This is a genomic window from Microcoleus sp. Pol17C6, assembly GCF_036701145.1.
In the GTDB taxonomy this organism is placed as follows: Bacteria; Cyanobacteriota; Cyanobacteriia; order Cyanobacteriales; family Microcoleaceae; genus Microcoleus.
The window spans coordinates 57,672-173,014 of sequence record NZ_JAUBQH010000002.1; the positions used below are offsets into that span (position 1 = coordinate 57,672).

82 protein-coding genes and 6 pseudogenes (1 of these 88 only partly in view) are annotated in these 115,343 nt (G+C 45.3%); 50 read left to right on the forward strand and 38 right to left on the reverse strand.

Annotated elements, in window-relative coordinates:
• Positions 1-111 precede the first annotated feature (111 nt).
• Both QUA25_RS01470 and QUA25_RS01475 read left to right on the forward strand, forming a co-directional pair.
• Positions 112-1,536: an NADP-dependent isocitrate dehydrogenase gene (locus QUA25_RS01470; protein WP_333035013.1), complete on the forward strand. Its 1,425-nt coding sequence runs from the start codon at positions 112-114 to the stop codon at positions 1,534-1,536.
• A 247-nt stretch (positions 1,537-1,783) separates the two neighbouring features.
• The gene (locus QUA25_RS01475) at positions 1,784-3,121 is read left to right on the forward strand and encodes a glycosyltransferase family 4 protein (protein ID WP_333035014.1); all 1,338 of its coding nucleotides are present in this window, start codon (positions 1,784-1,786) and stop codon (positions 3,119-3,121) included.
• A 20-nt stretch (positions 3,122-3,141) separates the two neighbouring features.
• Here the strand turns inward: QUA25_RS01475 and QUA25_RS01480 are convergent, their stop codons facing one another.
• Positions 3,142-3,756 (reverse strand): glutathione S-transferase N-terminal domain-containing protein, encoded by a 615-nt coding sequence (locus tag QUA25_RS01480; RefSeq protein ID WP_333035015.1) that lies wholly within the window; start codon positions 3,754-3,756, stop codon positions 3,142-3,144.
• 136 nt (positions 3,757-3,892) lie between these two features.
• On the opposite strand from QUA25_RS01480, the gene QUA25_RS01485 reads away from it, so the two are divergent.
• The gene (locus QUA25_RS01485; protein ID WP_333035017.1) at positions 3,893-4,285 is read left to right on the forward strand and encodes a DUF2358 domain-containing protein; all 393 of its coding nucleotides are present in this window, start codon (positions 3,893-3,895) and stop codon (positions 4,283-4,285) included.
• 300 nt (positions 4,286-4,585) lie between these two features.
• On the forward strand, positions 4,586-5,758 hold the full coding sequence (locus QUA25_RS01490; RefSeq protein WP_172188640.1) for a TRC40/GET3/ArsA family transport-energizing ATPase: 1,173 nt from the start codon (positions 4,586-4,588) through the stop codon (positions 5,756-5,758).
• Between the two features lie 672 nt (positions 5,759-6,430).
• Here QUA25_RS01490 and QUA25_RS01495 read toward each other — a convergent pair.
• The 3 genes from QUA25_RS01495 to hetZ all read right to left on the reverse strand — a co-directional run bounded on the left by QUA25_RS01495 (position 6,431) and on the right by hetZ (position 11,242).
• Positions 6,431-8,794, reverse strand: coding sequence for a transglutaminaseTgpA domain-containing protein (locus tag QUA25_RS01495; RefSeq protein ID WP_333035019.1), 2,364 nt, complete (start codon positions 8,792-8,794; stop codon positions 6,431-6,433).
• A 203-nt stretch (positions 8,795-8,997) separates the two neighbouring features.
• Positions 8,998-10,068: a hypothetical protein gene (locus tag QUA25_RS01500; protein ID WP_333035021.1), complete on the reverse strand. Its 1,071-nt coding sequence runs from the start codon at positions 10,066-10,068 to the stop codon at positions 8,998-9,000.
• Entirely contained in the window at positions 10,061-11,242 is a 1,182-nt protein-coding gene (hetZ, locus tag QUA25_RS01505; RefSeq protein WP_333035024.1) for a heterocyst differentiation protein HetZ, read from the reverse strand. The genes QUA25_RS01500 and hetZ overlap by 8 nt, the downstream gene beginning before the upstream one ends.
• Before the next feature lie 950 nt (positions 11,243-12,192).
• Here hetZ and QUA25_RS01510 point away from each other — a divergent pair.
• The gene (locus tag QUA25_RS01510; protein ID WP_333035026.1) at positions 12,193-12,732 is read left to right on the forward strand and encodes a Dps family protein; all 540 of its coding nucleotides are present in this window, start codon (positions 12,193-12,195) and stop codon (positions 12,730-12,732) included.
• A gap of 173 nt (positions 12,733-12,905) precedes the next feature.
• Here the strand turns inward: QUA25_RS01510 and QUA25_RS01515 are convergent, their stop codons facing one another.
• The 6 genes and pseudogenes from QUA25_RS01515 to QUA25_RS01535 all read right to left on the reverse strand — a co-directional run bounded on the left by QUA25_RS01515 (position 12,906) and on the right by QUA25_RS01535 (position 16,007).
• A complete protein-coding gene (locus tag QUA25_RS01515; RefSeq protein ID WP_333035213.1) occupies positions 12,906-13,616 on the reverse strand; it encodes a hypothetical protein in 711 nt (236 codons plus the stop codon).
• A 27-nt stretch (positions 13,617-13,643) separates the two neighbouring features.
• Positions 13,644-14,492, reverse strand: a pseudogene (locus tag QUA25_RS01520) (IS630 family transposase).
• Positions 14,493-14,678: 186 nt separating this feature from the next.
• Positions 14,679-14,828, reverse strand: a pseudogene (locus QUA25_RS29380) (IS1 family transposase); the annotation flags it as partial.
• Between the two features lie 17 nt (positions 14,829-14,845).
• On the reverse strand, positions 14,846-15,373 hold the full coding sequence (locus QUA25_RS01525) for an IS1 family transposase (protein WP_445242182.1): 528 nt from the start codon (positions 15,371-15,373) through the stop codon (positions 14,846-14,848).
• A 91-nt stretch (positions 15,374-15,464) separates the two neighbouring features.
• Positions 15,465-15,818: pseudogene (locus QUA25_RS01530) on the reverse strand (glycosyltransferase family 2 protein).
• A gap of 60 nt (positions 15,819-15,878) precedes the next feature.
• Entirely contained in the window at positions 15,879-16,007 is a 129-nt protein-coding gene (locus QUA25_RS01535) for a hypothetical protein (RefSeq protein ID WP_333035028.1), read from the reverse strand.
• A gap of 417 nt (positions 16,008-16,424) precedes the next feature.
• Between QUA25_RS01535 and QUA25_RS01540 the strand changes: the two genes are divergently transcribed.
• The 4 genes from QUA25_RS01540 (at position 16,425) to QUA25_RS01555 (ending at position 21,999) form a co-directional block, all read left to right on the forward strand.
• Positions 16,425-17,456, forward strand: coding sequence for a glycosyltransferase family 2 protein (locus QUA25_RS01540; RefSeq protein WP_333035030.1), 1,032 nt, complete (start codon positions 16,425-16,427; stop codon positions 17,454-17,456).
• 128 nt (positions 17,457-17,584) lie between these two features.
• Positions 17,585-19,036: an NAD(P)/FAD-dependent oxidoreductase gene (locus tag QUA25_RS01545; RefSeq protein ID WP_333035032.1), complete on the forward strand. Its 1,452-nt coding sequence runs from the start codon at positions 17,585-17,587 to the stop codon at positions 19,034-19,036.
• 272 nt (positions 19,037-19,308) lie between these two features.
• A complete protein-coding gene (locus tag QUA25_RS01550) occupies positions 19,309-20,703 on the forward strand; it encodes a branched-chain amino acid ABC transporter substrate-binding protein (protein ID WP_333035034.1) in 1,395 nt (464 codons plus the stop codon).
• Between the two features lie 219 nt (positions 20,704-20,922).
• The gene (locus QUA25_RS01555; protein ID WP_333035035.1) at positions 20,923-21,999 is read left to right on the forward strand and encodes a branched-chain amino acid ABC transporter permease; all 1,077 of its coding nucleotides are present in this window, start codon (positions 20,923-20,925) and stop codon (positions 21,997-21,999) included.
• Positions 22,000-22,128: 129 nt separating this feature from the next.
• Here QUA25_RS01555 and QUA25_RS01560 read toward each other — a convergent pair whose 3' ends face one another.
• A complete protein-coding gene (locus QUA25_RS01560) occupies positions 22,129-22,701 on the reverse strand; it encodes a Uma2 family endonuclease (RefSeq protein ID WP_333035037.1) in 573 nt (190 codons plus the stop codon).
• Between the two features lie 266 nt (positions 22,702-22,967).
• Between QUA25_RS01560 and QUA25_RS01565 the strand changes: the two genes are divergently transcribed.
• The 3 genes from QUA25_RS01565 (at position 22,968) to QUA25_RS01575 (ending at position 26,361) form a co-directional block, all read left to right on the forward strand.
• Positions 22,968-24,533, forward strand: coding sequence for an ABC transporter permease subunit (locus QUA25_RS01565; protein ID WP_333035039.1), 1,566 nt, complete (start codon positions 22,968-22,970; stop codon positions 24,531-24,533).
• A gap of 143 nt (positions 24,534-24,676) precedes the next feature.
• A complete protein-coding gene (locus QUA25_RS01570; protein ID WP_333035041.1) occupies positions 24,677-25,492 on the forward strand; it encodes a class I SAM-dependent methyltransferase in 816 nt (271 codons plus the stop codon).
• 89 nt (positions 25,493-25,581) lie between these two features.
• Positions 25,582-26,361 (forward strand): ABC transporter ATP-binding protein, encoded by a 780-nt coding sequence (locus QUA25_RS01575; protein WP_333035042.1) that lies wholly within the window; start codon positions 25,582-25,584, stop codon positions 26,359-26,361.
• A 238-nt stretch (positions 26,362-26,599) separates the two neighbouring features.
• Here the strand turns inward: QUA25_RS01575 and QUA25_RS01580 are convergent, their stop codons facing one another.
• Positions 26,600-27,442: a PEP-CTERM sorting domain-containing protein gene (locus tag QUA25_RS01580; protein ID WP_333035044.1), complete on the reverse strand. Its 843-nt coding sequence runs from the start codon at positions 27,440-27,442 to the stop codon at positions 26,600-26,602.
• Positions 27,443-27,759: 317 nt separating this feature from the next.
• Between QUA25_RS01580 and QUA25_RS01585 the strand changes: the two genes are divergently transcribed.
• Complete coding sequence (locus tag QUA25_RS01585; protein WP_041623339.1) at positions 27,760-28,467, forward strand: ABC transporter ATP-binding protein; 708 nt, start codon at positions 27,760-27,762, stop codon at positions 28,465-28,467.
• A 180-nt stretch (positions 28,468-28,647) separates the two neighbouring features.
• Here QUA25_RS01585 and QUA25_RS01590 read toward each other — a convergent pair whose 3' ends face one another.
• The 4 genes and pseudogenes from QUA25_RS01590 to QUA25_RS01605 all read right to left on the reverse strand — a co-directional run.
• Positions 28,648-34,137: a response regulator gene (locus QUA25_RS01590; RefSeq protein WP_333035047.1), complete on the reverse strand. Its 5,490-nt coding sequence runs from the start codon at positions 34,135-34,137 to the stop codon at positions 28,648-28,650.
• Between the two features lie 549 nt (positions 34,138-34,686).
• The gene (locus QUA25_RS01595) at positions 34,687-34,932 is read right to left on the reverse strand and encodes a hypothetical protein (protein ID WP_333035048.1); all 246 of its coding nucleotides are present in this window, start codon (positions 34,930-34,932) and stop codon (positions 34,687-34,689) included.
• Positions 34,933-34,977: 45 nt separating this feature from the next.
• Entirely contained in the window at positions 34,978-35,451 is a 474-nt protein-coding gene (locus tag QUA25_RS01600; RefSeq protein ID WP_333035050.1) for a hypothetical protein, read from the reverse strand.
• Between the two features lie 479 nt (positions 35,452-35,930).
• A pseudogene (locus QUA25_RS01605) lies at positions 35,931-36,384 on the reverse strand (transposase); the annotation flags it as partial.
• A gap of 452 nt (positions 36,385-36,836) precedes the next feature.
• Here QUA25_RS01605 and QUA25_RS01610 point away from each other — a divergent pair.
• Both QUA25_RS01610 and QUA25_RS01615 read left to right on the forward strand, forming a co-directional pair.
• Positions 36,837-37,166 (forward strand): ISAzo13-like element transposase-related protein, encoded by a 330-nt coding sequence (locus QUA25_RS01610; protein ID WP_333035051.1) that lies wholly within the window; start codon positions 36,837-36,839, stop codon positions 37,164-37,166.
• A gap of 25 nt (positions 37,167-37,191) precedes the next feature.
• Positions 37,192-37,653 (forward strand): annotated as a pseudogene (locus QUA25_RS01615) (ISAzo13 family transposase).
• Positions 37,654-38,156: 503 nt separating this feature from the next.
• Here QUA25_RS01615 and QUA25_RS01620 read toward each other — a convergent pair.
• Positions 38,157-39,170, reverse strand: coding sequence for a glycosyltransferase (locus QUA25_RS01620; RefSeq protein ID WP_333035052.1), 1,014 nt, complete (start codon positions 39,168-39,170; stop codon positions 38,157-38,159).
• A gap of 796 nt (positions 39,171-39,966) precedes the next feature.
• Between QUA25_RS01620 and QUA25_RS01625 the strand changes: the two are divergent.
• Positions 39,967-40,216: pseudogene (locus tag QUA25_RS01625) on the forward strand (IS1 family transposase); the annotation flags it as partial.
• A gap of 184 nt (positions 40,217-40,400) precedes the next feature.
• Here QUA25_RS01625 and QUA25_RS01630 read toward each other — a convergent pair.
• The 5 genes from QUA25_RS01630 to QUA25_RS01650 form a co-directional block, all read right to left on the reverse strand.
• The gene (locus QUA25_RS01630; RefSeq protein ID WP_333035054.1) at positions 40,401-40,916 is read right to left on the reverse strand and encodes a serine acetyltransferase; all 516 of its coding nucleotides are present in this window, start codon (positions 40,914-40,916) and stop codon (positions 40,401-40,403) included.
• 168 nt (positions 40,917-41,084) lie between these two features.
• On the reverse strand, positions 41,085-41,741 hold the full coding sequence (locus tag QUA25_RS01635; protein ID WP_333035056.1) for an acyltransferase: 657 nt from the start codon (positions 41,739-41,741) through the stop codon (positions 41,085-41,087).
• Positions 41,734-42,315, reverse strand: a complete 582-nt coding sequence (locus QUA25_RS01640; RefSeq protein ID WP_333035058.1) for a serine acetyltransferase — start codon at positions 42,313-42,315, stop codon at positions 41,734-41,736. Before QUA25_RS01640 ends, QUA25_RS01635 begins: the two co-directional genes overlap by 8 nt.
• A 195-nt stretch (positions 42,316-42,510) precedes the next feature.
• Entirely contained in the window at positions 42,511-43,521 is a 1,011-nt protein-coding gene (locus tag QUA25_RS01645; RefSeq protein WP_333035060.1) for a glycosyltransferase family 2 protein, read from the reverse strand.
• 142 nt (positions 43,522-43,663) lie between these two features.
• Positions 43,664-44,581, reverse strand: a complete 918-nt coding sequence (locus QUA25_RS01650) for a histone deacetylase (protein WP_333035062.1) — start codon at positions 44,579-44,581, stop codon at positions 43,664-43,666.
• A 77-nt stretch (positions 44,582-44,658) separates the two neighbouring features.
• Here QUA25_RS01650 and QUA25_RS01655 point away from each other — a divergent pair, with 77 nt between their 5' ends.
• From QUA25_RS01655 to QUA25_RS01675, 5 genes are all read left to right on the forward strand, one after another.
• Positions 44,659-45,168: a hypothetical protein gene (locus QUA25_RS01655; protein WP_333035064.1), complete on the forward strand. Its 510-nt coding sequence runs from the start codon at positions 44,659-44,661 to the stop codon at positions 45,166-45,168.
• 653 nt (positions 45,169-45,821) lie between these two features.
• Positions 45,822-50,537 carry a response regulator gene (locus tag QUA25_RS01660; protein WP_333035066.1) on the forward strand — a complete coding sequence of 1,572 codons (4,716 nt, stop codon included), beginning with the start codon at positions 45,822-45,824 and terminating at the stop codon, positions 50,535-50,537.
• Positions 50,503-52,530, forward strand: a complete 2,028-nt coding sequence (locus QUA25_RS01665; protein ID WP_333035068.1) for an adenylate/guanylate cyclase domain-containing protein — start codon at positions 50,503-50,505, stop codon at positions 52,528-52,530. The genes QUA25_RS01660 and QUA25_RS01665 overlap by 35 nt, the downstream gene beginning before the upstream one ends.
• Before the next feature lie 10 nt (positions 52,531-52,540).
• Complete coding sequence (locus QUA25_RS01670; protein ID WP_333035070.1) at positions 52,541-52,774, forward strand: hypothetical protein; 234 nt, start codon at positions 52,541-52,543, stop codon at positions 52,772-52,774.
• Between the two features lie 30 nt (positions 52,775-52,804).
• Positions 52,805-53,695: an alpha/beta fold hydrolase gene (locus QUA25_RS01675; RefSeq protein ID WP_333035071.1), complete on the forward strand. Its 891-nt coding sequence runs from the start codon at positions 52,805-52,807 to the stop codon at positions 53,693-53,695.
• Between the two features lie 559 nt (positions 53,696-54,254).
• Here the strand turns inward: QUA25_RS01675 and QUA25_RS01680 are convergent.
• On the reverse strand, positions 54,255-55,136 hold the full coding sequence (locus tag QUA25_RS01680) for a Cof-type HAD-IIB family hydrolase (protein ID WP_333035073.1): 882 nt from the start codon (positions 55,134-55,136) through the stop codon (positions 54,255-54,257).
• Positions 55,137-55,493: 357 nt separating this feature from the next.
• On the opposite strand from QUA25_RS01680, the gene QUA25_RS01685 reads away from it, so the two are divergent.
• The 7 genes from QUA25_RS01685 (at position 55,494) to clpP (ending at position 73,840) form a co-directional block, all read left to right on the forward strand.
• Positions 55,494-61,022 (forward strand): ATP-binding sensor histidine kinase, encoded by a 5,529-nt coding sequence (locus tag QUA25_RS01685; protein ID WP_333035075.1) that lies wholly within the window; start codon positions 55,494-55,496, stop codon positions 61,020-61,022.
• Positions 61,023-61,070: 48 nt separating this feature from the next.
• Complete coding sequence (locus QUA25_RS01690; protein WP_333035076.1) at positions 61,071-62,483, forward strand: adenylate/guanylate cyclase domain-containing protein; 1,413 nt, start codon at positions 61,071-61,073, stop codon at positions 62,481-62,483.
• Positions 62,484-62,625: 142 nt separating this feature from the next.
• The gene (locus QUA25_RS01695; RefSeq protein ID WP_333035078.1) at positions 62,626-63,846 is read left to right on the forward strand and encodes a heparan-alpha-glucosaminide N-acetyltransferase domain-containing protein; all 1,221 of its coding nucleotides are present in this window, start codon (positions 62,626-62,628) and stop codon (positions 63,844-63,846) included.
• A gap of 662 nt (positions 63,847-64,508) precedes the next feature.
• A complete protein-coding gene (locus QUA25_RS01700) occupies positions 64,509-68,399 on the forward strand; it encodes an adenylate/guanylate cyclase domain-containing protein (protein WP_333035080.1) in 3,891 nt (1,296 codons plus the stop codon).
• Between the two features lie 176 nt (positions 68,400-68,575).
• The gene (locus QUA25_RS01705) at positions 68,576-70,714 is read left to right on the forward strand and encodes a carotenoid oxygenase family protein (protein WP_333035081.1); all 2,139 of its coding nucleotides are present in this window, start codon (positions 68,576-68,578) and stop codon (positions 70,712-70,714) included.
• Positions 70,715-70,833: 119 nt separating this feature from the next.
• Positions 70,834-72,963: a carotenoid oxygenase family protein gene (locus QUA25_RS01710; protein WP_333035082.1), complete on the forward strand. Its 2,130-nt coding sequence runs from the start codon at positions 70,834-70,836 to the stop codon at positions 72,961-72,963.
• A 244-nt stretch (positions 72,964-73,207) separates the two neighbouring features.
• Complete coding sequence (gene clpP, locus QUA25_RS01715; protein WP_333035214.1) at positions 73,208-73,840, forward strand: ATP-dependent Clp endopeptidase proteolytic subunit ClpP; 633 nt, start codon at positions 73,208-73,210, stop codon at positions 73,838-73,840.
• Positions 73,841-74,053: 213 nt separating this feature from the next.
• Here the strand turns inward: clpP and QUA25_RS01720 are convergent, their stop codons facing one another.
• Positions 74,054-75,043, reverse strand: coding sequence for a hypothetical protein (locus QUA25_RS01720; protein WP_333035084.1), 990 nt, complete (start codon positions 75,041-75,043; stop codon positions 74,054-74,056).
• A gap of 880 nt (positions 75,044-75,923) precedes the next feature.
• On the opposite strand from QUA25_RS01720, the gene QUA25_RS01725 reads away from it, so the two are divergent.
• The 4 genes from QUA25_RS01725 (at position 75,924) to QUA25_RS01740 (ending at position 80,834) form a co-directional block, all read left to right on the forward strand.
• Positions 75,924-78,290, forward strand: coding sequence for a ribonuclease R family protein (locus QUA25_RS01725; RefSeq protein ID WP_333035216.1), 2,367 nt, complete (start codon positions 75,924-75,926; stop codon positions 78,288-78,290).
• Between the two features lie 399 nt (positions 78,291-78,689).
• A complete protein-coding gene (locus QUA25_RS01730; RefSeq protein ID WP_333035085.1) occupies positions 78,690-79,307 on the forward strand; it encodes a flavin prenyltransferase UbiX in 618 nt (205 codons plus the stop codon).
• A 65-nt stretch (positions 79,308-79,372) separates the two neighbouring features.
• Entirely contained in the window at positions 79,373-80,260 is an 888-nt protein-coding gene (locus tag QUA25_RS01735) for a LapA family protein (protein WP_333035086.1), read from the forward strand.
• 22 nt (positions 80,261-80,282) lie between these two features.
• On the forward strand, positions 80,283-80,834 hold the full coding sequence (locus QUA25_RS01740; protein WP_333035087.1) for a shikimate kinase: 552 nt from the start codon (positions 80,283-80,285) through the stop codon (positions 80,832-80,834).
• Between the two features lie 932 nt (positions 80,835-81,766).
• Here the strand turns inward: QUA25_RS01740 and QUA25_RS01745 are convergent.
• The gene (locus QUA25_RS01745) at positions 81,767-82,210 is read right to left on the reverse strand and encodes a hypothetical protein (protein WP_333035088.1); all 444 of its coding nucleotides are present in this window, start codon (positions 82,208-82,210) and stop codon (positions 81,767-81,769) included.
• Positions 82,211-82,275: 65 nt separating this feature from the next.
• Positions 82,276-82,680, reverse strand: coding sequence for an NIL domain-containing protein (locus QUA25_RS01750; protein ID WP_333035090.1), 405 nt, complete (start codon positions 82,678-82,680; stop codon positions 82,276-82,278).
• A 178-nt stretch (positions 82,681-82,858) separates the two neighbouring features.
• Between QUA25_RS01750 and QUA25_RS01755 the strand changes: the two genes are divergently transcribed.
• A complete protein-coding gene (locus QUA25_RS01755) occupies positions 82,859-83,461 on the forward strand; it encodes a thioredoxin family protein (protein ID WP_333035092.1) in 603 nt (200 codons plus the stop codon).
• A 380-nt stretch (positions 83,462-83,841) separates the two neighbouring features.
• On the opposite strand, the gene QUA25_RS01760 is transcribed toward QUA25_RS01755, so the two are convergent.
• Entirely contained in the window at positions 83,842-84,159 is a 318-nt protein-coding gene (locus tag QUA25_RS01760) for a hypothetical protein (protein WP_333035093.1), read from the reverse strand.
• 508 nt (positions 84,160-84,667) lie between these two features.
• Between QUA25_RS01760 and QUA25_RS01765 the strand changes: the two genes are divergently transcribed.
• The 3 genes from QUA25_RS01765 to QUA25_RS01775 all read left to right on the forward strand — a co-directional run bounded on the left by QUA25_RS01765 (position 84,668) and on the right by QUA25_RS01775 (position 87,668).
• Positions 84,668-86,089 carry an NB-ARC domain-containing protein gene (locus QUA25_RS01765; RefSeq protein WP_333035094.1) on the forward strand — a complete coding sequence of 474 codons (1,422 nt, stop codon included), beginning with the start codon at positions 84,668-84,670 and terminating at the stop codon, positions 86,087-86,089.
• A gap of 97 nt (positions 86,090-86,186) precedes the next feature.
• Positions 86,187-86,768, forward strand: coding sequence for a 5-formyltetrahydrofolate cyclo-ligase (locus tag QUA25_RS01770; protein WP_333035095.1), 582 nt, complete (start codon positions 86,187-86,189; stop codon positions 86,766-86,768).
• 120 nt (positions 86,769-86,888) lie between these two features.
• Complete coding sequence (locus tag QUA25_RS01775) at positions 86,889-87,668, forward strand: fumarylacetoacetate hydrolase family protein (protein WP_333035096.1); 780 nt, start codon at positions 86,889-86,891, stop codon at positions 87,666-87,668.
• A gap of 52 nt (positions 87,669-87,720) precedes the next feature.
• Here QUA25_RS01775 and QUA25_RS01780 read toward each other — a convergent pair whose 3' ends face one another.
• Together QUA25_RS01780 and QUA25_RS01785 are read right to left on the reverse strand one after the other, a co-directional pair.
• Positions 87,721-88,191, reverse strand: a complete 471-nt coding sequence (locus QUA25_RS01780) for a Tic20 family protein (protein WP_333035098.1) — start codon at positions 88,189-88,191, stop codon at positions 87,721-87,723.
• Between the two features lie 142 nt (positions 88,192-88,333).
• Positions 88,334-88,531: a hypothetical protein gene (locus tag QUA25_RS01785; protein WP_006631916.1), complete on the reverse strand. Its 198-nt coding sequence runs from the start codon at positions 88,529-88,531 to the stop codon at positions 88,334-88,336.
• 168 nt (positions 88,532-88,699) lie between these two features.
• On the opposite strand from QUA25_RS01785, the gene glyA reads away from it, so the two are divergent.
• The 8 genes from glyA to QUA25_RS01825 all read left to right on the forward strand — a co-directional run bounded on the left by glyA (position 88,700) and on the right by QUA25_RS01825 (position 98,404).
• Complete coding sequence (gene glyA, locus QUA25_RS01790) at positions 88,700-89,983, forward strand: serine hydroxymethyltransferase (protein ID WP_333035099.1); 1,284 nt, start codon at positions 88,700-88,702, stop codon at positions 89,981-89,983.
• A 454-nt stretch (positions 89,984-90,437) separates the two neighbouring features.
• Positions 90,438-91,493: an MraY family glycosyltransferase gene (locus QUA25_RS01795; protein WP_190663118.1), complete on the forward strand. Its 1,056-nt coding sequence runs from the start codon at positions 90,438-90,440 to the stop codon at positions 91,491-91,493.
• A gap of 83 nt (positions 91,494-91,576) precedes the next feature.
• Positions 91,577-92,833, forward strand: coding sequence for a competence/damage-inducible protein A (locus QUA25_RS01800; RefSeq protein WP_333035102.1), 1,257 nt, complete (start codon positions 91,577-91,579; stop codon positions 92,831-92,833).
• A gap of 299 nt (positions 92,834-93,132) precedes the next feature.
• Positions 93,133-93,270: a hypothetical protein gene (locus QUA25_RS01805; protein WP_006631912.1), complete on the forward strand. Its 138-nt coding sequence runs from the start codon at positions 93,133-93,135 to the stop codon at positions 93,268-93,270.
• 112 nt (positions 93,271-93,382) lie between these two features.
• Complete coding sequence (aroQ, locus tag QUA25_RS01810; RefSeq protein WP_138920973.1) at positions 93,383-93,823, forward strand: type II 3-dehydroquinate dehydratase; 441 nt, start codon at positions 93,383-93,385, stop codon at positions 93,821-93,823.
• Positions 93,824-93,983: 160 nt separating this feature from the next.
• Positions 93,984-95,132: an ADP-ribosylglycohydrolase family protein gene (locus tag QUA25_RS01815; RefSeq protein WP_333035103.1), complete on the forward strand. Its 1,149-nt coding sequence runs from the start codon at positions 93,984-93,986 to the stop codon at positions 95,130-95,132.
• A gap of 418 nt (positions 95,133-95,550) precedes the next feature.
• Complete coding sequence (locus QUA25_RS01820; RefSeq protein WP_333035105.1) at positions 95,551-98,106, forward strand: HDIG domain-containing metalloprotein; 2,556 nt, start codon at positions 95,551-95,553, stop codon at positions 98,104-98,106.
• Positions 98,107-98,200: 94 nt separating this feature from the next.
• Entirely contained in the window at positions 98,201-98,404 is a 204-nt protein-coding gene (locus tag QUA25_RS01825) for a hypothetical protein (RefSeq protein ID WP_333035106.1), read from the forward strand.
• 81 nt (positions 98,405-98,485) lie between these two features.
• On the opposite strand, the gene QUA25_RS01830 is transcribed toward QUA25_RS01825, so the two are convergent.
• Positions 98,486-99,352 (reverse strand): carbohydrate ABC transporter permease, encoded by an 867-nt coding sequence (locus QUA25_RS01830; RefSeq protein WP_333035107.1) that lies wholly within the window; start codon positions 99,350-99,352, stop codon positions 98,486-98,488.
• 66 nt (positions 99,353-99,418) lie between these two features.
• Between QUA25_RS01830 and rpsF the strand changes: the two genes are divergently transcribed.
• The 5 genes from rpsF to argJ all read left to right on the forward strand — a co-directional run bounded on the left by rpsF (position 99,419) and on the right by argJ (position 102,545).
• The gene (gene rpsF / locus QUA25_RS01835; protein ID WP_015176119.1) at positions 99,419-99,754 is read left to right on the forward strand and encodes a 30S ribosomal protein S6; all 336 of its coding nucleotides are present in this window, start codon (positions 99,419-99,421) and stop codon (positions 99,752-99,754) included.
• A gap of 242 nt (positions 99,755-99,996) precedes the next feature.
• On the forward strand, positions 99,997-100,167 hold the full coding sequence (locus QUA25_RS01840; protein ID WP_333035109.1) for a hypothetical protein: 171 nt from the start codon (positions 99,997-99,999) through the stop codon (positions 100,165-100,167).
• A 413-nt stretch (positions 100,168-100,580) separates the two neighbouring features.
• Positions 100,581-100,775 (forward strand): hypothetical protein, encoded by a 195-nt coding sequence (locus tag QUA25_RS01845; protein WP_006631905.1) that lies wholly within the window; start codon positions 100,581-100,583, stop codon positions 100,773-100,775.
• Between the two features lie 61 nt (positions 100,776-100,836).
• Positions 100,837-100,977, forward strand: a complete 141-nt coding sequence (locus QUA25_RS01850) for a hypothetical protein (protein ID WP_333035219.1) — start codon at positions 100,837-100,839, stop codon at positions 100,975-100,977.
• A gap of 326 nt (positions 100,978-101,303) precedes the next feature.
• Complete coding sequence (gene argJ, locus QUA25_RS01855; protein WP_333035111.1) at positions 101,304-102,545, forward strand: bifunctional ornithine acetyltransferase/N-acetylglutamate synthase; 1,242 nt, start codon at positions 101,304-101,306, stop codon at positions 102,543-102,545.
• Between the two features lie 319 nt (positions 102,546-102,864).
• Here the strand turns inward: argJ and QUA25_RS01860 are convergent, their stop codons facing one another.
• The 8 genes from QUA25_RS01860 to QUA25_RS01895 form a co-directional block, all read right to left on the reverse strand.
• Positions 102,865-104,184 carry a hypothetical protein gene (locus tag QUA25_RS01860; protein WP_333035112.1) on the reverse strand — a complete coding sequence of 440 codons (1,320 nt, stop codon included), beginning with the start codon at positions 104,182-104,184 and terminating at the stop codon, positions 102,865-102,867.
• Positions 104,185-104,409: 225 nt separating this feature from the next.
• The gene (locus tag QUA25_RS01865) at positions 104,410-105,630 is read right to left on the reverse strand and encodes an alanine racemase (protein ID WP_333035113.1); all 1,221 of its coding nucleotides are present in this window, start codon (positions 105,628-105,630) and stop codon (positions 104,410-104,412) included.
• Positions 105,631-105,748: 118 nt separating this feature from the next.
• Positions 105,749-107,515: an asparagine synthetase B family protein gene (locus tag QUA25_RS01870; protein WP_333035114.1), complete on the reverse strand. Its 1,767-nt coding sequence runs from the start codon at positions 107,513-107,515 to the stop codon at positions 105,749-105,751.
• Positions 107,516-108,139 (reverse strand): DUF3859 domain-containing protein, encoded by a 624-nt coding sequence (locus tag QUA25_RS01875; RefSeq protein ID WP_333035116.1) that lies wholly within the window; start codon positions 108,137-108,139, stop codon positions 107,516-107,518.
• A gap of 251 nt (positions 108,140-108,390) precedes the next feature.
• Positions 108,391-109,107 carry an HAD-IA family hydrolase gene (locus QUA25_RS01880; RefSeq protein ID WP_333035117.1) on the reverse strand — a complete coding sequence of 239 codons (717 nt, stop codon included), beginning with the start codon at positions 109,105-109,107 and terminating at the stop codon, positions 108,391-108,393.
• Between the two features lie 163 nt (positions 109,108-109,270).
• The gene (locus QUA25_RS01885) at positions 109,271-111,184 is read right to left on the reverse strand and encodes a S9 family peptidase (RefSeq protein WP_333035119.1); all 1,914 of its coding nucleotides are present in this window, start codon (positions 111,182-111,184) and stop codon (positions 109,271-109,273) included.
• 213 nt (positions 111,185-111,397) lie between these two features.
• Positions 111,398-111,559 (reverse strand): hypothetical protein, encoded by a 162-nt coding sequence (locus QUA25_RS01890; RefSeq protein WP_333035121.1) that lies wholly within the window; start codon positions 111,557-111,559, stop codon positions 111,398-111,400.
• 3 nt (positions 111,560-111,562) lie between these two features.
• Positions 111,563-112,756 (reverse strand): NAD(P)/FAD-dependent oxidoreductase, encoded by a 1,194-nt coding sequence (locus tag QUA25_RS01895; RefSeq protein WP_333035122.1) that lies wholly within the window; start codon positions 112,754-112,756, stop codon positions 111,563-111,565.
• A 519-nt stretch (positions 112,757-113,275) separates the two neighbouring features.
• Here QUA25_RS01895 and QUA25_RS01900 point away from each other — a divergent pair.
• On the forward strand, positions 113,276-115,343 hold the 5' portion of the coding sequence (locus tag QUA25_RS01900) for a PAS domain S-box protein (protein WP_333035123.1). Its footprint extends 1,016 nt past the window's final position; only the first 2,068 of its 3,084 coding nucleotides appear in the window; the start codon lies at positions 113,276-113,278; the stop codon falls past the right edge of the window.

The following is a 115,343-nucleotide window of genomic DNA, read 5'->3' on the forward strand; positions in this document are numbered from 1 at the left end:
GCCGAGCGCCCAAAAATCCCACTTAAATTTATACAAATATTTAGGATTGGTTGAGGTTTAGGCAGACAATCGTGGCAAAATAGGGAACATTCCTATCCGCACTGTTAAGATATGTACGAAAAGATTGTAGCCCCAACAACAGGTTCTAAAATTACTTTCAAAGACGGTTCGCCGATCGTCCCCAATGACCCGATTATTCCCTTCATTCGCGGCGACGGTACCGGCGTTGACTTGTGGCCTGCATCCCAGAAAGTGATGGATGCTGCGGTAGAAAAGGCTTACGGTGGCGATCGAAAAATCAACTGGTTTAAAATCTATGTAGGGGACGAAGCCTGCGATGTCTACGGTACTTACCAATATCTGCCCCAGGATTCCTTAAACGCCATCAAAGAATACGGAGTCGCCATCAAAGGGCCACTGACAACCCCAATCGGGGGTGGCATTCGATCGCTAAACGTAGCTTTGCGGCAAATCTTCGACCTTTACGCCTGCGTGCGACCCTGCAAATATTATGCTGGAACACCATCGCTACACAAAACTCCTGAACTCCTAGATGTAATTATTTACCGGGAAAATACAGAAGATATTTACCTCGGAATTGAATGGGCCAAAGGCAGCGAAATCGGCAAAAAATTGATTGAATTCCTCAATAATGAGTTAATTCCCGCAACACCAGAACATGGCAAAAAACAAATTCGCCTTGATTCAGGAATCGGAATTAAACCCATTAGCAAAACAGGTTCTCAGCGTTTAGTACGGCGCGCCATTACCCACGCTTTGCGGTTGCCGAAAGACAAGCAGCAAGTAACTTTGGTGCACAAAGGCAACATCATGAAATATACTGAAGGAGCTTTCCGAGATTGGGGTTATGAATTAGCAACCACCGAATTTCGCGAACAGTGCGTAACTGAAAGAGAGTCTTGGATTCTGGGCAACAAAGAAAAAAATCCCGACATTAGCTTAGAAGATAATGCTCGCCAAATAGACCCCGGATACGATGCTTTGACCCCAGAAAAACAAGCCAAAATTCGTCAAGAAGTAGCCGACGTTCTGTTTGCAATTTGGGACAGTCACGGCAGTGGTCAGTGGAAAGAAAAAATCATGGTCAACGACCGAATTGCTGACAGTATTTTCCAACAAATTCAAACACGGCCGGCCGAGTATTCGATTTTGGCGACAATGAATCTGAACGGGGATTATTTATCCGATGCGGCCGCTGCCATTGTGGGTGGATTGGGTATGGGTCCTGGTGCGAATATTGGTGATGAATGTGCAGTTTTTGAGGCTACTCACGGCACTGCACCGAAACACGCTGGTTTGGATAAAGTCAATCCCGGTTCCCTGATTTTGTCCGGGGTGATGATGTTAGAATACATGGGATGGCAGGAAGCAGCAGACTTGATTAAGAAGGGTTTGGGAGCGGCAATTTCTAACGGTGAAGTTACTTACGATTTGGCGAGGTTGATGGAGCCGCCGGTGCCTGAGTTGAAGTGTTCGGAGTTTGCGGAGGCGATTATTAAGCATTTCGCTGATTGAGTTCCTCGGTGCGCCAACAATTGAGTGCTGGAAGCAGGTTAGAAAATCATTCCCATCCTGAATCAGCAGTAGCTTTAAAACAACACCGCGATCTTCTATGTATTGGTACACTTGCCAAGATAGGGAGAGCGGTGTTATAAAGTTCTTGAGTCCCAGAGCAATTATCACTCATTCGCGAACAATTAGTTAGGGTAGAGAAGTAAGGAGGCAACCCCAGGGAATTTCTCCTAAACCTATATCCAGAATTATGACAACTTGTACAGATACTGGAGTTTTTATGGAAAATAAAGAGAAAACTGATACGATGCGGGTTTTGATTCTGGCGGATGTTTGCAATCCTGAGTGGCCTTCTTTACCGGTAGTTGGATATAAATTTGCGCGGGCGATCAGCAATTATGTTAATGCTACGGTTGTTACCCAAATTAGGAATAAACCAAATATTGATAAAGTCGGGATGGGTAACGCTAAAGTAGTTTATATAGATACAGAAAATGTTGCTGCTCCCATTCAAAATCTAGCTAATTTACTAACCGGTGGCTCAGAAAAATCCTGGACTATTAGGACAGCGCTGGGTTATTTCAGCTATCTCGCCTTTGAGTGGGAAGTATGGCAGCGCTACAAGCAAGAGTTGCAACGCGGGGATTTCGATGTCGTTCACCGGATTACCCCGATGTCGCCCACGCAGCCAAGTCCTATGGCAGCTTGGAGTCCTATTCCTTTTTTACTAGGGCCTCTCAACGGCGGGCTGCCTTGGCCGAAAGCTTTCACAACAGAGTTGAAGCGGGAACGGGAGTGGTTGAGCTATGTGCGAAATGCTTACAGGTTAATGCCTTTTTACCGCTCTACTTATGAACGTTCAGCAGGAATTCTGGCGGCATTCGATCACACGATCGTAGATTTGCCAGCCTCAGCGAGATCGAAGACAATTAATTATGCCGAAGTTGGCATCGATCCCGAATTGTTTAAGCTGCCCGAACGCTCTAGCAGCGAACAAGTGACTGTACTGTTTGCCGGGAGGCTAGTTCCCTATAAATTGCCAGAAGTTGTTATTCGCGCTTTTGCTAACAGTTCGATTTTGCAGCAGCATAAATTAGTGATCGTTGGCGACGGACCCGAACGTCCTAGACTAGAACAATTAATCGCAGAACAAAATTTAGGCAACTGCGTTAAACTTTTAGGTCAAAAAACCCAACCTGAAGTGGGAGAATTGATGCGCCAAGCTGAGATTTTTGCTTTTCCCTCGATTCGCGAACTGGGGGCTGGCGTTGTAGTTGAGGCAATGGCCTGCGGTATGGCTTGTGTTGTAGTTGACTACGGCGGACCAGGTGCGCTGGTAGAGCCCGATCGGGGGATTAAAGTTCCTATGGGTAATTTTGACACACTGGTAAAAAATTTTACCGCAGAACTCGAACAGCTTGTCGCCGATCGCGCTCGTGTTGCACGCATGGGCATTGCAGCCCACAATTATGCCATGAATCACTATTCCTGGGATGTTAAAGCTCAGCAGATGCTGCAAGTTTATCAATGGTTAGCAAGTCATGGCAGTGTCAAACCGGATTTTGAGCAACAGTCAAATACCTTGTGACCGCTCGTCAAGTTTAATTCTCAGTTAGGACTTACGCCAACTGCCATGCCACGCTCAACGGCGGGACGCTTCTGCACTGTTTCTACCCAACGTTTGAGGTGGGGGTGGTTGTCGAGGGTTAATCCTTGAAATTCGTAAATAGCAACCCACGGATAGGTAGCAATGTCGGCGATCGAATAGTCGCCGCAAATGTATTCATATTTTGCTAGTTGAGTGTCTAATACTCCGTAGAGGCGCAAGGTTTCTTTTTCGTAACGCCCAATCGCATAGGGAATTTGTTCGGGTGCAAAGCGTTTGAAGTGGTTTAGCTGACCAAACATCGGGCCGACGCTGGCCATTTGAAACATCAGCCACTGCATAACTTGAAAGTATTTTTGTTTGTCGGTGGGCAGAAATCTGCCGCTTTTTTCGGCAAGATAGAGCAGAATAGCGCCGGACTCGAAGACGGTGATGCCGTTATCTCGATCGACTATCGCCGGAATTTTGCTGTTGGGGTTGATGGCGATGAACTCTGGGCTAAATTGGTCGTTTTTTGTGATGTCGATGACGTGCACGTTGTAGGGTAAACCTATTTCTTCGAGCATGATCGAGACTTTGCGACCGTTCGGGGTGGTAAAAGTGTAGAGGTCAATCATAGTTGTGATGTTAAGTTGAAAGTTTGCAAGGCAGGAAATAACATGATATACTATCACAATTTGGAGTAAAATTCTGATAGTATATCTATTGTGTTAAAATTATGTTCTAATAATAGAAGAATAACGATCGCTCGAAATGGACATTATTGAAATTATCAAAGACGATTATCAAAGATTTCCCGAGAATCAGACTTACAGCATCTATGCAAAAGATGTTTATTTTGAAGATCCGGTGAACCGATTTACAGGAGTTGAGCGCTACCGCAAAATGATCGGGTTTATAGGTACTTTTTTTCAGGATGTAAATCTCGATTTGTACGGGATTTCTCAGTCGGGAGATACTATAGACACTCGCTGGACTCTGAGCTGGATAGCACCGCTACCTTGGAAACCGAAAATGGCGATCGCCGGTAGGAGCGAACTGAAAGTCAACAGCGACGGTTTAATTGTTTCTCACATCGATTACTGGGACTGTTCGCGGTTGGATGTTCTCAAACAGCTTGTATTTCCTCGGAAAACTAATGTTTGAGAATTTTTCTTAGGTTTTTTAGCAATAAAAAATATTGTTTTAAGAGCGATATCCCTTTTTTAACCGCAGATGTTAGCAGATAAACACAGATGAACGCTGATGGATTTTTATTTGTTGCAATTGATATCTGAGATAAGTAATTTTAACTGAGCTTGACATTGCAGCAATTTCCTGGATCACGGGAAAGGTGCTGGGTTCAGCGGTGGGCGATCGCCCAAATTAATTCCCCCACAAAATTAATTTTTGTTACATAACGTTACAATATAGGAGTAAATTACTTTCAGGCGAGCTAAACAATCAATGCGCTTAATATTAATGACTGGAAAAGGCGGCGTCGGCAAAACCTCCGTAGCCGCTGCGACGGGGCTGCGATGTGCCGAATTGGGATACAAAACCCTAGTGCTGAGTACAGATCCCGCTCACTCCTTAGCCGACAGCTTTGACATGGAACTCGGGCACGATTCGCGGCTGGTGAAACCGAATTTGTGGGGAGCAGAATTAGACGCTCTCAGGGAATTAGAAGGCAATTGGGGAGCAGTTAAGCGCTACATTACTCAAGTCTTGCGAGCGCAGGGACTCGAAGGGGTGCAAGCTGAAGAATTAGCCATCTTGCCCGGAATGGATGAAATCTTCGGTTTAGTGCGGATGAAGCGGCATTACGACGAAGGCGAATTTGATGTTTTAATTATCGATTCTGCTCCGACTGGCACAGCATTGAGACTGCTAAGTTTGCCGGAAGTTGGCGGCTGGTACATGAGAAAATTTTACAAGCCGCTGCAAGGCATATCAGCCGCCCTTAGACCTTTAGTTGAACCTATTTTTAGACCAATTGCGGGTTTTTCTTTACCTGACAAAGAGGTGATGGATGCACCTTACGAATTTTACGAACAAATCGAAGCTTTGGAAAAGGTTTTAACGGACAATACTGTGACTTCGGTAAGATTAGTTACCAATCCAGAAAAAATGGTAATTAAAGAGTCTCTGCGCGCTCATGCCTATTTGAGTTTGTACAATGTAGCCACAGATTTAGTAGTGGCTAACCGGATTATTCCAGCCGAAGTAACTGACCCATTTTTTAAACGGTGGAAAGAAAGCCAGGAGCAGTACCGTCAGGAAATTCACTCAGATTTCATGCCCCTGCCAGTTAAGGAAGTGCCACTTTATTCTGAAGAAATGTGCGGTTTGGCAGCTTTGGAACGGTTGAAAGAAACCCTTTACAAAGACGAAGATCCCAGTCAAGTTTATTACAAAGAAAATACGATTAAGATTGTGCAAGAAAACAATCAATATAGTCTTGAGCTGTATTTGCCCGGAATTGCTAAGGATCAGATCCAGTTGAGCAAAACGGGAGATGAGTTGAATGTTCGGATTGGGAATCACCGCCGTAATTTGGTGTTACCGCAAGCTTTAGCGGCGCTGCAACCTTCAGGGGCGAAGATGGAGGATGATTATTTGAAAATTAAGTTTGCTTAACCAGACTTACGCACAATCAACCTAAACAACCCGGTTTCTAGGAAAAATCGTGGATAATCGCTTGAGATATTCACGCAGAAACCGGATTTTTTGCCTGCGTGCAGGTACAGGGTAAACGCATCTAAATTAATTTGACAAAAAGGTGGATTTGTGCATTACTAAATAACTAAAAAAAATTTCTTAAAATTTTTAACTTTAACCCCATTTAAGCAGATTAAATCAAAACTTTAAGAATTTCTAAAGTTTTTAAAGCCGGATAAATTTCACAAGAGATGGGTATTATATCGATTCCGGTTGCACCGTCCGTAATTGTTGACTGTTGACTGTTGACTGTGAGTCAAAAAAATGAAAATTGCGCGAATTATTTGTTGGCCTCGGGATTCGACTTTACGCCCGACTTTTGAAGCAAGGATTTGATATCATTCCGGCGCAGCCGGATTTGATATTACATGGGTCTTGCCAAAACTCGTCTACAACATATTGTGACTGCTGCAGCTATGAATATTTCAAGAATGTGGGCGTTTTGGCGTAACATTCCGATTGGCTTGACCCGTGTCTCTAGTTTTTTTGCTCTTTTTCCCTCTGGCTCATCAGAGTTTTTTTTCCATGATTATGGGATGTTTGGCTTGACCCTTTTTTTATTCGTCAACAGTCTCTTTCCATCGCCGATTTCTATCTTAACTTTTTGAGTTTCTTCAAGTGCGATCGCCTCAAATTTTCCACCAACCGCCGCAACTGGTTCAAATTACCCGCTTCCCCGCCATACTTCCACCGCACGTAAGCTTGTGAAACTTCATCAATTACCTCAGCTTCATCAGTTGCATGATTGCCGCGCATTGCCTCAGCATACTCCAAAGGCGTTTGAGCTTTCTGCTTGGCAAATCCCCTACTCGCCAAATCCTTCAGCATTTCCTGATAAACCCCCTCCACCGGCGGCAACTTCGCCAGCCAGCGGCGGTGGCGCCACTTGCGCCACAGTTGCCAAATTAACCAGCCAATAAAGCCAAAGGCGATCGCAGCAATCAAACCAGTAAATAACCCCACCCAACCCTTAGCAAACTGTCCCAGAAACCAGCCCACAATCAAAGTTATCCAGCCAATTACAAAACCTATGACTGAATCGAGCCCACTTCTGAGAGGAGTCGGTAGCCAACCCGCGACCCACTTCCAAAACGATTCCAGCGCACTAAAAGTCTGGTTGTCTTCTACCGAAGCCGGAATCAGCGGATAACCGGGAATCGGATTAAAACCAAACCAGCCATTATTGGGAAAATATACCTCCGTCATCAAGAAAGCATCGGTATTTTTCACAACATAGTAACCAGTAAACGGGTTAAATTCCCCCGTATCGAAACCCCCCGCCAGTCGCGCCGGAATCCCGATCGACCTCAGCATAATTGTCAGTACCGTCGAAAAGTGGTCGGGATATCCACCTGTAACTTTTTTGCCCTCCTGGGTGTTTTTATAGCCAAACAGAAAAGCCTCGACTAAATCTTCACCTTCTTCTAAGTAAGGCAAAGCTTTTTCTATTTTGTAATTCGGATTTTGCTTTAAATATTGAGCCAAATACAAAGCTTTTTCGTAAGGAGAATCGATCGGTCTGTCCGACTGAGATACTCTAGTTCTGGCCGCCAATATTTCTTCTGTTTTTTCTCGCACCTTCTGGGCAATTTCCGGCGGCACATCCAAATAGAAGTTGCGAATATTTTTCGGGTAATTAGTACCAGTTTTCCCCAACACAGAGCGATCGCGAAAAGGCACATTAGAAATAACTGTATAAGTCACACCCTCTCCCAATTCCGCAGGAGCTCGCAAACCCCCCTCCGCATCAATCGCCGCCTCTGGACTCGGAAAATAAAGCTCCTTCGGCTTGTTTAAAGCCGGAATCAAATTCGGCAATGGAGCAACAATAGTATAACTTTGAATCACCTCTTGAGTCCGAGGCGCATTGGGAAAAGGATTCAGATAAAATTGATAAGACCACCTAGGTCGAGTCAGCTTTTGAGCTTGTTCGTTGCGAGAAATTTCCCAACCCTGACCGGTGTATTTGTCGAATCCCAACACCCGCCAAAAACCCGCAGCCTGCGATCGCACCCGCATCACCACTTCAGGTTTCATTTCCCCGCGCAAATTTTGATTGATGCGCTGGTTGAAACCGTAATAAAAAGTAGAGTCCACCTCTCCTGGCCCAGAGTCTGGGTTTCTCCCCCTTCCTCCGCCAGTTCCTTTTTGATTTCCCCCTCTGACATACCCCGGATTTATAATGCTGCGCGAGTCAAACTCTCCCTGATATTCAATAGGAGCACTCACCGGAAAAGTCCGCAACTGATAGCCAGGGAGGCGCGGCAAAAACGCAAAAATAGTCAGCCCCAACCCGACAGTTATCAGCAGCAGCCAACCAAAATACTTTGGGGATAAAGTAGCAGCAAATAGCGACAGGCTTTCATTTTTCCCTTTACCTTGTGCTTTTTGGCCAAGGGCTTCTGGCTTCACAAATCCCAAACGCGATCGATAATCCAAAACCAAAGTCGGAAGCGCTAAAGCCAAAAACACCAACAATAGCGGCGCAAAAGTCAAGGTTTGGCTGAGAGTCGCTGCTACCCCTAACAAAATTAGCCCGATTACCATCGAATAGCCTAAATCCTTGCGGCGAGGCAAATCGAAACTGTGCAGCACTTGAAGTTGGATTAACAGTTGCGCCAAAACTAACCGCGTATCATTTAATTCTCCCACCAAGCGGCTAAAAAAAGCGAACAGCGCCACCAGCATTCCAATAGCTATGCAGAACTTAGCAGCTACATTGCGATCGCGGCGGCGGTACCAACTCCAAGTTGCTCCCACAATACTAACAGGCACAGCCCACAGGTTCAGGGGTTCTTCAGCAGCAACGTCAGTAGCCACAATTCCCACAATTACCAACAACTGAACTAGGATTCGCAGCAGTAAAGAATCCTCAATCACCGGCGGAGGCATGGCCTCAATCTGCTCCCACAGCTTACCCAAAACAGGTATATTTCGCAGGTTATCAGTTGTCATGTGCACCCATCCAAGTCAACGAGCAGTAGATTGTAGATTTTAGATTTTAGATTTTAGATTTACTCCACCGATGAATCTGGGGGCTTGAACTAAGATCTAAATTTTTTCGCTTTCCACGACCAAAGTCGAGGGATTGCATCTGTTTTTGTGTGAGGTCAAACCAGAGAGTAAAAACCTAAATTATTTACTCTAAATAGACCTTTCTAATTGCTATCTTGTCCTGCCCAAATTGGACGAATAGCAAACATCAAAGGTCTGGTCTCGAAGTTTTGGAATCGAACTTCTAGGGCATAAGTCTTGTTAGGTTGTGGGTCAAACAACTCCACACTTAAATGCCCGGAATTCGGACGATGTGCAGTTGCTTCGGCATCTCCTCCCCTGAGTTCCAAACTTCCTGCCCCCGGAAATTGGCACTCAACTCTTAAACACGGCATTGGCTGTTCTCTGTTGGGGTTCGAGAGGTATTGAGCCTCCAGAGTCAGCGCACCCAAACCAGTCAGCCACTCCCGCGAAACCGGCGGCTGATTCACAGGACAATCGAGAGTTAGAGACTCAATGATTTCCTTAGCCGCCAACAGCGACAGCACCATTTGTTGATCGGTACTGGCTGCTTCGTAATTCGGGAAATCTTCTAAATCTAGAAGTCCCCGCAAAGAACCTCGGAGCACTAAACCAGCTAATTCGTTGAGTTCCTGAGACTGGCCCGGAAATAAGCCATCTACAGCGCGAACTAACTTTGAGCCTTGCCGCAGCGACGACATTACCAGTTCCTGACAAGGTTCTAGCAGTTGAGCAAAAACCCCTTGGGCGATCGGAATTGGCAGGCGGCCCCACCTGATATTTTGTAGTTGGGGAGTCCAGAGGTGTAGGGGAGGAACCCATTGCGGGGCTACATCGTCTGGATAATCGTGGTCGTAGCTTTTGAATTCTGTTTCCCAGGGGAACAGCGGCGGGTTAGATTCAATTTCGGCTCTAAGCCTTTCTTTTAACAAGGTCTGAAAACGGTCTTGCACGGTCGGTATTTCTCCAATTGTCAGCGGTTGTGCGGGTGCATTGCTGTGCGCCCCCACTTGATAGTCCAGCGGGTCTGGTTCGTCCCATTCCCAGTATTCCACCCCGGAATTGTCGTCTGTGTCGCCCCACTCTTCTGAGCGAGGGGATGGATTGAGGTTTTCCTCATCTTCGTTAGAGGTATTCGCGATCGGCGCCTGCAATATCCAGTCTAAAAAATGGCGATCGAAAGCCTCTGCATCCCTGTTCGTTTCGTTATTCATCACTAGATGCCCCTTCTCCGGAATCTGAACGATTTCGCAATTCCCACGCAAGTTCCAGCAATTTAAACCACCGCTTCTGTACCTGGGCTACCGTGCTGCCCAGGGTTTGGGCGATCGCTGACTCTGACAGACCCTGTTGTTTCAACTTTAGCAAACGCTGTCCCTCTGGACCAATTTGCTCGCCAAAAGCCTGCCACTGAGAAGGCAGCAAACCCAAATTGCGGTCTAAGTCTGCTTCCAGCCACTGGTGAACGAGTTCCCAGCGGTGCGACATGGCGAACCTGAGCAAATGGTACTTGAAGCGCTGCTGCAAATAATCTCTTTGGCGGGGAGTTATGCCCAGAAGCGACTCTATTTCATTAGTCGGCAAGTCTTGCAAGCGCAGCACGAAGTAATCGGCGCAGTCTTGTTGATTGCGCTCTTTCAAGTAACCCACTAATTCGTCAATCACGTTTTGCCGCAGAGATTCTGACTCGTCGCCTAGCGGACGAATTGCCGCCGAACCCTGTCCGGCCATCGCTTCCCGCACAGAGTGCACCGAGGTGTCATTCCAAGTTTGGTCGGAATCAGAAGCCCCTCCGTCGGCGGCTTGTTCCATATCTACGGAGGTTTCTTTGGGCTGCTGCTGGGAAAACGTTTGGGCCCGTAAAATAATTAGTTGCTGGCTGCGGTTCCGAGGTAAAGGAATGCGCCGCTTGCCGAAGCGCTCTACAAAGGCCATGTACTCTGCTAGTTCTAAGCGAGTGCGGGGACTGTAGGTAGGTGGCAGTTGGGTTTCGCGCCGGAATGCCTTTAAAGCTTCGAGATAAAATCCTTGCAAAAAATCTTTGATCAGTTCTACTCGCGCCTGATAGCTAGACTGCACCTGCGGAGGGGTGATGTAGCGATAGACGATCGCGCTGAGGGTACTGTGCAATTCTACTCGCCCGGGCCCGGAGCCTAAATTGTAATAGTGGAGGCATTGTTGCAAGCGGTGCTGAGCGAGGCTCTGGGCTGAACCTTCTATATCTCCGGAGGCTTGAATCCGCTGGCTTTCAGTGCATATCCTGTTGACTTCTGCTGCGAGTCGCCCTGCTACATCTTGGCAGTTCTGCTCAGACGCGCGAGTGGACTTTTTAAGTTCGTCTAACAGCAGTTGAAATATGGTTTCCACGCTCTGGCAGATTTCCCGCATGATGGTTTACAGCTAACAATGAAAGTAGCACAGTTAGTAAAAGTATGGATAAATCTTTCCTACCGCTACTTTACCCCGTATTCCCCACATAGGACAAACTGCAATGCCCTCTATCTCCTCCTTCGCGCAAACACAGAGGACTGGTTTTTTTATCTGTCCTGGAGGCGCCCTCCGTTAAGAACCAGGTTTAACCAGTGGCCATAACGATGGTTCAAGTGTCGGGTTTGACAAAGCCTTCATGGGGACCCAAAACGCTACACTGCCGTTGATACGTTCGGCTTAGTGCTGGGGTGGTCACAGCGGCGCAAGTCTTCCTGAAGGTGAAGCGAGCAAACAGGTTCTCTCTTTCGGTCTACTCGATGGGGCCAAGGGTTTCATGGCTGTATTTGATCTGGGTCTTCCGCCACTTTTGCCATAAAGTTTAGATGGGGATCGCGCGTCTGTTTCTTGGTAGCATCCTGGAACGTCGATTTAACGGTTTGACTCAATATCATTTCTAGCATCCCAATCACAGAGGTCAGCACCGCTCATGTCAGAAAATCTGTTTCCTAGCTTTCTAGGATAAATGCGGTTATATTTAATTGCAAATCTCTTATGCCGTCATTGAAAGCAGCCCGCACAATTAAGTGTGTGGGAGGTTGGTTAATTTCGGCATAAATTCCTTATAAATTCCTTAATTTTTACTGGCAATCAGAATGCAGCCTTTTTCTATAGCGGGATTGAGCGGGGGTTCACCTGCGGGCAATTGCTGTGTTCGCCAATCAAAGGTGCTTCGGAACAATAAGTTTAATTGCATCTATCTAAGGGTATCAATATTGCAATCACTTTAACCTGAAAAGCAGATATTTTACTAAAGTGCGATCGTCTTCGATCGTCCTCTGGGTTGATGTAAGTGGCAGGCGAAATTTGTTCTAATAAATGTAAAGTTAGAGTTGAAGGAACAATTTTCAATGCGTAAGTTAAACATAGGCTTATCGGACGAGCAGCGTGCAGGCGTTATCGAACTATTGAATCACGACCTGGCAGATGCTTATCTGCTGTTAATCAAAACCAAAAAGTATCACTGGGATGTAGTGGGCCCGCAGTTTAGATCGCTCCACCAGTTGTGGGAAGAACACTATCAGGCGTTAACAGTAAATATCGATGCTATGGCGGAACGGGTGAGAACTTTAGGTGGCTATCCAATTGGTACTGCTGAGGGTTTTCTGAAGTATGGCTCGATTAAAGAACATATCGGCGATTTGCCTTTGGCTACGGAAATGGTCTCGCGTTTAGTTGACGACCACGAACTGATTATTCGCAATCTCCGCCAACACGTCGAACAGTGCGGTGAAGAGTTTAAGGATGACGGAACCGCAGACTTTTTGACGGGTTTGATGGAACAGCACGAACAAATGGCTTGGATGTTGCGCTCGTTTATTGAAGGGGAATCCCTGGCGCCAGACGGCCAGCAACCAAAAGCTCAAACGGCTACAGCTTCTCACGCTTAGAGAGATTAAGTAAAAGGGAGAAGGAAGAAGGAAGAAGGAAGAATGGAAAATAAAAATTCTTTTATTTAACCCTTTTTCCTGGTTCTTGAGCGACCAACCAGGCAGAATTAAACGCCCTCTAGCTTCCTCAAAAACCCGGTTTCTTCAAAAAACCGGGTTTTTCAAGGTTGGGTTTATTTAGATTTTCGATTGGCTAAACTATTGAACCGCATTCTTTCATATACCTGCGACGGCAGTATTCTGTGAACTTTTGTTCGCGTCTCAATCTTAGCAAGTGTCGTCCCTTCACTCGATTCTGATGATTGTTTTAACTCTAACCCTGATCCACTTGGCGGTGGAACTATTATTTTTAATATACTTTCTATTGACAGCACGTACAAATTGTGGCGCAAAAGTGTCATTAATAAATCTTCTCTAAAAGCTCGATACAGCCAAAATAATGTACTCCGATGGTTGCCGTTACGGTTGCTTTTAACGGCTAAATTGTATATATAAAAACTGCTGCTAGACCAGCGATAAATATTGGCAGGAATTTCAGGATGCCGCTCCCGGACATCTGCCATAATTAGAGAGTGAGATTTTGCCATTGCTGCATAGTTGCAAGACATACTGCTGGGAATCTGTCGGTAGCCAACTAAAAATTCTGGCACTACTTTAAATTGATAATGTTCAGCGATGCGGAGAAAAAGTTCCAAGTCTTCGCAGCCTTGGGCGTTTTCGGCTTTCAATTTGCAATTGTAACCACCGACTCTCTCGAAACAAATGCGGCGGATCAGAGATGAACTCGCATTACCCATAAAATATTTATAAACTAAAGCTTTGTATACTTCTCCTTCGATGGTGGAGTTGTAAAATCCACCTGTGAGTAAGTCTTTTTCGTTGATATAGTCATTTCAAATAAAAAAGAGACACTATTGAGCGCAGTAGGCACAGATGAGTTCATCTAAAGATGTGCCAGGAGGAGCATACATTCTGGCTCGCTTTAAGGCACTAAAATCGTGTTCAATATCGTTCAGGTCGGGAGAATATTTTGGGAGAAAAAGAACTTGATGATCCGTTTCCTCTACCAGTTCTCGAATGGCTGTTTTTCGATGAATCGGTGCATTATCCATGATTAAGATAGATGGCTGGGTCAGAGAGGGTAATAAATATAAAGATAACCACCCTTCAAAACCTTCTGCATTGAGGCTGCCCGTAAAAACCATTGGGGCAATTAAGTCCTTTTTTCCTTTCCTTCTTCCGGCTACTAGATTTTCTCTTTTCCCCCGTTTTCCTGACTTTTCACCCCAGACTTTTTTGCCTTTTTTTGACCAGCCAAATGCACAATCTTGAAACTCTTCAAATCCTGACTCATCAATAAAAACCAGACTTTGACTTCCCGATACTTTAATTAATTATCTCAGATATCTGTAGTATTTCATTCTTGATTCTCGGTTTCTTTCCTGATAACGAAGTTGTTTTTTTTTCGAGTAATTTTCATTTCTTTAAGAGCATAAGATATGGCACTTGGTCTGACCCCAAACTTCTTGGCTCTGTCGATTAATCTGGCATCTGGGTTCTTTTTTACATCGTTTTCTAAAGCTTGCCAATCTAGCTTTCTCTTACGTCTTTTTACCTGGGTGGCCAATACGGTCATTCCGACCCAGCCACCGATATATCGTTGCTCTTCCTACCTGAAAAAGTCCGGTTGCTTGAGCGATACGACCGCCATTTTCTACATAATCCACTACTCTTTTTCTTAAATCAATACTGTAAGACATTTTCCTAGCGGCTTCACTATTTTTATTAATTTTACCTGATTTTTAAATAGTCTCATACTTATTTGAAATGACTATATCAAGTGACCAGGAATAGACAACTCCTACGGATTGTTCTGATTTAATTAAGGGTAGTGCCCTGAAGGAAAGGATCAAGAGAATTAAACTGAATTCAAAGAAAGTAGGCGTTTAGAGTTGTAAATTAGCATTGTAATGATGCACAAAGCGCCAAATGGCAGCAATATGATTTTCTAATTTTTTAGAGAAGGCTAAGCTCTTTCTTACCAATCGAGACACTCGTTGTCGAATAGTACAGTTGAAGCGCTCGATATAGCTAGTAAAACCACTATCTTTATCTACACGGCGCGATGACGAATGCTTGGCAATACAGAATCATAAGCACTCCAATGGTCGGTATAAATTACTGCACACTGACGGTACACTGGTGGCATTGAATTCCATAAAGCTTGAGCCGATACTGCGCTACGATCTCCAATATGTACACCAACAATTTCCCTAGTCTGGGCATCCAATGCCAGCCAGACCCACTGCTGATTTCCTTTACTATCAACGAATGACCATAACTCATCCATCTGAACACTCAAGCGCTTTTTTTGCTTGGGAGTCATCTCCACTTGCTTCTTAACAGCAGCGGCTTGGCTATTAACGTATCGCTGCACTGTATCTTCGGACACTTGTAGTACCCGAGCAATCCCCGCCTGAGAAATACGTTCAAGTAGCATCCGTGACATCAACTCTTTTTGTTCTTTTGTAATAGGTTTCCATGCCGGATTTAAAACAAATTGACGACCACATTCTCGGCATTTATAATGAAAGTTTATGATGCCGAGTTTGACCGTTTCGACTAACTTCTTCCGAACCACAATTAGGGCAACAATTAATTTCTAATGTCAGATCACGCTATGGCAAACACTTCTCTAATCATAACGTACTCTGATCCTTTCCTTCAGGGCACTACCTAATTAAGCATTCGACTTGTTTTTCTAGGTTTTGCGGATACCAAATATCGTCGGCATCGATGGGAGCAATATATTCGCCTTTTGATTTTGCAATGGCTAGGTTGCGAGCGGCGGCGACGCCGGCATTTGACTGTTGGAATAAGCTGACTCGGCTATCTTTTTGAGCAAAAGATTTGACGATCTCGGCAGTTGTATCTCTAGAGCCGTCGTCAACTACTAAAACTTCTATATTTTAATAAGTTTGAGATAAAACAGATTCTAATGTTCTAGCAATAAAAGTTTCAGCGTTGAAAGCTGGTATGATGACTGAAACTAATGCCTCATTTAAATTGTTTTGGGAGGTGTTCATGTAATATAAAAACTTGTTTATGTAAAAATTTTGACTCAAAGGGAGCTGGCTAAGGGTATGTTAGCAAATTACCAAAGCTCGATCGTACAGCGTCGGAAATTTTAAGACGTATATTTTAAATATATTGCCAAAAGTCATAAAATGTGCATTGAGTCCGCAGTCGCGATCGAGACTTGGTGCAGGAGTCACTCGCGGATGAGGTCTGTAAAAGAAATTGTACCGGGCCAGTCCTGACAGTTACCGGGTGCCCGTATAAACGATGTTTGATTTTATACGATGGGCTTACTTATAAAATCAAAGTTTTGTGCATTGCACCACAGCCGTACCAAATTGCTGCTGGGGCTTTTTCCGAAGTTTACACAAACAATGATATATTTAAAGATTTTGTAAAGCTGTTGTCTACATCAGGTCAGTCTCAGCAAGATATGGCGTAAAATAGAGGTAAGAATGGGGAAAATCAAATCGAGAATACCAGAAAAAAATCTAGTTGAAGACAACCAGCAATCGAGTTATAAATAAAAAAGTAGAGCTGATTTTACCCTTCGTAAAGTAGCACCAATAAAATTCCAGCAAATTTTAGCCCCTGCAATTTAAACAATTTAGGTAATGATTTCTACCGCCGACCCCACTGTATCCGTTATTATCCCAGTCCACAACGGGGGCGCTTTCTTCCGCACCTGTTTGTCAAAACTGGCTCAAGCTGTGCCCAGGCCGATCGAGATTATTGTAGTAGCAGATGGCGAAAGCGACGGTTCCTGGCGTCTGGCCAACGAATTCGGCGCCAAAGTGATCAGGATTCCCGAATGCGGGGGGCCAGCGCGGGCAAGGAATTTGGGTGCCCAAGCTGCAAAGGGAGATATTCTGTTTTTTGTGGATGCTGATGTCGCTGTTTGTCCAGAAGCTGTGGGCTATGCGATCTCGGTGTTCAAAAATAATCCCTACTTAGCTGCTTTCATCGGCTCTTACGACGATGCTCCAGGAGATCCCGATTTTCTATCGCAGTACAGGAACTTGCTGCACCACTACGTCCACCAAACAGGTAACGAAGAGGCTTCGACTTTTTGGGGCGCTTGCGGAGTGATTCGCCGGGAAATTTTTTTGCAGATGGGCGGCTTTAATGAGAGTTACCGCCAAGCTTCGATCGAAGATATTGAGTTCGGCTACCGTTTGAAACAAGCAGGTTATAACATTCGGCTGTGCAAAACATTGCAGGTTAAGCATTTAAAGCGGTGGAAACCTATGGGTATGGTGAAAGCTGACTTTTTCTACCGAGCACTGCCTTGGACAGAACTGATTTGGCGCGATCGCAAATTGAATAACGACCTCAACTTGCAAGTTTCAAACCGCATCAGCGTGATTTTAACTTATGCAGTGCTACTGGCAATTTTGGGGACGTGCTGGTCGCTGAGCTTTCTGCTACTGGCTGGTTTGCTGGCAATACCGCTGGTAGCAATTAATGCACCACTTTACCGATTTTTTTACCGTAAACACGGTATCCTATTTGCCCTAAAAACAATTCCTTGGCACTGGCTTTTCTACTTTTACAGCGGACTGGCATTCGCGATCGGCACTGGTCGCTATTTATACCAAAAAAAGCCTGTGACTGGCAAAGTTAGCTTGCCGATATCCGCTCAATAAATCAAGGCAAATTGTGCTTAAACATCAGGTCGAGCGCTCGTTTCTCAGGGTATTCACGGGTGCATCTATCACTGTGACAAGTTATAAATAACTGTATAGTTTGGATAAAAAAGCTGGAGGTAGGCTGAGTGAAACATTATCCTGTTGCGATCGTCGGTGCAGGCCCTGCGGGCTTGACTGCTGCCTACGAGCTCGTCAAGCAAGGCATCATCCCTGTTGTACTAGAAAAAGGTGATAAAGTTGGGGGAATAGCTCGCACCGAAACCTACAAAGGCTATCGTTTCGACATTGGCGGCCACCGCTTTTATACTAAAGTTGAAGCCGTGCAGCAGTTGTGGCAAGAGGTGCTGGGAAATGAGTTTATTAAAGTGCCACGATTGTCGCGAATTTTTTATCGAGGGAAATTTTTTAACTATCCGATTAGTGCCTTCAATACTCTCTTTAATTTGGGCATAATTGAGAGTACGCTGATTATTTTGAGTTATCTGAAAGTGAGAATTTGGCCACTTACGGAAGAAAAAACTTTTGAACAGTGGGTGATCAATCGTTTTGGCGAGCGCTTGTATAAAACATTTTTTAAGACTTACACTGAAAAAGTTTGGGGCATTCCTTGTTCGGAAATTCAAGCAGATTGGGCGGCGCAGCGCATTAAAGGATTGTCGCTGACGACTGCAATTATTAATGCTTTGTTTGGCAGCAACGACACTAAAACATTAATCAAAGAGTTTGATTATCCGGCTTTGGGGCCGGGGATGATGTGGGAAAAGTTCGCGGAAGCTGTGGAGAATAAAGACGGCAAAGTTTATCTGGATACTAAAGTGATTAGCTTTGAGCGTGAAGGTAATAAGATTAAAAGTATTACTGCGGAGCAAAACGGAGAAGTAGTTCAATATTCGGCGGATAATTTCATTACGAGTATGCCGATATCGGCACTGGTAGCAAGACTGAAACCCCAGCCACCAGAAGAGGTGTTGCACGCCGCGCGATCGCTCAAATATCGAGATTTTTTGATTGTATCGCTGATTGTCAATCGCAAGGATTTGTTTCCTGACAACTGGATTTACATTCACTCCCCCGAAGTCAAAGTGGGACGAATTCAAAACTTTAAGAATTGGAGCGCCGCTTTAGTTCCCGACGCCAGCAAAAGTTGTTTGGGAATGGAATATTTCTGTAGCGTAGGCGACGAGATTTGGGAAATGTCGGACGCAGATCTTGTTGAATTAGCAACTCGCGAGTTGGTTGGTTTGGGTTTAGCAACAACTGCCGATGTTGAAGATGGAGTTGTCATACGGCAACTTAAAGCTTATCCAGTTTATGATGGGGAATATCGAGGACACTTGCAGGTACTTGAAGGTTTTTTGAAGGGATTTGAGAATTTGCAGACGATCGGGCGAAACGGTATGCACCGATACAACAACCAAGACCATTCCATGCTGACAGGGATGCTGGCTGTGAGAAATATTCTCGGGGAAAAGCACGATTTGTGGGATGTTAATACTGAGCGATCGTACTATGAAGATTTTAGTGTCGATCGCTCAAAAGAAAAAAAGGATTCGTCTTTGATTTCGCAATCAAGCTGATTTGACGCTGGAGCTTTGAGAAAGGGAAAGGAAATCTGTATTTTCCTTTCCCTTTTAGTTTTTAACTGGTTGAACAGGTTTTAACTGGTTCCCCGGAAGATCCTGGAAACCCATTGACCGAGGCTCTCCCTCGTTTCCTGGCCTGGTACGCCTTCCCAGGAAGTTCACGGGAACGAGAGAAGAAGCTTGTTGCAGCGGTGTATCTTTAAGAGTTCACGTAAAAGTTGAAAATCTGTGCTAACTCTTGACTTACAGACTTAGAGAGTGGAAATATGCTAAAACGCAACCAACAAACGAACCAACCTATGAACTTTTCCCAGAAGTCAGGCGGCAAAAGTGCCACACCCCCAAAAATCAACTCAACACACAATCTCGGCGCCGCAGGATTGCGAAAATTACTTTTTGCCGCCGGAATAGCCTCTCTGTGCGCTAGCTGTCAAAATCCTCCAGCACCCACCGCCACAACTCCCGGAGGGAGCCCCGGAACCAGTCCCGCAGCCACTCCCGTCGCAGTCAGCAGCCCCGGAGACCCAAATACTGTCAAAATAGTCTCCATGCTCCCGATGACAGGCAGCGCCTTGGGTCAAGCTCAAACAATGGTCAACGGCATCCAACAAGCCCTCGCCGAAACCGACTCCAAAGCTTGCGACGGCAAAATCCAAATTCAATACGAAGTTTTCGATGACGCCACCGCCGCCGCCGGCAAATGGGACCCGGCCCAAGTAACGTCGAACTCCAACAAAGCCGTCGCTGACGGTTCGGTAGTTGCCGTCATCGGTCACTATAACTCCGGTGCCGCCAAACTTTCCATTCCCGTGCTCAACCAAGCTAACATCGTCATGATCAGTCCGGCCAACACTTATCCGGGACTGACTAAACCAGGAAAAGGCGAAGCCAAAGAACCCAACGTTTATTATCCTGCTGGCACTCGCAATTTCACTCGCGTTGTCCCCGCTGACGACCTTCAAGGGGCTGTAGCTGGCAACTGGGCGAAATCTTTGGGCGTGCAAAAAGTCTATATTCTCGACGACCAAGAACTCTACGGCAAAGGCATCGCTGACGTTTTTGAAGCCACTTCTAAAAAGTTGGGAATTCAAGTCCTCGGAAGAGAGGGAATTGATATTAAAGCTAGCGACTACAAGGCGTTAATGAATAAGATCAAAGCTTTAAATCCCGACATGATTTACTTCGGTGGCACTACTCAGAGCAATGCCGGACAAATAATTAAAGACATGAGAAATGTTGGGATGGCGGCTGATGCAGTTAAGTTCATGGGGCCCGACGGCATTAAAGAGCAAGCTTTAATTGACGCGGCGGGCAAAGATGCCGAAGGAATTTACGCTACTTTTGGTGGCTTGCCTCCTCAAGAATTGACTGGTGCGGGCGCGAAGTGGTACGAAAGTTACAAGGCAAAATATAATGCTGAACCGGAAGCTTATGCAGCTTACGCCTATGAAGCTGCTAAAGTTGCGATCGGCGCAATTAATAAAGTTTGCAAAAATGACCGCGCTGCTATCCGCGAAGCTGTCTTGGCAACTAAAGATTTTAACGGGGTACTCGGCACTTGGAGTTTTGATACCAACGGCGACACGAGCTTGACTACAATGTCAGGAAATGTTGTTAAAGGTGGCAAGTGGGAGTTCGTGAATGCGCTCAAGACGGAATAATTAATTAGAAGGAAGAGGGAAGTTCGGCAACGGATTTTATAACGGATGTAACGGATGTAACGGATATCGGGAAGAAGGAAGAAGGAAGAAGGGATAATACAAAATTATGCCTTTTTGCTTCTCCCTCCAATGTCCCATGCCCGAGTCTCGATTCCCAATTCCCAATTCCTAATTCCCAATTCCCAATTCCCAATTCCCAATTCCCAATTACTCAAAAACATGAAGAACTGGAAAAGTATTCTCTTATATCTAGGTGTAGTTTATATAGTTTTGCTATTAGGTCCCATTGCAGGATTTGATTTGCCAAAAATCCTTGGAGAAATAGTCAGCAGTCCTGAAGTTTTTATCCAACAATTATTAGTTGGTCTTGTCAACGGCGCGTTGATTGCAATTATTGCTTTGGGTTACACTATGGTTTATGGCATTATTGAGTTAATCAATTTTGCTCACGGCGATTTGTATATGTTGGGTGCTTTTGCTTCCCTAACCGTGTTCGGGGCTTTTGGGATGCAAGATGGCGCACCTTTGGCTATTGCTATACCGGTGATGTTAGTTGCTTTAATTGTATGTTCGGTGTTTTGTGCTGGGCTGAATATTGTTGTGGAAAAGTACGCTTATCGGCCTTTGCGAAATGCTCCCCGTTTGGCTCCTTTAATTTCAGCGATTGGAGTTTCTTTTATTTTCCAAAATATGGGGCTCTTTTGGGGAGGATTGAAAGCTTTTATTCCGGTGATGGGTTCTAATTCTGCTGCTCCGAAAAGCTTTCCCGATTTGTTGCCGCGAGTTGATATTTTCAAAGCTTTGGGAATTCAAACGAGTATTGTATTTACTACGAAAGATTTAATTGTGTTGGTGGTGGCGGTTGTATTGATGGTTTTGCTTCATGTGTTTGTGCAGTACACTCGTCTGGGAAAGGCGATGCGGGCAACCGCTCAAAGCCGCGATGCTGCTAAAATTATGGGAATTAATGTGGATCAGATTATTGCTCTGACTTTTTTGATTGGGGGAGCTTTGGCTGGTTCTGCTGGGATTCTGGTTGGTCTGTACAACAATACTATTGTGTTTACGATGGGGTTTACGGCAGGTTTGAGGGCTTTTACGGCGGCAGTTTTGGGGGGAATTGGCAATATTGTCGGGGCGATGTTAGGAGGGGTTTTGATTGGGTTGCTTTCGTCTTTGAGCGATCAGTATTTGTCGAGTCGCTGGACTAATGCTTGGGTGTTTGGGGTTTTGGTGGTGATTTTGGCTTTTCGTCCAGGGGGCTTGTTGGGTGAAAATGTTCAGGAGAAGGTTTGAAATTGCGCGGTTTAAATAATGGCAAGAGAGATTTAAGTATATCTCAAAAAACCTCGCCCCCAAACCCCCGAAGTCTTTAAGAAGTTGGGGAACTAAAAGCGATCGCGTTTTACGTTGTAGTTTTACGTTTTAAACATTCCCTGGTTTGAGCCAACCAAAAACTTCGCCTAAAGTCAACTGCATTTCCGGCATAAATTTGGGCATCGGAAGTATATCTGTTGGTTCTTGCAATGAAATCGGCTGCTGCCTTGCGGGATAGGCTAAAATGTTTTTTTCATCGGGATCGAGCAACCACCCCATCTGACAACCAGCATTCAAACAGTGCAAAATATTGTTTGTGACTTTGGTTTGGCTTTGGGCTGGGGACAAAATTTCTATTGTCCAGTCTGGGTGAGCATTAAATGTATTGGCAATTTCGCCGTCAGCGTCTAGGGGAATGCGATTCCAAACAAAAATCGCGACATCGGGGACAATAGAACGTCCGCCAAACGTGCAGCGAAGTTCTGGTAGGGCTAGGGCAATTTGCGGTTTCTCTGCGATGTCGTTGGTGACTGTTACGAGTCTGCCTTGTAGTTTGCTGTGTTTTCCTTGTGGCATAGGTTTTTGTACGATCACACCTTTGATGTATTCGCTAGCGGGTTTTGTTTCTGGGAGTTGCAAAAACTCGTCGAGGGTGATAGTTTTTTGAGGTGCTTGTACCATATAGCGATCGCCCGTTTGAAGTGTGTTCCGGTAACAGTTCCAGTATATTTGAAGTTTCGAGCGCTTTGGTGAAACAATCGTTCTCAAAACACTCTAAACTGTACCTAGCCCGCTCAGCGTTTTCCCGAACCAGCCCTCGATCGAGTTGCTTGAGGCAGTAATTGGCATTGCCCGCGTCAGTCGCATCTATAAAACGGCGATTCCTAGCATTCTTTCATCTAACTACTAACTGCTGACTAATAACTAATGACTAATAATTTATTACTATGTCAAAAAAAATAATTAATGCGATCAAATCGACTGGTATTTTAGGGGCGATCGCATCTTTGACTGTTCTGTTATTCGGCGGTTGGAGCGGCACCGTGATCGGCTGGCTGATGGGTACGGCGGCGGGCTTTATTGGCTGTCGGGAGCAGAAGGTTTACAGCCCGAAAATGGGTGCGACTATCGGCAGTTTAGCGGGATTGGGATTGGGAGTTTGGCTGTTAGTTGCGAGTGTGTTAGAAGGGGTTTTGATTAGACCTTTGTCGGGTCAAGCTGCTGTGGCTTTGCCGACGACGCTGCTGTACGGGATTTGCAGTTTGACGATCGCAATTTTGACAGCTACGTTAATGGGTGCTTTGCAGGGTTTGCAGGGAGAACGCCAGCGACTGGCAACTCTGGTGACATTAGCTTTTATTCTAATTCTGTTTCCGTTTATCGACATTCAGGCTCAAACCGGCTGGATTGCTACTGTAGTACAGATTCAAATCTTTATTATGTTGGCGCTGGGTTTGAATATTACTGTGGGTTTTGCGGGTTTGTTGGATTTGGGATATGCCGCGTTTTTCGCGATCGGCGCTTACACGACGGCTTTGCTATCTTCTGGGCAGTTAAATATTGCTTGGAACTTTTGGGTGGTACTGCCGATCGCGGCTGGTGTAGCTGCGATCGCGGGCGTAATCCTGGGTATTCCCACACTGCGACTCAAGGGCGATTATTTGGCGATTGTTACCCTCGGTTTTGGCGAAATTATCCCGGTTGTCTTTAGGAATTTAACCGCGATTCGGATTGATGAACCAGTCTCGAAGATTGTTGCTTCCCTGTTGGGTAAACCCGAGTTAGTGCTGTGTCTGGTTGGGTGCGATCGACCTTTTAACCTCACCGGCGGCGAAGCGGGCATAAACCCGATCGGGCGTCCATCTCTCCCCATTATCGGCACTTTCAGCACCGGCAACTACTTTCCCTGGTACTACCTAATTTTACTGTTAGTTGTCTTTGCTTACTTCATGATTTCGCGGCTGCGAGATTCCCGCTTGGGGAGGGCGTGGAATGCCATGCGCGAAGATGAGTTAGCGGCGAGTGCGATGGGCATTAACCTAGTCAAAACCAAACTTTCTGCTTTTGCGATGGGAGCGACGTTTTCAGGCTTTGCAGGCGCATTTTACGCCGCCTATATCAGCGCGATTTTCCCCAGCGTTTTCGATTTCTCGGTGTCGGTAATCATCCTGTGTATGGTGATTTTAGGCGGTTTGGGCAACATGACTGGGGTGATTTTGGGCGCTATCATTATCATGTCTGCCGATCGGCTTTATCTGCCACAATTAGCGCAAGTCCTCAAGGGTTTTCTGAATACTTTTGTACTCCCCAGGATTGCAATTCCCCAGTTGCGAGACTTTCTGGCAACCAGTTTAGACCCGATTCAAATGCGCTTATTTCTATTCGGCCTAACTCTTGTTGTCATGATGCTCGTGCGGCCGGAGGGGCTGATTCCTGATAAGATACACCAAGCTGAACTGCATTCTGATGGTGAACCGAGCAATGAGTCTTTAGCAGATGCGAGAAGTCAATAAGTAGGTAAGGGCAAAAACTATAGTATTTTGTAGGCTGGTTTAGCTAAGAATCTAGGATGCAAGGGAGTTTATGGGCGTAAAAACCCCGTCCCCATCTAATGTTTATTTGTAACCAACTACTCAGTAAGGGTGAAAGATTAGCCATGAACAATGTAACTGGTACTGCTTTTATCGTTGCGGAATTTAGAGCCGAAGAGAATGAAGAAGCCATTCCTCTCTATACTGATCATGTAGTAAAAATATGGCTCAATGAGGAAACAAAAAAAATAGCTAACCAAATAGCTCAAAGCTCTCCCGCCGCTAAAGAAATGGTTAAGTTGCGGACTAAATATTTTGATGATGTTTTGTCAAACCAAATTTTAGGAGGTTGCAAGCAAGTAGTTATTTTAGGTTCGGGCTTGGATACGAGAGCTGCTAGAATTAATGGAGAAAAAGTCACTTATTTTGAAATAGACGACCGGGTTACTCTTCAATTAAAAGAAGAAACTCTCAAAGCTAACAAAGTTACTGCCAATGTTCGCTACCTTCCCGGCGATTACGTAAAAGACGGTTTAATCTCCTTGCTGAAACAGAGTGAATTTGATTTCACTCGACCGACCTATTTTTTGTGGGAAGGCAACACTACTTTGGTTGACAAAAAAGATGTAATATTTGTATTAGAACAAATTCGCAACAATGTTCATAATTTCCGATTGTCCTTTGATTATATGTCGGAAAAGGTGATTTTGAGAACGACGGGCTACCACGATATCAATGATTACATAGATAAATACGAAAGTATGTATGCACCGTGGATTACTGGGTTTGAAAAAATTGCAACTTTGGCTGACGAACTCAATCTCAAAGTTATTGAAAACTTTTCGACTGCCGATTTACACGCACAATATCGCCCTCGCCGTTCGCTAGAATCTAATCTTTTTAAGTTCTATTTTGTCTGTACGTTAGAGAATATGTCCTAAAATCTCCCCATCCCAAATTGATTTGTGTGCGTGAAAGCTTGTGACCAGGACGATCGCACTACTATAAAATCTTAGAAAACCGAACCAAAATGTCATTATTAGAAGCACAGCAACTTACAATGCGATTCGGCGGTTTGACTGCCGTCAACCAGGTCAGCTTAACCTTGGAAAAAGGCTCGATCGCCAGTTTGATCGGCCCCAACGGTGCGGGCAAAACTACTTTTTTTAATATGCTTACGGGCATCTACAAACCGACTGGCGGTCAGTTGCTCCTTGAACAGAAGAATATAACGGGTTTACCGCCAGATCGCCTGACAACTTTCGGCATTGCTAGAACTTTTCAAAATATCCGCTTGTTTAACAATATGACTGTGCTGGATAATGTTTTAGTAGGCAGACACTGCCGATTAAAAACAGGTTTGTTGGGTGCAATTCTCCGCCCTCCGGCTGCGATGATTGAGGAGCGGGAAGCTAAAATAAAAGCGCTCACTATGCTTGATTTTGTCGGTTTAGGTGCTTCTAAAGCGCCGGAGTTGGCAAAAAACCTTTCCTACGGCGACCAGCGCAGATTGGAAATTGCGAGGGCTTTGGCTTCCGATCCGAAAGTGTTGCTTTTGGACGAACCGACTGCGGGGATGAATCCGAACGAAACTGCTGATTTAACTCGCTTTATTTACCGAATTCGCGATGAGTTGAATTTGAGTATTTTGCTGATTGAACATGATATGAAGGTGGTGATGGGAATTAGCGATCGCGTGAGTGTTATGGAGTACGGTACTAAAATTGCTGAGGGCACTCCAGATCAAGTTCGCGCCGATCCTCGCGTAATTGAGGCATATTTGGGAAAAGAAGAAGATGGACATGGATAATGGGTATTGTGTGCCGACAGATAAGTGAGGTGGGCAGTGTATATTCTCGGAAGAAGCGATATAAATTCTGGCCATTTAACCCAATAAAAATAGGGGCGGGTTTCACCAAAAATCTGTCATTAAAACCGATGATATTTATCAACCCGCCCAGGACAACAGCATTTTATAACGACCAATTCAACTGCCACGATAGGAGGTGCGTATTGCACACCCTACGGATTAATATTTGGGGGCTTTCCTAAACTTTTGATTTGACTTCCGACCTTTCTTTCTTATGTTTTCTCTGCCTGACAAACAATCCTAAAAATATTGCAGTACCTAATACTGTACTCGGTTCGGGAACTGCTTCTGCTTCTGCTTCTGCCTTTGCAATATTGTTTTTAACTTCTACCAATGTTAAGTTAGTGGCGCTGTTGAATTTCCGCGAATATACCCCAGAAGTATACAGGAGGCTAGCTGCTGCATTTTCTTGAGCCAGAAAATTAAAGTTAATTTGTGTGGGTTTAAAGCTGTTGCTAACGAAGGCATTTGCATAAAAGCCACTAGAAGAGTCTAAACCGATGGCAAAGTGAAAAGAGTCTAACAAAATGTTAGTAACAGTGTTAATCACCAAGAAAGATATACTGCCATTCGCCCTGGCGCGTTCGGATTGGGGGTTGTCAACTGATGTTAAAAGAGCTAAAAATGTCTGAAAAGTGAAGGAAAAAGTTTCTTCGGCATCAATGAAGAAGTCGCCGATAAGTGCTGCTTTACTTTGGGCTAAACCGGAATAGTTATTCCCGCTGCCTATGACTGCACTTAGCGAGAGATTTGCTGCCAGCAATTCGTGACAGTTAGATATAAAAACTGCATCAGCCGCCGCCTTGCTAATAACTGAACCGCTGTTAGATATGGTTTGAGTGTAAGTGTTAGTAAATGTACCTGTGTCAGTCGGTGTGTGACTGATATTGTCAATCATTACTGCTGCTGCAGAACCTGCTATTGTGGCAGCACTGCTGGGCGCTATACCTACACTCAAGCTGGTTACTAAAGGAGTTGCTAATAAAAATGCGATCGCTCCGGTACTGTGATGTAATTTCATGGTCAATCTCCTTAAATTTGAAACATTTTAAGTGCCGTTATTGGTTAGTTGTAGCGGTTGGTTTTGCTTACGTATTAATCCTACCTATTTACTTAGAGATTTTTGTAAAGCTACTGTCAAGAAATCTTATGTTTAAGTAAAACTTATGTAAAGTTGGTCGCCACAGTTACTAAAAATAGATTCTATGGGAGCTAGGGCTGGTGTTGACCTAAGTAAAATTACTGCGTACTCTAAAAAAGCTTGATTTTAAATAAATGCAATAAAATTTTATAATTAGTCGGGATAATATAATAAAGCACAAAGCAGAAAGAGTAATTATGTTGGAAATTAAAGACATTCACACCTACTACGGGAATATCCACGCTCTCAAAGGAGTATCGCTAACAGTCTCGCAGGGAGAAGTTGTGACATTAATCGGCAGCAACGGGGCGGGGAAAACTACAACTCTCCGCACGATTCAAGGACTGCTGCGCCCGCGCCAAGGCACTGTATTATTTGAGGGAAAGCCTTTAGAAGCACTATCTACAGAGGCGATCGTCCGTTTGGGGATTTCTCAAAGTCCCGAAGGGCGGTTGATTTTTCCGCGCATGACGGTGCAAGAAAACCTAGAAATGGGTGCTTATCTCCGCAACGATACTCTCGGTATCAAGTCCGATATGGAAAAAGCATTAAATTTATTTCCTCGTTTGCGAGAAAGAATTAGTCAAAAAGGGGGAACTCTCAGCGGTGGCGAACAGCAAATGTTGGCGATCGCCCGGGCTTTGATGTCGCGCCCCCGCTTGTTATTATTAGACGAGCCGAGTATGGGATTGGCACCGATGTTAGTCAGTCAAATTTTTGCGATCGTCCGCGATATTAATGCTGAAGGAACAACTATTTTACTGGTGGAACAAAACGCCCGCATGGCTTTAAGTGTAGCCCACCGCGGCTATGTTATCCAAACCGGTCAGGTTGTAGTCGCTGGTAGTGCTAGTGATTTGCAGTCAAATGAAACTGTTCGCAAAGCATATTTAGGTGAAAGTTAAATATGGGCATTGGGCATTGGGCTGTGGTTATTGGTTATTGGTTATTGGTTATTGAAACTGACAACTAACAACCAAAAACCCACAAATAATATCGTTTCCGGTTGCATCGGTATTGTTCAAACAGTCAACAGTCAACAGTCAACAATTCCGGAGGAGTGCAACCGGAATTGATATAACAAATTACCCTATTTGCGATCGCAACTTCCCCGTTTCCAATTCCGTCTCAAAAGCCGCCCGCACCTTTTCCCACTCCGCTTGGGCTTCCAACAGGCGATCGCGCGCCGTACTCACATCAAAAACCTGTTCCCCTCCAGACTCAACCGCCACGCGACCCATATACTCCAACTCCTTGCAAACAGCAGAAAAAGACACCGCTCCTAAATTGGCGCTGCTCGACTTCAGCGTGTGAGAAGCCAGCTTCAAACTATCAGCATCGCCGAGAAAAATAGCCTCCTTAATAGTTTCTAAATGTTGCGGTGCGTCTACCAAATATATCTTAATCAGCTCCCCTAAAAAATCGGGGTCTTCATCATCGTCTAGCTCGCGGAGATTTTGTAAAATATGAAAATCAATCGGCGAATCTGCTCCCGGTTGAACGCTCGAAGAACCCGCAGCCTCACTGTCAACTTGATCAGAAATATCTTGATTGTTTTGCTCAGTAACCACATCCAATTCATCCCGAATCAGAGGTGAGCACTTGCTTAAGGCGATCGCCAACTCTTCCCGGCGTACCGGCTTAGTAATATAATCGTCCATACCTGCTTCCAGACACTTTTCGCGATCGCCCTGCATCGCATTAGCAGTCATCGCAATAATTCTCGGCTTCTTGTTAGCAGGCCATTCCTGACAAATGCGGCGCGTCGCTTCCAACCCATCCATGTTCGGCATCTGCACATCCATCAGCACAACATCGTAAGATTGCCGCTTCAGCGCCTCCAAAACCTCCAACCCATTAGCTGCAATATCAGCCCGATATCCTATCCTGTCGAGTAAATGCGTAGCGACTTTTTGATTCACCACATTGTCCTCAGCCAGCAAAATCCGAATCTGAGTAGAATTAGCTGCATCCTGTCCGCCAGAATTCGCCGCAACCTGCCTCAAAACAGCAGGCGTCCGCTGCACGCGGTGCTGTTCTTGAGAATTTTCAAAATACTTCAATCCCGAAGTCAAAGTCACCACATTTGAAACTTCTCCCCGGCCGCTTCTGCCAGTAACATATCCAAAAACTTGCAGCAACACATTATAAAACTGAGACTGTTTTAAAGGCTTAGTTAAAAAAGCTGAAAAATGTACTTCTGTAGTTTCAAGTTTTTTCCAAACTTCCGCCTTACTTAAATAAGTAAACAGCACCAAAGGTAGTGCTATTTTGCGAGGGTTGTTAGCGATGACATTCGGATTTTGACCGTCGCTGCCGGACAAATTGCTCAGCTCAAATTTCCGAATCTCCACAGCCAAAGCCACACCGTCCATATCTGGTAGATTCATCGCCAAAATAGCTAAATCGAGCGGCGAGTTTCCTTTGATGATTTCCAAAGCCTCAGCACCCGAAGTTACAGCCACGGGTATCATTCCCCAAGACTCTGCCTGACGGATCAAAACTTGCCGGTTAATGGCATGATGCTCAACAATTAACAAGCGCTTACCAGCCGCAAATTCGGGTCTTTTTTCCTCAGCCCGGATGTCATTCGCTTCAGCAGTCACCGTGAAGTAAAAAATCGAACCCGAACCAGATATCGACGGCGGAGTAAATTCTGCAGGCGACATTCCAGCGATACTTTGTCCGATCGCAGAAACAGCCGGTTGAGACTTAGAACTTCGCGGATCAACCTGGCTGACAACCCACATTGTACCGCCCATCATATCGCTCAAACGCTGGCTGATAGCCAGTCCCAAACCCGTCCCGCCGTAATGTCGCGTTGTCGAAGCATCCACTTGCGAAAAAGCTTTAAACAGGCGATCCATCCGGTCTGGCGGAATGCCAATTCCCGTATCTTGGACAGCAAATTGAATCTCGTATTGTCTGCTACGTGCCACCTCTCTCTGGTTAATTGCTAGCGGTTGTGGCTCTAGAATATTAATTTTATCTGGCAAACTGTTAGCAGCTACCTGTTCAATTTGCCTAGCCGTACAGCACACCACAATTTCTCCAGATTCTGTAAACTTAACTGCATTGCCCAGCAGATTTACCAAAATTTGGCGCAGCCTCGTGACATCTCCTAAAATGTTTTTCGGAACGGAATCATCAATAAAATAAGCCAGCTCTAAACCTTTTTCGGAGGCTCTAGGAGCCAGTAATTCCAGAGATTCTTCTATACAGTTTTGCAGCTCGAATGGGCTGCGTTCCAAATCCAATTTCCCAGATTCAATCTTGGAAAAGTCGAGAATATCGTTAATAATAGTCAGCAAAGCATCGCCGCTGGTCCGAATTGTCTCCACAAAATCCCGCTGTTCAGGAGTTAGTTCCATATCCAGCAGCAAGCCCGTCATCCCGATTACCGCATTCATCGGAGTGCGGATTTCGTGACTCATAGTCGCTAAAAATTCGCTCTTAGCTCTGTTAGCAACTTCCGCCGCTTGTCGCGCTTGATCCAAAGCTTCATTTTGCTCTGCTAACTGTCGCTGTCGCTGAACTTCGGTTTCTAAAAGTTGTGCTTGAGCTAAGGTAATTCCAACTTGCGCGGCCACATCTTCTAACAGTTCAATTTCGTCTGGATTCCACTGGCGAGTTGCATCGCACTGGTGCAAAGTAATAATTCCATTCGGTTCTCCTTGATAGGAAGTGCGAACAGCCAACATAGATTTTAATCCGATGCGGCGGCACATCGGCCCCGAAGATTCCAGCAAAGGATCGGCAAACACATCGGGAGATGCCAGGGCTATATCCTCAGCGAGGAGTTTTTCTGTGTAGGGGTTATAAGTGACAGAAAGTTCTAAATCTAAAGCAGATTCGTGACCGGGTTCTAAGTATTCCGCGACGCAAGGAAGGTGGGGATAAGGTTCGGAAAGATAGGTGTGAATTGTACAGCGATTGACACCAAATACGCGGCCGATTTGGGTGGCGGTAGTTTGAAAAATTTCTTGAGTGTCTAAGGTCGATCGCACTTTTTGAGTAATTTGTTTGAGTAGTAAAACGCGCTGGTACTGACGTTGCAAAGTTCGCTCTCGCTCTTCGCGGGCAATTTCTGCGCCGATGTAATTGCCCATCAACTTTAAAATTTCAAAATTCAGCGGTTTAAAAGGAGATTTAGTGGTGCGGGAAGTAAAGCTCAAAGTGCCAAAAATCCGCCCTTGCACTATTACCCTCGTCCCCACAAAAGCCTCCAACTTGCGGACGCTGTAAGCGGGGTGGTTGCGCCACTGAGTAGTGCCGGCTGATTCCACAGAAATAGGTTCGCTCGATCGCAAAACCTCTCGCTCAAAGGTTCTGCTCAAAGCAAAACCGTCTCCTTTAGCAAATCCAAACGGAAAATCTTCCGGTACATAAGCAGCAATCACTTCGTAGCGATCGCCCAAAACCCTGCCCAACAGCCCGATATCCATCCCAAACTGACTACAGCCCATTGCCAGCAACCGGATCGTTCGCTCGTCAAAAGAGCCTTCCGAGCTCACCATTACCTCGTAGAGCGATCGAATTGCTCGCTCGCTTTCCCGCAGTTCCTCAACTCCTTCGAGGCGGTTGCACACATCGTGCAAAGTCCCGAAAATTCCCGCTATTTCGCCTTGGGAATTCCGGCGAACTTGGGCAAATAGTTCTACGGAAACAAAGCCGGAATTACTGTGAATTCCCAAGGAGTTTTTCCCCGGAACCGACTTGGACTTAAATCGCAGTTCTCGCCGTTCAAATTCCGACTTACCCGACAGCAAAGACTCCAATAAATTTGCACATTGCTCGCGCTCATCTGGATGCACCCACTCTAAAAAATTAGTTTCCAAACTTTCGGACACCGAGAAATTCGTAATTTCCGTCCAAGCGCGGTTGAGAAATTTCCAAACCCCCGCCGCATCTATGTGGAAAATTACTGTTGCTTTCAAAGAGTCAAATAGATGGAATTGTTCTCGATCATGCTCGCGGTTTTTGACTTCAAACTGCTTGTTTGGAGTAATATCTGTATGAGTTCCTACTACCCGCAGCGGTTTCCCGGTAGCGCTGCGTAAAACTTGACCTCGGTTCAGCACCCAGACAGTGCTGCCGTCTTTACAGTACATCCGATATTCTGCTGCAAAATCCGGTGTCTTTTGGGCGAAGTGTTCTTCTAAAGCTGCCTTTACCGAGTCAATATCATCTCGGTGGATGCGACTCCACCATTCCGATCGGCGATTCGAGATTTCCCCTTCTTGGTAGCCCAGCATTTCTTGCCACCGCGCCGAATAAAAAAACTCATCTGTTTCGAGATTCCAGTCCCAAATCCCCTGATTATTGACTGGAGGGGGGAGATTTGGCCGCTCTACGACACTGTAGTGAGAAATTTCAGCCATCTCGTGGCTATTTGCTGCTGTCCGCTGTATTTCTGCTGAGAGTTTTTTGTATTGAGCGTTGCTAGATTCTAGCTGGCGCTGCAAAGCAATTAAGCCAGAATGCAGAGATTTTGAATCCAGCGCTTGTAAAAGGATAGTTTTAGGATTGATAATCCCGATCGGGTGATTTGTTTCGTTGATGACTAATAAAGGCAACTGGCAGTAGTGTTTTTGCAGCAGCGCGACGGCTGCTTCGAGGCTAGAGTGCGATCGCACCAGTGGCGGCGAACTGCTGCAAATTGCTGCCGCTTTAATTTTGTTAGAGTCTCTTCCCAGCGCCTGCAACTGCACAATATCCCGCGAACTTACCACCCCAACCAGTTTGTGAAGGTTGGGATTTGTAAACTTGGAATTGTGAGCCGCACCAGTCGAGTGTTGATCGGGGGTTTCAGTGATTAATACATAACTAACATTGTGTCTAAACATCAGTTGCGCCAAATAGCGAACCGAAGAATTAGAAGGAGCGTGAATTATTCGTGAGGCTGCGATTTGAGGAATTTGATAAAGTTTAATTAAACTTGCGGGTAGCTCTAATTTCTGATTCACAATTGGCAGGGGCGGAGGGAACGCGAAAGCCGCAGGTGGCGAAGCGCTGCTAATTGCTTTTGGTGTCGGTTCCCCAATTCCCTGCAACATTTGCACCAAGCTTTGAGAGCTAATTAAACCGACAAGTTCTTCAGTCTCGCTGACGACGGGCAAATGGCTGATCTGATTTTTATCCAGCAGATTTGCTAAGGCAAAAAAGTCGGGAATTTCCGATTCTCGGGCTACAGTTACGGTTCTGATCATGATTTGCTCGATCGCAAATCCCCTCAAAGCAGCGCCGATCGAGTTTAGCTGTACGATATCTCGCGTTGTAAAAATCCCCAGCACTGTCTGGCTGCTCGGATAGGGAGCTTTTGAGCCGTTGAGACGCAGCCCGTTGCCTCCTGCGTGTACCGCAGGCGGTATGCCGTAAAAACCCGACTGTTCCCGCGATTGTGGGGAAGCCCCGTTGGTGGGATTTCCGAGTTGAGAATGCCCGCGCGGTTCTACCACGAGGACGTAACTGGCTCCTGTGCTACTCATCAGCTCGATCGCCTTTTCTACGGGCGTCTCAGGGGTGACGGTGAGGGGGTTGCGGTTGATGACCTGACTGAGGGAGGGAATAAACATCAGGGGGCATAAAAGTGATATTTGTTGGAAAAACCCGATCGCAAGCAGCAGATTGATTGAGAGGCTTTGCTCGCGAGATTTCCAAGCGCGCTCAAAGTTTCTGTACGATTAAACTCACCCCTACTTCCAGCATCTTGGCATTTAAAATTAATTCCGTGCCATATCCTGATCATTGACGGCTTCTGACTTTCAGAACCAATGCTATCTGCCAGAGGGCCCAGATGAAGGCGGGCGGGTAATTCCTCACCTAGCCTAACTGCTGCGGGTTTACGAGCAAGAATTTCTGCGATTGTCTAGACTGCACCCTACTTTCTGCCCCTCAACGGAACTCTCGCTCGCATTCTGTTTGAGGCAAGATACCTGCACGCTACCAATTTACCAGCGACAGGAGGGGAATCACAACAGGACGACTTAGGTATGGCAACTGTGCAATTAGGGGTTCGAGGGTTCAAGGGTTCCAGGGTTCCAGGGCCAAACAGGCAGAAAATAAATAATTCTGAGCATAACTAATTCTATCTTATCCCAATTATGGCTCAGAGGATTTGAGCTTCAATTCTGGCGATCAAACTTGATGAGAATAGCGCTGTTCCCCGCCAGTACAAAACTCGCATTGCCGCCCTTGGGCGTTAAGCTACCAACAACCTCATCCATTGTTTTAGAATTGAACTCCCGCACCGTGCCATTACCAGTTTTTATCAGCTCCGAAATATCAGCATTAACAGTGTAAGATGTTGCTCGCTCATTGACAAGCAGCAAGTAAACATTCTTGCTAGCATCCAGAGTGGCAACTGCCATTAAATCCGAACTGTTAGTGATAGGAAAAAAGGTCGCTTTCCCGCTCTACAAAGCCCTAATTCCCATCCGCAAAGCATAGTAGCCCGCGCGCCGTTTTCCCCCGTCCCCTAGCAAACCTTCCGCCAGTCCCTGCTTACCCCTGTCGTACAAACAGAATATGTGACTGCAGTAAATATAATTATCCCCCGGTTGGGAACCTCGAATCAAATTTTTAATCAAATTTAAAGCTAAAGATAAATCGCCGTAGCTAATTTCGTAAGTTCCCCATTCTCCTACCCAAAGCTGCGAGTTAGCGCGGACAGTACCGTTCATCCAGCCGCGCACTTTGCGGGTGTAGGTAGAAATATCTGCATCGTAGTTGTGGACATTGACTGTATCGAAATAATTCGGTATTGCCTGCAAAGCACTAGCCGAACAATTGCTGCCTCCTAAGGTTTTCGGGCCGTGGATGCGGTAAGTGCGATCGGGCAAATAAGTTTTATAAACAAAGGCGATCGCATCTTTTGCCACCTTAACCAATTCAAAATAGTCAGCCCTAGTCCGGCCCCAACCCAGATCGCGATTGTCCGGTTCGTTGTGAATTTCCCAATCATCAACGCGGTAATCATTGCGAACATTCAGCCAATAAACCGTAGCAAAAACCTGTTCCCACCACTCGTTTCAATCTTCTCCTGTGCGTGGCGGATTCAGTTCAGGGTAAACGCATCTCAAACGCTATTGACAAGGGGATTTAGAGGCATGATCATGTTGGGTGGAATAAACAAGCAGCAAGAATAGTCAGCATATACTTATTATCCATTGCGGCTCGATTGGATTTTTGCCGATTGCTACGCCGAAAAGATGGCTCTCGGTTGAAAGCATTAAAAGCTATCCATCCTAGTAATGACAGATTCAGAAGTGTTGAAATTGAATAAATAAGTAATAAAAATAACCCAAAATATGTTAAAATGGGGCTAAAGATGAAAATATATAGCTATCGCAAATCATTAGTAAATTAATTAAGAGTTTAATCGAGCAGCAGTTCCATTGAGTGTTGGTTCAAACATACCAAATTTGTGTAACTTGAGAAAGTCAAAGCTTTGTGACTGTATGGTAAAATTGAAGAACTATTTAACCAAGGCATTCATAACTGAGCCGCTTCCCAAACTTTCTCTCCCAAGTCTTGGCATGAAGCCAAATATCTTCGACTGGATTCTGCAGGCGGAGCATTGGGAGCAAACAGGACACAAGTTAAAGGCCATTCATCCCCCTCTTTGCCTTGATTAATTTGTTCTAGGTAAGCTTTCATCTCTTTATATTTGTGATAGCTAGCTCCATCCCAAATAATTAAATGTCTGGCTTCGGGATTTAAAGATTGTAAATCTTTTAAGAAAGCCACTGTATTCTCAGAATTTGCCGTTTCATATTCTCGCAAAAAAACTGTTTTGTTAAATAATTTACTGCGTCATAGTAAGGAATAAAAAATAAATAACTTGATGTATTTTCGGATATAATGAAAAACAGCCCTCGATCGCAATTTTCACCAAAAGTGAGAGAAACTTGCTTTCTTATTTTTCTATTTTACCACCCTACCTTACCTTTAAATCTATGTTTTATTCTAGTTCACTTGAGTCAGAAATGAATAAACTTTATAACTCTTTTTCAGAAAAGGATAAAAGAAGGTATGCAGCGATAGAAGCCCAAAAACTGGAATGGGGTGGAATTAGCTATATAATGCAACTTTTCGGCTGCCGTCGAAATACTATTGTTCAGGGAATTGAATAGTTAAAAAAAATGGATGAAACGACTATCGATAATTTAAAAATAAAAAAAAAGGAGGAGGCAGAAAAAGTATTTTATCTACTCAGAGCGGCATTGATGAAGCCTTTTTATAAGTCGGAAAATTTCAGACAGCGGGAAACCCAATGAATGAGTTAATTAAATGGACTAATTTGACCCATAAAGAAATAGCTTTGGAACTGAGGTCTGCCGGATTTATTGTCAGTCTTACTCTAATAAGTAAGCTGTTAAAAAAGCAGGGATATGTCAAGCGAAAAGCACAAAAAAAGCCAACTATAGGAACTAATAAAAATCGTAATTCTCAATTTGAAAATATTGCTATGCTAGACACACAGTATAGAAAAGCAGGTAATCCCATTATTAGTTTTGATACTAAAAAGAAAGAAGTTTTAGGGAATTTGTATCGTCCCGGTACTCTTTATACAACCGAACCTGTCATTACTGTCTTACCATGATTTTTGGAGTTTAGGTTGTGGGAAAGTGATTCCACATGGAATTTACGATTGCCAAAAAAATCGAGGATATGTAACATTACGTAACAGTAAAGATACCACTGAATTGGCTGGTGAATCCATCAAACACTGATGGAATAATTATGGAAAAGCCGCCTCTCCTCATGCCAATTCGATTCTAGCTAAGTGTGATGGTGGCGGTAGCAATAATGCTAATCATTATATCTTTAAGCAAAATTTACAAAAGTTAGTAGATGAAATTGGAATTGAGATAAGAATAGCTCATTACCCTGCGTATACATCTAAATACAATCCCATTGAACATCGACTCTTCCCTCATATAACCAAAGCCTATCAAGGAGTGATTTTTACAAGTCTAAATTTAGTCAAAAGTCTCATGGAAAAAACTCACACTAACAAGGGTCTATCTGTAGTTGTAAATGTGGTAGATAAAATCTATGAAATTGGTGGAAAGGTGACTGATGATTAAAAAAAAATCTGAAACTTGTTTTTGATGAATATTTACCCAAATGGAATGTGTACCATCTCAGTTACATCATACCTCATCTTTATGAGAAAGGCTATATGTCATAATCTCCGTTGAGGATTTTTCCTTGGAATTTTTGATATACTTGTTGACTGAACTGCTCAGAAATTGAGTAAGTCAAGGCATGATAAATAGGTCAATTTATTCGCCCGCTTGCGGGAAGCTTTTCGACGACTATTTTATAATATTGCTTGGCTAACTTTCCTTCTTCGAGGTAGATGGTTTTTTCATATTCTGGGTGTTTTTCAAGGGCGGGTTTATTTCTAATATGGGTAACGAGTGTTGCATTAACTAAATTGTTTATTTTCTGAAATAAATTATATCCTACCAAAGGTACTGATGCCCAGTCAGGATTGCACGGTTCGACAATTAGTAAAATTTTTAATCTTTTATTACTCCTTTGTTTACTACTGAGGGATAGATTTTCTGGGACGTTACCTCTAATTCTAGCTGGCTGAATTAATAGAGTTGGTGGTTTTGTATTCGATTAGCTTGCTCTGCTGCCCCAGCAATCGGCGCTGGTGAAACTGGATTTGACCTTGTAGCTGGGGAAATTTGGCTAATACACAGGACAAAGCGTAGATGGATGCGTCTTTAGTTGTGAGATCCCGATGCTTTATATAATAGTTATAGGTGCGATAGGCTGCTAAGGGGTAGCCACTCAATAGTAACAAGCTCCAGCCTTTTGTCGGCCATGTCATGGCCAAGGCTAGGGCTGGCAAGACTAAGCCCCAAAACCAGGTGCTGCGCGTTTCTTTGACCCAATGGCGCTCTGGTTCGGTTCCGTGCATCCAGGAACCTTCGGCATAGGCGTGACCCGCTCTTTGAGCCCGCTTCCACCACTGAGCGAAACTGGTCATTTGCGCGTCGTGCAGGGTCATTTCTGCGTCTAAACGAAGAATTTTCCAACCTTTTTGGCGAAGCCGCAAGCACAGTTCGGGTTCTTCGCCGGCTATTAGTGCGGGATTGAAACCTTCGACTTGCTCAAATGCGGTGGCGCGCATCATGGAGTCGCCACCGCAGGCTTTGGTTTCGCCGATGGGGGTATCCCACTCGATGTCGCACAATTGGTTGTAGATGCTGGCTTCGGGGTATCGTTCGCGCCTGCGCCCGCATACTGCTGCTACGTCTGGTTTGGCTGCGAGTTCGCTGTAGGCCCGATCGAGCCATCCATCAACTACTTCGCAGTCACCGTCCACAAATTGCACAAATTCGATATCGGGCGCTAGTTCCAGCAAGCGGGCAAAGCCTTCGTTTCTGGCGCGTGCTGCGGTAAACGGTATAGATAAGTCTAGTTCTACTGTATCGGCTCCGATCGAGCGGGCTAACTCTAGGCTACCGTCTGTTGAGCCGGAATCGACATAGACGACGCGGGCAACTTTGTCTGTGGCCGAGACTAGGCATTGGCGAAGGCGCTGGCCTTCGTTTCGTCCGATCGCTACTAATCCAATTTGTTTCAAGGTTTACCTCTTGAATTTTACGCCTAATAAAATTTTACAGCAGATTGCAAGTAAATAGAGGACACTTAATATTAGTATATTAATTGCAGCCCTGAAACCATTACCGCTCGAACTCCCTTGAAAAAGTAGTCAAACCTTATGGGTAGTGATGAACAGTAATGGTTTAATATTAAATTAACATAAATTTCCGAGGGAAAAGTATGGAATTTCCTAATTGTCAAAGCAATTTTATTACAAGTGAAAATACTTATTACGCAAAACAGCGATTTAATTTAAATGTAAAAAAAATTGTATAGTCAATTTATTGCAGATTCTCAATATAAGCAGATTTCACCTTCTTACTAAAGCCTTAATTGAGCGACGGATTTTAGAAAATATTTTTTAAGCCGGAATTGCTAGAGCTACGGGGGTATCCATTCGATGGATTCAGCATTATGTAAATAAAAAGTAGACCGAAATTTTCCAATGAATTTTGGTGATTAAAAAACCTAAAGGTCAGTTGACTTTACAGCTAGATAAAATGTGGTCATTTGTCAAAAACCAGCGGAAAAAGCAATGCCTCTGGATAGCTTTAGATCTAAAATACCCGTGAAATTGTTGGACTTTATATTGGAGACAGTTCAAAAAAATCTGCTCCAAATGCTCTGGCAATCTTTGAGGATGTTTTAAAAGGGTCGTTTGACTTCATAGTTGGCACAAAGAAGCATCTAAGTATGAGCTGAAACCTTGATTTATCGTCTCAGTTAAGCCCAATCAGAAGGGCTAAATTATACCTTCCCAGATTTTTAAAACATCTTCTTCACCTCTGGTCTATAGACAATGTGCTGTTTGCTATACTGATTTTTGGGATTGTTATTCAGAAGTGCTACCTTTTAAAAGACATTTACTTGTAGGTAAAGAATTGGGAAAAACCAGTTATATTGAAAGACTTAATAATACTTTACAGCAGCGAATTTCTCGTTTGGTTCGTAAAACCTTGTCTTTCTCAAAAAAACTGCTTGCACCATATTGGGGAAATTTTTAACTTTGTACATCACTATAATTAGTGCCTAAGAAAACGATATCATTACTGTGCATGACTACCAATTTTTAAATCCCACATTTTAGCTGTTGGCCACCAATCCACTTTTTTTCAATTTTTACTACTTGAGTTCAAGTCCTGAGTATTTCTTGTAATTTAATAAAAGTCGAGCTAAGTTGCTGTTTTTTCTGCAATTTCTATAATTTTTATTATACTTTAGGGGTCTTTTTTTCTATTATTTTGGCGGGAATTCCGACTGCGGTTGTACCTGGTGGCACGTCACAAATCACCACAGCATTAGCACCAATCAAAGCATGATCGCCGATCGTTACGGAGCGAATAATTTTTGCTCCTGCACCGATATCGACGTGACCGCCGATTTTGACATCCGCAACAATTGTCACCTGTTGAAGAATCAGACAGTTAGGGCCAATGGAAGCATTGGGATGAATGACAATGCCATTAGGATGAGGCAGCACCAGTCCTCCTTGTATTTGGCAGTTTAAAGGGATGTCTGTTGCAGTTACCACGCTCCAAAATCGATGCTGGATAACGTTCCAACGGCATAAAATATATCCCGCAATTCCACCCTGCTTCTGCCACTTTTGATAGTTGCGGATAGATTTGAGCAGTTGGCAACTGGGTTCCCACCACTTGCTAGATTTTTCGCGGCTCCAGTCTGCTTCTGTAGCAGAAATGATTGGCTTAGTGATTGACTCAACCATTGTTTGTGCAGTGTTTTAATGATATAGACAATTGTGCCTATTATAGCAATCCTAAATCATTTGTGAATTCTTACTCCCTCTCCTTGGTAAGGGGAGGGTTGGGGTGGAGTAAAAAATTTACGACTCCTGCAAGGATTGCTATAGTGCAATTTACCTTAAGAAGAATCTCTAACTTGGGTAGGGAGATTGCTGGAATTGGGCCACAGTTGGAGTGGATGTGTTGCCGTAGAAGTGGGACACTCGTAACTTTACGAGCTCGGGTTCAATTTCGGGGTCGAAACTGCCCTCGCGGCTGTTAATCAAATCGACCCATGGCAGGCTTTGAGTTTCGGCTTGCAATTTTTTCACTAAGTCTTCGAGGCGGCCTATCGGTCTGGCGGGGACGCCGGCGACTATATCGCCCTCGGCGACATCTTTGGTGACGACGGCACCGGCGGCGACGATCGCATTTGAGCCGATAGTGACGTTGCGAAGGACGATCGCATTTAAGCCGATAAATACGTTGTCCCGGATGTCTATCTTGCCTACGGCATCTACTTTAACGTTGTAAGCCTGGTCCAGCATGGCGATCGAGCCATCGTGGCCCAGGAGGGTACCATATGAGAAGTGAACATTGTTGCCGATGCAGACGTAGGCGGGCTCTCCAAAGACGGTATTGGGCCAGATGCTGCAATTTTCGCCGATCGCGTACAAGTTGCCGTGGGGGCGGAGAAATTCTGTGTATTCTTTGGCACAGAGGTTACATAATTGGACGTAAAGGGCACGGAACTTGCCATAACGCATGGCAAGATGGCGGATAATTTTTTGCAATGTTGATCTAAGCATTTTCCTGGTTTTTCCTAGATTGAAGAATCTTGGCAGGAATACCAACAGCAGTTTGACCGGCTGGAATGTCTGATAAAACTACAGCATTGGCACCGATATTTACGTCGTCTCCCAAGTTTACTTTTCCAAGGATTTTTGCACCAGCGCCGACGTTAACCCGATCGCCCAATTGAGGGGATTCTAGCGGTTTGTCCAAATAGCGGTTTCCCAGGGTTACGCCTTGGCGGATAATGCAGTCGTCGCCGATCGTACAATATCCGTGAATAATAATAGCGTTTTGATGTTCAATCACCACGCGACGACCGAGCTTCACAGTGTAAGGCAAGTCTATCCCGTAACTATTGCGGACTTTTCGGTAGAGTGCTCGATAAATAATGCTCAAAGGAGCTCGCAGTAATTTCGGTTCTACCTGCATTCTCCAGACGCCAAAACGCTGCACTGCTACGGCGCGAAATCCCGGTTTTGTCCAATCTCGACCATGAGCAATCCAGTCTTCTTTAATTTGCTGCCACAGTCCCAGGCCGGGGTCTTCTACTTGATTTTCACTGGTGATTAAGTTTTGCTCAGTTACCATAAGCTCTAATTCACACTATTTATTGTTTACTCTCTTGCTAGATCCCGACGATATTAATGGGTCTATCAGGTTTTTGAGGAAGGAGCAATCCGGTTTTTTCGACCGAGACTACTAATTTCTCGGCTGCATCATAAAATATTTTGCTTGCCTAGGTTAACCTCGTTTAGTTGGCTTTGACCGATTTACCAACTTCCTTTAAAAGTTTTTGGATTTTTCAATCTTACCCCCCTTAAAAAATACACTATTGAATACAAAATCCCTCAGTAATTGTGGTGGATCGCCATCGGGTTTGCCTTGAAGTACGCGGCGCACCCTCCAGGCTGCAAAACCCGAAGCCCAGGATATATCAGTTAATGCTGTGTAAACCAAGCCGTAGTTTTTGACAAAGTACCTACGCCGGGAATCAAACCAATAGGTAGGCAGCCGCTTGGCGGGCTTTTTGGTGTCAGTGACGCCTGAGCTTTGGCCGACTAAGTGTACAACGCGACTTTCAGGTACGTACCAGCAACTCCAGCCAGCTTTGTTCGCTTGCAGACAAAAGTCCATTTCTTCGCAGTACATGAAATAAGCTTCATCCATCAAGCCAATTTTTTCAAATACTTCGCGACGGACGATCATGCTGGCTCCAGCTACCCAATCAGTTTGACAGGTTTCTTGGGAAATGGGAGGCGCTGCGGCCCAGTTGGCTAATAACTTGGATATAAAGCCTGTCCGCCAACCAAAATCGAGTTCCGTCAAGATGTTGTGAAACCGAAAAGCTGACTCCTGGGGCGTGCCGTCGGGGTCTTCCAAGCGGCTGCCTGCGATGCCGGCTTCGGGGTGGGAGTCCATGAAATCGACGAGGGCTTTTAAGGCACCGGGGCGAACAATGGTGTCTGGGTTGAGCAGCAGGAAGTAAGGGGGGGGATTGGTGGATTGGAGGGCGGGACGGATCAGGGCGTTGTTGCCGAAGGCAAATCCGCCGTTGCGGTCTAGGGGAACGAAGGATGCCCATTCATTCCAGCCTTCTGAGGCGATCGCACTACTAATTTCTTCGACGGAGCGATCGCCTGAAGCATTGTCGCCAACTACAACTCGCATACCAGGCAGCGATTGAACTTCGCTAACTAGAGAGCGCAAGCAGTCAATTGTCAAACTAGAGGTTCGGTAGTTAACAATGACAACCAGCAGTGGATAGGGGTGATTGGACTCGCTGGCCTTCGACATAAGTACCGTTGTTTGTTTAACAACTTTTTAGCTCAAGTTGTACCCATCTGGCAAGCTGGAGCGATCGCTAATAGTATTTTTATTTGTTTCGGTGAGGGAGACTGTTTTTTCGGCCGTATTTCCGAAGTATCGCCGCTCTGGATCAAAGTCGATACTGCCTGTAGGCTTGACTGGCGGCTCGGTGCAGCAGTGAATGCCGGTAAACTAACCCCTTAGCGTCATCGGAATAGCCCCCGCCAATCACGCAGGCAACGGGATACCCGCCAGCCAAACAGGCGGTCAAAACTTGCATTTCCCGGCGAAATAACCCCGTATCAGTTAAAGCTAATTTTCCCAGTTTGTCAGCGTGATGAGGGTCTACTCCAGCATCGTACAAAACTAAATCTGGCTTGACATTTGACAGCAAATCTGGTAAAAATTTATCCAATGTTTGTAAATATTCGTCGTCCTCCATACCCACAGGCAAAGGTACATCTAAATCGCCCTTTTGTTTAGTGCCGGGAAAATTGACTTCGCAGTGCATCGAGAAAGTAAAAACGCTACTGTCATCTTGGAATATTACGGCGGTTCCGTCTCCTTGGTGGACATCTAAATCGACAATTAAAACTTTGCGAACTAAACCATTTTTTTGCAATACGCGAGAGGCGATCGCCAAATCATTAAAAATACAAAAACCAGACCCAAATGCCGGGAAGGCGTGATGAGTTCCGCCCGCAGTATTGCAAGCCAAACCGTAGTCTAAAGCTAGCTTGGCAGTTAGTACAGTTCCTGCAACCGCAGTGCAAGTGCGATTAGCCAGAGCCCGACTCCAAGGCAGACCAATTCGCCGCTGAGCTTTGTTATCGAGCGTCCCGTTGCAGTAAGCTTGAACATAGGAGTGGTCGTGGACTAATTCAATCCATTCTTGAGGGGGAAGTTCGGGAGCGTGAAATTGCGATTCATCTGCTACCCCGTCCGCGAGCAGCATCTGGTAAAGCATCCGAAACTTGGCCATCGGGAAGCGGTGCTCCGGTGGCAGAGGTGCAACGTAATCTTCGTGGTAAATAATTGGTAAGTCCATTAAAATTATTGTATAACGAATGAATCTCCAATTGAAAGCCTGCAATCTCAAATCTAAATTCGCTGGAGAACCTGTATATGCAACAACTAAAAACAGTCTGGCAGTCCGGCAGCACCGACCCCGAAAATGCTGACAATCTCGATAATATTAGTCAATGGTGGACAAACCTCAACGGCAAAGAAATTAGCTGGGTACAGCGACTGATTCCGCAAATCGGCGGTTTGAGCGAAATTCACTGGCACCCCCAGCGTTTTGACGAAACATTTGTGATAGTCAATCCTGAAATTCGGGAGGAAACTCTCTATTGGTACAAACCCGATTCTCCTGTCCAACGTAACAACACTGTTGACAAATTAGAACTTGACAACTTGCAACAGCAATTGTACATCTATCCTCAGTTGGAAGCGGAACTGGTAATTCGCGTAGGAATTCCAGAAGTTAAATATCAAACACTTGAATTAAACAATCCCGAAATCGCCTTGGGCGAAGATAATCTGCTGCTGCTGTGGGAATCTGACCAAGAACTAGAAATTAAAATTTACTTGAGCAGTGAAAATATTGCTAAACTTAAGGAATTGTTGGCATAGAAAAGACCAAGAAAATAGTTTATATGGTAGGCTTTGGGTGCGGGGTTGATTGCTATATACTCTGAGTCACCTATAAATATCTTAAGACTGAGGGGCGGGTGGGTCAAAACCGAGGTTTTTCCCAGCCATACTTTGTTGCAGAGAAAAGAGTAAAAAAAACGGTTTCTTCCCCTCGCGCTATTTCCAGGTGTTTATCTGTGCTAAAACCCTTTGAATGTGGCAGCAGAATGTCCAGAAACTTGCCTTATCCTCCTGGGACTTTTAATGCTAAAGTCAAGCAAAAAACTGTCCTGGACGCATCAACCGGGTTGAACGAAAATACTTTGTCATAGCCCTTGAAGAAAGTTAAAAAAACCGCTTGCTTTGGTCTGGAGTGCCCAAGGGATGATTGTTTTTCGGCAGACTTAGTTTCTCCAGTAAATAAGGCGATTTGTTTTGACAATAAAATGTGGTTAAGTACGGTTAATTTCAGTGAAAACTTAAGACAAGCAACCAAAAAGTTTAAAAAATAGAAGGTGCGTTAGTTGATGGCTAATATCTAAAGTTAATGTTCTATTGGCTGAGTTTGAAAAAATTTAATACATAATGATGATCGGAAGGAATCGCTAAATTTATTAAATCATAAATCTGCTTATAGCACTAAAAAATTCACAATGAACCGACAAAAAATGATATTTGACAAAGAAAATATTCACATTTTAATTATTGACGATCAGCCCCACAACCTGCGGTTTATATCAAACATATTAACCAAGGAAGGGTATAAAGTTCAGCGGGCTATTTCGGGAGAAATGGCGGTTAATGCTAATTTAACCGTTCTCCCAGACTTGATTTTGCTAGATATTGCCATGCCCAAAATGAACGGATATGAAGTCTGTGCCAGACTGAAATCCAACGAGAAAACGAGGGAAATTCCGGTTATTTTTTTGAGTGTTTTTGAGGAAACTTTTCACAAAGTCAAAGCTTTTGAAGTCGGCGGTGTTGACTACATTACTAAGCCTTTTCAAGTGGAAGAAGTTTTAGTGCGGATTGAAAGTCAATTGACTATACAACAGCTATCAAAACAATTAAAACAGCAGAATGCCCAACTGCAACAAGAGGTAGAATTTCGCAAGCGAACAGAACAATCACTCCGGGAAAGCAAAGCACGGTTGCAGAAATTGGCAGTCAATATACCGGGAGTTCTTTATCAATTTATCAAGAATCCCGATGGAAGTTTTAAGTTTGAATATATTAGTTATGCTTGTCGGGAGATTTACGAATTAGAAAGTGAGGAAATATTAAAAAATCCCGACTTTTGCTTTGAGCAAAATCATCCAGATGACCACGAATATCTGGTAAAACAAATTGCTACTAGCGCCCAAACTTTAGAACCTTTTGCCTGTGAATGGCGGATTGTTACACCGTCGGGTAAGCTCAAATGGCTGCAATCTAATTCTCGGCCCGAAATGCGCGATAATGGCGATATTGTTTGGTATGGCGTACTTTTTGATATCAGCGAGCGCAAGCACGCAGAAATAGAAATGGCAGGAGCTAAAGCTGCTTTAGAACGGCAAGTTCAGCGAGAATTGCTGATTGCAAAAATAACTCAAGAAATTCGCTCAAGCTTGCAGCCAGAACAAATATTTCAAATAGCTGCAACTCAAATCGGTCTGGCATTCTGCGTCAATCGCTGTTTGATTCATACTTACGTTACTACTCCCCAAGTGAATATTCCTCTGGCTGCAGAGTATCTCGAACCGGAGTGCGAATCTATTCGGAACGTACCTGTTCCAATTTGGGGCAATCCTCACGTCATACAAATGATGATACAAGATCTGGCGATCGCCTCCAACAATGTTTATTCAGACCCTCTGTTGCAAGCTGTTCAACCGATTTGCCAGAAGGTTGGGTTAAAATCGATGCTGGCAATTCGCACTTCCTACCAAGGCAGGGCAAACGGTGCTATCTGTTTGCACCAGTGCGATCGTTACCGGGAATGGACTTCCGAGGAAATCGACTTATTAGAAGCTGTGGCGGCTCAAGTAGGGCTCGCTATCGCTCAAGCTAAACTGATCGAGCGAGAAAAAAACCGAATTCAGCAGCTCGATCGGCAAAATAAAGTGCTGCAAGCAGAAATTCGCACCCGCGTCCGCGCCGAGCAAGCTTTGCAAGAATCTGAAACAGAATTGCGGGCGATTTTTGCCGCCATGACAGACACAGTTTTAGTGAGAGATGCAGAAGGCCGCTGCATCAAAATCGCCCCTACAGCATCAACAAATTTGGTGAAACCTCCAAGCGAAATGATTAATAAAACCGCCCACGAAGTCTTGCCGAAACCTATAGCCGATTTAGTATTAAATGCCATCCAACAAGCTCTAAAAACGAAGCAAACCATCAATGTTGAATATAGCTTTAAAGTCGGAGAGCGCGACGTTTGCCTCGATGCTAAAGTTTCTCCGCTGACTCCAGATTCAGTGATTATCGTGGCGCGAGATATTAGCGTTCGCAAACAAACAGAATCCGCACTCAGAGAAAGCCAACACTTCATTCAAGCGATCGCCGATTCCAATCCCAACCTATTGTACGTTTACGATGTAATTGAACAGCGGAATGTTTATACCAACCGACAAATTTCGACCATGCTCGGATACACCACCCAAGAAATACAAGATATGGGTACAGCAATGATGCCAATTCTGATCCACTGCGACGATTTGCCCAACTTTTTTGAAAGCATCCAAAAAGTAGATCAAGCCAAAGACGGTGATGTCATTGAATGTCAATACCGAATGAAACACAAAAACGGTGAATGGCGGTGGATGCACAGTTGGGATACAGTATTTCTCCGAACAGCCGATGGTAAACCCAAACAAATTCTCGGCACTGCTAATGACATCACAGACCGCAAATTAGCCCAAGAAAAACTGCTAGCGTCTCAACACAGAATCTCATTTTTATTGCAGCAAACGCCTATCGCAGTTATCGAGTTAAACCTCAATTTAGAAATTATCACTTGGAATCCCGCAGCCGTGGCTATTTTTGGCTACAGTGAGCAAGAAGCGATTGGTCGAGTCGCCTCCGATTTGATCGTACCTGAAAGCTACCACCCGCAATTATCTGAGATTTTCAATCACGAATTGAATGCCAAATCCAGCGGCACTTCCGAAAATCTGACCAAAGACGGCAGAATTATCATCTGCGAGTGGTACAATACTCAGCTAATTGACGATAACGGTACAGCGATCGGCATTGCTTTAATGGCTGTAGATATTACCGAACGCAAGCAAGCAGAAACCGAACTGCAAGAAAGTGCTTTACGACAAAGAGCGATCGCCCGCATCATTGAAAGAATGCGGCAAACTTTAGATATCCGAGAAATTTTTCACGCCACAACCCGAGAATTGCGCCAAACCATGAAGTGCGATCGAGTCGCTATTTACCGTTTCAATCCAGACTGGAGTGGCGAATTTGTAGCCGAATCCCTTGATCGCAAGTGGGTTTCTTTCATCCAAGCACAGGAGACCGATTCTAACCTTACTGAAGGCGCTTTAGACAGCGAACTTTGCCTCGTACAAAAATTAGATAGTATCTCACCAGAAGTCCACGATACCTATTTGCAACAAACCCAAGGCGGAGCCTACAGCCGAGGTAAAACTTACCTTTGTGTCCCAGATATTTACAAGCAAGGTTTCGATAATTGTTACATCCAATTGCTAGAAAAATTTCAAGCTAAATCCTACATTATTGTACCAATTTTTTCAGGCAAAAAGCTCTGGGGATTACTAGCATCCTATCAAAATTCTGCTCCCCGCCAGTGGAGTGAAGCTGAAATCAACGTGGCAGTTGATGTAGGTACTCAGCTAGGAGTAGCATTACAGCAAGCGGAATTGCTTGCCCGCACTCAAAGGCAGTCCATGGAACTGATTAAATCCAAAGAAAACGCCGAAGTTGCCAACCGCGCCAAAAGCCAATTTCTAGCTTCCATGAGCCACGAACTCCGCACACCTCTCAACGCCATTCTCGGTTTTTCCCAAGTCATGGCCCGCAACAGTTCTATCACGGAAGAACAAAAAGAATACATAGAAATTATTAACCGCAGCGGCGAACATTTGCTAGAACTCATCAATGATGTTTTGTCAATGTCCAAAATAGAAGCAGGCCAAATTACCATCAATCCCAGCCGCTTCAATCTCTACAACCTTCTCAACAGTCTCAAAGAAATGCTGCAACTAAAAGCCAATTCCAAAGGTTTGCACCTCATCTTTGAAAATGCCGAAAATTTGCCGCAGTACATTCAAACAGACGAAGCTAAATTGCGGCAAGTTTTAATTAACCTGGTCGGCAATGCGATTAAATTTACTCAGCAGGGAACCGTTACTTTGCGCGTCAGCAGCCAAGCTGAAAAAGACCCCACAGAAGAAAACAAATCCCAATTGTATTTTGAAATAGCCGACACTGGTCCCGGCATTTCTTCCTTGGAACTTTCTACATTATTTAAGCCCTTTGTACAAACCGAAACTGGTCGAAAATCCATGCAGGGAACTGGTCTGGGATTGCCTATCAGCCAACAGTTTGTCCGAATTATGGGAGGTGATATTGCTGTTAAAAGTCAACTCGGTCAAGGCACAACTTTCAGCTTTAATATCTGGGTTAACTTAGTAACAGAAAGTGATGAACAAGAAAAACCGCCGATTAAACAAGTTATTGGTTTAGAAACCGGACAAGACATTTATCGGATATTAATAGTTGAAGATGTAGCGGAAAATCGCCAACTGCTGCTTAAGCTGCTGATACCTCTGGGATTTGAAGTCCGGGAAGCAACTAACGGTCAAGAAGCAATTGCTTTGCATTCAACTTGGAAGCCGCACTTGATATTAATGGATATGCTGATGCCCGTGATGGATGGGTATGAAGCGACAAGAGAGATTAAGAAAACTCTCGAAGGTAAAGAAACAATAATTATTGCCTTGACGGCTAGTGCTTTTGACGAGCAGCGGCAAATAATTTTGTCTGCTGGTTGTAACGATTTGATCTGTAAACCGTTTCGGGAAGAGGTACTCTTTGAAAAGATAGCGCATCACCTCAACCTGCGTTATATTTATGAGAAAGAAAACTTATCTACTTCTTTTTCAACACCGACGCTGCTTAAAAGTTTGACCACCGAGGATTTGAGTGTAATGCCCACAGACTGGGTGGTCGAGTTGCACCGAGCAGCACTTTGTGTTGACGACAACCGCATCCTCGAACTGATCAAGGAAGTTCCCGAAACTGAGGCAAATCTCGCTAACGCTTTAACAGATTTAGTCGATAATTTTCGGATAGATATCATTATCGATTTAACTCAATTATATTATGATGAACGACCATCCATTACCAGCGACTCCTAAAGACATTCTGATCGTTGACGATATGCCGGATAATTTGCGACTTTTATCCACTATGCTGACATCTCACGGGTATCATGTCAGGAAGGCTATTAACGGACACTTGGCTTTGCAAGGGGCACAAATATCTCCTCCAGATCTAATTTTACTAGATATTAATATGCCGCAAATGAACGGTTATGAAGTTTGTGAGCAGTTAAAGTTAAGCGAAAAAACTAAAGATATTCCGGTAATTTTTATTAGTGCGCTAGATGACGTGCTGGAAAAAGTTAAAGCTTTTCAAGTAGGAGGAGTGGATTATATTACTAAACCTTTTCAAGTAGAAGAAGTTTTAGCCCGCGTCCAAAACCAACTTTCCCTTCGTTTGCTGCAATCCAAACTGCAACAGCAAGCTAGGGAACTGCACGATCGCAATTCTAGATTGCAGGAAGAAATCGCAGAACGGCAGCGGGCTGAAGAATCAATCCGGTTTTTGCTGGAAACGACGCGGGCGATCGGCGAAGCTGTAGACTTTCACTCAGCTTTAGAAGTAATTCTGCACCATGTTGGCGAAACAATCGGATGGGATGTAGGAGAAGCTTGGATTCCTGATGCAGAAGGAACTGTGCTGCAATCTGCCCGGGGTTGGTATGCAAGCAACCCGAGGATGGAATCGTTCCGCAGGCAAAGCGAAAAACTGACATTTGCCATGAATATAGGGCTACCGGGACGAGTTTGGGCATCCAAGCAACCGGAATGGGTAGAAGATATTTCCCGGGGATACCCCCATTTTCTCCGAAGTCAAATAGCAGTAGAACTTGGATTCAAAGCGGGTTTTGGCGTGCCGATTTTGGTAGGCGATGAAGTATTAGCCGTGCTAGTTTTCTTTAAAATTTCGTCTTGTCGGAAAGACGCGCGATTTATAGACGTTTTTAATGCAGTCGGCACTCAATTAGGTTCTTTGATTCAGCGAAAACAAGCAGAAGAATTGCTGCGTATCGCTCAAGAAAAATATCACAGTATTGTAGAAAATGCGATGGAAGGCATTTTTCAAAGCACGCCTTCAGGAGGCTATATCAGCGCTAATCCAGCTTTGGCAAAATTGTACGGTTACGAATCCCCAGAAGAACTGATGTCCGAGATTAAAAATATTGCTCAGCAACTGTACGTTGACCCGGAACGCCGCCTCGAATTTGTGGCTGCTATGGATGCTGAAAATGCCGTTTCGGGGTTTGAATCTATGGTATGTCGCAAAGACGGGCGCCGGATTTGGGTGTCAGAAAATGTTCGGGCTGTTCGAGATTCAAAAGGTGAGCTGCTTTACTATGAGGGTACTGTTTCTGACATTACCGAGCGCAAATTAGCACAAGAAGCGCTAAAAGTTCAACAAGAACAAAGCGAGAAGTTGCTGTTAAATATTTTACCCAAACCAATCGCAGAACGCTTGAAGGCAGAGCAAAGTACAATTGCCGACAGTTTTGCCCAAGTAAGTGTTTTATTTGCTGATATTGTTGGCTTTACTGAGTTGTCTGCTAGAATGTCTCCCACCGAGTTGGTAAAGCGCTTAAACGTAATTTTTTCCCACTTCGACCAGTTAGCTGAAAAGTACGGTGTGGAGAAAATTAAGACTATTGGCGATGCTTACATGGTAGTCGGGGGTTTGCCTACGCCGAGACAGGATCACGCCGAGGCGATCGCCCAAATGGCCCTGGGAATGCAGGCAAAAATAGCAAAGTTGTGCGCCGAGACAGGGGAAAAACTGGCAATTCGCGTCGGCATCAATTCCGGGCCGGTGGTTGCGGGAGTGATTGGTGTGAGCAAGTTTACGTATGATTTGTGGGGAGATACGGTGAATGTAGCGGCGAGGATGGAAGCTACGGGTTTTGCAGGCAGCATCCAAGTTACTGATGTTACTTATGAGCTTTTGAAAGATAAGTATTTGTTTGAGAGGCGAGGTCTGATTCCGGTAAAAGGTAAGGGGGATATGATGACTTATTGGTTGCTAGGAAAAAAGTAAAAATTGGGAATTGGGAAGGAATAAGGAAGAAGAAAGTTCGGCAACGGATTGTGTAACGGATGTAACGGATGTAACGGATGTCAGTCCGATGGAAGTCGGAAAAAGGAAGAAGGAAAAAGGGGTAGAAAGAAGGAAGTATGTTTATTTATTTAATCTGATATCTTCCATCCTTCTCAAGATTTCAATGTTCGTGTGGGGCGTTGCTCCGAGGCCGCCCTTAGAGGGATTGTGCTGCTATGATTAAAGAAGTTAACGAAAATTTACATTAAGAACCGTGACAGCACAACAGGTAGTATCTACAACGAGTTTTGAAAAGCTAATTTGGACTTGGAAAGGTCACAAAATCCAATATACCGTTCAAGGAACCGGCCGCCCTCTGATCTTGATTCACGGATTTGGGGCTTCGATCGGACATTGGCGGCAAAATATCCCCCCACTAGCGGCCGGCGGCTATCGCGTATTTGCTCTGGACTTGCTGGGATTCGGTGCTTCCGCCAAACCAGCCCTCGATTACACTCTGGAATTGTGGGAAGAATTGCTGACTGATTTCTGGGCGGATCTGGTACAGGAACCGGCTGTATTTGTCGGGAATTCGATCGGCGCTTTGCTGAGTTTGATGGTAGTCGCCAACCATCTAGAAATATCAGCCGGCGCAGTCTTAATCAACTGTGCTGGCGGGCTCAACCACCGGCCCGACGAACTAAATTTCCCGCTGCGAGTAGTGATGGGGACTTTTACTAAATTAGTTCGATCGCCCCTGATCGGCCCCTTTATGTTCAACAACATCCGCCAAAAACACCGTATCCGCAACACCCTGCGCCAAGTCTACGGGAACCGCGAAGCCATCACTGACGAACTCGTAGAACTCCTCCACGCCCCCTCCTGCGAACCCGGAGCTCAACAAGTGTTTGCCTCGATTCTCACAGCCCCAGCCGGCCCTCAACCGTCAGAATTGCTGCCCAAACTCGATCGTCCGTTATTGGTACTTTGGGGCGCAGACGACCCCTGGACGCCGATCGCCGGCAGCCAGATTTATCAAGAATTGGCCGCCAACGATAAACCAGTGAAATTTGTTTCCATTCCCAACACAGGCCACTGTCCCCACGACGAGCGGCCGAGTGAAGTCAACGCTCTGATTTTGGACTGGCTGGTGGAAGTGAAGTAAAATTTTTCTGCTGAATCCAACCCTTGGGCGATCGAGTCAAACCCTTGTATTGCAAGAGTTTTGCCTCGCTCCACCGCACCGACACCCCGGCAGCAGCCGACTCAAAAAACAATTTTTGGCAAAAGTATTGACACAATTTACTGAGTCAGCTATATTGATGGACGTGTGAGGAGCGAACCAGTAAGAGCACCGAGACGAAACACGGCCAGTCGTCGGTGCTCTTTCTGTTGGAACCCATTTTTAATAGTTTTAAATTATCTATAAATTCACATCCAGAAGATCCGTAAGCCCGCCCCGCTTTCTTCAATTCTTCCTTTGCGTTCTTAGCGTCTTCGCGGTTCGTTAAATAAATATTCGGATGTTGCAAACAAAGTAATTGACTCGACTTAATCTCGAAAAATCCGAAATTGTGGATTTTTTTTATAATCAAAATTTGATTGCATAGAACTCAAAACTAGAGAGTTATATAATAATAAATTGTCGCTGGGTCGGGGCGGGTTGATATACATTTTTTCCAAATGTCGCTAAACCGGCCCCTGCGGTATTTGTGCTACAAATATCAACGATCGCCCAAAACAAATTGTTCGATCGCAGCCGCCACCCCATCTTCCTCCACATCCGGCGCCACCCAATCAGCAGCAGCCTTCACGCCATCAGGAGCATTGCCCATTGCCACGCCCACACCCGCGTAGGCAATCATTTCTACATCATTAAAATTGTCGCCGATCGCCATCACATTCGCCGCCTGCAAACCCAAAAGTTCCTCCGCTAAATACTGCACGGCATCTCCCTTATTCGCCACAGGATGCGTAGCTTCAAAAAAAGTAGCAACCGATCGAGTCAAATAAAGCTCCGCAGGCGTGTAGCGCAGGCGCATACTGCTGAGCAAGCCGTCGAGTACCCCCGGATTCTCGCACAAAGCCAAAACTTTCGTCGGTTCCCCCGGAAGATCTCGCCGCAAATCTTTAATCACGATTGGTTCAATGCCCGATCGTTCGGCATAAATTCGGGTAGCTGCGGTAATTTCCGGCACGTAAAGTTGATCCTCAATGTAGAAATGGATCGAAAGGAGCGGTCGCAAATGCGGTTCTTCAAAATGGTCTAACAGTTGCAGAGCAGTTTGTTTCGACAGCGGCAAGTGCCGCAGCCGTTTTTGAGTAGCGTGATCTTGAATCCACGCGCCCTGGTAGCAAATCAGTGGCAATGTTGAGCCGATGTCGCGGTGAAAACGCAAAGCTGAGCGGTACATCCTGCCCGTAGCGACGGCCACTTTCACTCCCCGCGACTCGGCAGCCAAAATTGCCTGCTTGACTGGCTCTCGGATGGTATTTGACAAACCTGCGATCGTGCCGTCTATATCCACTACCAGCAATTGAATGTCTGCGGTGCCAAAAGCGCGATCGGTCGCATTAGCTGGATTTGAGGCAGTTATATTCTGCATGATTTTTTTAGATTTTAGCTGTTGATTTGCACGCACCCGTTTATTTTGGCACTGGCGGGATAGCAAAGTGCGACTTCTGATTTTTTGAAGACTAAAATATAGATAAGTAAATAAGCGACAAAAAAAGTATCTAGGGGGGCCCTTTAGGGATGGATTTAGCTCAGCTATATAATAGTAGCCAGTTTACTGCCGTAAAAACCACACTCGATCGGCGATGTGTATTTCCACTTACTTAATAATACTTGTGGTAAAAAAGAATGTAACTGTAGGTCTGATTCAAAATCTTATGGCATCAATCATTCCCAATCTAACATTTAAAATTGTATAACCAGATATTTAAAATTATCCCCAAATATCATGATTTCTATCCCTGGATACCGCATTGACGAAGAACTTTATACAAACCCTCACACAGTTATTTATCGAGGGATGCAGCTTGAGGAACAAAAACCCGTTATCCTCAAAACTCTCACCCCGACATACCCTACCCCAGCGCAAATATCCCAACTCCTGCAGGAATCCGAAATTCTGAAAAATTTGAGCTTGCCCGGAATAGTCAAGCTTTACAAAATAGAAACATACAATCACTTTCCTGTTTTAGTTTTAGAAGATTTTGGTGGGATTTCCCTAAAAGACTTTCTCAGCAACAACCAGCTAGAGTTACAACAATTTCTGCATATTGCCATCAAACTAGCCGAAACTATTGGGCAACTCCACGAGCACCACATTATCCACAAAGATATTAAACCCAGCAATATTATTGTCAATATCGAGACAGGAGATGTCAAAATTGCTGATTTTGCGATCGCCTCCCTGCTACCGGGCGAAAACCCCGCCCCCAGCCATCCCCATTTACTCGAAGGCACTCTCGCCTATATGTCTCCTGAACAAACGGGACGCATGAATCGGGCGATCGACTACCGCACCGATTTTTATTCTTTAGGAGTCACCTTTTATGAAATGCTTTGTGGCGAATTGCCTTTTCAGGCGATCGATCCTATGGAATTAGTACACTGCCATCTTGCCAAAACGCCAGTTTCTCCTTGTGAAAACAGAAAGCAAAAAGTACAAAGCAGAAGCATCGAAGGCAGAATCAATCAATTAGGAACCAAGGAGATTCCTCAAGTCGTTTCCGATATCGTCATAAAACTATTAGCAAAAACAGCCGAAGACAGGTATCAAAGTGCTTTCGGACTTTTGTACGACTTGGAAAATTGTCTCGTTCAACTGCAAACTACAGGCGAAATTTCCCACATAACCCTCGGCGAGCAAGATCAGTCAAGTCACCTGCAAATTTCCCAAAAATTTTACGGGCGAGAAGTAGAAGTTAATATGCTTCTCAGTATCTTCCAGCGGATGAGGCGGGGCAACACAGAAATCGTGCTGATTTCTGGTGCCGCAGGTGTGGGCAAATCGTCGTTAGTATATGAAGTTTACAAGCCGAGTCGGCGGGAAAACGGGTATTTTATTGACAGCAAGTTTGAGGAATTTAAACGCGATATTCCCTACGCTTTTTTGCTCCAAGCTTTTCAAGATTTGTTGCGACAAATTTTCACAGAAAATGCCGCAGAAATCCATGTGTGGAAACAAAAAATTTTAAAAGCAATCGGCGGCAACTGCCAAGTAATTATTGAAGCTATTCCCGAAGTAGAACTGATTGTCGGGCCGCAGCCCCCCGTCCCAGATTTAGGAGCAAATGAATCTCAAAACCGCTTTAATTTAGTATTTCAAAACTTCATCCGCGTCTTTGCTCAAAAAGAACATCCCCTAGTAATTTTCCTAGACGACTTGCAGTGGGTCGATTCAGCATCTCTCAAGTTAATAGAACTGCTAGCAACTGACCTGGGAACTCAATATTTATTAATAATTGGAGCTTATAGAGAGCAGGAAGTAGATGCAAATCATCCCCTAATGCTGACCGCCGAAGCAATTAAAAAAGCAGGTGGGACTGTGAGGGCGATCGGCCTTTCGCCTTTAGAGATAAACAGCGTCAACCAATTCGTTGCCGATACTTTGAACTGCGCCCCCGAAAAATCCCTGAGTTTAGCAGAATTGCTTTGGCAAAAAACCGCTGGAAATCCATTCTTTTTAACTCAATTAATAAAATTTCTTTACTCACAAAGTTTGATTCAATTTAAACTTTCACCCTCGAATAATGTGGTCGAGCTAGCTGAACCTAACCTGTCGGGCTTAGCGCAACCAATCTCAGAGCAAATTGTGAAAAAATGCCATGTCACAGGCGAGTGGCAGTGGGATATCGAACAAATACAAGAAATGGGAATAACTGACAATGTTGTAGAATTAATGATAGATAACATTCAGAAACTTTCAGAGAATACCCAGGAACTCCTTAAATTAGCCGCTTGTATCGGGAACAAATTTGATTTAAAAATTCTCTCAACACTCGCCGAAAAGCCTCTGGCGTCCGCAGCAACAGACCTCGGAGATGCACTTCATTCAGGTCTGATTTTGCTCGTGAATAACGCCTACAAAATTCCGATTGCACTAGCAGCAAGCACAGAAGTAACAGACACAATATCTAGAGATTTTACCGATGAATTTTCCCTGCCAGTGTCTGATATTCCTAGCGCAACTTACAAATTTTTGCATGAGCGAGTGCAGCAAGCAGCTTATGCTTTAATATCCGATTATCAGAAACAAGAAATTCATCTTAAAATAGGCAATTTTTTACTGCAAAATGCACCGCCAGAGCAATTAGAAGAGCATATTTTTGATACCGTAAACCAACTAAATTCGGCCAAAGGAATCATTAGCAGCCAATTAGAACAATTTCAATTATGCCAATTAAATTTAATTGCGGGCCGCAAAGCAAAAGCAAGTGCAGCTTACGAACTTGCCCTCAAATATTTAACCGCAGGTATTGAACTGCTGCCCCCCGAAAGTTGGCAAACTGACTACGACTTAACTCTGGCACTCTACGAGTCAGCAGCAGAAGCTGCTTACCTCAATACCGACTTTGAACCAATGGAAAAATGGGCGATAATTGTCCTGCAACACGCAAAAAATGAACTAGACAAAATCAAAGTTTTTGAAATCAGAATCATAGCTTGTGCGATGCAAACCAAACTCCAAGAATCGGTAAAAATTGGTCGGGAAGCACTAAAAATGTTAGGAATCAACTTTCCCGAATCGCCGATTCCCCTCCACATTCAGCAAGCACTGGCTAAAACGGCAGGTTATTTAACCGAAAAGAAAATAGAAGATTTAATTAACTTGCCAATTATGACAAACCCGCATAAATTAGCAACTATGCGCGTTCTTTCCAGTATGTTTTCAGCTACATTTATAGTTGAACCTGTGCTGCTGCCGCTAATTGTGTGCGAGCAAGTTAATTTATCTATTAATTACGGAAATTCTACTTTTTCTGCCTTCGGTTATGCTAATTACGGAGCAATTTTAAAAGGAATAGTTAGAGATATTGAATCGGGCGATCGCTTCGGTCAATTAGCTTTGAATTTGAGCGATAGATTAAATGCGTTAGAATTCAAAAGCAAAACGCTTAATTTAGTAGCATTCATTTTGATGAACGGCAAGCATCACATTAAAGACTCTTTGCCGCTATTAGAGGACGCCTATCAAAGCGCGCTAGAAAATGGGGATTTAGAATGTGTTGGATATGCAGCCGTAAATATTTGTCAGTCTTTGTATTTCATCGGTCAAGAATTGCCACAACTGGAACGGAGAATGGTAAGTTACAACCATTTGCTGTTTCAACTCAAGCAAGAAACTGTATTGACTTGGAATCAAATCTATCGGCACACTATTTTGCAATTGATGGGAAAATTGGAAAGTCCACACCTTGTGTTAGGTGAAGCATACAGCGAAGAAAAATTGTTGTCGCTGCTGTTGAAAGCTAACGATAGGGTGGGACTACAGCACTTTTATTTGCAAAAATTAATACTAGCCTATTTATTTGGAGATACCGCTACAGCGCTAGAAAATGCCGCGCAAGCCGAAGTATATTTAGACGGAGTTGCAGGCTTTATCAATGTTTCTGAATACCAGTTTTACGATTCTCTCGCCCGTCTAGCAGCCTATCCATCTGCCACAAATGAGGAACAAGAAGAGCATATTTTTTACGCTGTCAGTAACCGGAAAAAACTCCAACAAAAAGCCCTTTATGCACCCATGAATCTTCAGCACAAATGCGACTTACTTACTGCAGAAAAAGCGCGTGTTTTGGGCAATGTTGTGAGAGCAATGGAATATTACGATCGCGCAATTGAAGGAGCCCAAGAAAACGGATACATACAGGTACAAGCACTAGCAGCAGAATTAGCAGGAGCCTTTTATCTATCCATAGGACGAGAAAAAAATTCTAAAACTTACTTGACAGAAGCGCGTTATTGCTATCAGCGCTGGGGAGCAATAGCCAAAGCATCGCATTTAGAATCAAAATACTCGCACTTGCTAACTTCAAGCTCGATTTCAACTAATATTGAAACTCACAAATCTACCAGCAGCGCTTCCACTACGAACGACATTGCAGGCGTGCTAGACTTGACCACAGCAGTTAAAGCATCGCAAACCTTAGCCGGCGAAATAGTTCTAGACAAACTGCTGGCAAAAATGATGAAAATTGTTATTGAAAATGCCGGAGGGCAAAGAGGCTTTTTAATACTAGAAAAAGAGGGTCAATGGGTGATTGAAGCATCAGGATCTGTAGATGTCGATCGCGTTGCTGTCATGCAATCAATTCCGATAGATTTTGTAGGCGAGGATCGAGAAGTAACTTTGCTGGCAGTTGCAGTTGTGAATTACGTCGCTCGCACCCAGGAAAGTATAGTTTTAAACGATGCGACCCGCGAAGGACAATTTACTCGCACACCCTATATAATGGCTGTTCAACCTAAATCAATTCTTTGCACTCCGTTAATTAATCAAAGCCAACTCACTGGCATTCTATATTTAGAAAACAATCTGACTACAGGCGCTTTTACACCAGACAGGTTAGAAATATTAAAACTGCTGTCTTCTCAAATTTCTATCTCCATCGAAAATGCCCAACTTTACGACAATTTGCACCAATTCAATCACAATCTCGAAAATTTAGTACAGCAGCGTACCTCCGAGCTCTCCCAAACTTTAGAAGACTTAAAATCGGCTCAAAATAAACTGGTAGAGTCGGAAAAAATGGCTGCCCTCGGCGGGTTGGTTGCAGGTGTTGCCCACGAAATCAATACTCCCATCGGCATCGGCATCACCGCCGCCTCGCTGCTTGCTGAAAAAGCCACAAAGTTTTTTGAGGTTTACAGTAACGGCCAAATAAAACGTTCCGAATTAGAAAAGTTTCTGGATACCGCCGTGCAAAGCAGTAATATGATCTTATCTAACCTCACGCGGGCGGCAGACTTGATTCACAGTTTTAAAGAAGTAGCTGTAGATCAGTCTAGCGAGTTAAAACGCAGGTTTAATGTTAAAAACTATCTAGAGGAAATTTTGACATCCTTAACAGCCAAACTAAGAAGAACTAAGCACAAAATAGAGATTAAGTGTGATGAAAATATTGTAGTGGACAGTTACCCCGGCGTAGTGTGTCAAATTGTGACAAATCTGGTGTTGAATTCCCTACTTCACGCCTACGATGGAGAAGACGAAGGAGTTCTGGCTTTTGATTTCAAACTAGAGGGCGATCGGCTAATATTTGAATATGCCGATAACGGCAAAGGAATTGACCCAGAAAATCTCAGTAAAATTTTTGAACCGTTTTTTACCACCAAAAGAGGTCAGGGAGGCACAGGATTGGGACTGCACATTATTTATAACCTTGTTACTCAAAAACTAAAAGGCACAATTAACTGCACAAGTCAAGTCAATAAAGGCACAAAATTTATGATTGAATTTCCCGCTAAAATGAGCAATTAGTTATGAGACCGCCAACATGGATATAAGTTTTATATAGGAGAACGATATATGTCAGAAGCTAGTAAAAACCTGTTGGCTGCGGGCGATGACGAATTAATCGCGGCGGGGGATGATGAATTAATATTTGCCGAGGAAGACGAGGCGGAACAAAAACCGCTAGAAGAAAGTTGGAAAATATTAATTGTAGATGATGAAATAGAAATTCATAATATTACTAAACTAGCCTTAAACGATTTTAAATTTGAAGGTAAAACTATAACATTTATCAGCGCTTACTCAGGGAAAGAAGCGAAAGAAATAATCCAAAATAACTACGACATAGCATTGATTTTACTCGATGTAGTTATGGAAACAGAAGAAGCCGGCTTGGAAGTAGTTAAATACATCCGCGATATTTTAAATAATCAAATTGTGCGAATTATTTTACGCACTGGACAGCCCGGACAAGTACCAGAAGATGTAGTAATTGTCAGCTACGATATCAATGATTACAAAACAAAAACCGAACTTACTAATAAAAAATTATTTACCACAGTCGTCACCGCACTGAGAGCATTTAGATCACTCAATCAAATCGAGTCCAGCAAAAGCGAACTCGAAAAAATAGCCGCCGCATCAGCCCGTTTTGTACCCCGTGAATTTTTGAAGTTTCTCAAAAGAGAAAGCATCGTTGATGCCAGACTAGGAGACTCTGTACAAGCAGAAATGACGATTATGTTTGCCGACATTCGCTCATTTACAAGTCTGTCAGAAAGTATGTCTCCCCGAGAAAATTTTGAATTTCTCAACTCTTACTTAAGCCGAGTTGGTCCAGTTATCCGCGAGTACAACGGTTTTATAGATAAATATATTGGTGACGGGATTATGGCTTTGTTTCCTAACAGGGCTGAAGATGCTGTGCAAGCAGCAATAGAGATGCAGCAGCAAGTGAAAATTTATAACAGACACAGGCAAAACAGTGGCTATCAACCTATTTCGATAGGGATTGGTTTGCATACGGGGACTTTAATGTTAGGTACGATTGGCGAAGCGGAACGAATGGAAAGTACGGTGATTTCTGATGCCGTTAATTTAGCTTCCCGCGTGGAAGGATTGACAAAGCTTTATGGGGTGGCTATTGTAGCTAGCGTCCAAACCCTTTGCCGGATAGACGATCCTCAACATTACAAGTGCCGATTTCTCGATCGCGTTCAAGTAAAAGGAAAACAAACACCTGTGGCTGTATTTGAAATTTACGATGGCGACTCGCCGACAATGATCGAACTAAAAGCACAAACTCAAACTTATTTTGAACAGGGAATTTTTTTTCACTACCAGCAGCAATTTGCACAAGCAAGGCAAATGTTTCTGCGCGTTTTACAAATCAACAAGTATGATAAGGCAGCATCTTTTTATGCCGAACGCTGCGATATGTTGATGAAAAATGCAGTCATAATGACTCTGGAAGGAATAGAGATATAGGTAATGGGGAATTGGGAATTGGGAATTGGGAATTGGGAATTGGGAATTGGGAATTGGGAATTGGGAATTTGGCATTGGGCCGAAAAGAATTAGGAAATGGGCATCCGCTAAGATAGTGAACAGTGAACAAATAACTTAATTTATGCGCTTCAAATCCCTTGATGTTTTTCGCGGAATTGCGATCGCCTCCATGATTCTCGTCAACAACCCCGGTAGTTGGAAACAGGTGTATCCGCCGCTAGAACACGCAGAATGGCACGGCTGCACCCCGACAGATTTAGTATTTCCGTTTTTCTTGTTCATCGTTGGCTGCGCGATGTCTTTCTCGCTGTCTAAATATATTCAAAATTATTCAAAAACCGGAAGAGACACCTCAAAAATTACACAAAAAAAGGAAAAATCAGAATCTGCTAAAAACCCTCTTTCTTCTTCCTTCTTCCTTCTTCCTTCTTCAAATATTTACTGGCGAATTGCGCGCCGCGCGGCGATTTTATTTATATTAGGGTTGCTGCTAAATACATCTTCGATCGCCCTTGACGTACTTCTCAACAGCGCCCCAGTGGAAAACTTCGGTAAAATCCGCATCATGGGAGTATTGCAGCGCATCGGCTTAGCTTATTTCATCAGTGCGATCGTCATTCTCAACCTTTCCCCCCGCAATCAAAAACTGCTCGCTCTTGCCCTGCTTTTGGGCTATTGGGCTGCCTTAACCGTATTTACTGTAGGGGGGTACACTGCCGGCGAACTCACGCCAGAAGGAAATTTAGGAGGATATGTCGATCGGCTAATTCTTGGCAGCCAGCATCTTTACAAAGGCGGCCCCTTCGATCCAGAAGGACTGTTGAGCACCTTACCCGCAGTTGTAACAGTCCTGATCGGCTACTTTACCGGAGAATGGCTGCGAGTACAGCAAATCAAAACCCGCACCAGTATCAACTTAGCAATCTGCGGTCTCAGTTGCGTGGTAATCGGCCACTTGTGGGGATTTCTATTTCCGATCAACAAACAACTTTGGACAAGTTCTTATGTAGTTTTTACTGCTGGCTGGGCCTTGCTATTGCTAGCAGCTTGCTACGAAACAATTGAAGTGCGGGATTGGAAATGGGGGAGGCCTTTTGAAATCATGGGAGTGAATGCAATTTTCCTGTTTGTTGCTTCCGGTATAGTTGCCAGAATTCTCTTAAAAACTCATATCGGCACTGGTGCAAATGCTCCAACAACTTACACTTGGATTTATGAAAACTGGTTTGTGCCGTGGGCGGGGCCGCTGAATGGTTCTCTGGCATTTGCCGTGACTGCGGTATTATTTTGGTGGTTAATTTTGTATGGAATGTACCGCCGTGGTTGGGTGATAAAAATTTGAGTCAAACAGTTGAGTAATACCAAATTCGGGTTGGATCTCCCCTCAGCCATTAACATAGCTTGCGATATAGCTTAAGCGGGCGAAGTTTCTGGGAACCATCATAAATGGGGTAAATAAGCCGGGTTTGGTATAACAAGTAGGTGGTTGGCAAGTAATGAGTAACAAAACTTAACCCTCAAAGGCTCTTGATTATAATACTGTTTATAATACATTTATAGAAATTATGCAAAAACAACGTATTTCTGTCATTACGAGCCAAGGGAAGTAATCGGAACCGTTTGTTTTGAGCCTGATAGTGCGTAAGTCCTGATTTACTTACATCTTTGTTGATATCAATTCCCTGTTATTGGAGCAGGGGTTGCAATCCGAGGATGTCAGTTAATTAATAATACGTATAATACTATCGCAGGAAGATAAATAGCCTCTATTAGTTAATAAATTAGTTCAACAGCTTGGCGTAAAAAGCCTAACCTTTTCACTTGATATAATGGTTTCATGTTTTTTCCGCAAGCCCTACCTAGATGTTAACTACGCTACGAACGGCTGAAGAAATAGAGCGTATATACATAGATGGGGAATGTTTTCTGTCTTCAGGGTGCGTAATTTGTTAGACTCTTTGAAGTATACCGCCAATTGTACTATTAGTCTCTGTGTGACGAATTATGCCTACTTTTGTTGAAAACCTTGCCAGTTTTTTACCGATTCGTGTCTTAAATTGTTTTGCTGCAGATCCTACTCCTCTTGCTTCTCCGGCTAGTGGGTCTTTTGAGGCAGCAGTGTTATTTGTTGACATCTCTGGTTTTACTGCTCTTACTGAACGTCTTGCTCAAAAAGGTTCTATTGGAGTTGAAGAATTAACGACTCATTTAAATGCTTATTTTGGTCAATTAATTGAATTAATAATAGCACATAAAGGAGATATTATTAAGTTTGCTGGCGATGCTATGTTGGCGATTTGGCCGGCGGAAAGTTTGTCTTTAGATCTAGCGACTTATTGTGCGGCGCAATGTGCTTTGGCGATTTTAAATGATTTGGGTGAATATCAAGCAGCCAATGCCCAGTTGCGATTGCATATTGGTATTGGGGCGGGTAACTTAAAAGAGTTTTACATCGGCGGAACGAATGGCCGATGGGAGTATCTTGTGGCGGGGGAACCTATTGCTCAAGTGGCGCTTGCAGAAACGGCTGCGGGTATAGGTGAAGCTTGTTTGTCGCTGACGGCTTGGGAGTTAATCAAAGACCAGTTTGTGGGAGAATTATTAGCTTCTAATGTGGTGCGGTTGGAGGGATTTAATCTTTTAAAGTCTGTCGCGGATAGAAGGTTTCTAAATGTGGTTGAATCGGCTCCCACCCCGATTTATGATGAGATGCAAGAACGACTGGAAAGATATGTAAGTTTGGGGGTTTTGCAGCGTTTAAAAGTAGGTCAAACTGATTGGTTAGGCGATTTACGACGAGTGAGTGTGATGTTTTTAAATTTGCCTGGGATGGATTATGATGCGGAGGGGGCTTTAGATTTTATTTCAACTATACTTAATGCTATCCAAAATATTTTGCAAGTTTATGAGGGAACTTTAAATAAGTTTTTGGTAGATGATAAAGGTAGTACATTGGTGATTGGTTTTGGTTTGCCGCCGTTTGCCCATGAGGATGATTCGGTGCGTTGTGTGATGGCGGGAATGACGTTATTAGAAAACTTAAGAAGTTTAGGATTGCAACCGAATATAGGGATCGCGACTGGTACTTGTTATAGTGGTGTAATTGGCAGCGAGCAACGTCGAGAATACACGATTATCGGGGCGGTTGTGAATTTAGCGGCGCGATTGATGCAGGCTGCGAAGGACGGAATTTTGTGTGATGAAGGGACGTTTGAGTTTGCCAAAGAAAAAATAGAGTTTGAATCGTTAACTCCCATTAAAGTTAAAGGTATAGAAGAAGTCGTTCAAGTATTTTGTCCGCTTGGGGATGTGCGTAAAGATTTGCCTTGGTGGATGACAGGAAAAACGGAAAAGTCGATTGTGGGGCGGGAAAAAGAACGGTTGTTGTTAGGGAAGAAATTAGAGCAGTTGAAAGCGGGTATTTCTGGAGTGGTTATGATTTGTGGGGAGGCAGGAATTGGCAAGTCTTGCTTGATAGAAAATTTGCTTTTGCAAGCGCAAGAATTGGGGGTCGGAAGTTTGGTTGGTGCGGGGGATGCGATCGCTCGATCGAAGCCTTATCATGCTTGGAACGAGGTATTTAGTCACTTGTGGGATTTGTCTTTTTTACCCGATTTAGAGGCGAAAAAACGTCAGGTTTTAGATTTATTGGAGGATGAACCGCAATGGTTGGAAAAAGCGCCACTTTTAAATGGGGTTTTGGGTTTAGATTTGCCGGATACAGAGGTATCGGCTGGGTTGGTGGGGCAGCAACGGGCGGAAGCGACGCGGGATTTGTTGGTGCAATTGTTGCAGGATTCGGTCAATCGCTCTCCTAAGTTGCTTGTTTTCGAGGATGCCCATTGGTTGGATTCGTCAAGTTGGGCGCTGATTTTGGCGGTGGCGCAGAAGGTGAAGCGCTTGTTATTGGTGATAGGGACGAGACCAATGGGTGAGCCGATGCCGGAGGAATACGATCGAGTGCTGATGATAGAAGGGGTAGAACAGTTGCATTTGGAAGCAATGCCGGCTACAGATACGCGACTGTTTTTGTCTCAGCGTTTGGGGGTAAAAAGTTTGCCCGATCGCGTGGTGGAGTTAATTGAGAAAAAAACAGAAGGAAATCCGTTTTTTAGTGAGGAATTGGCTTATGGTTTGCGCGAGGCGGGGGTGATAGAAATTCATGATGGGGAGTGTCGGATTGCTGCGGGGGTTGGTAATTTGAGTGAGCTAAAGTTTCCTGCTACGGTGCAGGGGGTGATTGCTTCGCGGATCGATCGGCTTTCTCCTAGTGAACAGCTTACATTGAAAGTGGCGAGCGTGATTGGTAGGTCTTTTGGATTTCAGTTGTTGCGAGATATTCATCCTATTGAGGGGGATAAGCCTGAGTTGGCTAATTATTTGATGAAGTTACAGCGGTTCGATCTTACCCCGATGGAGACGCCGGAGCCGGATTTGGGGTATATGTTTAAGCATATTATTACTCAGGAAGTGGCTTATGGTTTGATGTTGTACTCGCAGCGCCGGCAAGTTCATGAATTTTTGGCGTTGTGGTATGAAAGAAGTGATGAAGAGTTGTCGGGGTTTTATGCGATTTTGGCACATCATTGGAGTAAAGCGGGGGTTGCAGAAAAGGCGATTTTTTATTTAGAAAAGGCGGGGGAGCAGGCGGTGCGGGCGCACGCTTTGCGGGAGGCGCTAGGGTTGTTTACAGAGGCGTTGCAGTGGTTAGAAACCTTGCCGGGTACGGTGGAGAGAAAAGAGCAAGAATTGCGGTTGCACATAGCTTTGGGTGCGCCGCTAACGGCAATTAAAGGTTATGGTTCGCCTGAATTAATTAACACTTTTACCAGAGCGCGGGAATTGGCGCAAGAGCTCGGAGAAACAGCTAATTTTTTTCCGATGTTGTGGGGGTTATTTGCAGCGCATATTGGACAAGGAGATACAAAAACCGCCGGAGAATTAGCACAACAACTTCTTTGTCTAGCAGACAATTCCGAAGATTCGGGAATGCAGGTAACTGCTCATCATTCTATGGGTGCGAACTTACTTTATATGGGAGATTTAGTTCAGGCTCAATTTCACCTAGAACGGTCTTTATTCTATTACGATGATCAAAAACATTCCTCCCTTGCTTTTATTTATGGACAAGATTCGGGGGTAGCGAATTTTGCTCTTCTATCAATATGCTTGTGGTTACGTGGTTATGGTCGGCAAGCTCTTGAGAAAAAGGAACAATCATTGAGTTTAGCTAGAAAGATAGGACACCCGTTTTCTTTGGCCCTTGCTTATTTCTATGAAACTCAGATTTATCACTACTTACAAAATCTACCTAGTACCCAAAAATATGGGAAAATGACAATTAATTTCTGCATGGAAAACGAGTTTTATTTCTGGGGGACTTTGACGAGTATTGTCGTGGGTTCGGCAAACCAGCAGTCAGGAGAAATCGAGTTAGGTTTGAGACAAATGCAGCAAAATTTAACAGCTTATTTAAGCCTGGGGACAAGATTAGGACAAATTTATTATATGATGTTGACGGCTATCGGTTATCTGAATGCTGGTTTGGTGGAAGAATGTGTAAGCTTGATTGATAAAGGTTTGGAATTAGCAGACCCAACGGGCGCTTATTGGAAAGCCGAACTCTACCGGATCAAAGGTGAAGCGTTAATTATGCAATCAAAAGATGCAGAGGCGGAAATTTGTTTTCATAAAGCGCTTGAAGTTGCTCATTCTCAGGGTGCCGTGTCTTTGGAACGACGGGCAATTATAAGTTTAAGCGAATTTTTACACCGGTGTGGCAAAACCGAAGCTGCACAACAGTTTATGACACAGCTCGATCTAAATGCTGAAGAATTTGACCCAGTGGATCGTAAAAAGGGGATGACATTGCTTGCAGCGATCGGTTATTGTTGAGCTATGCAGCCAGATGGCTGCTTAAACTATAGTTTTCTCATCTTTTCACTAGAATTATAACCATGACTCAACCCACTCTCAAAGCGACTGAAAGTTTAGATAATGTTTCTAGTCAGTCGGATAAATCACATTTTCCGCAGGCGATGTTGTCTGTGAGTCGAGAAGAATTTGATGCTTTGCAATTGACGGTAAAACAAGGGCTAACAGAAATCTCTACTGAACTGCCACCAGATTTAACAGGATATGTCTTTATTGTGGGACCGGCAGGTTCGGTTGATTCGCCCCCCAAAAAACCCAATTCTCCACACATTGTTGACCCCAGTACAAATGGCTGGACTCCTCTATATAACGGCGATGGAATGCTTTACCGCATTGGGTTTGAAAATGGCAAGGCTCATTTGAAAACACGCATTGCCAAACCCCTTAGTTATTGGGCAGATAAATATACTTATGAAAATTCCAACTATGCAAATTTAGGCTTTAAAGATTTTGGCATTGCCCGTGCTTCTCTGGCTTTGGGGGTTACTTCCCAACTCAGTGTTACATTAACGCCTTTTAAAAAATACCAAGCCGATCCTTATCGTTTGTTAATTACTGTGGATATGGGCCGCTCTTACGAAGTTGACCCAAACACTATGGAAGTGGTACAGCCAATAGGTTTAATTAAAGATTGGAAAGCTGTGAACCCGCTGTTTCCCAAGCAACCTTTTCCGCTGAGTATGAGTTGCGCTCATCCGTGTTTTGACTATAGCACGGGAGAGTTATTTACAATTAATTTAGGTCGCTCAATCTCTTCATTTTTACCAACTTTGCGACAATTTCTTTACCAGCTACGGATTTTAACGAAACCTTTGAAGAAATCTTTAGGGTCAAAGAAGACAACCAGTCCTCTGGATGGGTTCATAGAATGGCTGAGCAACTTATACAAAAATATCCTCAAAGCGTTTTTAAGTTTAGGCAAAGCGATTTATCAACTCATCGAAAAGATATACAAAACTGTCCTGCAAATATTGAACGCCTTTGCTAAGGATGATTTTGTTGAATTAGTGTGTTGGCGGGGAGAAGAAAACTTTGACAGGTGGAAAGTCGTTTTACCCAATGGCAAGCCGATTAAAGTCAAACAAACCTTGCACCAGATGGGTCTGACTAAAAATTACATTGTTTTGGCAGATACAGCGTTTAAAATTGCTTTAGAAGAACTTTTATTTGCTGAACATTGGGAATTAATTGAAGAAATAGAATTTTTGATTCGAGAGTTAACAGACATTCCCCAATTAGCAGATACAAAAGTGTGGATTGTTCCTCGGGAAAAATTAATACCTGGAGAGAAAACAGTCACAGCGCACGAAGTTATTATCCCTCGCGAAATTGCTCATTATGTCGTTGAATATGAAGATGCAGATGGCATTGTTATACATACGGTTCATAGTTGTGCTTGTGATGCGGCGGAGACAATTCGCCGTTTTGATAAGTCAGTCTATAGCGATGTCGAAATCAATAACCGAATGCGAAGTTTACCCGGCGTTTTAGTGAGTGGGATGGACGTGGGTATCATTGGATGTCATGTTATTGACCCTGCAAAACTCCCTAGTTCTGATGCTGTGAGATCCTGTTTAATTGAACGTGATTTTAGTTGGGGAGATCCGGTGTATGCCTATAGGGAAATGACGCTGAAGCAGCCCGAAAAAATTGATGATATTTACTGGATCTTTTTTGGAGCCTGGGAAGAACTGTTGCCGCAGTTTGTTGGGGATATTTATAAGGATTATAAATATCGTAAATTCCCCATCAGTAAAGTGAAAGCCATCAGCCAAGAAGGCAGAGCAAGTACGTTATGTCGGGTTCATGTTGATCGCAAAAAGAATGGTCAGCAAGGCTTAGAAATTGAACTGACCACGCCAGATTATTATGAGTTTCCGGCAGGTCATTTCGCCAACTCTCCCCAGTTTGTGCCGCGTCAGGGAGGGGATAGCAGTTCAACAGATGGTTATCTGATTTGTGTGGTTCTTTCGGATCGTAATGATGGCTCTAATAACAGTGAACTTTGGCTGTTTGATGCCGCAAATTTAAAGAGTGGCCCCAAATACAGGCTGTGTAGTGAACAAATCAATATTGGGTTTACAATTCACACAACTTGGTTGCCAGAAGTAGTTTCGCCGCCAAAGTCAGATTACAATGTGCGAGAGGATTATGAGCCGGTGGTGTCGGAACTTGTGAATAAATATTTGCAGTCAAGGGATGGAGACACAAAGAAAATGGGTGAGGACATTCGAGCGTTGTTTGATGAAATTTACCAGCGATTTGAGGGCAAATAAAAATCTTTAAATTCAGCAATTTTTGCGAATTTTTTTTATGGTAATTTTCGGGGTAGGGTTGGGTTTTCACACGGTAAACCCAGCCTAATCTGTACACAACTACAAGTTTTTATGTGACCATGAATACTCAAATGAACCCTGCTTTTTCAGAGATGACGAAAAACTACCCTCTGTATGTACCACAAGCAGTAATGGTGGCGAAGCGGTGTGAATTAACCGAGCTTGAGCTAAATATTATTGAGGGAAAATTACCGGAGGATTTGCAAGGTCATGTGTTTATTGTGGCACCGGCTGGCTCGGTTGATTCTCGTGGTTTACCCTATCCTGATGGAACTCCAATTTTCAACGGCGATGGCATGATTTATCGCATTGATTTTAATACTCAACAACCAGCAAAAATCACGACACGAATTGCAAAAACTCCTTGTTATTATGCCGATGAAGCAACAAAACGCGGAAGCGAATATCACAAATATGGGTTTCAAAATCACGGACTCACTCGTTTTTCTATGGCGTTGGGAGTTCGCAATCAATTAAACACGGCATTTGTGAAATTTAAAACCTCTGAAGATACAAATGACCGGCTGTTAGTTACTTATGATGCAGGTCGTCCTTATGAAATTGATACGGAAACTTTGGAAGTTGTAACGCCGGTGGGTGCTAATGCAGAGTGGCGGCCTGAAGTTTCTTTATCTATGCCATTTGGGCCAGTCTTGAGTACGGCGCATCCTTTTTTTGATGCGGAAACCCAGGAAATGTTTACGGTGAATTATGGCAGATCAATGGGGAATTTCATGCAAGCAATTCCGTTTATTTATGAGGCAGAAAAGCTACCTCATGCCATCAAAAAACTTTTAGAATTGATTTTCAATTTTCTCAATACCCTAAACGTTATTAAGTTTTTACTTAACTGGATTGCTAAAATTATTTGGGAGGCTTTTAAGTTAATTAGTAGCCTTTTTGAAAATGTTTTCAAATTTAAAATGCAAAATTTCGTTTATTTAATGCGCTGGAATGGTAGCGGCCATATTGAACGATGGAAATTGGTTTTGCAGGATCGTTCCCCGGTGGTTATCCACCAAAGTCTGCATCAAATAGCTGTGACTCGTAACTATGTGATTTTGATGGATACAGCGTTTGGTGTTGGGATAGCGGAAATTTTTAATAACCCACTTCCCAACAGAAAACAAACAGAAAACTTTCTGAGAGATATTTTATCGCGTCCACTTTCTCCCGATTCTTATGTGTACATTGTCCGCCGCGAACGACTGATAGGAGGACAGCAACCGGCTTATTCTAAACAAGAAGTTGAAGTTGTGGCAAAACAAGTAGTAATTCCTCTTGAAGCCTTTCATTTTGCGGCTGATTATGACGATTCAAACGGAAAAATAACGCTCCATATAGGACATATTTGTGCTGCGGATTCGGGGGAGTGGTTGCGTAGTTTTGACTCTGGGGCTGATAGCGCAGAAACATCTGTACCGCCACGCTTGTATGGAATGCTCAGTGGTGAGGCAGATATTAGCCGGCTGGGACGTTATGTTATTGATGTAGAAAGTGGACAAGTGGTTGAATCAAATGTCATTTCAGATGATAAGTTAACGTGGGGTATGGCGCTGAACACCTATTGCGATACATTGCCATCTGGTAAAACTGCTGAAAAAATAAAAAATATATACTGGAATTCGGATGGATTCTGGCCTGAATTGCTAACAAAATTTATTTTAAACTTGTATAAAGACTATAAATATCGAGTGGTGTCAAATGAGGATTTGCTAAAACTTTTAGATCGACAGGAAGGAAAGCCCGCTTGTTTGTTGCGCCTCGACACTCAAGAAATGAAAATAGCTGATGCGTTTGTGTTTATGCCAGAAATTGAAGCCGATAATAAAGCCCAAGGATACATGATAAACTCCCCGCAATTTGTCCCGCGTGCAGGGGGAAATGGAGATTCGACAGATGGCTATATTGTCTGTACAATTTACTTGAAAAACTCGTCAGAAATTTGGGTTTTTGATGCAAAAAACTTGGTCGGGGGGCCGATTTGTAAGTTAGGTCATCCTGAATTAAAATTTGGGTTTACGCTACACACAGCTTGGTTACCAAAAATTGCTAAACGCACAGCAAGTTATAATATTTCTGTTGAGGAAGATTATAAAGATGTAGTTGCACAGCAGTCGGCAGAAATTCAAGAATTATTTGAGAAGGAAATTTACCCGCATTTTAAATCGAAAAACCCCTTAGTTTGAAGTCTGATAAGGACAGATTGACATCCTCCCCGGCGTCAGCGCACGGGGATTCCTAAGAATCGCTGACTTAGGTTTCTGCTTCGTAATAGATCGCCCTTGGATCGGAAATCCGATCGCAACCCCGCCACAATTTCCCCAAATGACCGCCCCAATCCCTTCCAACTAAAGGATTTTGCCGATTTCTCGATCGCGCGCCACCCCTCCCTAACTATAAATGAACCCAAATCGCTAAAATTAAAAAAAGATACGTAATAGGCAGGCCCGGTCAATGATCCCAACCGTTATAGAACAATCCGGTCGCGGCGAACGCGCCTTTGACATTTACTCGCGACTCCTGCGCGATCGCATCGTCTTCTTGGGCCAACAGGTTGACTCAGACTTAGCCAACCTGATCGTTGCCCAATTGCTATTTTTAGACGCCGAAGACCCGGAGAAAGATATTTACCTCTATATCAACTCCCCAGGGGGTTCGGTAACAGCAGGTATGGGCATTTTTGACACCATGAACCACATCCGCCCCGACATTTGCACTATTTGTCTCGGTTTGGCCGCCAGCATGGGCGCTTTTCTGTTGAGTGCCGGCGCTAAAGGCAAGCGGATGAGTTTGCCTCACTCCCGGATTATGATCCACCAACCTCTAGGCGGAGCTCAAGGACAAGCAACCGATATTGAAATTCAGGCCAAAGAAATTTTGTACCACAAGCGCCGCCTGAATGAACATCTTGCCAACCATACCGGTCAGCCCCTTTCCCGCATTGAAGAAGATACCGAACGGGATTTCTTCATGTCGGCTGAAGAAGCAAAGGACTACGGATTAGTCGATCAAGTGATCGATCGCCGTCCTTCCGCCAGCAGACCGATCGCCGCTCTCGTCTAAATAAAAAGTTAAAAATCAAAAATGAGGAAATATTCTTCATTTTTGATTTTTAATTTTTAACAGTCATATAGCAGTTTTCAGTGGAGTGAATTACAGATGCTGGGGCGCATGATACGGCGTCCTAGTTAAGTCCTTACTGTATTTCATACAATTGAAAACTGCTATATGTAGCTTTTTATAAAAAACATCACACCTAGAAACCCTACAGAATTACTAAGGCAAAGATTCGAGATATTGCAGGAAGTCGAGCAATTCTACTTGATTTAAGAAATGGCGCGCTTCTTTGCCATAACCTTGTTTGAGATAATCTTTTCCTTGGTTGGGAGTCCAGCCCAACCGCTTGATTTCCTCAGTGGTTCTGCTGTAGATTTCCAGATATTCTAGAAAATCTACTAACTGTTCGCTAGAAAGCTCTCTCTGGGACGACTTGCCGTAATTTTGTTCGAGACAGTCGCTTTCCTGTTTTTTCTTCCATTGCAGGCGTTTGAGGATGGCGTCTATTTCGGCGATCGTATCCGAATTATCCTCGATCGCATCGCTGGGGATTCCCACTGCGATCGGTTGCAATTCCCTGACTTCGGCCGCACCCTGTAGCAGTTCACTTTGGCTAGAAGTAGGCACATCCAGTTCCTGAAGTGGTTCGCCGTAGCTAGAAGAAAGCCAAGCGTCTGAGTCTAACTGCTTCGGTACAAATCCAGTAGCCTCCGTCCGATCGACCGTTGGCGGCAACGGTTCCGGTACAGGTGCGATCGGCTCTTCATTTAATTTCGCTTCAGTCTTGACAAAATTGCTGTGATCTGTTGGCGGCAACTTGTCAGCAACAGGCATTTCTAGAACCGGGAGAGGAACACTTGTGGGCCCAACAGGAACCGGAACAGCAGCAGGAGGGGGAGGGGGAACAGCAGCAACCGGGGAAACAGCAGCAGGAGGGGGAACAGCAGCAACCGGGGAAACAGCAGCAACCGGAGCCGGATCGACACTCGCGATCGCACGATCGGGCGCAGCAAATCCGAGGACAGCGATCGCTCGCAACCGGGCGCGGTCTTCCGCATCCTCAACAGACTCAGCAGCCGACATAGCAGTAGCAACAGTTTTGCCGTCAACCTGAACCAGACAGCGAACAACAAACTTACCGTTATGAACAGTCAGCAACTCACAGATTAACTGTCCAGCGGGATAAAGGGCGCGAAATTCAGCAAACATAATTTTTTGACCCCGAAACCAGAAGGGGCTTATGACTTAAGTGTAGTACAGCCCAGAGAAAACTATTTTCTGAAAGCACCTATTCAACATACAATAAATTAAAGGTGAGTCATCCGCGCAACCTTTCACGCCACTAAACCCCATCCCACATCCGGCAGTTTAAGCTAACAAGCACCGGGCGTCATTTCTACCTATAGGAGATGGCACAGCAACTAAGCAAAAGTAGTAAAAGTCTCCGGTTTTGTGTACCTTGCACTTTCTACAGCACAGATTGCTCCCGACTCGCTCGTTGCACCTCCGTCCGCAAGGACAGATCGCGTGCAAAAAAACAAGGGCATCGCAGCAGCGAGCTACTAGCAATTTTGCCTTAAAGATCCGGTAAATTCTTTGCTAAAGCAAGAAGCAAGAGGCACTTCAAAAGGAAGAAGGAAGAAGGCAGAAGGAAGAAGGCAGAAGGAAGAAATGCAAATTTTATCCCTCTCCATCCCTCCATCGGCTCATCCTCGACTCAAGCCGTCGCTTTCAGTATCGAGCCATCTTTTAAGAACCGACAGGGGCTTTCTAATTTGCGAAGTGCTCGGCGCTGTTGACCTAAAAGCAAACAAACCAACGCTAAAAAATTGTATTGGGGAATAGCGTGCGGGACAGTTGTCTGCACCGTCAGCAGTCAGTTCAAGACAGACAGCAGACAATTAGCACCAAGCCGGTGTCGGGAGAGAATCTCAAAAAAACCTCGCGATCAAACAAGGTGGCTGTGCTCGCGTCTCCACCTATCAACCCGCGCATTTGTTGGGAAGCAGGCACTACGAGGGCCCGAGGGGGCGCGGCTGATTTCGCCAAAATTAGACTAATTGCTGGAAACAAGAGGATCGATCGCTACATGGAATTTTCTATCGCTGCACTGCTGGCAAATTTTACAGAAGACAAATTAGTGGCTCCCAAAGCATTGGAGAAAAAACTCGACTGCAACGACGCCACCAGTCAACTCAAACTTCAAATCGCATTAGAAGCTCTAGAGAAAATTGGCATATTAGTCAAAGACAAAGGCCGCTATCGCCGAGTAGCTGAAGACGACGTAGTAGAAGCAAAACTGCGCTGTTCTAGCAAAGGATTTTGCTTTGCAATTCAAGACGCCGAAGGCTCAGAAGACGTTTACGTGCGGGAAAGTCACCTTTCGACAGCTTGGAATGGCGATCGAGTATTAGTCAAAATCATCAAAGAAGGTAGCCGCCGCCGATCGCCCGAAGGCGAAGTCATGCTCATCCTCGAACGCGCCAACCCCTCGGTACTCGCGCGAGTCAAGCAAACCGCCACCCCCACCGGCCGCGTCAGCTACAGAGCAATCCCCCTGGACGATCGCCTGTTGTTTGAACTAGACTTGCTCGCAAACGGCACAAATCTCCAAGAGGCGATCGACCACCTAGTACACGTCGAAGTCAAACGCTACCCCCTCGGCACCCACCGCCCAGTCGGCAAAGTAGTACAGGTACTCGGTTCCGACGCCGAAGCCGCTGACGACCTCGACATCGTATGCTGCAAACACGACTTGCCGCGATCGTTCCCCGCCGCCGTCATCAAAGCAGCCGAAAATTTGCCCAGCAAAGTCAAAAAAACCGACATCAAAAAACGCCTAGATTTGCGTAACGTCCTGACTGTTAGCTTCAGCAAAAACGAACCGGGAACAACCAACAGCGAAAACGATGCCCCTAAAGTTGAGAAGGAAAATCTCTCCGAGGGAGGAGCCGAAAACGAGTTCGATCCGACATCGTTCCTCTCCGATCCGCCAGTGGAACGCGCTTTGTCGATCGAAACCCTGAAGCCCGGCCGCTGGCAAATAGGAATCCACATCAGCGACGCCGCCGAGTACGTGCAGCCAGAAACCCCGATCGACCGCGAAGCCCGCAAGCGAGGCACCGCCGCCCATCTGGGAGAAAAAATCATCGCCGTACTGCCAGAAACCCTCAACGAGCGCTGCTCTCTGCTGCCAGATACCGAACGGCTGACCTTCAGCATACTGCTCACGCTAGATGAATCGGGAGAACTCTTAGAATACGAAATTCAAGCCAGCGTCATTCAAATTGACTACCACCTCACCTACCAGCAAGCTCAAGCAATTATCGAACCAGGCGATGCCGAAGATCACCCTTTATCATCCGCCCTCCGTCCTTTCCTCGATCAAATGTCGGCTGCCTCACAGGCTGCCAGAAAGGCAAGGCTCAAGCGGGGAGCTTTTGAACTAAATTTGCCCGATGCTAACTCTCACTTCGACGACGAAGGGGAATTAGGAGCTTTTGCATTCGCTCTCCCCGCCCAGTCGGCTGTCTCCGAGTTGATGGTACTCGCCAACCAAGCTGTCGCCACTCACCTGCAGGCCTTGGGAGTCCCAGCAATCTACCGCGTCCAGCCGATGCCAGACCCGGCAGACATTCAAGAGTTCATCAAACTCTCCAACAACCTCGGAGGCGAACTGTATCTCGAAAGCGAAGAAGAAGTTTTGCCCTTGGACTTCCAGCGATTTACCCAGCAGTTTGCCGGCCTTAAGTCCGAAAGAGTTCTCACCTACCTGCTAGAAGATACGATGAAGCCCGCTGTTTACAGCACAACTCCCAAGCCGCACTTCGGTTTGGCGCTGTCAGAGGGTTACACGCGCTGCACTTCGCCGCTTTCCCGCTACGCCGATTTGTTGATACTGCGGGTGTTGCAAGCGGTGTTCGAGCAAGGCCGCAGCAGCCGCACAACACGGGCTAAGGAAAAAGTTGACTTGCACCATTCCTCCTGTCACGGTCAAATTACTTGGAATGTTCTCCCCCCAGATTTGCACCACGAATTTGAAACAGAGTTTGCATCGGCCGTGGTACACCTGACGGAACGCGAAAGGGTTGCTGAGGATGCCGAAAGCGATTTGCAGGGATTGAAGAAAACCGGATTGATGAAAGAACGCACCGGCCAAACTTTCCAGGGTTTGATTACAGGCGTGCAGTCTTATGGTTTCTTTGTGGAAATTGAGGTGCGGCCGCCGGAGAGCGATATCCTGCGAGTTGAAGGACTGGTACACGTTTCTTCGCTGAAGGATGACTGGTACGAATATCGATCGCGCCAGCAAACTCTGGTGGGTCGCAAAAACCGCAACCAGTACCGTTTGGGCGATCGGGTGGAAGTTCAAGTCAAGAGCGTTGACTACTACCGCCAGCAAATTGATTTAGTTGCAGTTGGCGGCGGCAGTCAAGCTTTTGATGATGATGAATAATCAGTTGACTGTTGACAGTTGACTGTTAATTTTCCTCAATACTTAGTTGTCATTGTCTAGCAACTAAGTATTTAGAGGTGGGCGAAAAACTATACTCAGCAATCATCAAAAAATAATTAATGACTAATATCAAATCCGATAGCATCGGAATTGTAAAATACAGTAAACAGTTAACAATCACTGACGGTGCAACCGGAATTTATATAATTTATCTGCGTTAATCTGTGTTAATCTGCCTATATCTGCGGTAAAAAGAAGAGAATTTATTTACCGCAGATGACAAGGGAGGAACGCTGATTCACGCAGATGAAAATAAGAGATTTATGAATAATTCCGATGGTAACAGAGTTGATATAACAACTAATTACTAACAGTCAACAGTCAACTAAAAAATAACTAATGACGAATAACTACCCCCTGATTGTAGGAGTTACCGGTGCATCGGGACTGATTTATGCGGTGCGAACTCTGAAGTTTATGTTGGAGGCCGATCGCGCGATCGAACTGGTCGCTTCCAAGTCTACTTACATGGTTTGGCAAAGCGAACAGAACACCCGAATGCCCGCAGAGCCGACGCTTCAAGAGGAATTCTGGCGGGAACAAGCAGGAGTAGCCACAATGGGTAAACTTCGGTGCCATCCCTGGCAAGATGTCGGTGCTAATATTGCTAGTGGCTCCTTTCGCACTCAAGGGATGATCGTTATTCCCTGTAGCATGAGTACGCTGGGCAAATTGGCGGCTGGCTTGAGTTCGGATTTACTCGAAAGAGCGGCCGACGTTCAGCTCAAGGAAGGGCGAAAATTGGTACTCGTGCCTCGCGAAACGCCTTTTAGCTTGATTCACCTGCGGAATTTGACTACCTTGGCGGAAGCTGGAGCTAGAATTGTACCAGCGATTCCTGCTTGGTATCACAATCCGCAAACTATTGAAGATTTGGTAGACTTTGTGGTGGCTCGCGCTTTAGACCAGTTGGGGATTGATTGCGTTCCTCTCAAACGCTGGAAGGAAGAAGAGTAATAATTAGTAATTAGTCATTAGTCATTAGTTATTAGTCATTTACAAATTACCAATTAAAATTTGATATGCGACCTGTATTTTTGCTAGTAATTGTGGTGGGGCTGACTATTTTTGCCCTGCAAAATGTGGAGCCAGCATTATCTCTGGTATTTTTGGGAATTCGATCGCCTGCTGTGCCCTTATCTATCTGGATTTTGGTGAGCATGGCGGTGGGAGCTCTCACATCTTTATTGATTTCTGGTTTGCTGGCTTTTTCAAATTACCTATCTTCAACGCGAACCCGCACCGGCCGATCCAGTCGCAGCCGTCCCGATACTTTCCCCGAAGACGGGAGAACACCTTACACGCCACCTCCCCCTCCTAGAAAACAGGAAATTGACCCGGATCTGAATAGGGAAAATAGCCAAACTCAGGCTGCTGGTTCTTACCGAACAGACTACGGTACGCCGGCCGGTTACAGTTCCCGGACTTTCCTGCAAGAAACTCCGAACCCGGATGGGGCGAAGAATTACGCTCAACCGGGGACTTATGCAGCAGCAGACGATGAGGACGATTGGGTCTCAGATGGCTCAAAATCAGGCTCTCAAGGGGGTGATGACGATTGGGGGGACGATCGTGATTTTCCCGATCGACCGCAGGTAAATGATGTTCCAGCGGCAAATCCGAGGGCTTACGAAGCTCAGCAGGAACCGAAAAGCAAATCTTGGGCTGGCTCAGTATATTCTTACGGCTATAGAGATCCGAGCCAGTCTGGGGTGGGGCAAACTGAGGCTGTATACGATGCGGAGTATCGAGTGCTGGTTCCTCCGGGAGGGGATATTCCTAAACCCGCTGATGAAGCACCAATAAATCCTCTTGCAGAAGCAGAGGATGATTGGGGATTGGATGAGGGTGATGAGTTTGAGGACGATGATGGCCTCAGTGGCGGATCATCGATTAACCTGAAAAAATAGAAAAATATCGGAGGATTTGGCAGTGGATGGGTTGAGGGGAGTAAATATCTATCTTGTCGGGATGATGGGTGCGGGGAAAACAACGGTAGGGCGGATTTTGGCAAAAAAATTAAAATACCGTTTTTTTGATACTGATGAACTAATTGTTCGAGTTGCTAATCAGTCAATTGCTGAGATTTTCGATCGAGAAGGGGAAGAGGCTTTTCGGGAACTAGAAACTAAAGTGCTGGGGGAATTGTCTGCGTATCAAAATTCGGTCGTGGCTACGGGCGGCGGCATTGTGACGCGATCGATGAATTGGGGTTACTTGCACTACGGTGTAGTAGTTTGGTTGGATGTGCCTGTGGATCAATTGTACGATCGACTGCGTTCGGACACCGCTCGACCCCTACTGCAGGAGGGCGAGATCAAATCTAAGCTGCAAAGCCTTTTGAAAGAGCGAGAGCGTTTCTACACTCAAGCAGATGTCCGAGTCTATGCTGGTGTGGGGGAAAGGCCTGAAGCAGTGGCGACTAGGGCGATCGAGGAAATCCAAAAAGTTATCAAACCAGAAACCGGGCCTGATCTCAATTGATACATTCAGAAACCGAGTTTCTAAGAAAATAACAGGTTTCTGAGGACTTTTGATACCAGTTAAAAAAATAATGCAACTATACGCAAGCTCCAAACCACAAGCTTCATCAGTCATTCCCAAAATCTAAAATCTAAAATGGTATGACTTCGGTGAAAATACTGATTTTTGTCACAGTGTATCCGTTTAACCACCCCATCTTTTGAAATCCACCGGGTTTGAGTGGATGTGAGGCGTAACTTTTATAAGTATGAGGATGTGGCGATCAGGAAATTTTATACAACAACTAATGGCAGACTCATCTGATGCGCTAAATTCGGCTATTGAGTTCTCCCTAAAAATAAAAGGGCCCCACCGCTGAAGGGCTGTAGGGCGCAAGGACAGTTAAACGCTAACTTGATTGTCGGGAAATTTAGCATCAATGCTATCCTCCTATGTGACGATTTTACGATCGTCCATTCACTCATTAACTCTCCCGTATCAAAAAATGTAACCCAGCACCGATCGAATTCCACCTGCCCTATTCTAAAAACAATACCTCATGCATTCTGACTAGCAGCTCCCTAAAGCTGCTTTTTTATTGCGATAAGTTTTTGGGTGCGGGACTTGCGGGATCTTGGCAATAACATTTTGAGCAAAAGTCGCTACAGTTCAATACTGCCATAGGGGTTTTCAGTTCCACCCCAGGTTTGTCGGTAATTGGTAATTAGTAATTAGTAATTGGGAATTAGTAACCCGCAACGGGGAATCGGCAATTGAGATGCTGTACCTCACCAGGCTTGAAAACTGCTATGATTACGGCGCGGAACGGGGAATTAATCCGGTGGGGGATTGAAAAAAAATAAGCTGTATTTATTGAGGGGCGATCTGATAGTTTTCGGCTAAATATCCGTTGCGAGTTATAGAATTTGGTTGGATGAATTTCCCGTTCCTCATTAAGAGAATACGATCCTGCCTGTCCTTGACCAAAACTCGATCGCTCCGCCCAACCCCACACCTGTTAAAGAAATGGTAGCTAATACCGCAAAAGCCCGCCAATTCTTCCAACCAGACATTTGAATATCGAGTCTTGCCAAAGCTCCGGCTGAAATCAAGAGTAAACAAGTAGCAAAAAGGTGCATCCAGGCAAAAACTACCACTGCCACAAAAGCTCCTACAATAATAGAAAGAAAAGCACCAATATCACTCGAAAACCACCGCAAAATTAAGGCCTTTATGCCTCTCAGAGGGAACGCCAAGGCGACAGCCAACACTAAAATTGAAGCTATGGCTAGAAACCAAGTCAGGTGCGGTGGAACATCAAACTCCGATAATTTCCAGCCCAAAGTGAAATAAGTAACAAAAAGTAGAGTTAGGGAAACCCAAGAGTTTTTTTTCATCCAATGGCACAATTAGGAGAAGCAGGCAAAAAAAAGATGATGATCCCGATGAGTTTGTACAGTGTCTAGAGGTTAGTAGAAATAGCTTGCACCGGACAAGTGGGGATGCACTGCTCGCAAACGATACACCGCGATCGAGCAAAACTTAGTTTAAGGCTTTCTGGGTCAAGGGTCAAGGCTTCTGTCGGGCAAACTCCCGTACACAAACCGCAGTGAACGCAGATATCTTCGTCTATGAGTATTTCCCGACTGGCTAGGGAAACGCCGATATTTTGCGATCGCATCCAGTCGATCGCCGCTTCTAGTTGGTCGATATCCCCTGATAACTCTAGCACCAGTTTGCCCACTTGATTCGGAGCTACCTGAGCACGGATAATGTTGGCTGCAACATTAAAATCCTTTGCCAGTCGATAGGTGACAGGCATTTGGATCGATCGTTGAGGAAACGTCAGTGTTACCCGTTTTTTCACCCTGCAAGTCCTCGGTAATTTACAAACAATCTTTGTTATCTTATGTTTTAGCGCACTTAGTCTAATTACTGCCTTTAGCACAATTTTTTATGAGATGGGTCTGATTATCTCAAAATGTGGTATAATCTGAATCTAATATTTAAAATAAAAACATAGAAATCAAAGCGCCATTTATTTTATGACCCAGAATTCCCCCAAGTCAACTGTTGCCCCCGCCGCCCCAAATCCCGAAACAAAAGTCGCCACGCGCCTCAGAAACTTATTGATCGTGTTAACAGCGATCGCCCTTTCAATATCCATCTTCTTCGGGCTGCAAACCCAAACGCCGTCAAGCAGTCTCACCGACATGGCAAAAGCTTCAACGCCATTAGAAACAGCTTTGGTAAATGGCAAACCGACACTCATGGAATTTTATGCTAATTGGTGCGGTAGCTGTCAGGCAATGGCTAAAGATCTGAGCGAAATAAAACAGAAATACGCCGAACCGATGAATTTTGTGATGCTGAATGTAGACAATGACAAATGGCTGCCAGAAATCACAAAATATCGAGTAGATGGCATTCCGCACTTTGTCTATTTGAACGATAAAGGCAGCCCCGTTGCGGAAACGATGGGCGAAATGCCGCGCAGTATTATGGAAGCTAACTTAGAAGCTTTAATTGCAGGAAAACCTCTGCCACACGTCCAAGCAGGCGGTCAAGTTTCTAATTTTACTCCCCCCACAGGGCCTGTGAAAACAAGTAGCTCTGACCCCCGCGCCCACGGATCTCAAGTACAGTAAAAGAAGTCATTAGTCATTAGTCAGTAGTCAGTAGGAATAAGAGGCGTTGCTGATTTACCTTATGAAAGGCTAAATATGCCAGTCATAGAAACCAGTATTGACACAGCTTGCGGATTTTCAACTTAATTTTTTCATACCCTGATTAAGCAACGCTTTAAGTTCAAGTTATGATAAGGCTCACTCGTGGCTAGTGGAAGATGAATATCAGCGAGGTGATAGTAGGCTTTTAGCCTCGGCAATAGTTTGAGACTGTGATATTATGAGGGCGATCGCACCTGACCCAAACCCTACAGTTTTCTTGCTGGAGAAGCTGAGCAGCAAAGTGCGATCGCGTAAGTGGGAAGGTATGGTTAATTCCCTGAAAAGCTGGGGGACTCAATTTAAAATGCCAGCAAGAAAGCGCCGATCATTTGTAAGATATGGATGACAAACTCAATAGACAGTCCCAGTGAGCCGGCCAAGGAGCCGATGGCTGTCGCTATTTCCGTAACACCGGCACCTGAACTGATTAAAGCTATCAACTGGCTAATAATTTCAATAACAGTGGGTACGCTAGTAACCAAGCCAAATAGAGCCGCAACAGAAACAGATCCCACTTTGAGAGCTTCGAGTAGTGCCGTTAGCTGCACGATCGCGTCTGGCCCTTGGGTGTGAATGTAATCTAAAATTTGTGTGATTGCTGCTACAAGTGCATCCATGCTTATTTCCTTTTAGCGTCAAATACCTACGATAAATCAATACTCTTAGTCAACTAACTGAAAAAGCAGTTCAAAAAATAGTCGAATTATTTCAAACCCACTCAAATCCTTTCTCATATCGATACGAGGCAAAAAAACGACTATTTATTAGCTTTAACCCGTAATTTTTCTCACAATTCTTCTATGCTTATCAATGACATCAGCAAACTCTTTGATCGTCTACTTTTGCTCTTGGGACAGCGGACATTTCAGCTTGGGTTCTTTTTTTTGTTTGTCAGCCATGAGCTTAATACTCCTATGTTTTGCTATAGTTTATTAGCGGAAAATGCTTGCTTATCTTTGGATAATATCATTATATTTATAGTGATGTCCAGTCATAAAAAGTCAGAAAATGTAAGTTATTTTACCTGACGCTAACTCTCAAAAAAAGTCAAATGTTGCCATCCATGTCAGAAAATGTCATAAAATAGCAGGTATAATAGGCTAAACCCCTAAACTTAACTCACCGATGGACGTTAAAGAAGTCTTGAGATTTGCCGACGACCTGGTTTTCGCTAAGACGGGAGAACATTTGGAGGATTTGCAAGAAGCTATCTTGGGGGGTGTATGGGAAGGTCAAAAATACTCTCAAATCGCAGAAGCATCGCATTGTAGCGAAGGTCACGTCAGGAATGTAGCTTCAAAATTATGGAAGCGTTTATCAAATGTATTAGATGAAGAAGTCACTCCATCCAATTTACGATCGACACTGGAGAGACGACAATTATTCATCATTTCATCAAATTCGGGAAACGATTTTTTTATTGGTAATGTCAATGTCTGTAAGGATAGTCAATCTTCAGAATATCCAGAAAAGCGATCGCCCTCAACCCCCACCTCAGACACCTCCCAACCCCAAACCAGACTAGACTTAGCAGACGCACCTCATATTTCATCATTGTGCGATTCGCCTGATGGCGATAGCTTCGCTTCACGCACATCCGAACTCGCCACCCTCGAAAAATCGATCGTTCAAGACAAGTGCAACCTTGCAGCCATATTAGGAATAAGTGGCATCGGCAAAACCGCACTTTCCCTCCACCTCACCCAAAAAATTCAGCATAACTTTGAATACGTCATCTGGCGAAGTCTCCGCCACTCCCCACCGTTAGAAACTACCCTAAAAAATCTCCTAGAATTTCTCTTAAATAAACCAGAAATCGAACTCCCTAGCAGCATTCCCGATCGCCTTTCCCAATTAATGGAATATCTGCGAAAAACCCGCTGTCTCATTATCCTCGACGACGTGCAAACCATTCTCAGCAGCGGAAAATTAGCAGGAAATTACCGCCCCGAATGCGAAAATTACAGCATCCTATTCAGACAAATCGGAGAAACAACCCACAACAGTTGCTTAATCCTCAACAGTTGGGAACCACCCAGAGAAATTACCGCGTTAAAAGGTGAAAATTCACAAGTTCGCAGCTTACAACTCAAAGGCATTGGTACAGCAGCCGCCAAAATTTTCCGACAAAAAAGTTTACTCAATCCCGAAACATGGGAAAACCTAATTAACACCTACCGAGGCAATCCATTGTGGTTAAAAATAGTCGCCACTACCATTCAAGAAATATTCCGAGGTAGGGTTGCAGAATTTTTAAAATATGATATGCTATTTTTAGGGGAAGAATTGGCGGCAAACTTGCACCCGCAGATAAATCGTTTGTCAGAATTAGAGAAAAACCTCATCTCCCGCCTCAGCGGCGAAGCAAATTCAGTTTCAATAGAGCAATTACTACAAGATGCCGATTTATCGCCCCCTGAGTTATTCAACGGGCTGCAATCTTTGGGGAGGCGATCGTTAATTGAAATAGAAGAAATGGAGAATGAAACGCTATTCAGCGTTTGTCCTGTGGTGAGACAATATGTAATATCAAATCTAGTTAATTAGCCACGAGCTCTGTAGGAAGACGGCAATGCCGTGTCTTCAAAATGGGAGACACGGCATTGCCGTCTTCCTAGCCGCAGCTATGATTTAATATGAAATTATGAATACTGCTGAACCTTCATTAACTAAAACCGAATTAAGAAAATCGCTCCTCAACACTCGCAAAACCCTATCAGCACAAGAATGGAGACAAAAGAGCGATCGCATCTGCAATCATCTCCAAAACTCGCCCCTATTCACCCAAGCAAAAACAATCCTCGCCTATTTCAGTTGTCGCCAAGAACCAGATTTAAGTCCCCTATTTGTAACTCCCCGCAAATGGGGATTTTCCCGCTGTGTAGGCAAAGAGCTATCCTGGCACATCTGGCAGCCCGGAGAGGCTTTACATACTGGAGCTTATGGCATACTCGAACCCCTGCCGGATGCTCCTAAAATAGACCACTCAGAAGTAGATTTAATGCTCGTACCCTCAGTAGGCTGCGATGTGCGTGGCTATCGCTTGGGCTACGGCGGTGGCTATTACGATCGAATGCTTAGTTTAGCTGAGTGGGAATCAAAAGTTACGATCGCCACAATCTTTGAATTTGCCTTGCTGGCCCAACTACCCGTTGACTCCTGGGACAAACCGGTGCGCGGAATTTGCACGGAAAGCGGGTTAAAAATAATACAGCAAAAATCTTAAAGGTCGATCGAGCAATAAATTTTCAGAAATTATCCCTAGATCCATGTTTATATATATTCTATTTAGGACTTGCACAAGTCTTTTTGAATCTAGAATCTAAAACCTAAAATCTAAAATACTATGGCCCAGCGCTACGTTCGAGTTAAAACAACACAAGGACACATCCATTACGGTTTACTGCAACTAAGCCACAGCGTTCAAGTATTTGATGCACCGCCCTGGTTAAAAGGACAACCAACCGATTTGGAACTTTCACCAGATACTTACCAAATTCTCGCCCCGTGCTCTCCCTCAAAAATTGTAGCCGTAGGCAAAAATTATGTCGATCACGCCGCCGAGATGGGAACCCCAGTACCCGAAGAACCCCTGTTGTTTTTCAAGCCTCCGAGTGCCGTCATCCCAGCAGGTGCAGAGATTCGTTATCCGCAGCAGTCGGAAAGGGTAGACTACGAGGGAGAATTAGCCCTGGTAATTGGCGAACATTGTACCAACTGTACTCCCGAACAAGCACACAGCAAAATTTGGGGCTATACGATCGCCAATGACGTAACAGCTAGAGATTTGCAAAAGCGGGACAACCAGTGGGCGAGGGCCAAAGGGTTCGATACATTTTGTCCCTTGGGGCCTTGGATTGTCCGCGAACTGAGTCCTGCAGCACAGTTGCAGACTTTTATCAATGAGAGCGAGCGACCGGTACAGTCATCCCAGATCGATCGCATGGTTTTTTCCCCAGACTTTCTCGTCTCCTACATCAGTCAAATAATGACCCTAATTCCCGGCGATGTGATACTGACTGGAACGCCACAAGGAGTAGGGCCGCTACAAATAGGCGATCGAGTCCGCATCGAAATTGAAGGCATCGGCAGTCTTGAAAATACAGTAGTTATTAGTAATGGGTAAGTGGTAATTATCACCAACAACTGTCAAGTGCCAACAGCCAACTGCCCATTGACTAACGTACCTGCATATAAACAGCATCCGAAAGCGGAGGAATCTCTGCATAGCGTCCCAAAAGCGACTGCACAACTGCATAGACAAATGCAGCAAAAGCGCCCAAAAACACCATGTTATACAGAGTTTCCGTAATAAATGCGACTTGTAAGCCGTTAGAAAACGGCAAAACCAGACCGCACAGCATCAAAACAATGTCTAAAAGAATTGCCTGCATCGCATTAAAACGAATGAAGTGACTGATGTTTTCGTTTCTAACTACTCCTAAATACAGAGCAAAGAAGATAATCAAGCTAGCAAAGGGCAAACTATAAATTTGCATCAAAGGAGCTAGCGGTATCAACAACAGTTGCAGGACAGGAAACTGTGTAAACAGAAACCTGCCAAAGGCAAGCCCGTCAACCAACGGGAGCAAATAAGGCAAAGAAGCAAAAATCCGGTCTGGAACAGTTGTAGATCCGCGCCAAGTCATAATGAACTCTCCTGAGTCGATCGATTAACTATGAATTCCATTAAACTCAGGATAACGCAGCAGCAGGGTTTGTGTTTCGACTCTGCCGGAACTTGCTTTTCACTCAGCAGGGAGCAGCCTCAACTACCAACGGCAGGCTTTCTTATTTAATATTGGCAATGACGAAGCCCATTTGACACTCGTACCGATCGGGCAAATTTTCCGTAGGTTTAGCAACTGGATGTCCGCAGCGAAGCTCTCCACCGCTCCAGCGCGGTTGGCCAGTGCGATCTGCCAGCAAACAACTTTGGCAAACACACTGAGGGGCAAGCATCTGATTTTCCATTAAAATGACTAACATTTGATACCTCCGGCAGGTTTCACACCAGTAATTTCATTGTATGTCAGGAGTTGGGGACAAACGGCTTAACCTGAACACAACGTAATATTTATATCAATGGGGCGAAATCCGTAGTACGGTATAAGATCCCCAATTCCCAATCCCAAATTTGTCAAGAGGTTGATTATTGTGACGGACTCTAACTTTGAATTTCTTTCCAAAACTGATCCGCTCATTGCCGATTTAATCGGGCAAGAGCTCCAGCGGCAGCGAGACCACCTAGAACTCATCGCCAGCGAAAACTTTACCTCCGCAGCGGTAATGGCCGCTCAAGGCTCAGTGCTGACCAATAAATACGCCGAAGGCCTGCCAGCGAAACGCTACTACGGCGGCTGCGAATTTATTGACGGCATCGAGCAAATTGCGATCGATCGCGCCAAACAGCTATTTGGAGCCGCTCACGCCAACGTCCAGCCCCACTCCGGCGCTCAAGCCAACTTTGCAGTATTTTTGAGCTTGCTGGAACCCGGAGACGGAATTATGGGCATGGATTTGTCCCACGGCGGACACTTGACCCACGGTTCGCCGGTCAACGTATCCGGCAAATGGTTCAAAGCTTTTCACTACGGCGTCAGCCAAGAAACAGAACAGCTTGACTATGACGAAATTTTGGCACTGGCCAAAGAAAACCGACCGAAATTGCTAATTTGTGGCTATTCAGCATATTCGCGAATTATTGACTTTGAGAAGTTTAGAGCCATCGCCGACGAAATCGGAGCCTACCTGCTCGCCGACATCGCCCACATCGCCGGGTTAGTCGCCACAGGGCATCACCCCAACCCCCTCCCCCACTGTCACGCAGTCACCACTACCACTCACAAAACCCTGCGCGGCCCCCGTGGTGGCTTGATTATGACTAATGACCCGGAATTAGGTAAAAAATTTGACAAAGCAGTGTTCCCCGGCACTCAAGGTGGGCCCTTAGAACACGTGATTGCGGGCAAAGCAGTAGCTTTCGGCGAAGCATTAAAGCCTGAATTTAAAACTTATTCCGGTCAAGTAATTGAAAATGCACGCGCTTTAGCTGCACAGTTGCAGCAGCGGGGTTTAAAACTCGTTTCCGGTGGCACGGACAATCACTTAATGCTAGTTGATTTGCGATCGGTAAACATGACAGGCAAACAAGCCGACCAATTAGTCAGCGGTGTGAATATTACTGCTAATAAAAATACCGTGCCTTTCGATCCGGCATCGCCCTTTGTCACTAGCGGTTTGAGACTCGGTTCGCCGGCGATGACCACCAGGGGAATGGGAACAGCAGAATTTACCGAGATTGGCAATATTATTGCCGATCGCCTGCTAAATCCAGATGATGAAAGCGTCGCAGCCGACTGCCTGCGTCGAGTAGCAGCACTGTGCGATCGCTTCCCCTTATATCCCCACTTGTACTTAAAAGTGCCGGCATTAGCTTAATTTTCCTGATCGGCAATGGGAAATTGGTAGTTGGAAGTGTACGGGTAAAAGGGTAAAAGAGCAGGAAAAGATTGAGAGTTGCCGGTAGCGATATTGACAAGCGGTTTTCACCAAAAATATCGATCGCCAATACGGTTTTTAGTAAAGATATTTGTCGGGCGGGGCTGGTTTGACTAACGGTATTTGTCGGTTGTGAAAGATACCGCTCAACTGGGCCCGCTCGCCAAATATCGACTTTTTTGCTCGCGAAAAAGTCGATATTTCAAATCGTTAATTCGAGAGTTATGAATGAACAACCTGACAATTCGCCCCAGGGTAACTGCCATTGTGGCAAATCTCCGACTCCCAAACCCCCAGTCGCTCTTCAAGATGTTTCCTTGTTATAAGCCATCTGAAATGTAGTAGACTCTGCCTGACAGCCTAATTGCCCCGCACTATTTAAAATTGATTTCAGATGCCGTACCAGTATCTGTACCACATACTCGCTTTCCTGGTTTCTGCGATCATCGTCCTCTGGAGTACGCCAATAGTCAAAAAAATTGGTCTCAAAAGCGGGCGAGTCGATCGACCAGGCGAGCGAAAAGTTCACAAGCGCCCTATGGTGCGCTTGGGAGGAGTGTCCATCTTTCTCGGCACTATCACTGCCCTCTTATTTGTCTGGCTCTCAGGAGGCTTCATTGATGCTAACGGACAAGTTCTCAATCCCAAAGACGAATACGAAATTTGGGGAGTAACCCTCGGCGGCATCGGATTCTTCCTCATCGGTTTAGCAGACGACCTATTTTCGCTATCGGCATTAAAACGCTTGCTCATGCAAATTGGCGTATCCAGCATCGTTTGGATGGCAGGCGTACAGATTGAGTTTCTGACAGTTCCCTCCTTGGGACTGACTAATATTGGCTGGCTGAGCTTGCCAATTACCGTGATTTGGCTCGTCGGCATGGCGAATGCCATCAACTGGATTGACGGTTTGGACGGTTTAGCGGCCGGAGTTTCAGGGATTGCAGCAGTTGTGATGCTGATTGTCAGTCTGGCGATGCACCAACCGGCGGCGGCCCTGATTGCAGCGGCTTTAGCTGGCGGGGCCTTGGGATTTCTGCGCTACAACTTCAATCCGGCTCAAATCTTTATGGGAGATGGCGGGGCTTATTTTATCGGGTTTACTCTCGCTGGAGTGGGAGTAATTGGGTTAGTTAAAACTACGGCTGTTACTTCTGTGTTGCTGCCATATTTAATTTTAGCTGTACCGATTTTAGATATGTCGGCGGTGATTCTCGATCGACTTCGCAACGGCAAGTCACCGTTTATTGCTGACAAGCGCCATCTCCACCACCGACTTCTAGAAGCCGGACTATCCCATCGATTTGCGGTTTTATTTATTTACTCACTGACACTGTGGGTGGGAAGTTTAGCCCTAGCTTTTTCGCTTCCGAGCGGCGTAATTTACGCTATGGGTGCAACAAGTTTGCTGGGATATGCTAGCTGGAAAGTTTGGAGACACGCTCGATAGTTAGTTGACGGTTGACTGTTGACTGTTGTCATTCCCCAATTAATTCCCCAATCTAAAATCCAAAATCTAAAATCTAAAATTGAATGGTTGCTGAAATTATTTGTGTTGGCACTGAATTGCTGTTAGGCGATATTCTTAATAGCAATGCCCAGTTTTTAGCCAAAGAATTAGCAAGTCTGGGAATCCCTCACTACTATCAAACAGTGGTGGGGGACAATCCAGAACGTATCAAACAAGTGTTAGAAATCGCCGTCAGTCGATCGCAGCTTTTAATCTTCACCGGAGGCCTCGGGCCCACACCAGACGACCTCACAGTCGAAACGATCGCCGATTTTTTTGGGGTTCCCCTCATCGAAAAGCCGGAAATTATCGCAGATATTGAATACAAATTTGCCCAGTGGGGACGCACCATGAGTCCCAGCAATCGCAAACAAGCTTTAATTCCAGAAACTGCGGACATTCTGCCGAACCGCAGCGGTTCGGCACCGGGGATTATTTGGCAGCCGGTTTCTAACGTGACAGTAATGACATTTCCCGGCGTACCGGCGGAAATGCACTTGATGTGGCAAGAAACCGCTGTTCCTTATCTGAAAAATGCTGGCTGGTGCAGCGCCACTATTTACAGCCGCACATTAAAATTTTGGGGGATTGCTGAGTCGGCATTGGCCGAAAAAGTACATAGTTTTCTGAATTTAACTAATCCTACTGTGGCTCCCTACGCCAATCACGGCGAAGTCAAACTGCGAATTTCGGCCCGCGCGGAGTCGTCCGTGGCTGCTAAAAACTTGATTGAGCCGATCGAACAACAGTTGCTGCAGATTGCTGGCCTAGACTGTTACGGTGCCGATACCGATACCCTCGCCTCGACTGTCGGTAAATTGCTGCTGTTGGCTGGCGAAACTCTTAGCGTGGCTGAATCCTGCACGGGAGGCGGGTTAGGAGCGATGCTGACCGGTGTTGCCGGGAGTTCGAGGTACTTTTTGGGCGGGATTATTTCTTACGACAATCGGGTTAAGGAAGGATTATTAGGTGTTAATCCGCAAGATTTAGCCGAATTTGGGGCAGTCAGCCACCAAGTGGCAAAACAAATGGCTGCGGGAGTGCAATCTCGCCTCAACACCAGTTGGGGATTGAGCATTACAGGCATCGCCGGCCCCGGAGGCGGCACAGACGGTAAACCTGTCGGACTGGTTTATATCGGTTTAGCGGGCCCCCGCGGCGACGCAGAAAGTTTTGAATACCGCTTTGGCGATGCCCGAGGCCGCGATTGGATTCGGAATCTGAGTAGCTGTACGGCGCTCGATCGGCTGCGGCGTAAATTATTGTTGGCAAAAGCTTAGAAAAAATCCTACGATTGGTCAATTGTCAACAGTCAACCGTAAGCTTAAGCTTTATTTAACACTCTATACTCCGATATAATTCGGCAATTTTCCTTTTGCCTCTTGATTATCTGTAAAGATTCGTTATGATAATAAGATAGGACTGATTGGCCAAGATACTGACTCTCTCCATTGCTCAAAACAACCAGCAAGTGAGAAAGCAAGTTTGACCTTTGGTTTCAAAGTCGTGCTTGCTTATTTTCAGATATTTAGCCGTCGGTTTAGCAATCTAGACTATAAAAAAAGGAGCTATCCGTTCAATGGAAGACATTGAAAAGGTGCTGGAACAAATTAAAGAATGGGTTCGCAAGCTGATAGAAGGACTGCTGAGTCCCGAACCTGAACCGGAACTCGAACCGATTCGTATTCCTGTCAACCAACCTAGGAATCGCAGGTAGTCGGGACTGAATTAGAACTTTGAGGTTTAAGGTTTGACGTTTGAGGTGGCAGACTCGTTCTAAATCTCATGTCAAAACTCTCATAATTTTTGTTGCACTGGAAATTTTAAAATTGTTAAATATCCTGGTACTTCACGGCCCTAATCTGAATCTATTGGGTCAGCGAGAACCTGGAGTTTATGGTTCTGCGACTTTAAATGATATCAACAAGTTGCTAGAACGAGAAGCGCAAGCCCTCCAGGTGCAAGTCTCAATTCAGCAGTCGAATCATGAAGGGGTATTGGTGGATGCAATTCACTCAATGTTAGGGCAGCACCAAGGCTTATTGATTAATGCTGGAGCTTATACTCATACGAGTGTGGCAATTAGAGACGCGATCGCCGCGGTGAATATCCCTGCGGTAGAAGTTCATCTGAGCAATATTTACCGGCGGGAAGCTTTTCGGCACCACTCGTTTATCGCAGCAGTGGCGATCGGGCAAATCAGCGGTTTTGGCTCAGAAAGTTATCGGCTGGGGTTGCAAGCTCTAGTTAGTTACCTGATTAAAAATTAAAAATTTACCGATTATAGCGATCGGATGAGGGCAGGTTTTAGATGGAAAACCAGCCCTTATATGTTTGAGTTGAATTCCAATTAATCACAAGAGTTAGGCAAAGAAGGAAACCAGGAAGAATTCTAAATTACCAATTACTAAAAACTTGAGTTAAATTCAAATGCGGCATTCCCTGTTGAACAAGTTTCAAGGAACCATCCTGGGGGCAGTTTTAGGAGACTCTATAGGCCTGCAATACCAGAGGCAACTCGTGGGTATTCCCCCCCAAACAGAAGACTTGCAGCCGATTTTACAACTGACGAAACACCAACAATTGACCGTAAGTGGCGCAACATTGGGGTTGCATTATGTCAACAGTAAAATCCCAACTGGCAAAGACTCATCGGCATCCGGGAGACTTGCGGTAGCGTGCGCTCAAAGTTTAATTAGGTGTAGAGGTTTAGATTTAAAAGATTGGCGCGATACTTGGGAAGCATTTGCCAAGTCGGAAATCTACCATCCCCGCAACAGTGAGTTTCAAACCCTGCTTAACCCTGGTGAAGCTGCCGTGGCTGCGCTGCCATCCGCGATGTTTTTTCACGAAAATAAAGCCAAGCTGCGAGAAAAAATCATGCTGGCGATAGAGGTGTGGCACAACGAAAACCAGCCAGAATGGGAAACAGCAATTTTAGCAGTAGCATATACGATCGCCCGATCGCTCAAAGAAAGACTTGACCCCGCGACAGCGATCGAGCAAACACTTGCCTACCTGAAAACAGATAATGCCTTAACAGAGCTGCTGCTCCAAGTGCAAATACTACTAGAAAAGGGAGCCGATTTAGAAACAGCCGCCACTCATCTGTGCAAAAGCGCCACAGCTTTGCGAGAAAGACAGGGCGAAGATGAAAAAAAATTACAAACCGAGTCAATTGTCAACCCTGGAAATTTCATTCCCATTGCCTTAGCTTTCTACTGCTTTTTGAACACCCCAGAAGACTTGCGGTTGTCCGTGGTGCGGGCCGCCCGCTGTGGCATAGCCGGACAAATAACCTGCGCTTTGACGGGAGCTTTGTCTGGAGCCTATAACGGCGTTGCTGCGATTCCTGTAGAATGGCGACAGGTATCTTCGGCTGAGCTTAAATCCCAGCAGCTAGCCGACGGCCAAGAACCTTCGCTCTGGCGAACTGGCAGCGATGTAAAAATTGTAGAGTTAGCAAATAACCTGTTTGCTGTTTGGGCAGGAGTTTACAGCCCAGATGCCCGACTGGATTCTGCAGCGCTAGCCCGATCGGTGGCTGCACCTTATGTCATTAGACCTCGTAAAGTATAAAGTTTGGAGCTTTTGACGGTAAGGGGAAACCAGAAATTAGCAATTAGAAATTAACAAGTCAAAAGCAAAAGTGGAAGGAGAGCGACAATTAAAGATTAAAAAGTGAAAAATTAAATCGGACACGCCTGCCCCAACAAGCCAGGTTTAAACGAGAATACGGGGTTGGAAAACGAAGAATCTACGGAGAAACAAGGTTTTTAGCCCTCGCGCGCGAGTTCTGTTCAAGACAGACAAGGGAAGCAAAGAAGCTACTTGCGTTGTTGCCCACCGTCAGGAAAGTCAACTACTGGCAATAGTCAGGCAAAGTAGCCTGGAGGGTTGAATATTCAGCCACGGTAGTTCGGATAAAATCAATCAAGATGCATAGTCAGAAATTCTGACAGAGCTGCTGGATAACAGTGATATATCTTCGACACAAATGAATACGCTCTCCTCATTGATGCGGCAGATTGAGCAGCTAGGGGCTGCGCGCTCACTGCGCCAACACATTGCTAAAGTGCAAAATGGCAGCAGCAAAGCAGATACCTCACGCGCTGGCGGGCCTCTCCTGAGCCGTTTGTCGCGCCCGAAATGGATTCTTCCCGAGACTTTTACTACTAAATTTACAAGTAAAACCTCCAAATCAAGCCTCAAAAATCAAGCTCGTTCCCCTATGTTGGCGCTGGTAGCGGTAGTTTCCCTAAGCAGCACTCTGGGCCACCGCTTCTACAACCAGCCGAAGCTGGATGTGGGGACGAAAGCTCCTCAGACGATTAAGGCTCCTGCTACTGCTAGCATCCCCGATTACAAAACTACTGAAGAACAGCGGAAAGCAGCGCGGAGCGGGGCTGTAGCGATATTAATGCTGGATTCTGCGGTCGATAGACAAATTTATCGAGAATTGCAACAATTTTTGCAGCAGGGAAGCGAGCTGCGGGAAGCGGTAGGCCCGTTTCCGTTTGCGAGTCCCTCGGTGCTCTCAAATGCGGCTCAGATTTACTTGCGGGGCTGTCCCGAGTGGGAGTGGCGATCTATTGTGGCGCAAGCGGGGGACAAAAGTGCAACTTCCGAGCGATTGAGTTTGGATTCCGCCGCAATTGCTGCGGCAACAGATAACAAGTCTCAGCAAGATGCGATCGCTCAACTGCAAGCTTACAGCCGATCGGTCCGGGCAGCAGAGTTTCAAAGCCTGACAGAAAGTATTTCCTCTGCTCGCCGCCGCTATCTCAATGCTGTGGAGGCGCTGGGACAACCCTCGGTTTTGGGGCTGCCACAGATTTACGATACTTCGCTGTTTGATTTGTCGGATGCAGCTTGGCAGAAAACCCAAACCGGTATGAGTCGGGCGGCAAAAAGGATGGTGGCTCAAGGTATCCCGCAGGGGTTGCCAAAAGAGATTTTGAAAGAAGCTGTGAAGCTGCAAGTTGCTGATGAAGTGCCGTTAGAGTCCCAAGCTTTGGCGGTGGAGGGTTTAACAGCGATTTTGCAGCCAAATCTGGTGAGAGATCGCGAGGAAACCAAACAGCTAGCTGAATTAGCGGCGCAAAAGGTGAAACCCGTCATGATCGCAGTAGATCAGGGCGAAATAATTGTTGTGCAAGGAAAAGAGATCTCGCAGGAAGATTTCGTGTTGCTGGACTATTTTGGTTTAAGCCGGCGGGGGGTGAATTGGCTGGGGCTGACAGGTTTTGTTTGTTTAGTCGCGGGGGCAATTGCGATCGTACTGCTGGTGGAAAGGCACTACCGGTTGCGCCGCAGAGATCATTTGCTATTACTGCTGCTGACTTTGAGCGCGCCGGTGCTGGTGAGTTTGGGGCTGCCTTGGACGAGTTTGCCGGCGATCGGGATTTTAGCGGGTGGCTTCTACGGTTCGGCGGTAGGAGTGACTGTGGTGGGGCTGCTGTCGGTGCTGCTGCCCGTTGGCTTAAATGTGGAGTTGATTCATTTAGTCGCTAGCGGGGCGGGGGGATTGCTAGGCGCTTTTATGGCCGGGCGGCTGCGATCGCGCGAAGAATTGGCTCTTTTGGGCTTGGCTCTTGGGTTGACTCAGGGCACGGTTTATCTGGTGGGGACTTTGATTGCCAGCGCCGCTGTCGGTGCGATTTGGTACGTCGTGCTCGGTACTGTGGGCGCGCAAAGTTTGGCCGGTTTGGCTTGGAGCGTTGTGGCGATCGGCATCAGCCCTTATTTGGAACACGTTTTTGACTTGATTACGCCGACTCGGCTGGCGGAACTTGCCAATCCCAACCGCCCGCTGTTGAAGAAATTGGCTGCCGAGGCTCCGGGGACTTTTCAGCACACGCTGTTTGTGGCGAGTTTGGCGGAGGCTGCGGCCCGGGAACTCGGCTGCAATGTTGAGCTGGTCAGAGCTGGAACATTATACCACGATATTGGAAAAATGCACGACCCGCTCGGATTTTGTGAAAATCAAATGGGCGGAGGTAACAAACACGATGAAATTAATGACCCTTGGGCGAGCGCGGAGATTATTAAAAAGCACGTTAGCGAGGGCTTGGTGATGGCGCGGAAGCATCGATTGCCGAAGGCAATTCAGGCGTTTATTCCCGAGCACCAAGGTACAATGTTAATTGCTTATTTCTACCACCAAGCGCAGCAAATTGCTGCAAAAGAAATAGAAGATTTAAAGATTGCTTTGCCAGATGCCGATAATTCAAAGTTAACAATCGCAAGTCGCCAAGTGAGGGAGGAGGATTTTCGCTACGATGGGCCGATTCCGCAGTCGCGGGAAACCGGGATTTTGATGCTGGCGGATTCTTGCGAGGCTGCTTTGCGATCGCTCAAGGATGCTACTCATGAAGAGGCTTTGAATATGGTTAATCGGATTTTGAGGGCTCGCTGGCAGGATAATCAGTTGATTGATTCGGGTTTAACGCGGGAGGATATGTCTCTAATTGCGGAGATTTTTGTGCGAGTTTGGGAACAGTTCAATCACAAGCGGATTGCTTACCCTAGTGCAGTTTTTACTCCTAGGTAGGAGGAAATATTTAGTTAGGGAAAATCAGCTCGCATTTCAGTTGTGAATGAGATTTCATTGCGATTTGCCCCGCGAATAGCGATGCACTTCAGAATTGTCGCTGACAATTACCACAGGTTGTTTGATTCCTCAAAACTCCGAAGAGTCGATATCTCTTTCGCCGGCTAGGTGCGATCGCAATTTTTGCCCTTCTTGGGCATCGATCGCATTTGCAAAAGCGATGAGAGTATCTAGGATCTACAACCGCAGCGCGATCGATAATCCAGCGGATCTATGGCAGTTCGTACAGAAAAAATAAATTTTGTGAGTTGTGAGTTCAAACGATTTTAATTTTTAACCGCAGATGAACGCGGATAAACGCGGATTTTTTATCTTAATTCTATCCCTTGACTCCCGCAGCAGTTTCTGTTGGCACAATGTATTTTTGCAACAGTAAGAATAGCCCTAAAACAGGAACAATAGAAATAATAGAACCCGCCGCAACTAAACGCCAATCTAAAGAAAATGTCCCGGCTAAATTGGCTACCCCTAGAGGTAAAGTGTAATATTCCGGTCTGTCTAAAACTAGCAGTGGCCACAGAAAGTCGCTCCAAGAACCGATAAATACGAAAATTCCTAGAGTGACTAAAGCTGGCTTAATTGCCGGAATCATGACGTGCCACCAAATGCCTAATTCGCTGCAGCCGTCGATGCGGGCCGCTTCTTCTAGTTCTTTGGGAACTGCTAGGAATGCTTGTCGTAATAAAAATATGCCGAAGGCTGAGGCTAGTCCGGGAAAGATTACGCCTAAATAACTATTTTTGAGTCCGAGTTGTACTGTCAATATGTATAGGGGAATCATGACTATTTGGAAAGGAATCATGATTGTGGAAATGATTGTGATTAAGATGGCTTCGCGGCCGCGAAATTTGAGTCTGGCTAAGGGGTAAGCGGCAAGGGCACAAAAGAGGACGTTGATGCTAACTGTGAGGCCGGCAATTAGGGTGCTGTTGAACAGGTAGCGGCCGAAGGGGTTGGTTTGCCACACTTTGATGAAGTTTTCGAGGGTTGGCTGTTGTGGCCACAGTTGCGGGGGAAATTGAAAAATGTTTTCGTTGGGGGATTTGAGGGAGGTACTGAGCAGCCACAGCAAGGGAAACAGCATTAAAAGTGCGATCGCGCTCATGATGCTGTATGTCCACAGGGTGTTCCGCGGCGAGGGAGTGTTGTTTGGGGAATTTGGTTTTTTAGTTTTGAGATTGTTCATTGTTGGGATATGATAATAAGTCCTTGCTTCGTGAGAAGCCTTGTTGTCCATAAGGGGATTATTGCCATGAAACCGTTTATTTACGAAACTATGTACATTCTGCGCCCTGATTTGGGTGAAGAAATGACAGACCAGGCGATCGCTAAATATCAAACTATTTTGCGCGATCAAGGTGCTGAAAACATCGAAACTCAGCACCGTGGCAAGCGCCGTTTGGCTTACGAAATCGGCAAGCACCGGGACGGAGTATACGTTCAAATGAACTATACAGCTCCGGGCGCTGCAATTTTTACCCTGGAGCGCGCGATGCGTCTGAGCGAAGAAGTGATTCGCTATTTGACAATCAAGCAAGATGTGCCAGATGCACCTGAAGCGGAAGCGGAAGCTGAAGTCGCCGAGTAGCATTGGTGTCAACTTAACGTCTTATGTGGTACCAGTCTACTGTTTGACGATTAGGGCCACTTATTCCCCGGCACGCATTTCTTAAGGGCTACCCTGTACACACAACTTGAAAACTAACGTCAGAGCCTTTCGCTCCCCGTGGCATCCTCGTGAACAAGAGGCTAGGGGGATCTCTGGAATTGTGGGTACAGCATAGTTTCTTAAGGGCGGGACTTGATGTTGATTGAAATTATAGGTGAATAATGGGCGATTGTTTTTCTAGAGGAGGACGATCGCTCTTTTTTGTGGGGAGGCGGCAGGGACTTAATCTATTTTTATCAACAAAGAAAGCTCGCTTTTTGAGGATGGCGAGGGCGATTCACTTAGCCCAACTCTATTATCTAGTTGACTACAAAAAACTTGACTATGCTTGAGCATAGCTGCTTAATCATTGTAAATCTAATTGTGATTCGCTACTTATTAAATTTACTCTTAACTAAGGCAAATTCGACTTCCTTGAGAGGCAAAATTCTGCATCTATAACTCTGAACCAAATTATAAAGTTATTTTGGCGACTAGCAATTACGTAGCCGCTACAATGTGGCTCTTAGAAGATGAATATTGTCAACTTTTGCCAACGGCTGCTTGAGGTTGAGGCTGAATCAACCAGCCCAAGCTCGATCGCACTCCCTGCACCTTTGATCGAGATTCTCGCCCCATAGCCCAATTGTAAAGTTTTGTGACAATTTTAATTTGGTAGCTTTAGATACAGAATTGTCTGTTATAGTGATAGAAGAGAAGAAAAAACCAGCTCAACATTAATCTAAAGAATACGGAGGAACCCCCTATGTCTACCGAAAATCAAGCTCGCTCTCTGATGATGCGCCACCACCAACTGGTGAAGAACCGCCAGCAATCCATGCTCAACCGCACCGCCACCGAAGTCGGGATGGAAGATACGCACTACTGGGGTCACATTCAAGGCAAACCGCAGCCCAGTTTTCAAGCCAGTTACGATCGCAGCAACGCCACCATGAGCTAGGGCAAGCTCAATTTCGACAATTGTCTACGAAGTTATTACCTATAATTTGGAGAAATCAGTTATGTCAACTCAAGAACAAGCCCGCAACCTGATGATGCGCCATCAACACGTCGTCAAAAACCGTCAGGAATCCATGCTGAGCCGTGTGGCTGCTGAAGTGGGTTTAGATGCTGGTTCTCCAGCGAATATTGATCGCAAATAACCCCTTTTTTCAACGGCGAGATAGTTGAATCGAGTTTGTTGTTTGCCAGCTAAAAATTAATAATGTCAATTACAAAACCGTCGCGACTTCTTCTTGAGTTCTAACTCTAGATTGGAAGCCGCGATTAGTTTTATGCGGAATTGGGAATTGGGAATTGGTAATATCTCGCTCGTACTGCTTGTATAGAGAGCCGTTTGAGCAAAGGGTGAGCTAAACCAGAGTGGGATAGCCTCAAAAGTATACATCACAAACCATAAAAGACGTTTGTGCCGAGAAACTTGATATAATCCCCTTTCAGCAGATTGAAGGCTAGTAGGGAGGTCATCATGTCGGACTGGAAAGAAATTGACGGCGGAGTTACAGCACCCAGAGGGTATCGAGCATCGGGAATTACAGCGGGTTTGAAGCCTTCAGGCTTGCCGGATTTAAGTTTAATTTTGTCAGAGGTAGACGCGATCGCCGCCGGAGTCTTCACCACATCGACTGTCCGGGCCGCTTGCGTGGACTACTGCCGCCAGCGTTTGCAAGCTAAACCCAGCGCGAAAGCAATTTTGTGTAATGCGGGACAAGCTAATGCTGCTACGGGCGAACAAGGTTTGGCAGATGCCCTCGAAAGTGCCAAATTGTTGGGAGAAGCGCTGAATATTCCTCCAGAATCGATTCTTTTGGCCTCCACTGGCGTCATTGGACAGCGGATAAAAATGGAGCCGCTGAGGGCGGCAATTCCCCGATTAGTTGCTGAGGCATCGGAAACTGGTTCTAATGCGGCGGCTAAGGCTATTTGTACGACTGATTTAGTGCCGAAAACGATCGCCCTGGAAACCATGTTTGGCGATCGACCCGTCCGCATCGGCGGCATTTGCAAAGGTTCGGGCATGATTCACCCGAATATGGCAACAATGCTGGCCTTTGTAACTTGCGATGCAGCAGTGTCGTCGCATTTGTGGCAAGAAATGGTGAGTCGGGCGGCTAACAGAAGTTTCAATCAAATTACTGTTGACGGAGATACCAGTACCAACGATTCGCTAATTGCTTTGGCGAATGGTCAATCCCGCACACCGGCAATTACAGAAATGGGGGCGGATGCTGAAAAATTAGAGGCGATGCTGACAGAAGTTTGCGTACATTTAGCAAAGGCGATCGCCCGTGACGGCGAAGGTGCAACTTGTTTGGTAGAAGTGCAAGTTAGTGGGGCGCTGGATGAAGTTTCTGCGAGTAAAATTGCCAAAACAATTGTCGGTTCTTCTTTGGTGAAAGCTGCTATTTTCGGACGCGACCCGAATTGGGGCAGAATTGCGGCGGCGGCTGGGCGCGCTGGCGTACCTTTCGATCAAGAGAATTTGCGGATTCAATTGGGGGATTTTTTGATGATGGAAAACGGACAACCTAAAGAGTTCGATCGCGCTGCTGCAAGTAATTATATGAAAGCGGCTGCGGAGGGGGAATATTTGAAGGCTGATACGGTTTTAATTCAGGTTAGTGTGGGGAATGGCAGCGGTTTTGCGAAAGCTTGGGGATGCGATTTGAGTTACGACTACGTGAAGATTAATGCGGAGTATACGACTTAAATAAGTCCAGGCGGTTACAAGTCCGGGCGGTTAGAAACCGCGCCTACACAAACAAAACCAGACGAGAGAAAGTTGAAGGCAAATTTCACACAATTTAAACTCAACTTCCCCCCGTGGGGGGAAATTAAAAAATTTGAAACCTTTACTCACCGAGTTAACCTCAGCTTTTTTGCTCCTCATTTTAAAATCGCTGAAGCCCTTACCAAGATCAGCTTTTTAGGATTTTAACAAAAGAGCGCTAACAATCTTACTCAGACTAAGTTTCAAGACTTTTTAAGCTTATTATTAATAAGTCTAATATAAAGTTTGAAAATACGCCCTAACCAAAACTATCGGAGACAAACACATAGCCGCCGCCATATCCAACATTATCATCCACTAATATTAAGCCCTCGTTACCCTGCGGATCGCCACTCTGAGCAAGTCCATAATTGACCACGCGCAACAACCGCTGCGGCGTAAACGATTCTAATTCCACAAAATTGCCTGCCTCCAGCCATGCTAGTTCTTCTGCTGTTAAACCTTGCCTTACAGCGTCGGGTAATTGACGGGCGGTTTGTGCCATTGTTTGAGATTGCTGCACAAACATATCACGGGTTGCTAAGATTTGACGGGGAGAAATTCCCAAATCAAAAATCGTGACGGCTTGATTCGCAAACCAGTTTGGACTGGTTCGTAATTGATGTAATAAACTAACTCCAGCAGGGTTCGCATCGTGCAGCGCATAGACTTTTAAATCGGCATTACGGCGCAGCATTTCGATGACGGTGTTGAAGATGCTTTGGGGATAGCCACTAATACTAAGAATGGCGCAGTTGTTTTCAAAATGGACGTTGTTGGCAATGAGGAATTGAGCTATTTCGTCACTGTCACAGATAATTGCGCGATCGAAGCTGTAGGCGCTGACTTCGCGATCGATGGTTGCGGGCAAAGCCTCTTGACGAGGTGCAGGCAGCAGTTTTTCTAATGTGCCGTTCACCCTTTGCCAGTCTTGCAGCCATTTATCGCTTTGCGCTTGATTAACGATAAATATTTCACCCGTTATCTGTGGGCGTTTTTTTTGTGAAATGCCGAGCCAGTAGGAAAATAGCCCTAGTGTAATCGCTACGATGTATCCTGAAGAATAATTAAATATTAGGCTTCCTGAAATGCCCAGCACTAAAATAATTACCCCTAAAATCTGGAGATTTTTAGCATTATTTCTTCTGCCGCGAATACCTTGATCGGGAGATTTGCTGTAGTATAAAAATACCCCGATCCAAATCAAATTGTAGAGGGCGAAGGGAATAATAACTGCGAATTGTGACGGAAAAATAGCAGAAGCCCAGTTAATGCCGAAGATGCCCATAAATACGCTATAAAAGAAGTAGAGAAAAAGCCAACTGGTTTCTGGCGCGCGAGATTTAAGCTTTTGGTCAATAAAATACAAAAACTGTTTGTGCGTAAAAAACAACATATTTTGGCTCGAAATATTTTCGATAGCATTTTTGAAAAAGGGATCGGTGAATGCCAACTTTTTATCAGTGACGGTAGTGGGTTCAAACACAAACGGATGTTTGCACTGTTTACAGCGACCTGAGTTGGTGGTACGATCGCTCAAAATGTTGTCGGTATTACACTGGACGCATTTCATTCCCATTTCGGTTACTCCTGATTGATTTAATGGATTTATATCGTTGACGGTTGTTTTGGAAGGGTTTTACCGCAGAGGCCGCAGAGGGCGCAGAGGAAGAGAAGAGAGATAATAAGTAGAAGGAAGAAGGAAGTTCGGCAACGGATTCTGTAACGGATGTAACGGATGTCAGTCCGATGGAAGTCGCAAGAAGGAAGAAACTATGCCCAATGCCCAATACCCAATGCCCTATTAAAATAGTTGCCCGTTTAATAAAATAGAATAGTCTTCTCGCTGTCGAATTAATCGATCGCCCTTAGCATCAATCAACACCTCAGCAGGGCGGGGGCGGTGCAGAAAATGCGACGACATCGCATAGCCGTAAGCCCCGCTATCCAAAATCGCGATCGCATCTCCAATTTTGAGTTTCGGTAGCCAACAGTTGCGCCCCAAATAATCCCGCGAATAAGTCGTGTTGCCGCAAATATCCGTTTCATGTCGCAATACATCGTCGGTTTCCCAAGTTGCGATCGCGCGATAGCCCCCGTGCACCGCAGGCACCGATAGATTTGATACAGTCGTATCCACACCGACAATTTGCCGATAGCCCAACCACTTCACCGACACAACTTTCGCCAGCAAAACGCCACAACCTGCGATCGCCGATCGTCCCGGTTCAATCACCAACTTGATCGGGCGAGATAGCGCACTCAATCGTTCAGTAATCGTCGCACCAAACTCCCGCCAGTCAAACACTGCACCGCCTCGATAGGGATAGCCAAAACCACCGCCAAAATCGAGGGTTTTCCAATCGGGTAACTGTTGGGCGATCGCAATTAGCCGATCGATCGCCTGGGTAAAAGCACTCGTGGCATTCGTTCCTGTCCCCCGATAAAAATGCAATCCGGTAATCCTCAACCCCTGCTGCTGCGCGATTTCGTTGGCTTTCTCGAATTCGGCGGGACGCACTCCAATCCGACTGTCTCCCGTCAATTCCGGTGAGTTGAGGCGCAGTCCGATTTCGGCAGGGATCGATCGCGGTTGACTGCGCGAATATTCGCAAAAATCCTGGAGTTGCGACAGACTATCGAAATTGAATCGATCGATCTTCCATTCAATCAATTGCTGAATATCCGCCCTGTTGAGGTTACTGCCGGTGTAGACAATGCGATCGCTCGTAAAACCCGCTTTCAGTCCCAAAAACACATCCCCCGGTGTATTCGCGTGTAGCCCCCAACCAGCCTGCTGAATCAATTTCAAAAGAGCAATATTGCCGTTGGTGACAGTAGCAAAATGAAACTGAACGTGCGGATAGTCGATCGATCGCGTAATGTGCTCAAGAGTCTGATTGAGGATCTCGGCCTGATACACATATAAAGGCGAACCATAAGTTGACAAAAGTCGCTTGGCTAATGCTTCCGAGAACGGCGGCGAATGTATTTTGGTTTCATTCTGTAGCAAAGATTCAGTCATATAGAAGAAGTTCGGCAACGGATTATTTAACGGATGTAACGGATGTTTGACAACGGATTTTGTAACGGATTTAACGGATGTTTGGAACAGGGAAGATTGTAAAATCAACTGTCAACTGTCAACTGTCAACTGTCAACTGTCTTCGATATTTCCAAATGCGTTGTCCGATCGCCGGTGGCAACCAAAACACATGATCCAGCGATCGCTTAACCGGAATTTCGCCTAAAACCTCGGTTCGCCATGCCTGCCACATCAGCAGCAGCCAGAGATTATTGCCAATATAGCGATCGCGCATCGCAACTCCGAGTTGTCCCGATAACATCGCGTCGGCCAAATCGGGCTGCCAGCAATTTTGCGATCGCAACAGATTCGGATTCAGCCGATCGCCGATCGCAGCCCAAAACTCCCGGTAATACCAAACCTTCAGCGGCACACCCATCCCGCGCTTTTCCCGCCAGACAATTTCCGGCGGCAGCCAGCGTTCAGAGGCTTTTTTGAGGATGTATTTTTCGCACGCACCTTGCAGCAGCAGCTCGCCAGGGAGTTGAAACGTCCACGCTGTGAGGTCGGGGTCGCAAAAGGGCGATCGCACCCACAAACCGCAAGCAAACCCCAATGCCGTTGCCCTCGGCTGAATATTTTGGGCACCTTTGAGCATCAGCGAAGCGCGCCGCAGCCTCGCTAGCAGGGAAGGACAGGTTTTGGGATCGATCGCGTCTTGCAGGTAAACGCTCAAATCGTGAGACTGGATGCGATCGAGCATTTCTGGCGAAAAAATCTGTTTTTCATAACCATAAAATCTCTGAAACGTCCGCAAATACTGCTGTTCAAAAGTTTCTCCTCCGGCGGGATGTTCTGCTGTGTAAACTCCGTGTGCAATCAAAGGCTTGTTTGTCCATCCAGCAAATAGCTGATCGCCATTCTCGCCATTGAATACAACTCGCACGTCTTGCGCCGCCGCCTGTTTGAGCAAAAACAGTGCAGCCGTCGTGCCATCTCCATAGGGTAAATCGAGGGCTTTGGCGGTTGGCCCGATCGCGCGCAAAACTGCATCGCCCGTCGCCGCCACTCGGATCAGCGGAATCCCGAAAAAGTCCGCCACCTGTTGGGCGTAGGGCAGTTCGGAATAAGCTTCGACACCAAAATCGAGGGCATAGGCGCGCACTTGCAACCCCGCTTTCACTAGCAGCGCCGTCACCAGCGAGGAATCAATTCCGCCTGATAGCAAAACGCCCACGGGTTCGTCGATCGGCAAATCAGCCACTTGTCGATCGATCGCCTGTTGCAACAGCCCTTGCAATTGTGCGATCGCCTCATCCTCACGGCGCAGTAATTGGGGCGCTTCTTGCCAAGCCGATTGCAGCGATCTCACTTTCGGCCGATCGTTAACATCGGCTATTTCCCAAATCATCTCGCTTCCGGCTGCTACGGATGCAATTTGCTCGATCGGAGTTAACGGCGCGGGCACGTAGGAAAAGCAAGCATAACTGTGGAGGGCGATCGGGCTAATTTGAGGGGAAGCAATCAGCGGTAGCAGCAATTGCATCCGCGTCGAAAACCAAATCGTTTCTCCCAACTGCATCCAGTAAAGTGGCACTCGCCCAAACGGATCGCGCCCCAGCCGTAGCTGTTCCGCTTCTACCACCGCCCAAGCATCTCCCGGTAAATCGGTTGGCCCAAATCGCCCGCAAGCATTCAGCGTCACTGTGTCAGCCGTGAGTACAGATGCAGAGGCGATCGCCCACTCGGATAATTTGCCCTGCCGAATGCAGTAATCTGGGGCTAAACGGCTGAGCGTTTTTGTGCGTGAAGCGAAGCTATCCCGTAGGGAATCGTCCAGTCCCCAATAGCCGATAAAATGTGAAGGTTTGTCGATCGCACCCATCTATTTCACCGTGAAAGGTTCACTGCTGATGACGCGCCCATCCAGGGACATCCGCACTTCCCATTTGCCTGGGGCGGCAGCAGATCCGAGATCGTAAAAGCAGTAGGTATTCCAAACCGCAGTATCGATCGTGCGAGTTTGATACCTGCCCTGATGCACAGTTTGACCGCTAGAATTAATCCAGTCGCATTGTAAAGACAACTCACGACCGATCGGGGCATTTTGCAACGTCACCTGGTAGTAGATGCGGGGGTTGATTTGACTGTTGACTTGAGTAAGGCTGTCACCGCCCTTTTGAGATAGGGCAATTCGGTCTTCTCCTGCGACAATTTGAGCAGTTTGCTGCTGCTGATTTTGCCCGAACAGCACCCCTATACCGATCGCAGAGATGACAACGGCTGTCGAGGCGATCGCGATCCAACGGTTGCGTCGCTGCTGTTTTTCTAGGACTTCGCGGCGGCGCATTTGGGCGATCGCATCTTCTAAAAGCTCATCAGGAAGATTCAACTCTCGTAAAATTTCTCTTACCTGATCGGGGGCCAATTCTAACTCGCGCTGCTGCGATAACTTGTCAATTTCAGCGACTACCTGTGCTAATTGAGTTTGAGTGAGTCGAGGTTCCATAGAGTTCACGATTAGTATCTGTAATGTTCTTTCCCACTAGAAAGTTAAATATAGCGATCGTCTCTCTCTTCTCAAACTCAGCGCCCTCTGCGCTCTCTGCGGTTAAATTACTCATATTATTCAATAAACGGCTCTCTAAGTCAATTCATAAAAATCATAACCTTAACCTCATAAAATTCATATTTATAGTCCTAGACGCATCGGGACTCATGCAAAACCGGGTTTTTTGTGGGAGTATGTCTAGGACTGACTTATATAAAATCCAGACTAGGAAACTCTTCTACTTGTTGGGAATCAGTTAAATTCAACTTTCCTGAATCTATTTTTTCCTGTTGGCGATTCAACCAAATTGCATTTAATCCGGCATTCTTAGCACCACAATAATCTGCTTTTAAGCTGTCGCCGATATGCAACACATTCTCGGCAATGCAGTTGTGCTTTTGCAAAGCTGCGGTAAAAATTTGAGAATCGGGTTTTGCTGCACCCACTTCGGTGGAAATTGTCACTGATGTGAAATATTCGGATAAATTTAGTGCTTTTAATACTGGATAAATTCGGGAGTCGAAATTGGATACTACTGCCAATTCAATTCCTTGTTGCTGCCATTTATTTAATGCTGGCAATACGTCGGGATAGACGAACCAAGGTTCGGCGGTGGCAAAATGAGCGTAGAGTTCCACAAAGAATGTGGAAAAGTCTGAAAATTGGTGGAAAATGCCTGCTATTTGGAATGCTTTTGCGGAAACTGTGTGCCACCACTCAAATTCTAATTGGGGAATTTTTGCCGCTTCTATCCCTGGAAATGCCATCGGACTTGCTGAGGCGAAGCTTTGGAAAAATGCTGCATTTAACTCTTCACTCTTAACTGTTACTCCAAACCTCTGGGCTATTTGTCCGTATACCTCGCCGACGCTACCGCGAACATCAAATAGTGTACCTGCGGCATCTAGAAAAATAATTTTGGTCATTTGAGAAGAAAAAGGGAAGAGGAAAGAGGACTTATCGCACATCCGGTTGCATCGGAATGATTTAACCACAGAGGACACAGAGAACACAGAGGAAGAGAAGAGAAGAGAAGAGAAAAGAGATTTGAATAATTCCTTCTTTCTTCTTCCTTTTTCCTTCTTCCTTCTAATTAGTTGTTTGCGGATTCACCACACCAGAATGATTGGCAAGGTTGCCTGCAGGTTCAAATCTGCCTCCTAAATATTTGGCTAGGAATTCTTCGGCGATCGCAAAAAAGTGCAGCCGATTTTCTGGCCGCGCAAATCCGTGTCCTTCATCTGTATAAAGCACGTATTCTACAGGTTTGCCGGCTTGCTTCATGGCATTGACAATTTGCTCGCTTTCTGCTAATTTAACTCGCGGGTCGTTAGCGCCTTGGGCGATGAGTAAAGGTTTCTGAATGCGATCGACAAAAGATAAAGGCGAGATCGATTTCAAAAAGTCTGGTTCTGTTTCCAAATTGCCCACGCGGTGATACAGACTTGCTTTTCTCGGTTCCCAGTAAGGGGGAATTGTTTGCAGCAGCGTAATCAAATTGCTTGGCCCGACAATATCGACGGCGCAGGCAAAAACATCGGGACTAAAAGTCAATCCCACTAAGGCAGCATAACCACCGTAGGAACCGCCCATAATCGCAATTTTATCCTGTTGGGCAATTCCTGTTTTTACCAGCCAATTTACACCATCTAGCAAGTCGTCGTGCATCTTAGCCGCCCATTCGCGATTGCCGGCATTGAGGAAGGCTTTGCCGTAACCGGTGGAACCGCGAAAATTGATTTGCAAAACGCCGTAACCTCGGTTTGCCAGCCATTGGGCTTGTGGATTGTAACCCCAGGTATCGCGTGCCCAGGGGCCGCCGTGAACCAGCAAGACTGTCGGTACGGGCGTTGAGACACCAACGGGTTTTGTCAGGTAGCCGTGAATGGTTAAACCATCTCTTGCGGTGTAAGAAATGGGTTCCATTGATGATAGTTGTAGCCCTTCGAGTTTGGGTTGGTTGCTGAACAGAAAGGTGAAAGTTTTGGAAGCGCGATCGTAGGTATAGTAGTAGACTGGGCCGTCGTCTGTCCTGTAAGCAATTAGCCAAGTAGTGTCGGCGAGGTTGCGACTGGTGATGGAGAATTCGCCGGGACGGAATTTGCCGAGATTCTCAAAATCCTCTGCTATGCTTTGATCTAAAATTTGCCACTCTTGCTTGTCTTTGTAGAAGGAAACTGCTTGAATCTCTCGGTTGGTCGGGTGTATCAAAATATCGCCGACATCGTATTCTGGATCAGAGGCGATCAAACTTTCTTGCTTGGTTTCCAAATCGAATGCGATCAAACGTTCGGCGTTAGCATCGTGATCGCCTCGGATGTAGAGAATTTTGCCGTTTTCTGAGAACATGACGGCAGCGCCTTCGTCGTCGGGACCCCAGCTTCGCAGGCTTTCCCAAGACTTGTCCGCAGTTTCCCTCCATAGCAATTCTTTACCGCCGTCGGCAGTTGTGGCTGTGGCCGCCCGCACTTGAAAGTGGGCGTCAGCAGCCCAATTGACGATGTTACCTGGGTTGTCGGTGTCGAGTTCAACTGCACCGTTTTGCAGATTGATGCGGTAAAGATCGTGTTTGCGCCGATCGCTGATGTTCATTTCCACTAAAATTTCATTAGGGAAGTTGCGGTCAAGGGCGATCCGATGAGCTCGAACACCTTGGAATGGTGTCAAGTCGCGAACCTGATTTGACTGGATATTGACTGAGAATAAATGCCATTGTTCATCACCATCAATATCTTGCTGATAAATGAGTTCTTCGCCACTGTAAGTCCAGAAAAAGATGCGGATGCCGCGTTTTTTATCGGCTGTTAGTTGGCGATCGTCTGCTTGACCGACGGTACGCAATTGCACTTGCAAAACGTTCTGTTCATCGGGTGCAATGTAGGCGAGATACTTGCCGTCGGGTGAAAGTTTGGGGCTAGTTTTTTCTGGGTTTCCGAACAGAATTTCCCGCTGAATTAGGGGCGGAACTTCTGTTTTTTGGTGTTGAAATGTTAAATTTTGCATTTTTTATTTGGGCTAAGATTCTCTAGCTGATGCACTCGCCCGCCAGTCCGCCAGTCCGCCAGGGAATGAATTCCACGGGGCTTATAGCTAAAGTCCTCTAAAAGAGGACTGAATAATTCATTAGACATCTCCCAAAATGATGTTTTTGTCCAAATACGGCAAGGCTTCCCAAATTTTATTAGGAGATGTCTATTAGTCCTCTTTTAGAGGACTTCAGCTTTGAGGCAGGGGTTGAAACCCCTGCCGGACTGACGGACTGAGGGAAACAGCCTTAAATTGACAGGCTTTGGACTCTTGGAGTGCCCCTACGGGTATCGATCGATCGGGGGTGTACTTCATAAACGTAGAATCTGCTGTATCTATTTGAAGAAGCATTGATTAGCTTTTAAGCAACTCTTGAATCGGCTTGCTAATCCAATTAAAACCAACTTTTAGCTGATGCTCAAATGTTGGCATCCGATAGAGATAAGCTAAGCGGCGAGCAATGTGGGCTAGTTGTCCGTCGAGTTTAATTCCTAAACCGGCTAGGGTGGCGTTGTCAATTCCTAATGTCATCATTTCTCCTAGCGGCTGATAGCGGAAAGGAAGTAATGGGCGGCCGGTGAGGGAGGCCCAAATGTTCCAGGCGGTGTAGTCAGCTTGCTGGAAGGCTGTTTGGGCTGTTCCGGGGACTTTTTGACCCGTTGCATCGTAACATTCAGCTAAGTCTCCCAAGGCAAATATATCTGGATGGTCGATAATTTGCATCTGCGGATTGACGATTAATTGACCGCGCTGGTTTTGTTTGAGGGGTAGAGATCGTACTGCTTGACTAACTTGAGTTCCTACTGTCCACAGCACTATGTCTACGGGGAGAACATCTAATTGTCCTTTGTAAAGTAAGGATATTGTGTCCGCTTCGATCGCCTCTACTTCTGTTTCTAAGTCGATCCACACTTTCCGTTTTTCTAAAGCTTGGCTGGCGGCTTCGCGGTTAAACTCCGGTGATGTCCGCAGAATCATGTCGCTTTGCTCAACTAACCGCACGCGACCTTTTTCTCCGAGTCGATCGGCTAATTTACAAGCTAATTCTACTCCTGAATAACCGGCGCCGACGATCGCCACCCGAATTTTGTCGTTGTTGCTGGCTTCTAAAAACCGCAGTCTTTCTTCTAAGCGGTAGGCGTCATCGAGAGTGCGAAATGAGTAAGCATATTCAACCGCACCCTTAACCATATCTAGAGGGGTTTTGCCGCCTAAAGCTAAAACCAGGCGATCGCACGGAATTTCTGGCCCGTCGTGCAACTGCACTCGCTTTTCCTCCACATCGATGCCGGAGACAGTGCCTTGACAAAAGCGCACGCCTGTGTTTTCCAAGAGTTCGGCAAACGGGGGGGCAATTTCCCAGGTTTGCAGTTCGCCGGTCAGGAGTTCGTACAGCAGGGGAACGAACAAAAATCGATCGCGGCGGTCAACTAGGACAATTTCGGGTTTTTCGGTTTTGGAGAAGGGTAACTGACTCAAGCGCAGGGCTGTGTAGAGTCCGCCGAAGCCTCCGCCGAGAATACAAATCCGGGGTTGTTGTTGAGTCATGGTGTTTTGTTTGAGGGGCGATCGGTAGCAAGGAAACTTATCTTATTCTAACGAGAGTGAGGGAGTGGGGAAGGGGGAGAGTGGGGGAGTGGGAGAGTTGGAGAGTGGGAAAGTGGGAAAATCTTCGCTCTTTCCCTCGATCCTCAACATCCATTCCTTAAGTCCGTTAAACTCACATCTTGCACCATTCTCACTTAACAGGCTTTCGGGCCTGTTCCACAAAGAATGAATTTCTTGTGCGGTGGGCCCTTCTAGCCCGCTCCTAAAAGGCTTATGGAGAATGGTGGAACATCTCAGTTAAATCCTTTAAATTCGTTAGAAAATTCGTTGGCGAAGTGTTTTCTACATCTCTAGCCTTGATTAGCTCTACCTATTAGCCACCCTCAAGTTTTCTGAATGTTCGCAGAACTAATTTTGTACTATATTAGTTTATAACGAATTGTTACGCAAATTAAATTCACTTTTTATAGGGTCATCTACTCTCACACTTGCCCTCGCACTTACAAGTGAAAAAAAACCATGCAAATTTCTTCCAATTCTTCTAAATTTAAGAACGACGATCACAATAACGAAGACGGCTCATCTTTGTTAAAAAGCGAAGAAAAATATAAAAATTTAGTAGCTAATATTCCCGGTGCTGTCTACCGCTGTACCTGCGAGTATACGGACGCCGGGGAATTAACACGGACAACGGCGTTTTTGAGCGAGGCTGTTCAAGAAATATCAGGCTATCCCTCTTCTGATTTTATCAACGATCGCGTCCGTTCCTTGGCAAGCATTATCCATCCTCTAGACCGCAAAAATGTGGATGCTGTTGTCAAAAAAAGTGTAGAAACCCGAACTCCGTACATCCTTGAATACCGGATTGTCCGGGCTGACGGCGGCATTAGCTGGGTTTACGAAAAAGGCAAAGCTGTTTGCTGCGAGGCGGACGAGGCGAGAGGAAGACAAGAGGCACAAGGGGAAATTGAGGGCTTTTTGTCGGCTGTGGTTTCGCAGGTTTCGCCGATTTCGCCGATCGCAAATTCTCTGTGTCGGGTTGTTTATCTCGACGGAGTGATTTTGGATATTACTGAACGAAAGCGAGCTGAGGAAAAACTGCGAAACACTCAAGATTTTCTCAATGCGGTACTGCAAAATCTACCGATTAGTGTCTTTATTAAAGATGCTGTAGAGCAAAAATTTATTTATTGGAATACTGCTAGCGAAGAATTGTTTGGCTATTCCAGGGATGAAGTGCTCTTAAACAATGCTGCTGACTTGTTGGAGCCAGATCATGCCAATTACTTGCAAGCACAAGATTTAGAAGTGCTGGCAACGAGAAAAGGCGTCGATTTGCCCGAACAAACTATCGAACTTCCGCGCGGGGGAAAGCGGATTTTGCACACAAAAAAAGTTCCTTTGTTTGACGATTCAGGCGCGCCTAAGTACATTCTGGGTATTGCTGAAGATATTACGGAAAGAAAAAAAAATGAAACCGAATTGTCGCGCTTAGCCATTGTGGCTCAAAAAACGCAAAATGGTGTGATTATTACTGATGCTCAAGGCTGCATTGAATGGGTGAATGAAGGATTTACTCGCATTAGTGGTTATGTGCTGGCAGAAATGCAGGGAAAAAAACCAGGTGATGTACTGCAAGGCCCTGAAACAGACCCGCTAACTATTGCTCAACTGCGATCGGCTTTGTCTGCGGGGGTGCCGTTTAATCAGGAAATCTACAATTACAAAAAGAATGGAAGGGGTTATTGGGTGGCGCTTTCAATCGCCCCCATTTATCAAGAAAATGGTGAACTCGAAGGTTTTATTGCGGTGCAAACTGATATTACGGATCGCAAGCAAGCAGAGGCAACCGTCAGGGAAAGCGAGAGTTATTACCGCTGCATTGTCGAGACGGCTTCGGAGGGCGTTTGGATGTTTGACAGCGAAAGTATCACGACTTTTGCTAACTCTCGGATGGCCGAAATGCTGGGGTATACTGTGGAGGAAATGCTGGGGCGATCGCTATTTGAGTTTATGGACTGCGAATCTAGGGAAATAGCAGAAAGTTACGTCCAGCGCAGGCGGGAAGGCATTCGCGAACGCCACGATTTTAAGTTTACTCGCAAAGACGGATCTCACTTGTGGGCGATTGTGTCGGCGACGCCGATGTTCGACGCTGAGGGCGAATTTTCCGGGGTTTTACGAATGATTACCGATATTAGCGATCGCAAACAAGCCGAAGCAGAATTGCGCCAAACTCTCAAAGAGTTGGAATTTGAAAAATTTGCTTTGGATCAATCGGCGATTGTCTCTAATACCGACGAATTTGGCTCCATTACCTATGTCAACGATCAATTTTGCGAACTATTTAAATATTCCCGAGAAGAATTGATCGGCAAAACCCACAGACTTGTTAATTCGGGTTATCACCCAGCCGATTTTTTTAAGCAGCTTTGGTCAACCATCCGCCAGGGAAAGGTTTGGCGGGGAGAAATGAAAAATCAAGCTAAAGACGGTACATTATTCTGGTTGGATACTACGATTGTACCTTGCTTAAATACCAGCGGAGAACCTCATCAATATGTAGCAATTCGCAAAGATATTACCA

Excerpts from the sequence above, each read along its gene's own strand:
- argJ (WP_333035111.1), top strand. The coding sequence starts at position 101,304 with ATGTCGGACTGGAAAGAAATTGACGGCGGAGTTACAGCACCCAGAGGG.
- QUA25_RS01850 (WP_333035219.1), top strand. The coding sequence starts at position 100,837 with ATGTCAACTCAAGAACAAGCCCGCAACCTGATGATGCGCCATCAACAC.
- QUA25_RS01755 (WP_333035092.1), top strand. The coding sequence starts at position 82,859 with ATGACCCAGAATTCCCCCAAGTCAACTGTTGCCCCCGCCGCCCCAAAT.
- QUA25_RS01805 (WP_006631912.1), top strand. The coding sequence starts at position 93,133 with ATGGAAGACATTGAAAAGGTGCTGGAACAAATTAAAGAATGGGTTCGC.
- QUA25_RS01580 (WP_333035044.1), bottom strand. The coding sequence starts at position 27,442 with ATGAAATTACATCACAGTACCGGAGCGATCGCATTTTTATTAGCAACT.
- QUA25_RS01870 (WP_333035114.1), bottom strand. The coding sequence starts at position 107,515 with ATGGGTGCGATCGACAAACCTTCACATTTTATCGGCTATTGGGGACTG.
- QUA25_RS01660 (WP_333035066.1), top strand. The coding sequence starts at position 45,822 with ATGAACCGACAAAAAATGATATTTGACAAAGAAAATATTCACATTTTA.
- QUA25_RS01630 (WP_333035054.1), bottom strand. The coding sequence starts at position 40,916 with ATGGTTGAGTCAATCACTAAGCCAATCATTTCTGCTACAGAAGCAGAC.
- QUA25_RS01875 (WP_333035116.1), bottom strand. The coding sequence starts at position 108,139 with ATGGAACCTCGACTCACTCAAACTCAATTAGCACAGGTAGTCGCTGAA.
- QUA25_RS01585 (WP_041623339.1), top strand. The coding sequence starts at position 27,760 with ATGTTGGAAATTAAAGACATTCACACCTACTACGGGAATATCCACGCT.
- QUA25_RS01895 (WP_333035122.1), bottom strand. The coding sequence starts at position 112,756 with ATGACTCAACAACAACCCCGGATTTGTATTCTCGGCGGAGGCTTCGGC.
- QUA25_RS01745 (WP_333035088.1), bottom strand. The coding sequence starts at position 82,210 with ATGAAAAAAAACTCTTGGGTTTCCCTAACTCTACTTTTTGTTACTTAT.
- QUA25_RS01710 (WP_333035082.1), top strand. The coding sequence starts at position 70,834 with ATGAATACTCAAATGAACCCTGCTTTTTCAGAGATGACGAAAAACTAC.
- QUA25_RS01775 (WP_333035096.1), top strand. The coding sequence starts at position 86,889 with ATGGCCCAGCGCTACGTTCGAGTTAAAACAACACAAGGACACATCCAT.
- QUA25_RS01685 (WP_333035075.1), top strand. The coding sequence starts at position 55,494 with ATGATTTCTATCCCTGGATACCGCATTGACGAAGAACTTTATACAAAC.
- QUA25_RS01815 (WP_333035103.1), top strand. The coding sequence starts at position 93,984 with ATGCGGCATTCCCTGTTGAACAAGTTTCAAGGAACCATCCTGGGGGCA.
- QUA25_RS01500 (WP_333035021.1), bottom strand. The coding sequence starts at position 10,068 with ATGAATAACGAAACGAACAGGGATGCAGAGGCTTTCGATCGCCATTTT.
- QUA25_RS01575 (WP_333035042.1), top strand. The coding sequence starts at position 25,582 with ATGTCATTATTAGAAGCACAGCAACTTACAATGCGATTCGGCGGTTTG.
- QUA25_RS01680 (WP_333035073.1), bottom strand. The coding sequence starts at position 55,136 with ATGCAGAATATAACTGCCTCAAATCCAGCTAATGCGACCGATCGCGCT.
- QUA25_RS01560 (WP_333035037.1), bottom strand. The coding sequence starts at position 22,701 with ATGGTACAAGCACCTCAAAAAACTATCACCCTCGACGAGTTTTTGCAA.
- QUA25_RS01860 (WP_333035112.1), bottom strand. The coding sequence starts at position 104,184 with ATGGGAATGAAATGCGTCCAGTGTAATACCGACAACATTTTGAGCGAT.
- QUA25_RS01645 (WP_333035060.1), bottom strand. The coding sequence starts at position 43,521 with ATGTCGAAGGCCAGCGAGTCCAATCACCCCTATCCACTGCTGGTTGTC.
- rpsF (WP_015176119.1), top strand. The coding sequence starts at position 99,419 with ATGAAACCGTTTATTTACGAAACTATGTACATTCTGCGCCCTGATTTG.
- QUA25_RS01820 (WP_333035105.1), top strand. The coding sequence starts at position 95,551 with ATGAATACGCTCTCCTCATTGATGCGGCAGATTGAGCAGCTAGGGGCT.
- QUA25_RS01730 (WP_333035085.1), top strand. The coding sequence starts at position 78,690 with ATGACGAATAACTACCCCCTGATTGTAGGAGTTACCGGTGCATCGGGA.
- QUA25_RS01470 (WP_333035013.1), top strand. The coding sequence starts at position 112 with ATGTACGAAAAGATTGTAGCCCCAACAACAGGTTCTAAAATTACTTTC.
- QUA25_RS01610 (WP_333035051.1), top strand. The coding sequence starts at position 36,837 with ATGAATGAGTTAATTAAATGGACTAATTTGACCCATAAAGAAATAGCT.
- QUA25_RS01865 (WP_333035113.1), bottom strand. The coding sequence starts at position 105,630 with ATGACTGAATCTTTGCTACAGAATGAAACCAAAATACATTCGCCGCCG.
- QUA25_RS01840 (WP_333035109.1), top strand. The coding sequence starts at position 99,997 with ATGGGCGATTGTTTTTCTAGAGGAGGACGATCGCTCTTTTTTGTGGGG.
- QUA25_RS01885 (WP_333035119.1), bottom strand. The coding sequence starts at position 111,184 with ATGCAAAATTTAACATTTCAACACCAAAAAACAGAAGTTCCGCCCCTA.
- QUA25_RS01640 (WP_333035058.1), bottom strand. The coding sequence starts at position 42,315 with ATGGTAACTGAGCAAAACTTAATCACCAGTGAAAATCAAGTAGAAGAC.
- QUA25_RS01760 (WP_333035093.1), bottom strand. The coding sequence starts at position 84,159 with ATGGATGCACTTGTAGCAGCAATCACACAAATTTTAGATTACATTCAC.
- QUA25_RS01800 (WP_333035102.1), top strand. The coding sequence starts at position 91,577 with ATGGTTGCTGAAATTATTTGTGTTGGCACTGAATTGCTGTTAGGCGAT.
- QUA25_RS01510 (WP_333035026.1), top strand. The coding sequence starts at position 12,193 with ATGCGTAAGTTAAACATAGGCTTATCGGACGAGCAGCGTGCAGGCGTT.
- QUA25_RS01765 (WP_333035094.1), top strand. The coding sequence starts at position 84,668 with ATGGACGTTAAAGAAGTCTTGAGATTTGCCGACGACCTGGTTTTCGCT.
- hetZ (WP_333035024.1), bottom strand. The coding sequence starts at position 11,242 with ATGCGGGAAATCTGCCAGAGCGTGGAAACCATATTTCAACTGCTGTTA.
- QUA25_RS01770 (WP_333035095.1), top strand. The coding sequence starts at position 86,187 with ATGAATACTGCTGAACCTTCATTAACTAAAACCGAATTAAGAAAATCG.
- QUA25_RS01635 (WP_333035056.1), bottom strand. The coding sequence starts at position 41,741 with ATGCTTAGATCAACATTGCAAAAAATTATCCGCCATCTTGCCATGCGT.
- QUA25_RS01480 (WP_333035015.1), bottom strand. The coding sequence starts at position 3,756 with ATGATTGACCTCTACACTTTTACCACCCCGAACGGTCGCAAAGTCTCG.
- QUA25_RS01570 (WP_333035041.1), top strand. The coding sequence starts at position 24,677 with ATGAACAATGTAACTGGTACTGCTTTTATCGTTGCGGAATTTAGAGCC.
- QUA25_RS01485 (WP_333035017.1), top strand. The coding sequence starts at position 3,893 with ATGGACATTATTGAAATTATCAAAGACGATTATCAAAGATTTCCCGAG.
- QUA25_RS01795 (WP_190663118.1), top strand. The coding sequence starts at position 90,438 with ATGCCGTACCAGTATCTGTACCACATACTCGCTTTCCTGGTTTCTGCG.
- QUA25_RS01735 (WP_333035086.1), top strand. The coding sequence starts at position 79,373 with ATGCGACCTGTATTTTTGCTAGTAATTGTGGTGGGGCTGACTATTTTT.
- QUA25_RS01720 (WP_333035084.1), bottom strand. The coding sequence starts at position 75,043 with ATGTTTGCTGAATTTCGCGCCCTTTATCCCGCTGGACAGTTAATCTGT.
- QUA25_RS01565 (WP_333035039.1), top strand. The coding sequence starts at position 22,968 with ATGTCAAAAAAAATAATTAATGCGATCAAATCGACTGGTATTTTAGGG.
- QUA25_RS01665 (WP_333035068.1), top strand. The coding sequence starts at position 50,503 with ATGATGAACGACCATCCATTACCAGCGACTCCTAAAGACATTCTGATC.
- QUA25_RS01475 (WP_333035014.1), top strand. The coding sequence starts at position 1,784 with ATGACAACTTGTACAGATACTGGAGTTTTTATGGAAAATAAAGAGAAA.
- QUA25_RS01495 (WP_333035019.1), bottom strand. The coding sequence starts at position 8,794 with ATGACAACTGATAACCTGCGAAATATACCTGTTTTGGGTAAGCTGTGG.
- QUA25_RS01695 (WP_333035078.1), top strand. The coding sequence starts at position 62,626 with ATGCGCTTCAAATCCCTTGATGTTTTTCGCGGAATTGCGATCGCCTCC.
- QUA25_RS01725 (WP_333035216.1), top strand. The coding sequence starts at position 75,924 with ATGGAATTTTCTATCGCTGCACTGCTGGCAAATTTTACAGAAGACAAA.
- QUA25_RS01845 (WP_006631905.1), top strand. The coding sequence starts at position 100,581 with ATGTCTACCGAAAATCAAGCTCGCTCTCTGATGATGCGCCACCACCAA.
- QUA25_RS01655 (WP_333035064.1), top strand. The coding sequence starts at position 44,659 with ATGCAACAACTAAAAACAGTCTGGCAGTCCGGCAGCACCGACCCCGAA.
- QUA25_RS01650 (WP_333035062.1), bottom strand. The coding sequence starts at position 44,581 with ATGGACTTACCAATTATTTACCACGAAGATTACGTTGCACCTCTGCCA.
- QUA25_RS01690 (WP_333035076.1), top strand. The coding sequence starts at position 61,071 with ATGTCAGAAGCTAGTAAAAACCTGTTGGCTGCGGGCGATGACGAATTA.
- QUA25_RS01540 (WP_333035030.1), top strand. The coding sequence starts at position 16,425 with ATGATTTCTACCGCCGACCCCACTGTATCCGTTATTATCCCAGTCCAC.
- QUA25_RS01550 (WP_333035034.1), top strand. The coding sequence starts at position 19,309 with ATGCTAAAACGCAACCAACAAACGAACCAACCTATGAACTTTTCCCAG.
- QUA25_RS01880 (WP_333035117.1), bottom strand. The coding sequence starts at position 109,107 with ATGACCAAAATTATTTTTCTAGATGCCGCAGGTACACTATTTGATGTT.
- QUA25_RS01595 (WP_333035048.1), bottom strand. The coding sequence starts at position 34,932 with ATGGCAGTTGCCACTCTGGATGCTAGCAAGAATGTTTACTTGCTGCTT.
- QUA25_RS01555 (WP_333035035.1), top strand. The coding sequence starts at position 20,923 with ATGAAGAACTGGAAAAGTATTCTCTTATATCTAGGTGTAGTTTATATA.
- QUA25_RS01700 (WP_333035080.1), top strand. The coding sequence starts at position 64,509 with ATGCCTACTTTTGTTGAAAACCTTGCCAGTTTTTTACCGATTCGTGTC.
- QUA25_RS01890 (WP_333035121.1), bottom strand. The coding sequence starts at position 111,559 with ATGCTTCTTCAAATAGATACAGCAGATTCTACGTTTATGAAGTACACC.
- QUA25_RS01785 (WP_006631916.1), bottom strand. The coding sequence starts at position 88,531 with ATGTTAGTCATTTTAATGGAAAATCAGATGCTTGCCCCTCAGTGTGTT.
- QUA25_RS01490 (WP_172188640.1), top strand. The coding sequence starts at position 4,586 with ATGCGCTTAATATTAATGACTGGAAAAGGCGGCGTCGGCAAAACCTCC.
- QUA25_RS01590 (WP_333035047.1), bottom strand. The coding sequence starts at position 34,137 with ATGTTTATTCCCTCCCTCAGTCAGGTCATCAACCGCAACCCCCTCACC.
- QUA25_RS01830 (WP_333035107.1), bottom strand. The coding sequence starts at position 99,352 with ATGAACAATCTCAAAACTAAAAAACCAAATTCCCCAAACAACACTCCC.
- QUA25_RS01780 (WP_333035098.1), bottom strand. The coding sequence starts at position 88,191 with ATGACTTGGCGCGGATCTACAACTGTTCCAGACCGGATTTTTGCTTCT.